This window comes from Paenibacillus helianthi, assembly GCF_001909055.1.
In the GTDB taxonomy this organism is placed as follows: Bacteria; Bacillota; Bacilli; order Paenibacillales; family Paenibacillaceae; genus Paenibacillus_AQ; species Paenibacillus_AQ helianthi.
Genome location: NZ_LVWI01000032.1, coordinates 1 through 115,343 on the forward strand (window position 1 = coordinate 1; position 115,343 = coordinate 115,343).

Genomic DNA, 115,343 nt, shown 5'->3' on the forward strand with positions numbered 1-115,343 from the left:
GTTCCTTCATAATAGAACGGATTTTCTGTACTGAGCGCAAACCGTCTCGTGTTCTGATACACCGGATCATCGTTCTTCAAATAGCCCAGGTACGGAATGGAGATCAGCCCCGGAGTGCCGGCATCATCCATCAGGCAGTAATTGCCGAAGCCGTCGGTCTCGTAAGCGTACATCGGCCCGAATTCAGGATGGCGGTAAATCCCGTACAGCTTGATGCCGTGATCCACCTCGAACTCCAGCGCCTTCAGCTCGGCCAGCAAATCCATGTCCCGGAAGACCCACTCGGCAAACTCCTGCATCTGGCGCAAGGCGACAACGGCAAACATATTGCCGGGAATGTTGTAGTGGAAATCACAGGCGTCATCGCTGGAACGGAACCCGGACCAGATCATCCCGGTATAGTTCACCGGCATGCCAAGTCCGTTATTTCGCAACGAGTCTTCCGGAATACCGTTGTTGCGGGTGAAGCGGTATGGTGACTGCTCGAAGTGGTGCTGCTCTTTTTTGAACACCTCGAGGATGGTACGCAGGGCAGACTTGAACTCCGCATCGAAGAAGTCGGTAATCCCGGTTTCCTGCCAGTAGGTATACGCGAGACGCACCACGAAGCACAGGGAATCAATCTCGAATTTGCGCTCCCAGACCCATGGGGACATCTCGGTCACGTCCGTGGTGTTCCAGTGCCAGTCATTGGCATATTCATTAAACGCATTGGCGTACGGATCAATGTGGATGTACTGGATATGACGTTTGATCAGGCCGCCGATGATGCGCTGCAGATCCGGGTCGTTTTTGGCCAGCGGCACATAATGGATGACCTGTTCCACCGAATCGCGCAGCCAAGAAGCCGGGATATCTCCGGTAATGACAAAGGTGGTGCCATCCTCCATCCGCTTCGTCGTGGTCTCCAGGGTGTTCGGAAAACAGTTTTTGAACAGCTGCAGCAGCTTGGGCCGGTGGGCCAGCTTCACTTCCGCTTCAGCCAGCACCTCCTGTACGGCTTGCGGCAGTTCGAGCTTCGGCATCGGGATTTTCGGTAATCTGAATTGTTCCAAGGAAGGGACACTCCTTCTGTTCGAATAGTCGTTTATTTCACGTAAATCGTCTGGATCTCAAAAGGGGCAAAGTGCAGCTCGAATTCACCTGGGTGATGGGCGACAGGCTCCAGCTTCTCCTCCAGCGCATTGGACCGGTACACTTCGCTGAACGGCTGGTTCCAGCCCAGCGTCACGGTTTCCCGTCCGCCCGCGGATTCATAGAACCGCAGCACGCAGCCCTGACCGTCCTCGGATGGCTTCACGGTGTCCAGCACAACATGCTGCCCACTGAAGCGGATGAAACCGCTGGTGGATGGCAGCTGTCCCGTCTTCCCTTCGGCTGCGGTGACCTGCACCTCATGATTCAGCTCCGCGGCCTTGCGCAGCGTATGGGCACTCCGCCAATCGCCCGGGTGGGGATAGAGCGAATAGGTGAAGTCATGAACGCCGAGGTCCGCAGTGGCGTCCGGCCATTGCGGCGCACGCAGCAAGGACAGGCGGATCGTGCTTCCTTGAATGTCGTAGCCGTATTTGCAGTCATTCAGCAGGCTGACGCCGTATCCATGTTCGGATACATCCACAAAACGGTGTCCGCAGACCTCGTACTGCGCCTGTTCCCAGCTGGTATTGCGGTGCGTGGGACGCTCCAGCGCGCCAAAAGGAATCTCATAGGTCGCTTTGTCTGCGACCACATCGACCGGGAAGCCGACCTTCAGCAGCTTGTGGGCTTCCTTCCAGTCCACATGGGTCTTGAAATCGATTCTGCGGTCATGGGCATACAGGATCAGATCCTGGGTGATCTGCGACTGGCCCAGCGTCCAGCGGAATCTCAGCACATCCCGGACTTGGCCGGAGTGAAGCACGTATTTCTCCACCAGCTCGGCCTCGCCGGCGGGCTGGGCTTCATAGCGGCTGTCGATATCCCAGGCATCCCAGAGTGTCGGACGGTCATGGAAGAAGTGGAATTGGTTGGCCCGTCCGCCCTGCTGCACCACTTCCCGTTCGGCCGCTTTGTCGAACAGGCTGGTGATTTCGCCCCGTTCATTGAACGTCAGGCGGTAGTGCGGGGTCTCCCAGCGGTCATTCAGGACGGTGCGTTCCGGCCTATTCACTGCTTCCGGGCTTTCCGGCGTTGGCCGTTCCCCGCGTTTCAGCCAGATCGTCTTATACCCCATAGCCGGAATGGCGGGGACATGAATGTAAGCGGTCTGTTGACCCGTTGTCGGGCCCATAGCCTCGTCTACTGTTGACAAACCGGCCACAAGATCTATCGGAAGTGCATTTCCTGACGCGTCATATGCTGATATATTCCGTTCATTTTCCGTTGGTTTATTTTCCGTTTGTCTATTTGCTGTTGGTTCCCTATCTGATGCTTCTGTATCTGCCCATGGAATGGCAACGACTGCATCACGCGCCCAGCCGAGGCTGTTGAACAGCACGTGAGGCTGGCCTTCGCCTGCTGTTGTGACCTGAGCCGCCAGGGCTTCCAGCCCCGGCTGCAGCGCTGCCTCACCAAGGGCGAATACCTCGCGGTATTCCTTCTCCGAAGTCTCATAGGCTTCGGTGATGGCCGAGCCGGGAATAATGTCGTGGAACTGGTTCAGCAGTATCCGCTTCCAGCCGTGATGCAGCTGTTCGGCACTGCTGCTGCGCAGCTCGGGCTTCATGGCAGGAGCGGCCAGGGTCTGCCACAGCTCAGCCTCACGGTAGAGAATCTCCGCCTTGCGGTTGTTCCGCTTGTTGCGGCCATGTGTGGTATAGGTGCCGCGGTGCAGCTCCAGATACAGATCGCCGCGCCATTCGGGCAGCTTGGGCTGCCGCTCTTCCATGCCTGCGAAGAAATCTGCGGCGCTGCTGAAGGTACTGGCCGGCTGGCCGACCATCAGGTCTGCACGGCGGATGTATTCCAGCATCTCGCGGGTGACACCTCCGCCGCCGTCGCCATGGCCGTAGAGCAGCATCTGCTCGTTATGGGTTTTCTTTTCGCGGAAGGATTGCCAGTGTTCATGCACGTCCTTCGGCAGCGTATTTTCGTTCACCCCATGGTTGAGGTAGGACAGCATCGGGGTGCCGTCAATGCCCACCCAATGGAACAGATCGTACGGAAATACGTTGGTGTCATTCCAGCCGAGCTTCGTGGTCATGAAATAGCGCACGCCGCCATGCCGCATAATCTGCGGCAGTGAAGCGCAGTAGCCGAAGGTATCCGGCAACCATTCAATCTCTGAGGTCTGGCCGAATTCCTTCTGGTAGAACCGCTGGCCGTAGAGCATCTGGCGCATCAGGGACTCTCCGCTCGGGATGTTCAGGTCCGGCTCGACCCACATGCCACCGACCAGCTCCCACCGGCCTTCACGAATTCGCTCTTTGACCTTGGCGAACAGGACCGGGTCGTTTTCCTTGAGATATTCGAACAGCTGCGGCTGGCTCTGGGCGAATTGATAGTCCGGGTATTCGTCCATTAAGGCATTGACGGTGGAGAAGGTCCGGCTGGTCTTCCGCACGGTCTCCCGCGCCGGCCACAGCCAGGCAATGTCGATATGCGACTGGCCGACCATATGAATGGTGCCTTCTGCGTTGCCGCCAATCCCTGCAATATCTGTACGCAGCGCCTCTTCCAGGGCGGCTACAGCACTGCCTTCACGAACCTCAGGCTCATTTAAATTCAAATATTCGTCCATCACCCGGTACAAGGCTTCCAGCATCCGCGCGCGGCGCATATCCGCTTCGGGCAGCAGGACCGCCGCATCGCGGACGATGACGGCGGTATACATCAGGCTCTGGACCGGCTCATTGACCCGTACCAGCCAGGTGCGGATGGCCCGGATCGGCGGCTGGATGACTGCCTGCTGATTCAGCGGGTCCACCGGCTCGGGAATGGGATCAAACAATTCGATTTCCAGCTCCAGCGGCCGGCCGTCCCGCGAGGCTTCCAGGGTTACAAAGGTGTGGTTCCGGTCAAGGCCGTGGCGGGATTCCCCGTTTACCCGCAGCAAGGCCTCGCCGCCCGACTCAAATATGAGCCCCGTACGCTGCCCTTGCCATTCTGCCGGGATCGTAAGCGAAAGGCGAAAAAAGTAGGTGGTTCCCTGCACACTCGGGAACAGGTTGAAATCTCCGCCTTCGGTATACGGCCGCATTCCGTCATATTGACCCGGCACGGTATAGACCGAAGCCTGAATGTCCCAGCCTTCCAGCGCCTGCTGCTCCAGCCATTGCCGCTCGGACAGCTCGCGGATGAATCTTCTAATCCGTTCCATGTAACCCCTCCGTTCCACGCGAACCCTCCGTTACCTCGAGTGCAGCTTCCAGTACCTCATTGACATGACGGCCCACCAGCACCTTGAATCCGCCCGGCTCCACGACAGGCTGAGCCTCCGGGCCGATATATTGCAGCTGCTCCAAGCCGACTTCAAATTCCACGATTTGCGCTGCGCCTGGAGCCAGCGTGATTTTGCGGAAGCCTTTGAGTTCCTTCGCGGGTCTGGACACCTTGCTCACCACGTCGGAAATGTAGAGCTGAACGACCTCGGCGCCTTCCCGTTCTCCCGTGTTGGTCACGGTGACCCGTACGGTTGCGGTTTGGTCTGCCGTGATTGCCTGTGGCTCCACCTGGAGTTCTGAGTAGCGGAAGCTCGTATAGCTCAGTCCGAACCCGAACGGGTAGCGGGGCTGCGAATCGGCTTCCAGATATTGTTTTCCGCGTGAACGCTTGCCGTTGTAGTACACCGGAAGCTGACCCACATCCTTCGGCCAGGAGATGGTCAGCCGTCCGGAAGGATTCACGTCTCCGAACAGAATATCCGCCACCGCATGGCCGCCCTCCTGGCCGGGATACCAGGCTTCCAAAATGGCATCTGCGTGTTCCTCAATCCAGGGCTCACTCACCGGACGGCCGTTGATATAGACCACAATGACCGGCTTGCCCAGCTGATGAATTTCCTTGAACAGTTCCCGCTGCACACCTGAGAGGGCCAGTGAGATCCGGTCAATCCCTTCGCCGCAGTCCATATCGCTCCAGGCATGCTCCGTCACTTTTGACGCTCCGGTCTTCAGGTCGATACTGCCTTCGCCGAAATCGCGGGCACTTGAGCCGCCAAGCACCATAACCACCGTGTCGGCCTGCGCGGCGCAGGCCAAGGCGGCTTCGAAGCCTTCCCTGTCCTCGCCTTTGATCCGGCAGCCGGGGGCATACAGCACCCGCTCCGCTCCAAGCTTGCTGCGGACACCGTCTAAGACGGTGACGATGCTGGACCGCGGCTGCGGTGAGGTATAATCCCCCAGCTGATTGTACGGTGCATCGGCGTTCGGGCCGATGACCGCAACCTTGCCGGTGCTCCCGCTGCCGCAATTGCCTGTGGCACTCGAACTGACGCAGCCACTCAGGCTGTTGTCCGCGCCACTCGAACAAATGCTGCCACTCCTACCGTTGCCTACGCCGCTCGCACGGATGCCGCCACTGCTGCCGCTGTTGCCTGCACCATTCGCACCGACGCGGCCATCGCTGCCAGGATTGCCTACACCGCTCGCACGGACGCCGTCACTGGTGCCCCCGCTGACCTTTAGCGGCAGTGTCCCGCCTTCATTCTTCAGCAGAATGATGCTCTCCGCAGCCAGCCTCCGGGCCAGCTCCCGGTGCTTCGCGCTGCCGATGAACTTCTCCGCCGCCTCCGGATCGGCGTATGGCTGCTCGAACAGGCCGAGCCTGAACTTCAGCTCCAGCACCCGCTGCACGGCGCGGTCCAGGACCTCCACCGCCAGCTTGCCGCTGCGGACAGCACCGACGAGATGTTCTCCGAACATGACGCCGGACATCTCCATATCGATCCCCGCTGTGATGGCCTGCACCGACGCATCCAAACCATCCTCGGCGACGTCATGGCCGGCGGCCAGCATTTCGATAGCGCCGCAATCGGTAATCACGAGGCCGTCAAAGCCCCATGCCCCCCGGAGAATCTCCTCCAGGAGTGCGGTATTCGTTGTACAGGGCACGCCGTCAATCTCATGGTAGGCGGGCATAACGGACACCGCGCCTGCTTCCACCGCCTTCTTGAACGGAAGTAAATCCACTTCCAGCAGCTCGCGCCAGCCCATATGCACCGGACCGGCATTGCGGCCGCCCTCGGAGCTGCCGTACCCGACAAAGTGCTTCAGTGTAGCGCCCACACTATCCGGGCTGCTCAGCGATTCTCCCTGCAGCCCCTCCACGGCGGCAACGGCCAGCTCGCTGATCAGGTAGGCATCTTCGCCAAAGCATTCCTCCGTCCGGCCCCACCGGGGATCGCGCACCACATCCAGCACCGGCGAGTAGGTCACCGTTCCACCCTGGCTCCGGGTTTCCAGTGCCACCGCCCGGCACATCTCCCGGTACAGGTCCACATTCCACGAGCTGCCCAGTGACAGCGGAACCGGAAATACGGTCGCCCCGATGGCCATATGGCCGTGCGAGCACTCTTCCCCGATCAGGATCGGGATGCCGAGGCGCGAGTTCTCGATGGCATAACGCTGAATCGCATTCACTGCCTCCGCCCCCTGGCGCGGGGACAGCCCGCTGGCCAGGGTCACTCCGGTCCACGGATCCGCGCGGAGCATGCCGTAGAGCGAGCCGATGCCCGTTTCTGCTACCTGACGTTTAAAATCCTCAGTAAGAGTAATCTCCCCTTCAGTATGTTCGTAGACTTGCCAGCCGAAGGGCTGAACCAGCTGTGCAGCCTTTTCTTCCAAGGTCATCTGTCCCAGCAGATGCTCTGCCCGTTCCCGGGCCGGTCTGTCTGGATCTGTATAGGTCATACTCTCCACTCCCTCTCTGGTGACGGTCTTATTCTTTCACGGCTCCTATCGTAAGACCCTGGATGAAATAACGCTGGAAGAATGGATAGGCAAAAATAATCGGACCCGTCGCCAGCACCACCATCGCCATACGCGAGGTATCCTGCGGCATAGAGCGAAGCGCCTCCATGCTGAGTGAGCTGTTGGTCGAGTTCTGCATAATGAACTGCATGCTGGTCTCGATCCGCATCAGCATAGACTGCAACGGCACCAGATTCGGATCATCGATGTAGAGCAGTGCATTGAACCAGTCATTCCAGTAACCCAAAGTACTGAACAGGGCAATGGTCGCCAGACCGGGCAATGAGAGCGGCAGTACCAGTGTAAGGAAGATGCGGAATTCGCCTGCGCCGTCGATTTTACCGGATTCGAGAATGGCATCGGGAACGCTGGTACTGTAAAAAGTACGTAGGATCATAATGTAAAAGGCGTTGACCGCCAGCGGCATCACGAGCGCCCAGATCGTATCCTTCAGGCCCAGAAACTGTGTAACGATAATATAGGTCGGAACGAGCCCGCCGTTGAAGAGCATGGTGAAGAAGGCAAAGAACGCAAAGAAATTGCGGTATCTGAAGCTTTTACGCGAAATGGCATAGGCATAAAAAGAAATAAACAGCAGGCTGATCAGTGTGCCGAGCACCGTCACGAGGATGGTCACCCCATAGGATTGCAACAGCATATCTCCCGACTGGAATACATATTTGTACGCACCCAGACTCCATTTAGCCGGGAACAGACTGTAGCCGTCTCTGGCCAATGCTCCTTCATCCGTGAAGGAAATGATGACTACAAAGATAAATGGGAATACGCACAGTAATGCAAAAACACCGGCAAACAGATTAAACAGCACGTTCCAGGTTTTGGAGAGCTTATGAAAATCACGTTTTTTATTGACAATAGTGGACATCTGGTTCACTCCTTTCGCCCTGACTAGAATAAGGCGCTGTCCTTGTTGAATTTACGCACGATATAGTTCGAGGTAATGACAAGCACGAAGCCGACTACGGATTGATATAGCCCCGCCGCAGTACTCATGCCAATCTCGCCTGTAGATTTGAGGCCTTGGTAGACATAGGTATCGATAACGTTCGTAACACTGTAGAGCGTCCCGGAGTTGCGGGGCACCTGGTAGAACAGGCCGAAGTCGGCGTAAAAGATTTTTCCGATGGCCAGCAGCGTCATGATCGTAATAATCGGGCTGAGCAGCGGCAGCGTGATGTTCTTGATCTGCTGGAATTTGCCTGCACCGTCGATCATCGCCGCTTCATACAGCGATTTGTCGATACCCATAATAGCGGCCAGATAGACTACGCTGTTATAGCCGAGCGCCTTCCACAGATACACGAGCACGAGGATGACCGGCCAGTATTTTTTCTCGGAATACCAGTTGATGGGTTCTGCTCCAAAATAGCCTAGGATCTGGTTCAGCACACCGCTCTCGGAGCTGAGAAAGCTGAAGGCAAAGTAGCCGACTACAACCCAGGACAGAAAGTACGGCAGGAACATGCCGGTCTGGTAGACCTTGGCCAGTTTTTTGTTGGCAATCTCTGCAAGCACAATCGCCATAACTACCGACAGCACCAGCCCCAGCAATATGAAAACGGCATTGTATAAAAGTGTGTTGCGGGTGATGATATACGCGTCATTCGTAGTGAACAGAAACTTAAAGTTATCCCAGCCCACCCACTTGCTGTGGAAAATGCTTGCCCAGAAGCCCTCCCGGCTGTAGCGGTATTCTTTAAAAGCAATAACCGTCCCTACCATCGGCAGATAGGAGAAAAAGAGGAACCACAGCGCGCCTGGTAGGACCATGAGCAGCATAACCTTGTCTTTGATGATATTTCGGATGAATCCGCCAATCATTTTCACGTGGAGCCCTCCTAAACTGTAAAAGAAAAGACCGGGCTATAGGCTTGGCACCCGCCCGATCTTCCTTAAGGGAATGAATTATTTGTTGTTCGCAGCTTTCCAAGCGTCGATTTGGGTTTGTGCTTCTGCGATGATTTTATCGAGTCCGGCAGCTTTGAATTTCTCAATCGCTTTTGGCAGATATTCGTCAGGATCTACGGTTCCTGTCATCAGCGGAGCCCAGAATTCTTCCTTCACGTTCTGCACAGCGGCGATTTCACTCGTTACCTTGGAGGTATCAAAGTTGAAGCCGAGCAACGGAGCATTGATCCCTGCTTCATTAAACTTTTTGAACTGCTCCCACTTGTCCGCAGGATCGCCTTCGTTCAGGTAGTTGATCATGATATTGCCCAGAGAGAAGGACGGCATATCATAGTTTTTCGCTTCCGGCAGATTCTTGATGGTGTTATCATTGATTTTCTCGTAATGCACGCCTTCAATACCCGAGTCGACCAGGTTGCGCAGATAAGGATCGGTGTTCAGCAGGTTCAGGAATTCCATGGCTTTCTCCGGATGCTCGGAGTTGGCGGAAATGGCCTGCATCGAACCCATAACGGACCAGTTATAAATGTAGGATTCGCCCGCAGGGGTTGAAACTACAGGGTAGCCGTAGCTGGCCGTCCACAGATTGTCAGCCATAGGCTGTGTAGTGGCGCGGTCCATGAACCATTTGCCGGCTTTGTAGAGATCATCCACGGAGGAGGTTGTCGCTACTTCAGATGATACGTAACCTGCCTTGTAATATTTGTGTACGGTTTCAAGACTGGATTTCAGCTCTGGACTTTCCAGAATGTTGACGATTTTATAGTCCTTTGTATTCAGATACACGGCCATCGGCATTTTTTCGATAATGTAGTCGAAAGGCAGCACCGGCATGTAGTCCTTCACCATTGCATATGGTGTGACGCCTGGTTCGTTTTCCTTAATGGTTTTGAGCATAGGTTCAATGCTGTCCAGTGTGGTTGCTTTGCTAATGTCCAGCTTATACTTGTCCACAAGCTCTTTGTTGAAGCGCCACACTTCCTGTGCCGGAAGCTCTTTGTTGGCAGGAATCGCATAGTTGTGTCCGTCTACCTTCGAGCCTTCCAGGAATGCCGGGTCGATGGCAGTCTTGATGTCTTTGCCGTACTTATCAATCAGGCTGTCCAGTTCCATGAATGCGCCTTTGCGGGCATTCTGCACATAATCCAGGGCCCATGAACTGGTAAACATAATATCCATAGGTTCACCGGAGGCTACCTTAACCTGCATTTTTTGTGAATAGTCGCCGTAATCAAGCATATTGATTTTCAGGGTTGCGTTAATTTTCTCTTTGGTGTATTTGTTGATTTCAGCCACAACCATGTCCAGGTCCTTCTGCGGCGCACCGATAGTGTACCAGATCAGCTCTACCGGCTTCTCCGAGTTGCCTTTTGATCCCGAAGCCGAATCATTGGAACTTGCATTGTTCGAACCACCGCCGCATGCGCTAAGCAGCACCGAGACTGCCATCATCGATGTCAGTAATAGGGACAACCGTTTGCTTTTCTTGCTCATTCTTTATAACCTCCCCTTTATTCACCTCAAAACTGCAGGACATGTGAAGGTCTGTTCGGCCTTTGTCCCTTCAAGGATTACCTTAACTTTAGTTGATGTAAGCATTTTCAGACAGAAGCTAAACTAAATAAATCATGTAGAAAATAAAGAAAAGAACTTGCCCGGCAGACAGCCGTTACACAAGTCCTTTATATTCGGTGGGGGAAATCCCCACATATTTTTTGAATTGCTTATAGAAATAACCGGTCTCCCAGTAGCCGACATTCCTGGCAATCTCATGCACCTTGGACGAGGTTCCCCGCAGCTGCTCCTTGGCCTTCTCAATCCGGTAGCGGTTGATATATTCAGTGAACGTATCCCCTACCTCTTTGCTGAACAGCTGTCCCAGGTAGACCGGGTGGATGTTGAACTGTGCCCCGAGTGTCTTCAGCGAAACATCCTCAGCGTAGGATTCATGGATAAAATTAAGCACCTGCTGCACGACCGGACTCTTCACATCACGGATCAACAAGTCAATCGTAAGCGACGCCGCTTCTTTCAGAATCTGAATCCATTCATGAATGGATGTCGTTTCGCGGAGTCTGCGGAAGCCCTCCTGGTATAGCTCAGGTTCTTCGCAATGTCTGATTTCCTTCAATTGCATTTTGAAGCGGATCAGCCATTCCATGGAGAAATCATGGAGAACCTCGGGAGTTACGCCTTCCATATGCCGCAGCTGCTCGAACCGCTCATCAATCCGCTGCAGCAGCGCTTCCTTGTCCTTAGCCAGAATCAGCTTCTGCACCTGCTCCCAGTTCTGCGTGACCTCCCGCCCGTCCGCCTCGCTGCGGCTGGCTATCTCCTCATAGCGGATCACTGTCCGTTCCGGGAACAGAATGAAATATTCCCGCGCTTTCTTCGCTTGCTCATAGCTCTGTGCCGCCCCTCCCTCTGTCTCCACGACACTGCCCATCGAGAAGCAAAGCGGCTGATAGGAGGACAGCCTCTTCACCAGGCGCTCATGGCAGCGTTCGACCTCTTCCTTCCCGCGCTGGTATTCGCTTAAGCCATGCAGAAGCACGGCATCTCCATCCATATCCTGAAAAAGAATAGTGGAGCTGCTGTCCCCAAGGGCATTCGCAACCGCCTTCAAGAATTCAGCATTGCCGGCCCCCCTGCCCGGCCGCAGCAGGGCAGCCAGTAATAGCGGCTTGTCCAGCTGGATGCCCAGCAGTTCCGACCGCTCACGGAATTCATTCACTCCAATCTGTTCCCGGAGCCAGCGGTGCATAATATTATCTCTTAATATAGAGATGCTCTGCGCGTTCAGTTCATCTTCAACTCTGCTCATATGAAGCTTCTCCACGGTATTGCTAAGTGTAGCCTTGAACTCCTCGAGATTAATCGGCTTCAGCAGATAATTCTCAATGCCGAGCGTCATCCCTTCCTTCAGATACCCGAACTCATCATACCCGCTGAGAATAATGACCTTCAGCCCCGGCTGGAGGCTGCGGACAGCACGGATCAGATCTAGACCGTTCATCAGAGGCATGGAAATATCGGTAATCAGAATATCTGCTCGGAGCGACGTGAGCGCCTCCAGGGCCTCCTGGCCATTCTCCGCCCGGCCGACAATCTCCATTCCCATCCCTGCCCAATCGACAATATCATACAGCCCTTCAATAATAAAAGGCTCATCGTCCACGATAAATACCTTATACATAGGTTGGCTCCTCCTCTCCCAGATCAGGAAAACATAAGGTCACGGTGGTCCCCTGGCCTTCTTCGCTCGCTACGGCTAAGCCGTGCGGTTCTCCATACAGCAGTTGCATCCGTTCATGAATGCTCCGTAGCCCGAAGGACTGCGAAGAGCTGTCCGGATCCAGGAGATCCTTCTGAATCTGCGCAAGCCGTTCCTGCTTAATGCCACGTCCGTTATCGTTGACCACAGCGCGGAGAATCCCGCCTTCCTTGACCAGATCAACCCGGATATGGTTATCGCTGCGGTCTGTCCGCATCCCGTGAAGGATATAATTCTCAACGACGGGCTGCAGGGACATCTTCAGCACGACCCGCCCCTCTAGCTCCTTGGGGCAATGGAGCTCATAGGAGAATTTGTCCTTATACCGGATGCGGAACAGCTCCAGATACAGCCGGCAGGCTTCCAGTTCATCCTTCAGGGTATGCTTCGCCTTGGGGTGGACATAGCTTTTGAACAGAACAGACAGGCTGTAGATCATCTCTCCAACATCTGCAGCACCCTGTGAAATGGCGCGCATGCGGATGACTTCCAGGGTGTTATAGAGAAAATGCGGATTGACCCTTGCTTCCAGCGCAGCGATCTCGCTGTGCTTCTGCTTAATCTCCGCCTTGAACACCCGGTCGATGTACAGATTCAGCTCGTCCAGCATATCATTGAAGCTTTTGGAGATCTGGCCCAGCTCGTCCTCCTTCACATCGGTGATGCGGGCATCAAGGTCCCCATTCTTCACCTTACGGGTAAAGCGGATAATGTTATGCGCCCGGGTGGCAAAATTGCTGATAAACAGCGAAGGTGTGATCACCGCAAACAGAATACAGATCAGGCAAATGGTAATAATCATGTTGCGCAGACCGCTGTAAGTCGCTGCAAGCTCCCCCTCCGGCACCACACTGAGTACAGTGAATCCGCCCTGGGTATGCGTCAGCTTCGTAATCAGCATGCCGTTCACTTCCTCACCGTCGGCATAGATCGCTTCAATCTGCTCAGGATAAGGATATTTCTTACCGTAGAATGTCCCTGAGCTGTCAAACAATACATCATTGTCTGCCGACAGCACGATAATATCGCCTTTGAAATCATCCTTGTAGTCACCCATGCTCGCCCAGATATGGTCCGCATCATAGAACACCAGCAGCTGTCCGATATTCCGCAGCGACTGCTTGTCATTAATCGGCACACGGATGGAGAACATGGGGGAATCTGCGAGGGATATCGTTTTGCGGACCCAGATATTCGGCGTCGTTACACTGCTGGCTTCCTCCAGATATAAAGCATCCGGCACAAACGAATGGGCCGCATTGGTAGAGATAATATTGAAGTTCTCCTGTTCATTGAATACATACAGCTGCTGTTTGGCAGAGCTGTAGAGCAGCAGACTGCGGATATCCGGATCATCTTCCATCTGGTTGCGGAAAAACTGCACACTGTCTGTGGTGGTGTTGCTCTCTTTAAGATAACGTTCAAGCCTGTAGGTGACATAATCTTGATAGGGATGCTCCAGCAAGTAGGATGTATTGGCCGTAAGCTCACTGTCCCGGTATACATCGCGCATCATCGTCTGCACGGCATCGTATTTATGCTGCATATAGTTGTTCACGCTCTCCACGGTCCGCTTCTGGATCTCCAGCTGCCTCTGTACCGCAGATTGGGACATCAGCAGGAACATCAGGTAGGAGAATGTAATCGTGGTTACCACCGCTATAATGGAGAAGATCAGGATGATCTTCATGAACAGATTATTTTTAAAATGCTTTTTGTACCAGTTTCCGGGGAGCAGCATGATGTCTCTCTCCCTCCTATTCACACAGGTTGATTGCCACATTATATCACGCAAGAGGAAACGGCTGGGCTATTCTTGTAAAAGGAAGGCATCTGTTTCCTAACAAATAGTACGATTATTAAGGACTTGTGAACCTGTACATTCCTATGATTGCCAAAAGGTTGCCTTATCAAAAAAACAGCCCGTTCCGAGCTTCGGCTGTGAGACAAATCGCAGTTGATTCAGGCATCGGCCGGCCTGGGGCATTCATCTTTCTATTTCAACAATAAGGTAAGGCCCGGTGTGTAAACAGGGTAAATTCTAAAGGTTTACTATACAAATTAAAGGTTAGCGTTTTCATATACGACAGGATGCAGGCAACCGGCCACAGCCTACTTGTGAACACTCTCAAGGAGCTACCCGCACATTATTTTAGCAGTAAAGAAGCGCCAGATGAGCTGCTCTGCTCTTCCGGCGCTTCCCCTTTTACCCTATATCTCCATCGCCGCTAACTGCTTCGTCATCGAACTGTATCCTTGCACCGACTGGGCAATATAGGACAATACAGTGTCGCTCCAGCCGTAAACATAGTAGGTCTGCTCATCCTGCTCAGGCACCATTGCATGACGGTAAGGTGCGATATCGACAATAAATGCTTTAACATCGGGATTCACCTTCTTGCGGTACAGCTTGAGCTGTTGATAGAATGGGCTGCCGCTGTTCTGCTGCTCATCGGTGATGATGATCACCTGGTCCACCTTGATGTGCTGCTCCAGGAGCTTGCGGACCGGTGCGCCGGTATCGGTTCCACCCCGGGCCTGTATCCGTTCCGCCTGGCCCAGGATGCTGTCCCGGCGGGAAGGCTTCGCATCGGCCACTTCGGTATCGAAGAGCCAGAACAACGACTTTCCTTGAGTCTTCTTATACAAAGCCAAAGCAAATATGGAACCGGTCTCCAGATAGTCACCCTGCATCGAACCGGAAATATCGAGAAAAATTGCAGTCCGGCCCTCCATATCCGGCAGGTTGTCAAACGTCAGGTCCACCGCTTCTCTCAGCGCATCCCGAAGCTCAGGCTGCTGCACCTGCCGGAACGCTGTCGCGAAACGGAAAGGCAATATCCGCGCTTTGCGCAGCCCCTGTCGATCCACTAACCGGTTCACTACATAATCCAGATTCCGCTGATCGTCGAGGACGCCGCTCCGCTGGAGCGTATTCAAATGGCGGAGCAGGGCGAACGTAGGCATCTGATACAGGATCGCCTTCCAGACTTCCCGGGAAGGCTGGATCGCTCCTGTTACGGCTGAGTATGGAAGCTTGCCCCGCTCGATCCACTCGATCTGCTCCTCCGCGGTCACGGCCTGCTTCAGCTTCTCCATCGCCTCCACCTGTGGCAGTAGCATCAGATTGGCCTCCTGGCCGCGTAAATAACGGAACAAGGCCTGCTGCTTGAGATCCGTCGGCTTCGGATGAGCTGTGGCAATGGCGTCGCCAAGGCTGTAGCCACGGCCTCGGCCATTATATTTCAGCGCCCAGTACTCGCTGATTCCCGACAGGAACAGATTGACCTGGCGCTTCACCGCCCGGCCGCCCTCCCCACGTCCCAGCCCCTGCAGGATCGTCAAGAAATCGGACAGGTCAGACGGGATTTGCACAACCTTCATGAAGACTTTGGCGAACAGATCCGGACGGGTACCGGATAGTACAGCCAGCCCAAACAGCGGCTGCAGTCTCATGAACCCCTCCCCCCTGGCATAGACCAGCGCTTTTGCCATAAATTCCGGCTGTTCAAGAGCCATTTGCTGATGCAGCTCCGCCGCATGATCTAAAAGCTCCTGCTGGTCCGCATAAAACGTATTATGCATTGTATTCGTCAAAAGCATCTGCAGATACTGCTCTTCCACAGGACGCGTATAAGCGGGATACCCTTCCTTGTTCAGGGCATGTGGCTTCATGGAGCCAAACAGTTTCGAAGCAAAGCTCATGTTCATTACCTCCTAATCATCAATACCGGTGAGGAAAATGTGGGACAGGTGTATCTGCAGGAGTCGAACCTGCCGTATTGCCCAGGATATTTCATTGGTCACGTTGGAGTGTGAAGTAACCCGTCCCGGCGCCTCACCGGCTTGATGGTTTGCACAAAGCGAGGAATTGGGTTGAAAAGGCCGGTCAGTGCCCTGGGGGCACCGTCAATTCTATTCCCGTAACAGACGAAGGATCCCTTTCAGTCGCCTCGCTTTGTGTACATTTTAACCTCCGAAGAAATCAAGATTGGACAGGCACAGACTGCTCTACCACTGAGCTATTCCTTCATTAGAAGGAAGCTGGAGTCGAACCAGCGACAGATCGCTTAACAGGCGAAGTATCCCGTCCATGCCATTTGCCACCGCTGGTACAATAGAAATTAGGTGTCTACTATGTATGATCGGAGGCTGCCATGGCCAAGGAAAGCTTTGATAAGGAAATTCAGTTTCTGCGGATGCTTGTATTGACCAGCGGTGCGTACAGCCGTCAGCAGTTTGCCGAACGTCTCGGCATCTCGGTTCATACCTTCGATAAAACCCTGAAGAAGCTAAAGGAAGTCGCAACCACCCTGCAGGAACAGCCGCCGGAGGCACAAGCCCAGGGCTTCACCGATGCGCTTCGGTTCAATTACTACGAATCCGCCGACCCCCTGCTGCTGTTTCTGTTCCAGGCCAAGTCGCTCAAGGAATCAGAAAGTCTGAGAATCTCCCGGATTCTAGCTGCACTGAATGGCGGCCAGGAGCTGGCCATAAAGGATCTGCTGGACATCTGCTGCTGCGGGCTGGACCCGGAGAATACTTTTCCCGATGAAAAGACGATCCGCGGCGACCTGAAATATTTGCAGGAGGTCGGGGCTATTGTGCGGGGAGCCGGTCCGCGTCCTTACCGTTACCGGCTGAATAATGATCTGGTCAAGCAATTGACCGGAGAGGAGCTTATGGATCTGTTCGACTTCGTGGATATTATGGCGAATACCCAGCTGCCTTCCGTGCAGGGATATTTGCTCCGCAACAGCCTGAAAAAAGAACTGCTCCGGCAGGATGCGGAGAAACAGGCCATCGAACCCTTTTTATACAAATACCATTATTATTCCAGAATCCTGGATGAAGCCCACTTGTCCACACTTCTGGCAGCCATCAAAAGCCGCAGTAAGGTGCAGTTTCTCTACTTCTCGCCGAAAGCCGACACCAGCTATGCCGCTAAAAGCACCAATCCGCTCTTCGAGCGTGAATCCGGCGGCCGCCCGGAAACAGCACTGCCCCTCAAAATCGTCTACGATCATCAGTACGGCAGATGGTATTTGCTCACTCACAGCAAGCACATGGGCATCCGCAAGTACCGGATGGAGGGCATGACACAAATCGAGGAAGGCGAAGCCGTCACAGAGGAGCTTTTCCTGGCGGAGCAATCCGCGCTGGAGCAGCAGATCGCCACAAGCTGGCTGATCGATACCGGCCGTCCCGTTACTGTTAGGGCTAAATTCCTAAATCCCCAGCGCAGCGGCTCTGCCCGTAATTTTGTGAAGGAGCGTGTGCTGCTGCAAGGGCAGTGGGGTGTTATAACCGAGGAAGATCTGCACTTTTTCATCTATGAAATTACCGTAAACGGCACGACCGAAATCAAGCCCTGGCTGCGCAGCTTCGGCTCAAGCTGTGAGGTGCTTGCGCCGAGGCAGCTACGGCAGGAGCTGATTGCGGAATGGAAGGAGATGCTGGACTACTATGAACCCTTTTGAGAAAATCTTTAATTACCGCATCCTCTCCCGGATGGAGGATAGCGGCGTCTTTCTCTCCACTTCCCATGAACGCTCCTGGCTGAAGCTGATGCTGGACCATCCCTCTGCTGCCGCCGCCTTTTCCGGGGTGACGCTTGATAAACTGCAGACCCTTTTGGAGGGAGAGGCTCCTCTGAATCTCGCTGAAGATCTGATCCATAAGGCTTCGACTGCAGAAGTACAGGTCTATCATCCGCTGGTGCGTGTGCTTCGCCGGAGTATTCAACACCATCAGGGCATACAGGTGAGCATCGGCCCGAACAACGGGCACCCCGGTCCGGAACAGTCCGGCCTTCCCTACCGTCTCGAATATTCCATGGTCAAACGGGAATGGTATCTGCTATGGTACAGCTGGACGCGCCGGGACTTCATGAGCATCAGACTGAAGAAAATAACATCGGTATGCGAAGTTCCGGCTGCACCCGAGCTTGTCCGCACGACTCAGGCCGAGATCCACCGAATTCTGGAGAGCCGCAGACAGAGCGCCGTGATTGAGGTCCTTCCGAATTACAACCGGGAGTTGTCGAGGATTCTCTATGCCTTTTCCTGCTTCGAGAAGGAGGTCCGTTATGACGAGGACAAGGACACCTATTACATCTCCTTGTTCTACTTGGGCAACGAAGGTGAATATGTGCTATCCAAAATGCGCTTTCTGGGCAAACGGGTGCGAATTGTTGAAGGGAACTGGCTAAAAAAACGCATGCGGGAATCCGCTTTGAAGGCGTTGGCTCTGTATGGAGCCTCCCCGGACCAGACGCTGACCCGCCAGGAATGATCCTCCGCAAAAGCGGGCACAGTAACAGCAGGTCTGAGAAATACTGCTGCTACACTTAGCACATGCTTACAAAACTTTTAGCGTATGCTTTCGAAGCGAGTTTTGTACGAAGTCACTCGATGAAGCACATGCTTACAAAACTTTTAGCGTATGCTTTCGAAGCGAGTTTTGTACGAAGTCACTCGATGAAGCACATGCTTACAAAACTTTTAGGAGGATATCAATGGACACTCACGAGTTCGTGGAGAAGTTTCAGGAGAACATGAAGAAGGCGGAGAAAAACAAACGCCGCGGCAAAGGCTCACCGGAAGCCCGTCTGGCAACCAAGCAGCACGGCACGAATAAATAAATAGCAGATAACCCCGCAGGACTCCTGAATTCTGGAGAGGAGACCTACGGGGTTATTGTCTGCTGTTCTTCGTGGATATGGAGCTGCAGTGTCTCTTTTGCAGCTGCGATTGCGGCTTTCTTTTCAAAGTTAGGTTATGGAGCAGCCCGCCTATCCTATGGATAGAGCGGGCTGCTCGCAGTTTCACCTTTAATAATAGAAAATGTTATTTGCTCAGTTTCGCTACACTTGCAGCCACTTTCTCAAGCTGGGCTTTGCTCAGCGCTTTGTCCGGTGAGCTCAGAGTGACGTAGCGGTCATCCAGCTTAAAGGTAAGCATCGGGATATCCGAAGGAGTATACCATTTGGCTGCTGCTCCAGTCGAAAGCTTCACTGTAGTACCGTCATACTCGTAGGAGTAATCCCGCGGCGAGATATCTACGTTCATGTGGCTGAAGAGGAATCTTACGCCATCGGAGCCTTCGGCAGCCTTTTGGAAGGCGTCTCCGCTGATCATTTGCATCGGTGCATAGGCGGTCTCGAAGCCCTGGAAGGCGGAGAATGCCTTGGTGATGGCTTCTTTTTGCGCGGCACTGTACTGGATGGTGGCCAAAGTAACCGCTGAACCGTTACCCGGTGCTGCTGATCCCGCTGATGAACCCAGAATGACCTGATTGGTTGAAGGATTGAAAGTTACCGGCACTTTGAGCGCGTCCGCCATCGCCCGGACAGGCAGGTAAGTTGTATCATTATAAGTGATTGGTGCAAGCGTCTTGCCATTATTATCTACCGGAGTGTATGCGGCTCCGTTTACTGTAAATCCAATGCTGTGATTCAGATACGCGCTAATCTTCTGCATGTTGGTTCCTGCATATACCCCCGCCGAGCCTGTAACTGCCATTCCGAATACCATGGTTGCTATGATCATTTTTTTGCTTTTCATTATAATCGTCTCCTTGTAAGTTCGTTTGTGTGTTCCTTGCTATAGATACATTTAATCATGAACTTGTTTCCAACTTGTATCGTGATTGTAAAGAAGTAATTCCAAGCCAGTGTCCGTTTTTCTTGAGAAAAAACCCGCCTATTCATAATGAATAGTGCGGGCTGTGGCCTAGCTCATGGTAATCCCAATGCTACCGGCGGCGGCCAGGAACCGGGATATTATAGACTTCGGTATACAGGATATCCCGGAACATCCGGAATTCCTGCAGCGTCACCTGCCGGGGATAGGTCATGATTCTCAGAGGCAGATCGGCTTGCCCCTCGCGCAGCGGAGGCTGCACATAATCAAAAGGATTAAGATGAAAGCCCAGGCGCTCGTAAAAGACGATTCTGCGCTCTGCAAGCTTATTTTCCGGTGGCTCCACCTCCAGCACAACAGGCTTGTCCGTAAGGGCGAGATACGTCTGCATCAGCTTCTTGCCAATCCCCCCTCCGCGGATCTCGGGGTTGACCGCAAGATGCTCGACAAACCGCAGCTCTGGAAATTCCCATGCGGCCAGGAAGGCCTGAATGCGGTTCTCCGTATCCAGCTCGGTATGCAGCCGGTAATGAGGATGGCTGAGCAACGACTTTTGTCCACTGAAGGTTCTGATTTCAGTGACAGGAAAAGAAGCTTCCATAATGGTATAAATCTCTTCAAAGGCTGTAGGGTTCATGGTCATCTTCCTGCTTTCTGGATAGTTGCCGGTTAGCGGCTGAAGGTTCCTTGCTTGGCTTACCCTTAATGGTATTGGGTATAATCGTAAGCAAAAGATTAGGGAGGGAGCAAGCCATGCCGCCGCTTGGTGGCTTTTTCCACTATTATAGAAGGTTGCCCTGGACAAGTTGTTTCAATTTTGTATAATTTCCCATAAGCCTTTCCCTAATCGGGATTGCGACTATTTTGAAACCGTAGTGCCATGATGCTCTTCCTTTCTGGGGCCTATACATTTCTGCATGATAGCCAAAAATAGTCACAGAACATTCTCTACTGTTCCCCTCCAGTTTAGCACCTGGTACTAGGAGAACGTGCTATACTATACCTATTGAAAAAACATCACGTTTATATTAGGAGAGATTCATTTTGGACAATCAGCATTGGATTGCACCTGAATTCTACAATCTCACTTCGGAAATGGAGCATCATCCAGCCGATAAGATTGCGCTTAAGTGGCTACAAGAGAACGGCAATTACGAAGAAATCACTTACGGTGAGCTTATGAAGCAGGCCAACCGCCTTGCCGGCGGGCTATCCGGTCTAGGCCTGAAGCAAGGTGACCGTGTACTTGTTATGGTTCCGCGCCGGATTATCGCTTATGTCATTTATCTGGCCTGCCTAAAGCTTGGGCTCGCTGTTATTCCTTCCTCCGAAATGCTGCGGGCCAAGGATCTGGCCTACCGGCTGCGTCATTCCGAAGCCAGAGCGGTCATTGTCTGGTCTGAAGTGACCGGCGAAGTCAATAAAATCACCGATGATCTGCCGGCACTTGATTACCGTCTCTCGGTTGGCGGGAGTGAAGAAGTACTTGGCAGCGGGTGGACTGATCTGGAGGGCCTGATGGATGGGCAGCCGGAGAGTTTCACAGCTGTAGCGAGCCGCCGCGATGATATCGCAATTCTGGCTTATACCTCGGGAACAACCGGCAATCCCAAGGCTGTGGTTCATACGCATGGCTGGGGTTACGCACATCTGAGAATTGTCTCTTCGCTCTGGTTCGATATCCGTGAGTCCGATACTGTCTGGGCTACAGCCGCACCGGGCTGGCAGAAATGGATCTGGAGTCCGTTCCTCACTGTTCTAGGCAACGGCGCAACCGGCTTTGTCTACAACGGGCCTTTCCATCCGGAACGTTATTTGCAACTGCTGCAGGATCAGGGAATTCAGGTATTATGCTGTACGCCTACCGAATACCGCTTAATGGCCAAGACCGAAGGTCTGCCGCACTATGATCTGTCGAAGCTGCGCTGCGCCGTATCCGCAGGTGAGCCGCTCAACCAGGAGGTCATCAACACCTTCCAGGAGCATTTCGATATTACTATCCGCGACGGCTACGGGCAGACGGAGAGCACGCTGATTATTGCGGCACTCAAGGATGAACCGATCCGCGTCGGCTCCATGGGCAAATCCATAGCTCCTGGCCTTGTCGAGGTCATTGACGAAGAAGGGAACCTGCTGCCTGCAGGAGTCGTTGGAGATATTGCCGTACACTTAAGCATGCCAGCCTTGTTCCAGAACTATTACAAAGACCCTGAACGCAAGGTGAACTGCTCGCATGGAGAGTATTTTGTCACCGGAGACCGGGCGCACAAGGATGAGGACGGCTACTTCTGGTTCGAAGGCCGTGGCGATGACATCATCATCAGCTCGGGATATACCATCGGACCGTTTGAAGTGGAAGAAGCCCTGATGAAGCATACCCTGGTCAAGGAATGCGCCGTGGTGGCCAGTCCTGACGAGATTCGCGGCTCGATTGTCAAAGCCTTTGTAGTACTGAAGGACAATGTTACGGGTACACCAGAATTGGCCAAAGAGCTGCAGTCCCATGTAAAAGAGTGGACGGCCCCTTACAAATACCCGCGCAAAATTGAATTTATCGCGGATCTCCCAAAAACCGCCTCCGGCAAGATCCGGCGCGTGGAACTGCGGGAGCAGGAAAAAAAGGCTGCGCAGGAATAACCGCTTCACCGGCTATAGCATAAACACGGCAAGTTGCTTCTATAAATAATAAAGCGGGTGTCTTCCTATAAATGGAAGACACCCGCTTTTTGTATACGTGAGATAAATTGAACCTCTTTAATAACGAATTGAAATTTTCGTCCGCTGTGTTCTTCTGCCAGGAAATTATTCCGACCAATAGTTGGCCGACGGATTCAGTGCTGCGCCAACTTCCCCTTCGAGAACCAGATCACAGTCCAAATAGCCTTCCTCATCCAGAAAATACACATCCTGCTTGTAAAATTCGCAAAGCGTCTCCAGGAACTTCTCCGGGGAATCGTACATTACCACCAGGTCGCCGTAGTCATGCAGCAGGTCGCAGATCCGCTCGGTTCCGTCCTCACTCTGCAAATAGCAGATAAAATCACTACCGTAGTTGGTCAGGATGGGCAGAACGGTTCCTCCGCCGCTGTATCCCTTTTCTTCCAGAATACTTCTCAGCACCTGGATTTCCTGCGCATACTCCTGAATATGAATCAGCCGGTAGCCCGGAATGAATTCGATCAGACTTGGCTCTTCTTCGTTGCTGCTGGTACCCGAAACCTGGCTGTAGATGGCCTCCAAAAGCCCTGGCACAGCCGGTACGATATCGCTGATCGCCGGGACCCCGGCCGATCCCCCGCTCCCTAAGCTGGCAATGTAGTTCGGGCGCAGTCCGGCAGACAGCTGAAGAAACTCCTGAAATAGGCGTGTTAATGATTCAGTAGATGAATTGTTAAGCATATTGTCATCCTTTGCATGATTAGTTTTTGAGAACCGTCAAAAAACGGAGCGATAGGGAATCCTCCCCGTCTCTCCGCTCTATGGCCTTACCTATTTAGTGGCTGAAGCCCACAATTTCTGCAGCCAGGCGTCAAAATCTTCGCCCTTCTCGCCTTCATAAGCATCATAGACGTCAATCCGCATCTTTTTCAGCTTTTCCTTGAACTCTTCATAGGAATGGTCCCTTGGAAGGCTCTTCTTGACGCGCAGCACAATCTTGGATACACCTCTGAACAGCTCGGCTTTGTTCTTCGACGGCACGGTAACCTCTTCACCGAAGGCCTTTAGCTTCGCATATGCAGCTTCTTGGACGGTATATACAGGATCGCTGATCATCAGACGATTCAGAATATCAATAATTTGTTTATGGTTGAAGCGGCCAAGCTCCTCCACGGCCTCAAGACGCGCTCTCCAATCGGCAGAGCGTCCGGCAGCCTTCTTCAGTTCTTCGTAATTCTCCGGCAGCCCGTTATTCAATTCTTCATTATTCAAACGTTACAATCCCCTTCTTGGTTAAATCTGCTGGTCGTATAGTGCAATTCTACCGTACTGCACTCCTTGATTTCAATCTTTTACACCAATATTAATACGAAGTGAAAAAAACATCCTGCAGAATGGTCTTCGCCTTCTTCAGACTACGTTCATCCAGTTGACGGAGCATAGCTGTAATCTGCTGCAGCTCCGGGGATTCTCCTGTAAACAACGGCTCCTCCGCAGCGGCAGAATGCTGCCCTGCAAACTTAGCGGCAATGGTTTCCGGTTCCGTCCATGTCGCTTCCATCGTATCCTCAAGCCCACGGATGATGAAGGACAGTTCCTCCTCAGTGTATCTTTCCAGGAAAAGCCGGATGCCAATATTCATTTGCCGGTGCAGCGCCTGGTGAAGCTCAAAGACTTCCCGGCCTAACGCAGTCGTGCGGAACAGCACTTCCTTCTTGTTATCCGGCAAAAATTCCGTGCTGATGATTCCTTTCTCCAGCAGCCTCCGGGTGACCTTTGACACACTGCCCTTGGGAATGCCGAACTCTTTCGAAATGGAGGCTCCATTGACCGGCTCCAGCTTACCGATTGCGTCTATGACATGCAGCATCATCACCGTAGACTCCCGCAGAAACTCAATGACAAGAGGATTGTTGCAATTGCGGATCATCCAACGCCGCTCGTCATCATCCTCCGTTTGAAAATGCTTCTGAAGTTTAGACGCTGACTCCATTAGATTATGAATGAGAAGCTGCTTAGAGGTGATGCTTGCACGTTCTGGGGAATAAGGCACAGCAGGGTTCCCTCCTAAAAATACTTTCAAAGCCTACGCTTTAAATTCTGTGGCACTTGCTGAATCCAGTGTAGCAACAAACGGAACATAAATAAAGTTTCCAGGAAATATTATTGACACCATAGAAACCAGCATATATTATTGTATCCAAGAAACATAAATGTAATTCACGAAACAATAAACCCAAAGGAGTACTGCTCATGAGAATTGCTATTATTTTCGATCATCCATACGGGGCTGGAGCTTCCGCAAATATCCCTCACGCCCGAAGCTATTCCGCCGCCCTCCTGGCTTCCGTTATGCGCGGTCTGGCCTTGAACCACCATGAGGTGGATCTCATGGATCTTCATGCCGACGGTTTCAATCCGGTGATCTCTGCTGCAGAGCTTGCCGCCTGGAGACAGGGAAAGACGCTTGACCCGCTTGCCGCTGACTACCAGAAGCGTATAATCGCCGCCGATCATCTGATCTTCATTTTTCCAATCTGGTGGGAATGTATGCCCGCTACTACGAAGGGTTTTCTTGACAAAGTATTTGTTAAGGGGACAATCTATCATGAACCGAAGCCGGGACGGCCGTTCTCCCACCTGCTGCCGAAGCTTACAGGCGTCTCCCTGCTGACTGTGATGAGTACTCCGGACACGATCTACCGATGGTTCTTCGGCAACCCCGTCACCAAAGTTCTCTTCCGCGGCACCTTCCGCAAGATGGGTATCCACAAACTCCGCTGGTACAATTATACCAGTATGGAGAGACGCAGCCCGCAAGCGCGTGAACACTATCTGCAGAAAACCGAGCAGCGGTTCGCCCGGCTGTAGTTTGTGACATTGGTTGTCTAGCCGACTACTCCCGGTACCAGCCGGGAATCGTTCTACGGAATTGGTCATAGTCCTTCAGAGCGAGTCGGCAGCGTTCCATCATGTCCTGAATGTCGGCTTCGCCGTAGGGAATCGACCACTTTATGGAATACAGCGAGGTATACGCCACATACAGCGCCTGTCTTTTCCAGAAATCCTCCGGTGGCGGCCCTCCGAAATAGCCCTCCAGCTTGCCCTTAGCAAAAGGGATGCTCTGCTCCCTGTCGAAGAACTGTATTTTATAGAATTCCTCCGCATAATCTCCAATGTCCCAGCGGTTGAAATCTATAACGCCAATCCTTCCTTCAGTCGTGTAAATCTGTTCTGCCGAACGAAGGCAATTACTTGCTGATCCCCCTCCAGGTGGTACGGGCAGTCTTCGTATTCCTTGATCCTTGAGAGAATCTTGGCCTGCATCTCCGCTTCATAGTGGGGGAGCTTCTCTTGCTGCAACTCCCAAAATCAACAGCCCGGGACATCGGGAAGTCCAATTCATTAAAGCTGCGGATCGCTTCATATTCCCGCTGTTTGCACTCAAGCGAAGCACCCGGTGAGAGTCTCAGCAGCAATCTGCGCCCCGCCAGATCCTCGACATAAAACTTCCGGTCACTCGACCAGCCTTTCAGCACGGGTTCTACCGTTGACCACGACTCGGCCCCCGGTATCCCGCGTATAGCATTTATCATTTCCTCACATCCTTCCAGGAGTTTTTTGAATGTTCATCACTTATGCTCCCATCATGACCTTTCACTGATTTAGATCAGCGGTACTCAACAACTATAAAGAAAACTTTAGCACGAAGTCCTGGCAGAGATATGCTAAGCTCAAGATATTGAGCCCTTAACAGGCTTCTATCCGAACCGAGAGGAAGTATCGACCATGGAGCTTTTTATTTCTCAGACATCCCTCCCTGCCGACAAAACCTATGTATCAGACAAAATGAGAGAGTTTAACTGGAGGCATTTCCCTGATTCCTTAAAAGACAGGTACCAGGAAGTACAGCTGTTTCTAAAAAATGCGGATGGCGTGAATTACGGTGGCCTCACTGGTGAAATCTGCTGGAACTGGCTGGAGGTGCACTACCTGTTCGTGGACGAGGCCTGCCGCAAAACCGGCTATGGAAGCCTGCTGATCGCAGAGGCTGAATCCCTCGCCCGTTCCAAAGGCTGCGATTTCATCAAGCTGGACACCTTAAGCTTTCAAGCGTTGGATTTTTACCTGAAACACGGTTTCGAGGTGTACGGGACCCTTCCCAATGCCGGAGGCTTCAGCCACTATTACCTGAAAAAGGATCTCTAAGCGGCGGTTCTTCTACTTTTCAAACAGACTGCCCGTACCCGTACATTATCGCCACCAGCAACACCGCCACCAGAATGCCCGGCAGCAGATTAGCCACCTTGATCTTGGTAATCCCCAACAGATTGAGGCCGATAGCCATGATCATCACCCCGCCAGCTGCTGTCATCTCTGTAATTATGCTGCTCATCAAGGCATCGGGAACGAACCGGGTAATCTGTGTAGCACACAGGGCAATGGCTCCTTCATAGAGAAAAACGGGGATCGCAGAGAACAAGACACCCATTCCCAAAGTTGAGGTCAGTATAATGGAAATAAATCCGTCCATGATAGCTTTGGTATACAGAATCTGATGATCCCCTTTCATCCCGCTGTCGAGTGCGCCCAGAATGGCCATTGCCCCCACCACGAACAACAGACTTGCGGTGACAAAACCAAGGGACAGGCTCCCTTGTTCACCTGAACCTATCTTATGCTCCAGCCATTCGCCTACCCGGTTGAACTTCTCATCCAGATCTATCCATTCACCTGCCACAGCTCCGATGACGAGACTCAGGATGACGATCAGGAAGTTTCCGCTTTTGAAGCCCATCTGAATCCCCAGAACAATAATGGCAAGGCCAATCGCCTGCATCACTGTGTTTTTCATACTCTCCGGAATCCGCTGCAGCAGCTTGCCCAGGAGTGTTCCTGCAATAATCGCAATACCGTTAACTATAGCGCCTAGTAGTACCATCTCTTTCGCTCTTCCCCCACATTTGTGTATTCTTTGATCCGAGCACTCTCACTAGTCTACCAACTACCTTGACTGCGTCAATAGTCTATCTTCATGTTATAGTTCAGGAAATTGACAATTTTCAGGTTTCGATGGTACGCTCAAAGTGCGTTCTTTAAACCGAACAGATACAGAACGAAGCGTTACAAATTCAAGTAAGGAGATCTCCTATGAATGACGGGTATGGCCTGGATACAAAGAGCTTTTCCAAAGAGCTTCGGCTTCTATTAGAAGTCCTTAACACGGACGACATCGATGACACCGCCAAACAGAATCGACAGCTGTTCATGGATATCGACTGGGAGCTATGGGTACGGTTGTCCCTGCATCATCGGGTATTTCCTTATATTTATCCCAAACTTAGCCGGATGCGTGAAGAGCATGTGCCCCGAGAGGTAACCGAGCGATTGAAACGGGAGTACCGCAGAAATACTGTGCAAATGCTCCAGCTCAGCGGGGAAATGGGCTATATCGGGGAGGAGCTTGCGAAGCTGCAGATCCGTTCCCTGTTCCTGAAAGGACCGGTGCTTGCCCAGGAGCTGTATGGCGAAATCTCGCTGCGCACCTCACGTGATCTCGATTTTATCGTACCGATGGCACAGCTGGCTGAAACGGAATCACTGCTTCTCCGCCTTGGTTATGTGAAGGAGGAAGACTTCGAAAGTATACTGGGAGACTGGAAATGGCGGGAGCATCACACCACGTTCAATCATCTGGACAAAGGCATTAAGGTGGAGGTGCATTGGCGCCTCAGTCCCGGTCCCTCCACAGAGCCGGATTTCGACGAGCTGTGGAAACATGCACGGACGAGCAGCCACTTCGGGCAGAATGTCCATTATTTGGGCAGCGAAGACTTATTTCTTTTTCTGGCGGCCCATGGCGCGCGCCATGGCTGGTCGAGACTGAGATGGCTGCTGGATATCCGTCAGCTGCTGCTCCAAAAGCCCGATACCGGCAAACTAACCGCACTGCTGCGGCGGTACCATTACAACGATGTCGGCGGACAGGCGCTTCTGCTTGCTGCCGATCTGCTGGCTGCGCCAGTTGAGCCTGCGCTGGTCAGCCTCGCGGAGCGGCCCAAGGCGCGGCGGATTGCCGGGCTTGCGCTTTTCTATGTCGCGCGTATGATCAACCTGCACAATCCTCCCCTGGAGCCGGAGGTAGAGCGCCATTACAAATATTATCAGCCGGCGATCCTGACGCGCTGGCATCAGTTTCTGTACATCATCGGCTTTCTGTACCCTTATGCGGCAGATGCCAAGACGTTGCCGCTGCCAAAGAAGCTGCATGTGCTCTACTTCCCTTTGCGCCCTTTTTTGTGGACTTGGCGCAAGGTTAGCGGCAGAACGGAATAATAGCCATACCGCGCCGATGGCCGCACGGTATGGCTGTGAAATAGAGATACTCCCTTTCAACGCACCAATAAAAAGGATACTCCTGCACTTTGTGCGGAAGTATCCTTTTTTTATACCCATTTATTTCATTAGAACGCAGAACCTGCTACACCACTCTAACCTTACATGGCCTCTTCCTGGCTGCTGAGCAGACGGCTAAACATGCCTCCTTTTTCGGAGGCCAGGCCGCTGAATACTCCCTGCTGGATGACACGGCCCTGGTCGATGACCAGAATCTGATCCGCTCCCCGGATCGTCGACAACCGGTGCGCGATGACGATGACTGTGACTGTTGCCTTCAAACGCTCCAGCGCCTCCTGAATCCGCTTCTCGTTCTCGGTATCCAGTGCACTCGTCGCTTCGTCCAGCACCAGGATGGACGGCTTGCGGATGATTGCCCGTGCCAGCACAAGACGCTGCCGCTCTCCGCCTGAAAGACGGACGCCGCGGTCACCGAGCAGTGTGTCTAATCCCTGAGGCAGCTTACGGACAAAATCGGCTGACGAGGCGAACTCCAGCGCCTCCCATAGCTCATCCTCACTGGCATCCGGCTTGATCATCGTCAGATTGTCACGAATCGTGGCGTTATACAGAAAAGGGTCCTGCGCTACATAGCCTATAGAACGCCGGTAAGGCAGAAGCCTCTCTCCAGTGACCGGCTGCCCGTCTGCCAGAATCTCCCCCGATTCCGGCTGCATCAGTCCCATGAGCAGGTCCACCAGCGTGCTTTTCCCTGCACCCGAACGTCCTACAATGGCAGTCATACGGTTAGCCGGGATCACCACGTTCACTCCGCGCAGCGAGTACTCCTGCTCTTGCGGGTTGTAGCGGAAATCCACATTGCGCGCCTCCAGACTATGCTTAAGCATCATAGGGGCAACGACAGCTCTGGATTCCTGCGCGCCATGCTCCGCAGCCTGCAGACATTCTTCCTGCAGCAGCTGCAATTGCTTGAAGGAAGGCAGCACGGAAGCAAGCTGCTCCAGCAGTGTCTGAAGCGCGGAGAAGGTCGGCCACAGCCGGGCGAACACCAGAATCACCAGGAGCAGATAAGGTCCCTCCACATGCAGAAAACGGAACGACACGAAGATGAACATCGCGATCAGCAGCGTTGATGACATTTTGTACAGCAGCTGGGAATTCGTGCGCAGCCGCGTATAATCCAGCTGCTCCTGTTTGACCTCACCGGTGAATTCATGCATCCAGCCCAGCCGGGAATCCTCCAGATTGTTGCTTTTGATATCCTTGATGCCGTTCAATTGATCCGTAATCCCGGCCAGATACTGCTTGCCCAGCTCGGAGCTCCGGCTGCCCAGCCTCTTCGCCTTGCGGATAAACCGGCGGGAGAACAAAGACAGCAGAACCGCGCAGACCAGTACGGCAAGCGTCATTTGGGGAGACAGCCAGAACGCGAAGCCAATCTGGACCAGTGTGAACAGCAGCGAAGTCAGGAACTGCAGGAAAGCGCTGATCCCCGCAAGCACCCTCGCGAGCTCGGTCGTCATTACATTGATCAGGTCAGAGGTGCGTTTTTTCAGAAAAAAAGACCATTCGGCCCGCAGCAATGCACTGTATACTTCATACCGCAGCTGCCGGCTGTAGGTCTGCTGAATATCGACGTTCCGGATAGCTACAAAACGGGTGATCAGATTCTGGGAAAGTACAATGAATACATACCCGCCAAGCACCAGCGCAAGCGCTTCGGTCTGAGGCAGGTCTGATATGAAACCGAGCATAGGCAGGTCGAGGCCTGCCGTTTTTCCGCCAAGCTGAATGCCGGCCATGCCCAGCATGGGCACCAGCAGCAGAACGGCAGAGCTCTCCAGCAGGCCACTGATCCCCATACCGAGCAGATTTAGATACAGTTTGACTCCGGACAAGCGCTGAAGCTGCCGGATGTAGTACATTATCGCTTGCATGGACCCACCTCGATCACTCAGCATGTAATACTTTGGCGAATTTCTTCACCACCACGAAACCCTTCATCACATCATCGCCGGAGACATAATAAGACCCGCTGCGTAACCAGGCATGGGCAATCATCTGGCCCTGCTTGTCCTTGGCAACTCCCATGTACAGCGTGCTCTCGATCCCGCGTTTTTCGAGCATTTGGAGTCCGGCTACCGCCCGGACCATACAAGTGCTTTTCCAGGGCGTATAGCGGCTCATGATACGGATCGCTTTGGTAATATGCTGAATGCGGGCGATATCGCTCTCTTTGGATACTACAGGGGTTTCCAGAGACTGTATGCCCAGCTGGGAAGCCGTTTTGGCAAAAGGAAACAACAGCTGGATCCGAACGAGAAAAAGCCTCCAAAGCGCCTCGGGAAGGAGCGCCAAGGCGGCTTTGTCCACCGTCAGCAGTAAGCGAATGCGCCGCAAGGTAATCATGGCTGGCTTACAATAGCCGCAAGATCCTCATTCAGCAGGCTCTGCAAAAAAGCAAACACATCCTGGCGGGCAATCTCTTCTGGAACCTCAAAGCTCTCCTGAATGATCTCTACCACCCGGCCTGCGGTTACAGGCGACGCCAGCGCAGTCCAGATTTCCCCGCCAACCTCACCCAGGTTGTAGTATTTGCCATTCTTTACATTCAGCATGACCTTCTCGCCGTCCATATCGCTGGCAATATTCCCCTCGCGCTGTACCAGCACGGATTCGAGCGATAGGACCTCTGTAGTATTCATATTCATGGATTCATCTCCTTCATTTGATGCTGCTGCAACGCTTCTAGAATAAGTGCGGTTTGCTGCGGAGCACTGAAGCCCTGCTCCGGCCGGGTCAGCCGGTACATCGGCAGCCGTCCCACGAAGGAAGCCAGCATTCCAAAATGCCATTCACGGATACCAATCCGGTCGACAATTGCTCTCTGATAAGTATGATTGTACAAGGTGTGAAACCGCTCCATACCGTTAATCGTCTGCAGGCTGACCGGAGCCTCCGGGGCGGCAGATAATTCAAACAGGCCTGCAAGCTGCAATGGCTCACCGTAAAAGCGGTCATGCACCGGTACGGCAAACTTGGTTTCTCTCTCAAACAGCGGGCGGTAGAGGGACGAATTCATTCCCAAATAGTCCAGGCTCTGCTGCCACAGCTTTTGCTGCGGATAACCTGGAACGGCTAATGGATAACCATTATGCACCATAACGGGAATAACGTCGTCACTGATCAGCGGACTCCCCTGATCCATCAAATACGAGGCCAGCGTTGATTTGCCTGCCCCTGAACGCCCAACCAGTGCGTATGCCTTGCCATCTATAACAAGCGCACTTCCATGAAGCGGAAGAATCTGTTTCTGCATCAGCAGAATCCCCATGCAGCTGCCAAGGATGAAGAGACGGATACAATCCGGATCTGCTCCTGAAACAGGTGATACTGTAATCGTATTGCCGTCCTGAATGGCAAAGATGGCTGTATCCTTCGCCTCGAACATAACCTCATGCCCGGATACCCCAAGGCTCCGCGTGATCTTCGGTATAGCTTCCCAGCGGTCTTTCAGATCCCCCTCAATGACCGATATGCTGCCTATAAGCCCCGGCTCACTGGTAATAGGAAGCTCCGGCAAAGGGAATTCGCTGTGGATCTGCAGACCAAACGCTTTGTAAGCCAAACCTTGAACGGTACTCGCCATATGATCCACTCCATATCTTCGGGTTTGCCCGGTTTCGGGGTATTGCTGTAAAATATAGCCCTTGTCCCCCTCAGCAAGCAAAGGGAGACTAGGGCCAATCGAACCAAAACCATCCTAGGAGTAGTGTTGTACTTCATCCGGATCATCTTGGAAGGCATCAACGATGGCGACACCAGGTCCAGCCATAGTCATTTTCACATCGAGTACTTCCAAAGCAGGCTTGCTGTATTCCTTTTTCATATTTTCACCCCCTTTCAAGCATTGCACTCTCAGGACAAACGCTTCAGAAAACGATAAAACACAAGTCCACGTGTCAGAAGGCGAAAATCCGAGTTGAAAATCATACTTGGTGCGGGCTCACTACCCAGCCGATTCAAACATTCGGCGAGCCCGGTATTATTAAGGTAGGCGGAGGTGCGAGGGTCCTTGATCATCTCCCGGAGCTCCTGAAGAAAGGCTTCCCATTTCGGGAGCATACGGTAAATCCCGTCCGCCCCCTGAACGCCGCGCCGCTTCCGGTTCAGACGCACCTCATCAGGCAGTAATCCCTTCATCGCTCTGCGGATCAGTGAACGATCCACCCCATTTTGTACATATTGGCTCTCCGGAACAGACAGGCAAAAGCGGATAACACGCAGATCATTCGTGGGATCTCGATCCCACACCCGGTATTTCAGCGACAGCTTTGTCGCTACCGTACCATTCACATTCCAGACATGCGGCTGTTCAAAATGCTTGCGCCGGATATCATAGATGGTCTGGGAAGATCCGCTGTTTATCCCCAGCACCCTAAGCCGTTCCTCCACTTCTGTACGCCTCGCGAAATCGGGGTGAATCAGATCAGGAGGGGCTTCGTGCTGCTTAGCCGGCAGCAGCTGGGTCAGGGCCGGGAAGGCTTTTTTGCCGACAATTTGAAATACCTTCTTGCGGTTTGCACCCATCGACTCATTGTACTTCCGGTTTTCCCGGTAAAAGGAGATCCAGCGGAATTCACGAATCAGCTTGGCCTGATAATCCAGCGCAGGTCCCCAGGATATGCTCCAGTTGCCTCTTTGTCCGCTGAGCAGCACGCCAATGTTCTTCATTTGCGCCTGTTCAAAGATCCCTTTTAGCCAGTAAGAATTTTCGATAAATTTATAAGGCATCTCCATAATATCCAGCCACTCATCAATGTCATTGTAAGGACTCAGATGGGGGAAATTCAAAAAGTTGGGCTGAATATTCCCCACATGATCGATGGTTTCCTGAATATAGGGACGCTCGTCGGCGACACGTTTGCCGATGTTGAAATCGACAAAGTTATCCACCGGATAGGAACTGAAGGTATGTAACGGCTGGCCCTGGCGGCGAAGCTCTGCAGCTGCAAAGCTGACTACCGAGCCGGAATCAAGCCCCCCGCTCAGGTTAGCTCCAACTGCGCGGTGTGTCCGAAGCCTGTCCCGGACCGCTTGCCCAAACACCTCACGAAAGGCTTCCTCATACTCCTGGTCTGACCGCAGCCGCAGCTCGGGTGGAGCCTGCAGAGTGCAGTAGCGGGAGAACGAGATATTTCCGCCGCTTACGGAAATAGAATGGGACGGCGGCAGTTGTTCGATGGATTGATAGACTGTGGAATATAGGTCCGAGACATCTGTCCGTGTATGGATCGCCAGGAACTCGGAGGCCCACCCCTCATTCAGGGTCCGGTCCGCCCCTGGCATCGACAGGAGTGGATGAATGACGGTACAGAAAGATAAGAGCCCCCTGGACCGAAGGAAGTACAATGTCCGGTTCCCGGAGAAATCTCTGGCTCCGAACAGCGCACGCTTCCGTTCATCCCATATCATAAAGGCAAAGTCACCGACCAGATAAACCGGTGCCTGATCGCCCCATTTCTCATAGGCGAGCAGAATAAGAAGACTGTCCGGTATAGAGACTCTATCCCCCCGCGGCACCTGAAGCCGCTCGAACAACTCTTCCCGGTTATCAATAATTGCGTCAGCCGTAATAGCCAGTTTCCGCTCAGCATCATAAAAGGGAAGCGTCTCTCCGAGGGATTGTGGCGTGACCCACTGGGACAGGCAGCCTAGGAAAATGTCTTTGCTCTGCCACGTCCTGAGCTCATCAGCGGGATAGCGGTCAAGCTGTTGCATTAGGGCTGGCCCCAGTTCCGGGTCCAGAGGTTCATGCTGCAATGGATAGATTCCGGCGATCGCGCTCATGGTAAGGCCCCCACCTGATTTAAAAGCCTCCCCGTGCTTCTAAAAAGCACCGATTGGAGCTTTTTTACTGGTTCTTAATTAAGAACATTTCTTTATATATAAGATAACCCCCATCCCATTCATTGTGAATAACACCAGCGGGTACTTTTAGGTATCCTTTAGCGTATTGACAACTTTAGACATGCATGTTATAGGCATAGGCAAAAAGACTGTAATCAATCCGATTGAAAACCGGATAAACCATATGTTATGTTAATCAGTAACATTTTCTGGGAGCTGAGACCATGGGACCTGCTGGTATAAATCCAATTTTATTGAATATCCCTGAGAACTTCGAAAGTAATCGTCTACTGATTCGTGCAGCACAGTGGGGAGACGGAGCCGCTGTCAACGAGGCGGTTCACGAAAGTCTTGCAGAACTGAGTCCATGGATGCCTTGGGCACAAGTTCCGCCGACTGTTCAGGAATCCGAGGCCAGCATCCGCCGGTCGCATCTGCAATTCATGGAGCGAAAAGACCTCAGAATGCTTCTATATCATAAGGAATCCGGTCAACTCGTGGGTAGCAGCGGGCTGCACCGGATAGACTGGCAGACGCGCAAATTCGAGATCGGGTATTGGGTGCGGACATCTTGCAGCAGGCAAGGATATATCAGCGAGGCCGTAGATGCCATTACGGACTATGCGATTAGAGAGCTGGGCGCTAACCGGATCGAAATCCGGTGTGACTCGCGCAATACGCAGAGCGCACGGGTGGCCGGGCGCCTGGGCTTCACCCTGGAAGGCATCATCCGAAACGACAAATGTGATGTGGATGGAGCGTTAAGAGATACTATGATCTTCTCGAAGGTCCGTGGAATGGAGTACTAGTAAGGGGGAGTTACGCTGCAGGAGCTTGAACTCAAGCACCCGAATACATTTATCAGCTAAAGTGTCATAAACTGACCCTGCCGCGCCAGAAAAGCCTCCTTCTCTTTATAATCCGGCATTACACTTCCAAGACGGCGCCAAAAGGACCGGTCATGGTTCATATGCAGCAGATGGCACAGCTCATGGATAATCACATAATCGATCACTTCGGGCGGTGCCATGGCAAGCCGGTAATTGAAGGTCAGCTTTTTATCCGCGCTGCAGCTTCCCCATTTGGTTCGGGACTCTACGATTTCAATAGATTTGGGCTTCACCTTCAGCACCGTCTGATACCGGGTGATCCGCTCGGCAACGATTTTTTTCAGACTGGTAAAATAGAACTTCTTCAGCTCGAGCTTCAGCTTCTCCTCATCCCGCTCACCGGTCTCAATCAATTCATGCAGCAAAACTTCCTTCCCGAGGTACAGGAACCGCCCTTCCTCCTGATACTCCTTGGGAGCCGGAAGCTGCCGGGCCGCCGCATTCCTCTGCAGACTCTCCAGAATCCATTCTTGATGCCGCTGTACACTACTCCGAATCATCTCTTCGCTTGTGCCCGTAGGCGCCTTAACAATAATAAGCCCCACCATATCAATCTGCAGAGAAATTTTCTTCCGTTTGCCGTACTGAATATGAAGCTGTAAGGTCTGTTCTCCAAGTTGGATCTGCATAGCCACCATCGTTTCTGTAAGATTTCATTTCCCCTAAGCTTAGCATGAATTCACTCTACATATGAAGCATGATCAAAGAGGGGATGTTTCCGCAGCCGGATAACGGCTTCAGGAACATCCCCTCTTTTCATGCCATATTTATGATTTCATAGGCATCCGCGGGATCACGAAGTGGCCAGCGGAAAATGGCAGGCCACCATCCGGCCGGGGAGCAACTCCTCAAGCTGCGGCTCCTGCTGGCGGCATTTCTCCTGGGCCATCGGACAACGGGTGTGAAACCGGCAGCCTGAAGGCGGATTTGCCGGTGAAGGAACATCACCCTGCAGCACAATCCGGTCTTGCTTCCGTCTTGGCGTCGGCTTGGGAATAGCCGAGAGCAGCGCTGCTGTATATGGATGCAGTGGAGCGGCGAATAAAGCCTCGGTCTCTGCGACTTCGACCATTTTACCCAAATACATGACGCCTACACGATCCGAGATGTGACGGACGACATTTAGGCCATGCGCAATGAACAAGAAGGTCAAACCAAGCTCCTTCTGCAGCTTCATCAGCAGGTTAATTACCTGGGACTGCACCGAAACGTCGAGTGCCGATACCGCTTCGTCGGCAACAATGAACTGCGGATTCAGCGCAATCGCACGTGCGATCCCGATCCGCTGGCGCTGTCCGCCCGAGAATTCATGCGGGTAACGGTTTCTCCGCGATGCATCGAGGCCCACCAGCTCCATTAGCTCCACGACTCTGGCGTCGATTTCCTTGGCCGACATGCTCCGGTGAATACGCAGCGGCTCTCCAATAATATCCTTGACCAGAAACCGCGGATTCAAAGACCCGAAAGGGTCCTGAAAAATAATCTGCATCTTCTCCCGCAGCTTCCGCAAATCCTGATGGCTCAAAGAGTGGATATCCTGGCCACCAAACAGGACCTCTCCTCCAGTAGCGCTTTGCAGTCTGAGCAGTACGCGTCCAAAGGTAGACTTGCCGCAGCCGGATTCACCAACGAGTCCAAAGGTTTCCCCTTTGCGGATAGATAAGGAAACACCGTCTACCGCCTTTACCTGCCCCACAGTCCGGTTAAGAAGACCTTTAGTTATCGGGAAGTATTTTTTGATATTCTTCACCTCCACCAGAACTTCAGCGGTGGAGGTTGTCTCCATCATCGGTTGGACTGCCGTGTCATTCGTCATGCTTGTCTCACCTCATCTTTGTTGTCAGCTTGAACCGGCTTACCCTGAAACAGCCAGCAGGCCGCACGGTGATCATCCGTAATCATGAAATCCGGCGGCTCCTTCATACTGCAGACCTCCATCGCATGCGGACAGCGCGGATGAAAGCGGCAGCCTGTCGGAAGCTGGCCAATGGGCGGAATCGTTCCTTTTATCGTATACAGTTCTCCGCCGCGTCCTCCCTCAAAGCCGGGAATGGATTGCAGCAGACCAATCGTGTACGGATGGCTGGGATGATCAAAGATTTCTTCTACCGTGCCCTCTTCTACAATCGCTCCGGCATACATAACAGCAATACGGTCCGCAATTTCAGCTGCAACACCCATATCATGGGTGATCAGCAGAATGGACATGCCAAGCTCGGCCTGAAGCTTGCGCAGCAAATCCAGAATCTGAGCCTGAACGGTAACATCGAGGGCTGTAGTAGGCTCATCGGCGATCAGCAGCTCAGGATTACAAGCGAGGGCAATAGCGATAACCACCCGCTGGCTCATCCCGCCGGACAGCTCATGCGGATACTGTTTCGCCCGGATTTCCGGTGCCGGAATGCCAACCAGCTTCAGCAGGCCAACAGCCATCTCCGCAGCTTCTTTGGCATTTTTATTCTGATGAAGCTGCAGACTTTCGGCAATCTGATCCCCTATCGTGAATACCGGATTCAATGTGGACATCGGATCCTGGAAGATCATAGCGATCTTGTTGCCACGGATTACCCGCATCTCCTCCTGCGTCTTGGCAGCGAGATCCTGGCCGTGAAAGTTAATATTGCCTTCGAGAATCATCCCGCCTGCATAATCGATAAGCCGCATAATAGCGAGTGAAGTGACACTTTTACCGCTGCCGGATTCACCTACCAGACACACCGTTTGACCTTTATCCACTGCAATGGAGATTTGGTCGGTTGCTTTAACCATCCCCTTCTCTGTGATAAAGCCGGTGGTCAGTTTCCGGATTTCGAGTAATTTTTCCGCCATTTGTCCAGCCTCCTCCGGGATTTGGTCACTTGCTGTCTGGGATCCAGTCCATCCCGGATACCATCGCCGATAAAGTTAACCGCCAGCACCACAAGCAGGATACACAACCCTGGATATACGGCCTGCAACGGATCTATCAGCATAAATTCCTGTGCATTACTAAGCATAAGGCCCCAGCTTGTGGCCGGAGATTGAATGCCAAGCCCCAAATAGGACAGTGCAGACTCACTTAGAATCGCCCCGCCGACCATCAGAGTCGCATTCACAATAATCGGGAAGCTCGCATTGCGAAGCAGGTGGCGGAAAATAATCCCCCAGTTCGATACCCCAATCGCTCTGGCAGCCTCAACATACTGCATCTCCCTAAGCTGCAAAAAATTTCCCCGGACCAGACGGGCAATGCTCATCCAGCTGGTTAAGGCCAGAATGAGGATCATATACTTAACCTCTGAACCGAAAATGGCCAGCACCAGAATGTTAAGGAAGAGCGTAGGCACGGAGTTCGTCACGTCAACTATACGCATAAAAATCGTATCCACCCAGCCGCCAAAGTAACCCGAAATTGCGCCGACAATCGAACCGACGACTACTGAAGCAAAGGCTACTGTAAACCCGATACTCAGGGAAATTCTCGCACTGTACAATAGTCGGGTGAGAATGTCGCGGCCCAGTTCGTCCGTCCCCAAAAGATGTCCTTCAGCTCCGGGCTTCAGGTTGGGAAACATCATATCAATGGCGTCTGGTTTATATTTGGTTAGAACTGGAGCAAGAATCGCCACAATGATGAAAAAGAGCAGAACGAAAAGCCCGCTCATTGCATATGGGTTGTGTGAGAACTTTTTCCACAGGATGACCCAAGGACCGGGAGGTCTCTTAAGCTCTGCCGCCGGCAGCCCTTGTTCCACTTTCAATGAATCCGTCGGAAGTTGTGATTGCCCTATACTCATGCCGCCTTGCCTCCTTGCTTGCTAAGCTTGACACGAGGGTCTACTACCGCATACAGAATATCCGCCAGCAGATTGCCCAGTACAACCATAACTGCCGTTACGATGGTTATGGCCATAAGTACTGAATATTCACGCTGGGTCGCCATTTGCACGTACAAGCGGCCCATACCCGGCCAGTTGAATACACTCTCGGTTAATGCGGCTCCTCCCACCAATATAGGAAGATCCATACCCAGAACGGTAATGATCGGAATAAGTGCATTGCGCAGCGCATGGTGGAAAATGACCTTGCGTTCTTTAACACCCTTTGCACGTGCTGTTCTGATATAATCCTGATCCAGCACTTCAAGCATGCTTGCTCTCGCATATTTCATATAAGACACCAGAAAACCAAGGGCCAGAACGGTAATCGGCAGCACAAGGTGCATGAATAAATCACCAATGTCCCCTTCTTTGCCCCGTGTGTGCATGTCCGATAAGGGGAACCAATCCAGCTTCAGAGAGAACCACTGCTGCAGTAGGATTCCGAACCAGAACGTCGGCATCGCAAAGCCGATATAGGAGATGAAGGATGCGGACTGGTCAGATAATCCGTATACCTTGGTGCTGTTGTAGATGCCCCAGGGAATCGCAATGATCAGGGACACCAGCCAAGCTGCTCCCATCAGAATGAAGGTGTTGCCGATACGAGGCAACAGCAGATCGGATACCGCGAGATGATTTTTAAAGGTATACCCCAGATCGCCCTGCAGCAGGTCGCCGATCCAGCGAATATACTGAATATAGATAGGTTTATCCAGACCCAAATTATGCGCTTGCTGCTTGAATATTTCTGGTGAAAGACCAGGGGACAGCATCACCTGGGTCGGCCCTCCGGGGGCCGCATGTATAAGAAGAAAGGTAACTATAGTAATCAAAAAGATTACCAGCACTGATTGCAGTACGCGACGGATCAGATATTCTGTCATCAAATGTCCTCCTAGAGATGGTAAGACATAGAACCCGGAACTCCCTTATGACAAAAGGAGAAGAGGAAAGAGAATTCTCTTTCCTCCCCCGTAATTCTATTTCCTGTGTCTGTTTGTTTAGTTGGTTACCCACCATTTGAGAGCATGGAAGTACTGTCCATAGCCCAGTGACGGCTCTGGAGCATCTTCGTCTGCCCAATGAACTCTAGGGCCCGTACCAATGGCTTGACCATATTGATACAGGAACACGTAAGGCAGATCAGTAGAGATTTCTTTACCTACTTCTTTATAAATTTCTTTACGCTTCGCTTGGTCAACAGTAGAATATCCATCTACCCACAACTTATCCAGCTTCTCATTCTTATACCAGCCGCTGTTCTGTCCAGCAGGCGGGAAGTATTTGGAGGAGAAGACGCTCTCTGAATCCGGGTCCGGAGTGTTCAGGGACCACGCTAACAGCAACGCTTGGAATTTACCCGGTGTTACGTTCTGGTCAATCCAGGCTGCAAAGTCAATGGCTTTTGGTGTTACCTCAATGCCGACTTCTTTCAGGTTCTGCTGAATGACAGCAGCAACCTGCTCACGGCGGCTGTTGCCCGCATTATATTGCAGTTCGAAGGAGAAACGGTGTCCGTCTTTGGTGAGAATACCATCCTTGCCGGCAACCCATCCGTCTTCTGCCAGCAGCTTCTTAGCTGTTTCGGCATTGTAATCATAGTTAACAGCTGCATCACCCGGATCAGCCCAGGTACCTGGCAGGAACGGTGCGTTCATCAGCGCGCCGACACCCTTCAGAATGTTGTCGACCATCCCTTGGCGGTTCAGTGCGTGTGCAATGGCCTGTCTGGTCTTCTGTCCAGCGAACAGACCGTATTTGTCTTTGAAGTTCTTCGAATCAAAGTTGAACATTACATATTCGTACTGAGCGCCTGGCTTTTGGATGATATTGATCTTGTCGTTAGCTTTGACCGCTTCAACCTGTGTAACCGGAATAGCACTGATATGGTCTGTGTCGCCCTTCAGGAGAGCTTGAACTTCGGTATTCTGGTCGGCATAGATTTTATAAACCACCTGTGCAATGTGAGGTTTAACTTCGCCCCAGTAGTTGGGATCAGCATCAAGGGTATGGCTGTCGCCCTGTTTCCAGGAGGTCCATTTCCAAGGTCCGCTTGTGACGGTCTTGGCCGGGTCAGTACCATATGCATTGGTTTGCATGGTTTTCGGTGCTACATCCTTCAGAATATGCGCTGGTACAATAGCCTGGCAAAGTGCATAGAGGAAAGGCGCATAAATCTTGGACATCGTAATTTTCACAGTGTGGTCATCGACCTTCGCTACGGTCTTCACTTTGTCAAAAGCACTTGTAAGCGGTGATCCGGTTTCCGGATTCTTAGCCGTTTCGATGGTATACACCACGTCATCGGCTGTAATAGGCTGACCATCACTCCATTTGATCGTATCTTTCAATTTAATGGTGTATGTCAGTCCATCTGCGGAGATTTCCGGTACAGCTGCTGCCAGCGACCAAGGTTCTGCTTGTACATTGCCCTGACGGTCCAGATCATAGAGCTTCGCAAATACGAATTCTGCTACATCACCGGAAGAGGTGTCGTTAATCATGAGGGGATTAATATTTACGATATCGGAGAAAGAGCTCATAACTATCGTACCGCCATCAACCGGTCCATCTGCAGCCGGTTTAGAAGCAGCGGGGGCTTCACTTGCGGCAGGAGCAGAGCTCTCTGCTGTAGCACTCGGTGAATTAGTTGCAGTGTTATTTGTACTGCAACCTGTGAATAGAACTCCTACAAGAGATAGAACCAGTAAACCAGACCACCATTTTCTCTTTTTCGCCATTAAATTTACTCCTCCTTTTGTTAGATCCGTGTAACGTAAACCGTCAATGCCATCAGGTTCCAATGTACCCTCTCTGCTAAAGCTTTGTTCAACCTCCCTTGTGTAAATCACAACATCGGTCTTCAAGGTATGTAACAATACCTTACAAAGAATCTCTTACCCCTTCAGTCGCTATCCCCAGAATAGACCGAAGGTCAATAAACTGCAGGAACAGCACTTGAGGAGGTAAGGTTTCCCATATAAATTATGGTTTATATTACATGTTAAATTTTCTTACGTCAATATCTTTTTTATCCGTTTTTTACCTTGTATTATTTCTATTATATGTATTAGATCGCCTTACAAACCCATTACATTTCCTATTTAGATTTTTAATTCCATTAATAGTTAAAAAGATGTAGGTTTCTATCACGAACTATTAAATTATTAATGTAAACGTTATGTGATGTTTTCATTTATGAATATACATATTTTCATAGATAAAAAAAGCGAACCGCCGAAGAGAGGCTATCCGCCTATCCGCTGTTCGCTTTCTTAAATAATGTAGCCCGATTTGGCTCTATCGTATATTTATACCAAATTTTGCGTCGATGTCCGCCAGCCACTCCAGACGTAATTGCCCCCCTCTATTTACTCACACAATTCCTGCCTTTTTTCTTCGCGCGGTATAGGGCGGTGTCCGCTGATTTCATTACGCTTTCCGTGGTTTTGTACTTCTCGTTCTTCTGAGAAACCCCGATGCTTACAGTTATGTAGATTTGCTTAGTGGCTTTTGTGCTGGCAGATCTTTTTTTGGATTTGCTTTTGGATCTGCCTTTGGCGCGTAAATTGAAGGCCCGCTTGGATATCTTGTCCCGCAGCTCTTCGAGATGGGGGAGCACATCATTGATGTTTTTCCCCGGAAAAAGAATCGTGAATTCCTCCCCGCCATAGCGGAAGGCTCTCCCGCCGCCGGTAACGTCCTGTAAGGTGGATGCCACCAGCTTTAGCACTTCATCTCCGGTATCATGTCCATAGGTGTCATTGAATTTTTTGAAGAAATCAATATCCAGCATCGCAATGGTATAGTTAAAGCCTAGCTTCATCATGTCCTGCTTGAGCGCCCGCCGCGAGGGCAATCCGGTAAGCTCATCGGAAAAAGCCATCGAATACGAATCCTGAATGATCGAAAGAATAAGAACCACCCCTGAAACGGCAAAAAATATCGAATACAGCAGCGGACTGCTGCTCTGATCCAGCACGTAAAACATGGCTAACAGGACACTGATGAATGAAATTTCCTGTGATGAGGACCGGTATACGATTAACCTGACTAGCAGAATAGCTAAAGTGACGACAAATGCAATAACAGACAGCTGCGGTATGGGAGTGACGGCGTGAAGATTTACAGGTACAACATCTGTATTCAATAGATTAAGCCATTTGCTGTCCCCTGATTTCATCTGCCAGAACAGAAACAGGCACTCTGCCAGGATCAGAGCGATCCGAAGGCTGCCCCATAAACTGATGATGCCCCGCTCTTTAAAAAACGAAAACAGCGCAATGTTCAATGGAATCACCAGACAGATAATAGAATAGATATCCTCCTTCCGCACTGCCATACCCGGAATTTCCGGTAAATAGGTTGTGGAGGCCAGGCAAACCGCCAGAATAATCAGAATGTAGAATTCCCGGCTACGGTTAAACTTCCAGGATAATATGGCCCCCACGCCAAAAATAACATACGGAGAAAGACTCGCCGCCGCCAGCTGTGAATCAGACATGGCATTCGTACGGGTAGACAAAAAGTAGGCTGCCGCAATGAGAAACAAGGGTATGGCTCTGGAAAAGAAAGCTGTAATGGTCGTTCTCAAGCTTAGGTAATTCCCTTCATGGAGTTTTTCTGTGGCTCCCTATTATATCGGTTTATTGAGGTGGCAGCTTCACCAAAACGTCGTATACCCTGCCAGCTTCCACATTCTTGATTATGCCATCTTCGATGCGGCTGCCGTTTACATACACTTCTACAGCAGTCACCCCCGCCTCCCGTTTCATCGCAACATGCAGCTCGGCCCCTCTAAAGCTCCGTTTGACCGACGCCTCTTCCCAGTGTGCTGGAAGCTGAGGATGGATGCGGATTCCCTCCTCATTCCCCTGTACCCCAAACAGACCGTCAATCAGGCAGCGGTATACCCATGGCACCGTCCCTGTATTGAACAAATGGCTGGAACGTCCGGCGGTACGCGGAAACTGTCGGTAAGCCCCGCGATAATAGTTGGGGATGAACACAGGCAACTGGCCGCGTCGGATCAGATCCTCAGGGTCTGGTCCGGGGATCATTTTGCGCAGCAGGCGGTAGGCATCATTCGGTTCACCCACAGCGTAAAGCGCATAGATATAAAAGGCTGCTGCATGGTTATACACCGCCCCATTCTCGGCGGTTCCCGGATGCTTCTGCGTGACTCTGCCCACATCCTCACGCATGGCAGTGTAGGATGGCGCCAGCTTTTCCAGACCATAAGGGGTTTCCAACTGCTCCTTGACCGCACGCATCAGCTTCTCCTGCTTCGAGGCATCCGCAGCCCCGCACAGCAGAGCCCAACCCTGAGGGTTAATGAAAATACGCCCCTCCGTATCCTTACTGATGCCGAATACCACATTATCATCGGTGATTCCCCGGGCATACCAGTTGCCGTCCCACAGATATTGATTAATGACCACATTCGCCTCATCCGCTGCCGCAGCGAGCTTCCTGCTCATCTCCGGCCGTCCGCTTGTAGCGCAGATATCCGCCCAGATCATGAAGGCATAAGCAGATGCCATGGTCAGCCAGCCGGAGACGCCTTTGCCTTTGTAGCCCACCATGTTCATCGGATCACACCAGTCGCCCTGGTCGATATAGTTCAAGCCGCGCTCATCCGTTGCCTCCATCAGCCAGAACATCGCCCGGTTGATATGTTCATATACGGTAGCCATCTCTTCCCCGCCCGCAAAAGCAACCTCTTCCTCCAGAATGGTGTAATCATTCGTTTCATCCAGATAGGTGCTCAGACAAATGGGCAGCCAGACACAGTGATCCATATGCGGAACCTGATTGATGTACTTCAGCTCAGCCGCTTCATGCAGAATAATTCCGTCCGGCATGGCACCGCTTGCATTTTGCTGGCTTAACGCCGTGAGAAACGCATTTCTTGCCATCTGTGGCTTGATATAGCTCATTCCCATATTGTCCTGGAGGTAGTTCCGGGTCTGCGGGTCTGTCGTCAGGCGGTTGGTCTGGCCATGATAATACATTTGCCGGGGCAGCCAGTGATTCACAAAGTTGTCCAGTTCAGGATCAGGCGTCTTAATCTCGATGCAGCCTTTGCCCTCCTGTATATATCCCGCATATTCCCGCTCCGCCGCAGCAAATCCATCCTCACTGCCGGAAGCCGCATTCAGGAAATACTGCTGGCGGATCTGCGCGATCTCCTCTTCTGTTTTGGCCGGACCAAAAATAAAGCGGTAGAGCTTGTCTTCACCAGGCGTAAGCTCCAGACTGTATTGCAGGACACACAGCGGCATCTCATAACGGGCATCCCCTTTGGAGAGTTCCTCCTGCTGAACGGCCGATGGCATGCCAATCCCGCCTTCACCTTCAAAAGCTTCCTGGCTGGCTTCCCAGGCGCGCGGCGGCTGATCGGCAAGGAGAAAGGTTTTGTCCTTCAGCTGCTTGATCTTCGCATAGTCCTGATATTTCTGATATGGGGTAATCGCAGAACAGACCATCCCCTGCAGCTCTTCATGATACTCCGCCGACTGATTCATCCACGACATGTAGCCCACTGTAAAATAAGGATAGATGCTGAGCTTCCGCTTCCGGTCTGAGAGATTCTTCACCTTCACCCGCCATAGCTCCATGGCCTCGTCTTTGGGCAGGCTGAGCGTCATTTCCACAGCAAAGCCAAGATGCTCAAGCTTCCAGACAATATGGTGTTTCCCTACAGCAAAAGTGTATTGGTCCGGCAGAACACGAACCGGCTCATACGGTGCCGAGAAAATCTCACCCGTCTCTTCATCCTTTACATAGAGAAACCGGCCGGGATGATGGGCATAGTAGGGCTGCTCCGGCTGCATGAAGGTCTTCGCTTCCAGATTCGGCGCATAGGAATACTTGGCAGGCTCTGGCTGCATAAACTGCGCGACCGCATATCCGCGGCAATTGACGTGAATCATCATCTTCTCGTTCCATAGAAACCCTGAAGCTTTGGGGAGCTGAGTGGGACTCGTCAATTCAACATATTCATTGTCTTGTGTGGCTCTAATCATCATGTATCCTCCCTTTATTCACCCGTTATTCATCCTAAATCACATAGTAGTTTTAGTATAACTGTCATAGAAGAGATAGTACATTGTGGAGTGGTAACGCTCTCGGCAGCAGCAAAATAAGGGGATGTCCCCTAAGTGGGACACCCCCGCTGTTTTACGAGTAGGAAGTATTATAGTATGGTATAACGCTATAGAATTACTGCTCTTTATTCCGGCCAAGCAGCCCGCTGAGCGCCTCTGTAAAATTCATGCCGGTAAGCGACTGGGTCAATTCAGGAACCTGGGCCATGATTTTTGCGATATCACCGGTGATTTTATTCACCCCGGATGAAGCCCCATCCTGTGAAATCACTGTAATCTTATCGACCTTGGCCAGCGGGGAAGCGATTTTTTCAGCCAGCTCTGGCAGAACTTTTAAGAATTCCACTGTGAGTGCGGCTTGCGTAAACTGTTTGTACGCTTCGGCTTTTTTCTCCAGTGCCCCTGCTTCCGCCGCTCCAGCCAGTTGAACAATTTCTGCGTTGGCTCTCCCTTTCGCCAGCTCTGCTTCCGCTGTTGCCAGCCCCCGTTTGGTCGTGGTGGCTGCCTCTGCTTCCGCCTCAAGAATCTGCCGCTGCTTGGCGGCTTCCGCTCTCATGATCGTAGCCTGGTTCTCCGCCTCAGCAGGCTTGATCACCGTTGCCTCCAGCTCCTTCTGTCTCAGCTCAACTTCGATTTCCCGGACGGTCCGGTTCGCCTCCGCTTCCATCTGCGTGATCTTGACCTGCTCGGTAACCAGCGACTGCTTGATTTTGTTCTGCTGTAATTCGTATGCAAGATCGGCTTGTGCTTTCTTCACTTCAGTCTCCAGCTTAAAGTCCGCCTGCTTAATGTTCAATTCCTTCTCAAACTGAGATTCCTTGGCGCGGGCGGCAGTTCCTGCTTCAATGGTGGCCTGATGCGCATTAGCTTTGGCAATGGAGGATTCTTTCTCCGCCTCGGCTTGCTTGATCTGAATGTCGCGTTCCGCTTCCGCCTTGGCGATGCTGGCATCCCGCCGGATGCGCTCAATTTCCGGAACCCCCATATTGTCGATATATCCTTTGTCATCCGTAATTTTCTTAATGGTGAAGCTGACTACCTCAAGTCCCATCTTGTCGAGGTCTTCCGAGCAGGTCTCCCGCATCTTGCTGTTGATTTCGTCAGGAGTCTTGAGAATGGATTCCACTGTTAATTGTCCGATTAAGCCGCGCAAATGGCCTTCCACCGAATGCAGGATAATCGTCTCGCGGTCTTCTTCCGGCCGGTCGATAAACTGCTCACTGGCAGTCAGAATAGCGGTAGGATCGCTTTTTATCTTAATCTGAGCCACCGCCTCCAGGTTGAGCTTGATGCCTTGCTTGGAGAACATCGCCTGCGCCGGGATGACGTCGAAGCTCATCAGCATCATGGAGATGGTCTTATTGTTCTGGAAGCCGGGGATGACGAACGTCCCGCCGCCCTGGACCACTCTTTTTCCGCCAAGGCCGTAGACGATCATCGCCTGATTGGGCGGAACCTTTTTATAAGAGTTCACGATACTGAACAAGGCCAGCAGAATAACAACAACAATTGCCGCGATTACATACAGAATAAACATTTAGATTGACACTCCCCGTGAATTATAATTGATCGATATCCCTCTCGAAGAGGGTGACTGCCGCCATTCCTTTGTTCACCTTCAAAATAATAACCCTGTCGCCTTTATCAAGCTGCTGGCCGGATTCAGCCCGTACTCCAATGGAGCGCATGGTTCCGTGAAGTACATATTTCATTTCCCCGACCGCTCCATCTGCTGCTGGTATACTGATGTACCCGAGCTGCCCTGCCTGCTCGTAATCCAGTTCATTCATGCTGCTGTCATACCGGGTCATCACCCGGGCCAGCACCGCATACATCACACAGCCCAGAAGCAGAGCGAGCACGGTACAAATCAGCACCACTGCGAGCATCCTCATTTCGCTGAACCGGGCAAGCACGTAACCTGTACCGCCCCAGACTGTGACAAACACCATCAGAGGGAGTATGGGTACAAAGCCGGGTCCACCGGCATCGCCGCCGCCCGCATGCAGATGACCCGCCAGGCCATGCCCATGAAATCCGCCGCTAAGGAGGAGTATTAGTCCAACCCAGAAGCACACGATAAATACAGTAACGATAAGAATCCCCCCTTTGAAGCATTTATAATAGAGCATTCTAAATAACGCATAATGTCTCTAATTATCGTTGTTATGAGATTTCTAGTTCCTTGTACAGACTGCCTTTCCTTCCTGCACACACAGCAAAAAGACCACAGAAGCGGCAGGGCTCTCCGTGGTCGGTTAATCGATCATGGCGCTCATCCTCTCTCTTCGAGGCTTACGGGGTTAGCTGACGGATTCGGGCAGCGAGATTGCCCTACCCTGCCACAGCGGCTTTTCAGCACGCAGCAGGGATTCACCCCGGGTGAGCGGCAGCTGACTGTGCAAAAGCCGCATTCACCATTGGTTCCCCCGTTCCCAATTACGGAATTCAGCCATATGAGAACAGTTAACTTACATTCGGTTGTTGATTTGAATCTTACGCCTGTGGGCATTTATTGTAAAACGTCCGGGATGACAAAAGAAGCCAAAAACGCCTCCCCTCCGCGAATGAAGGCGCATTCTTTGGTTTCACTCTTATTCGGCCGATGATTTGCTCACTGTTGCTCCATTTCTCGCAAGCTGTCCCAATCGTCCAAAGCCAAGGCCGAAGCACTATAAACCTTAGGCGCTTACGGTGTTGGCAGTAGCCGGGAAATTCTACGGAGTGAGAAAGGTTACGCTTGGCCGTGCGTCGAATGACCGAACCGGAAAGTGTATTTGGACAACTGCAACCGGGGCTTCCGGTGATTTCTACTTCGCGGTATGGAGAAAGTGACGCTTGAGGTAGGATGGCTTTCCCTTACCCATAATCTGCTAAAGCAAGCCACCCATGACCAAAAAAAAGAGCAGCGATCCTTCAATAACAGGAGAATCGCTGCTCTGCTCACTTTTTGTGGTTTTAAGAATGAAGAGAACTGCCTTCCGCCATAGAAAATCCACTTTTGGGCCAGCCCCTTTTGTCAACAGCCCCAAATTACACTTGTCTCTTTTTTTCGGAGAACCGGCATTAGTTAAGTGAATCCAACAGCGTCTTCAATTGCGGGCTGAGCTTCAGCGCATTCAGGATGATCTGCAGAGCTTCTGCGCGTGTGGCGTTGCTCTTAGCATCAAATTTCCCATCTGCTTTGCCGTTTATGATACCAGCTTGTGCTTCAGCTTTGATCTCGTTTGCTGCATAGGAACCCTTCAGGTCATTGAAATTGCCTTTGGTGGTGTCCTTCGTTACGTTGTTAAGGTTCAAGATGCGGGACAAAAGGATAACCATTTCCTCGCGGGTGATTGTTTTATCTGGCTTGAACGTAACATCCTCGTAGCCGCTGATAACCCCTGCCTCTGCAAGCTTCTCGATGGCGCCTTTCGCCCAGTGACTGCCAACGTCCTTAAATGCAACACCAGTATTGTTGCCGCTTTTGATATCGAATACCCGACTCAGAATCACTGCAAATTCAGCGCGCGTGATCTCACCATCCGGCTTGAACGTACCATCGTTGTAACCTTCAATCACATGGAGCTTTACGAAAGTATCGATAGTTTTTTCAGCCCAGTGCCCTTTCGTATCAGCAAGTTCAACCTTAACATTAGATTTCTTAGCTTTCTCTACCTTGGACTCGAAAGCATTAACTAAGTTTATTACATTAACAATGCCGCTATTGAATACATCAACCTCTTGTTTCGTAGGTCCAGGTGTCACTGTTGGCGTTATACTGTCCGCCGGCGGACCACCCGGTGATGGTAACCTGGATACATCCTCCCGATTCACAGTTACCATATACGTATTGCCAGTACCGTCTAAGGCCATTACGCTAATCTGAATCAGGTTCGCGCCCACCTGTAAGTTGTTGGCTCTATAGGTATACATATTGCCCGTTAGGGAACTGTACACGGCTCCCGAAACGGTAAACGTCGCATGGGAATCCGCTGTGGTAAAAGAAAGATTGCTGCTTGAAACCGAATTAGCTACATCATTCACGTTATATTTCAGAGTTGCTGCTGTAAATGCTGGTGTCAATGTCCCCTGATCCACTGACAAGCTGGACAACTGCGCATTTGATGACGTCCACTTGGCATAGAGGGTGGCATTCGCCGTTCCCATGCTGAAGGTGGCATTCGCCCCGTAGTCGGTGCCACTTCCGTTAGCGGCGGTGTTCCAGCCTGCGAACGTATAGCCTGTCTTCACCAGCGTTCCAGTATTCCCTAGCACCATCACGGTGTTCCCCTGCTGATAGCTGTTGCTGTCGGTCGGAACCGCACCACCGGTGCTGCCGTTTCCGTTATACGTTACGGTGAAGGTCGGATTGGCTGTCCACTTCGCATAGAGGGTGGCATTCGCCGAGCCCATGCTGAAGGTGGCATTGGCTGCGTAGTCGGTGCCGCTTCCGTTAGCGGCGGTGTTCCAACCTGCGAACGTATAGCCCGTCTTCACCAGCGTTCCGGTGTTCCCTAGCACCGTCACGGTGTTCCCCTGCGGATAGCTGTTGCTGTCGGTCGGAACCGCACCGCCGGTGTTGCCGTTTCCGTTATACGTTACGGTGTAGGTCGGATTGGCTGTCCACTTCGCATAGAGGGTAACGTTGGCCGCACCCATTGCGAAACTGCCGCTAACCTTGTAATCCATACCACTTCCGTCCGCCTTTGTGTTCCAGCCTGCGAACGTATACCCTGTCTTCACCAGCGTTCCGGTGTTCCCTAGCACCGTCACTGTGTTCCCTTGCTGATAGCTGTTGCTGTCGGTCGGAACCGTACCACCGGTGCTGCCGTTTCCGTTATACGTTACGGTGAAGGTCGGATTGGCCGTCCACTTCGCATAGAGCGTGGCATTCGCCGAGCCCATGCTGAAGGTGGCATTCGCCGCGTAGTCGGTGCCGCTTCCGTTAGCGGCGGTGTTCCAGCCTACGAACGTATAGCCCGTCTTCACCAGCGCTCCGGTGTTCCCCAGCACCGTCACTGTGTTCCCCTGCTGATAGCTGTTGCTGTCGGTCGGAACCGTACCACCGGTGTTGCCGTTTCCGTTATACGTTACGGTGAAGGTCGGATTGGCCGTCCACTTCGCATAGAGCGTGGCATTCGCCGTTCCCATCGCGAAACTGCCGCTAACCGTGTAATCCATACCGCTTCCGTCCGCTTTCGTGTTCCAGCCTGCGAATGTATACCCTGTCTTCACCAGCGTTCCGGTGTTCCCCAGCACCGTCACCGTGTGCCCCTGCTGATAGCTGTTGCTGTCGGTCGGAACCGTACCACCGGTGCTGCCGTTTCCGTTATACGTTACGGTGAAGGTCGGATTGGCCGTCCACTTCGCATAGAGCGTGGCATTCGCCGTGCCCATGCTGAAGGTGGCATTCGCCGCGTAGTCGGTGCCGCTACCGTTAGCAGCGGTGTTCCAGCCTGCGAACGTATAGCCTGTCTTCACCAGCGTTCCGGTGTTCCCTAGCACCGTCACGATGTTCCCCTGCGGATAGCTGTTGCTGTCGGTCGGAACCGTACCGCCGGTGCTGCCGTTTCCGTTATACGTTACGGTGTAGGTCGGATTGGTTGTCCACTTCGCATAAAGGGTGGCATTCGCCGTGCCCATGCTGAAGGTAGCATTGGCTGCGTAGTCGGTGCCGCTTCCGTTAGCGGTGGTGTTCCAGCCTGCGAACGTATAGCCCGTTTTCGCCAGGGCTCCGGTGTTCCCTAGCACCGTCACCGTGTTCCCCTGCGGATAGCTGTTGCTGTCGGTCGGAATTGTACCGCTGGTGTTGCCGTTGCCGTTATACGTTACGGTGAAGGTCGGATTGGCCGTCCACTTCGCATAGAGGGTGGCATTCGCCGTGCCCATGCTGAAGGTGGCATTCGTCGCGTAGTCGGTGCCGCTTCCGTTAGCGGCAGTGTTCCATCCGAAGAACGTATAGCCCGTCTTCACCAGCGTTCCGGTGTTTCCTAGCACCGTCACCATGTTCCCCTGCGGATAGCTGTTGCTGTCGGTCGGAATCGTGCCGCCAGTGTTGCCGTTTCCGTTATACGTTACGGTGAAGCTCGGATTGGCCGTCCACTTGGCATAGAGGGTGGCATTCGCCGTTCCCATGCTGAAGGTAGCATTCGCCCCGTAGTCGGTGCCGCTTCCGTCCGCCTTTGTGTTCCAGCCTGCGAACGTATACCCTGTCTTCACCAGCGTTCCGGTGTTCCCCAGCACTGTCACGGTGTTCCCCTGCGGATAGCTGTTGCTGTCGGTGGGAACCGCACCGCCGGTGCTGCCGTTTCCGTTATACGTTACGGTATAGGTCGGATTGGCTGTCCACTTCGCATAGAGGGTGGCATTCGCCGATCCCATGCTGAAGGTGGCATTCGCCGCGTAGTCGGTGCCGCTTCCGTTAGCGGCGGTATTCCAGCCTGCGAACGTATACCCTGTCTTCACCAGCATTCCGGTGTTCCCCAGTACCGTCACGGTGTTCCCCTGCGGATAGCTGTTGCTGTCGGTCGGAACCGCACCGCCGGTGCTGCCGTTTCCGTTATACGTTACGGTGTAGGTCGGATTGGCCGTCCACTTCGCATAGAGAGTGGCATTCGCCGTGCCCATGCTAAAGGTGGCATTGGCTGCGTAGTCAGTGCCGCTTCCGTTAGCGGCGGTGTTCCAGCCTGCGAACGTATATCCTGTCTTCACCAGCGTTCCAGTGTTCCCTAGCACCGTCACTGTGTTCCCCTGCTGATAGCTGTTGCTGTCGGTCGGAACCGTACCGCCGGTGCTGCCGTTTCCGTTATACGTTACGGTGAAGGTCGGATTGGCCGTCCACTTCGCATAGAGGGTGGCATTCGCCGATCCCATGCTGAAGGTGGCATTCGCCGCATAGTCGGTGCCGCTTCCGTTAGCGGCGGTGTTCCAGCCTGCGAACGTATAGCCCGTCTTCACCAGCGTTCCGGTGTTCCCCAGCACCGTCACGGTGTTCCCTTGCGGATAGCTGTTGCTGTCGGTCGGAACCGCACCGCCGGTGTTGCCGTTTCCGTTATACGTTACGGTGTAGGTCGGATTGGCTGTCCACTTCGCATAGAGGGTGGGATTCGCCGAGCCCATGCTGAAGGTGGCATTCGCCGCGTAGTCGGTGCCGCTTCCGTTAGCAGCGGTGTTCCAGCCTGCGAACGTATACCCTGTCTTCACCAGCATTCCGGTGTTCCCCAGCACTGTCACGGTGTTCCCCTGCGGATAGCTGTTGCTGTCGGTGGGAACCGCACCGCCGGTGCTGCCGTTTCCGTTATACGTTACGGTATAGGTCGGATTGGCCGCCCACTTCGCATAGAGAGTGGCATTCGCCGTGCCCATGCTGAAGGTGGCATTCGCTGCATAGTCGGTGCCGCTTCCGTTAGCGGCGGTGTTCCAGCCTGCGAACGTATAGCCATTCTTCACCAGGGTTCCAGTGTTCCCCAGCACCGTCACAGAGTTCCCCTGCGGATAGCTGTTGCTGTCGGTCGGAACCGTACCGCCGGTGTTGCCGTTTCCGTTATACGTTACGGTGTAGGTCTGATTGGCCGTCCACTTCGCATAGAGGGTGGCATTCGCCGTGCCCATGCTGAAGGTGGCATTCGCCACGTAGTCGGTGCCGCTTCCGTTAGCGGCGGTGTTCCAGCCTGCGAACGTATAGCCCGTCTTCACCAGCGTTCCGGTGTTCCCTAGCACCGTCACGGTGTTCCCCTGCTGATAGCTGTTGCTGTCGGTCGGAACCGCACCGCCGGTGTTGCCGTTTCCGTTATACGTTACGGTGAAGGTCGGATTGGCTGTCCACTTCGCATAGAGGGTGGCATTCGCCGTGCCCATGCTGAAGGTGGCATTCGCCGCGTAGTCGGTGCCGCTTCCGTTAGCGGCAGTGTTCCATCCGAAGAACGTATACCCTGTCTTCACCAGCGCTCCGGTGTTCCCTAGCACCGTCACCATGTTCCCCTGCTGATAGCTGTTGCTGTCGGTCGGAACTGTACCACCGGTGCTGCCGTTTCCGTTATACGTTACGGTGAAGCTCGGATTGGCCGTCCACTTCGCATAGAGGGTGGCATTCACCGAGCCCATGCTGAAGGTGGCATTCGCCCCGTAGTTGGTGCCGCTTCCGTTAGCAGCGGTGTTCCAGCCTGCGAACGTATACCCTGTCTTCACCAGCATTCCGGTGTTCCCCAGCACCGTCACGATGTTCCCCTGCGGATAGCTGTTGCTATCGGTCGGAACCGTACCACCAGTGTTGCCGTTTCCGTTATACGTTACGGTGTAGGTCGGATTGGCATTCACTGTAACTGTAATTGTCCTTGTCGCAGTTGACGTACCGTCACTAACTTGAACAGTAAAACTGTCAGTCCCTGCATATCCGCTGTCAGGTGTGTAGGTAATGGTTCCTCCTGGTGCAATATCAGTACTGCCACTGGCTGCTGTTGCACTTAAGAAATTGAGTGTCCCATGATTTGGCGGCGTATTTGGTGACCATGTCTCTACCTGACTGGGATCGATATCGCTTACATGAAGCAGACCTTTGATATCTGTTGCACTTGAATCCTGATTTACGATAAAACTGGTTGTTGCACCAATAAAAACAGGTGCAGTGTTTGTGTTTCTGAAATTAACTGCATTGATATTGTCGATTCCAAAAGCCCCGGTAACTTGATAAGATCCATCGGTCTGGATACGAAATTTATCAATACCTACAAATTTAGTATTGGAAGATACATTAAAAGTAACAAGTTGTCCTCCAAGATATGCATCGGTTACAGTTAGAGACATGACTGCTCCAGAAACGGCTAAGCCATTTACATATCCTATAAGTTGAATATTTCCATTTGTCCCCAAACTTACACCAGACATTGCAATATCTACGGACTGGAGATCAAATATTTTCCCGCTGTTTGAAGACACTTCCATGTAGGATAATGGAGTTCCATCATTGGTCGCTCCGCTGATAAGATTGGTTTGACCTGTTAGGAATTCTGCACCAATGTAGCAATTTGTTGCGCTGCTTGACTTGAGCAGAAAATCATATCCATTAATATCAGTAGCCATTAGTCCTGGACCAGTAGACGATCCAGATATGATGATCGGTCCACTAACTGAATCGAAATCTGTATTTCCGTTTACGGGAGTATTAGCACTTGCAATCATTAACGTGTTCGTTCCAAATACAAGAACCAATACGAGGATAAAAACCTTCTTTACTACGTTTACTTGCGAACTGAGAATTCTTGCTTTTCGCCTTAAACTATTAGTCATAATTACCTCCACTGAAGTTAGTCACAGTATCACCCATTCTACGGGTGGCTTGATTTAGCCCCTATACAACATAAGATCGGACAAGGGTTTCCTTGCACCCTCATCATTTGTTAGGAAGTCGGGAAACACTTAACTTTTTCAAAATTGTTCGGCAAAACTCCCTACCTTTCCTGGTACGTATATATATTTAATTTCTTTGTACAGTTGGAATTCACCTTCTATATTTTGGCGTATTCCTTTCGTAGTTTTGAGTAAAACCGCCAGCGATTCCCACAAGATGATCTAGCCCTTCCCCCATATCTCTTCATGATGTTAACAAGATAGATCAGGCCCGATAAATTCACTATACCTATTATGGAGTATCTTCCTTCAAATAGAGCAAAAAGAATGGAAGGATTGGATTTCCGAGGTGTTTATAGCTACGTGGAATAGCTTCGATGTGAAGTTCCTCGGCGAATGCTGTAAACTTCTTTCGTTCCATAAAAATACTCCCCATACAGTAACAGGTTTTTATTATTTCACCTGTCTACTATATGGGGAGCATATCACTCACGGGACAGCTCTTTGTTCACTTCTATTCCAGTTGTCTATTTCTCAGAGCTATTCTCCACTGCCCTCACGAGCCCGCTCTAACGCGGCAATGTCCAGCTTGCTCATCTGGAGCATCGCCTGCATGACTCTTTGTGCTTTGACAGAATCCGGATCACTCAGCAATCTCCCCGCTTCGGCCGGGAAAATCTGCCAGGACAAACCGTATCTGTCTTTCAGCCAACCGCACGGCCCTTCCGAGCCGCCTTCGGACAGCTTCTCCCACAGCTCGTCGACCTCCTCCTGCCCTTCGCAGTTCACCATCAGCGAGATCGCTTCCGTAAATTTGAACTCCGGGCCACCATTGAGTGCAGTGTAGACCTGTCCGTCCAGTACAAACGTTACAGTCATCACCAATCCGGCAGGACGTCTGCCGCCTTCTCCATAATAAGAGGTATTCAAGATTTTGGAATTTTTAAAAATTGAGGTATAGAATTTCGCCGCTTCTTCCGCTTCCGTATCGAACCATAGATTCGTGACAATTTTCGGCATTACAGATCCCTCCTAAATGTTGTTGTGCATTGGAACGTTCTGCTGTTCTACATTCCGGCAACGGGTCTCACTTCGACACTGGTCCCTTCACCGAGCAGAATCGGACAGCCCTTCGCAAGCTGAACCGCTTCCTCCATATCCACTGCGTTAACCAGGATATACCCAGCCATGGATTCTTTATGCTCAGTGTAGGGTCCATCCGTTGTTATGCCATGGGGCCGCAGCACTCTGCCTTCGGCAGATAGATGATTCCCGCCTGCAGCAAGTCTGTCCTGTGCAGCAAGACTGCTGATCCATTCTCCCCACTGCTCCATGTAACCTTGCATTTGCACCGGCGTAGGCTGCGCTTCCGGGGTGGTGATATCCATACGGAATACGAGCAGGAATTTGTTCATTGACTTGCCTCCTTGGCTTCTAGCCTTAGCCTTCTAGCGTTCCCCATGACCCAAATCTTAAGACGTTCCCCTTCATTATAGAACAAAGGCTGACTTTCATTTCTTATGGATTGCTAAAATAACCCCGAAACCGTATAAGTTCTAACAAAACAAAAAACGAATTGGCCTACTGGAAAGGGATGCAGGAACGTTCGACTCCACCATGTAAATCCACAACCGCATGAGATTGTGGATTTTTGCATTTCTTCCGTCTCAATCTTTAGAATTACATATACAGGATCTTTACCCTTATACATATCGCTGACCTTTTCACCTCGCGGAGTATACGCTCAAAAAGGAAAGGAGAGTCAAAAAGAAACGACCTCGCCGTCTTCAGGAACCCAAACGGAGTCCTCCAGATGTTGTTCCTTCAGAAACTTAGCAAGCTGATTTCGGCTCAATTTACTTTCTACGATAATTTCGAGTTAAAGGCACAGGTGAAAGTTCGCCCACATCACTCAACATCGGATCAATCAGTATACGTTTACCGTTTATGGTTAGAATTGATGTAGCGTGCCGGATATGTTGAACTGAAATGAGCATACTAGACAACTCCTCTAATTTAAATGCCGACCGGTCTATTTTGAAAACATCATATTAATTTCATAATATATAGGAAGCCGTTTCCCTCGGATGGCTAAGAGGAAAATGATGACCATATGGAACAACATCAATCTCACCAAGATGTAATGGAGCAGAATAGCTTCTATCCTGATCTCCCCAAATAATATGAAGCTTATCCCTTGGTACTTTGGTGAAATCGCCTTGATAGTCTTTCGATAGAAAACGATTTAGCTGAAGAGTTGTATTTAATATTCTAGGCGAAGTAAAGCTGCTGCTTACTTTTGCAATATAATGTTTCGGAATGCTCTCCGTATTTTCAAACAGACCATTACCAATTAAATAACGTTCTATTGAATTAGCAGTTGCTAACTTCAATGCCCATTTGTTCATAAATTGAGGAACATTAAACGATTTAGAATTTCTTTTCGCAACAGGGGGCTGAAGTAAAGTAATAGTATTCTTCATATTTATGTACTCTCGCACTAATGCTTCCAGCAGAATAATTGCTCCGAAGGAATGGCCGATCCAATGTGCACCATCAGCAGCTTTTCCCAATAACTCTTTCACTAAATTCAAATAGAGATCTAGAAGATTTTTCTCTCGTTTAAAAGGGGAACGTCCTAAACCAGGAAGATCTGGAATCCATACGGGTTGCCCAGTTTTTTCATGAAGCTCTAATCCTAAAGGAAATAAATCCTCTCCATCACTCAACAAACCGTGTAATAAAATAAATGGCTTACCCTCTCCTGGTATTTGATAAATCACAGTGTTTCCGATTAAGGTTCGTTCAAATAGATGATTATGCTGGTCATTTTGATACATCAAGCGATAATCCAAATCCGCTACTACGGCCGGGAAAAAATTCATAACACTCGTCTTAGTAAACCAATCTTCTCCCATGATTTTTTTCGATGAATCATTTGGAAACTTTCTATTTGTAATAAAGTTCAGTCCATCAGATGGAATTTGTGTTATTTTACTTATCCCACTTTTCATAAGTGCCTTCACGAAGCGAATGGGCACAGAGATTTTAGGTGCTGCCATATTCATACTTTCTGACATAACTTCTAATAATTCAGATATATCCGGATCAAGCTGGTTGTCTTGAACAAGTGTATATGTTTGAATAGACGATTGCTCCAGCTTAAAAACCTGAACAATAAACTTCGCTAGCTCATCGTTTGAAATAAGCGGTAATTTATACCCCTTGCCTCCAGGAATAAATGGCATCAGCCCTCTTCGCATACTCGCCACAAGCAAGCCTAAGCCTGCTGTTTGCTCCGTACTCCCTGTTTTACTACTGCCGACTACAGTTGGTGGATTAATCACAGAAAGCGGATAGCCTATTGCGGATGCCTGCTGGCGAATATAAAGATCTGCTAAAAATTTTGTTTTTTCATAAGGATTCTTTATTTTTAAATAGTCGTGCCCTTCTTTAAACACATCAATCGCAACCTTGCTATTATTATCATCAAAGGGGGACATATATCCTACTACATGAATAAATTGCTGCAAGCCCTTCAATTGATGGATACTTTTAGCGAATTCACTGATATGCTTGGCGCCGTTTAAAAATACAGATGTTGCCTCTTGCTGTGTCGCTTGAATATCCATTTGTCCACCTGCGTGAATAATAACATCCGTGTTCGATACCCTATCCTTATCTTCATCACTTAAACCTAAATCTGTTTTTGTCAAATCACCTTCAATAAAGTGCAGGGCCGCTTCGTTTAAAATACCTTTTTCTTGAAAAGCACGTGTTGCTTTACTTTTTGACCTCACTAAAAGAAAAATCATAACATCCTCTTTAAGAAGCTCCTCCACTAATTGCCTCCCAATAAAACCTGTTCCACCTGTTAGAAATATTGTCCTCATATCATTCGCTCTCCTTTTTAGTACTGTGTAGTACTAATTTAGTGTAAAAAAAAATGCTTCTCTTATCGAAGCAAGTTGAAAAATTGGCTGGCTGTTTTCATGATAACAGTTGCATCCTTCAATGTTTCTGAAAGAAACAGCGCTCCTTCAAGATTCGTTATAAAAAGTGCCGCTACCTCGTCAATATGAATCGTATTTCTAAACTCGCCTTTCTCTACTCCTTGTTGTAGTAATAGAGAGACTTTCATTTGTAATCCTGTAAAAAAGAGACCTATTTTTTCTTTTATGTGTGTAGCTTGTGCAGGACTTTGAATATAAAGAGTAATAAATGGACAGCTGCCCTTATACTCTCTTGACTGAACTCCCTGTGATAAATGCTCTAAAAACATCTGGACACGATCTTCAACTGATAATTGGTTCTGAGAAAGTATTTGATCCATTGCACGCTGATACGTTTCAATCCAATAATCAACGACCCCTGCTAACAATTCTTCCTTATCAGAAAAGTGATAATACACATTAGATTTTGAGACTTTGCTTACACGTACTAATTCATCCATGCTTGTATAAGCAAATCCTTTTTCTAAAAATAATGTTGCCGCTACTTCAATCACACGTTTTTGATTCATTATTTTTCCCTTTGTCATAACTAGAACTATACAGTACTAATCTGAATGTTGCAAGTGAGAAGATAGTGCAACTGAAATTTCATGTTTCTTGAACATGTCAACTTTGGAAAAAAAGGTTAGGGATCAGGGCTAGAGATGATAAGTAAGCAAGCTTAGGCCACCTCTCCAAACAATCTAATCATCACGCGGCGGTGAATTGTGAAAGTACTCCTACCAGTTCTCTTGCCTTCTGATAGAAACATATGTCTACTATCGATAATAACAAGCCACCGACCTTTGCTTTTCACGTCCAAGACTAGTGATAGTTCTTACTGTACTCTATCCCTTTGTTCACGGTTTCTACTAATCCGCTCTATTGACCATTGGAATATTATCACATATTATTACATCTATAAAATTAATTCTAATTAATGGCATTTAGTTAGGTGGTGTTTCCATGAAACCTACAACCACGATTCGCGATCAATTAGCGGCTTATCTAACTCAGCAAGACATGTCCATTCATCAATTTTCCATACAATCCGGAATTAATTCCGGAACACTCAGTCGTGTAATTGGTGACCGGCAGCCGATTGCTATGAATCATCTGGAGCGGATCACTCAGGGAATGAAGCTGCAGGAGGATCATTTCTTCAGCTTATACGTGGATGAATGTTTTCATCATTCGGCACCGACCTGGCGGCGGTTACGCCCGTTTCTGATGCGTTCAGCGGCGCTCGGCCGCCTCGATTGCATTGAGCAGGTGGTTCAGAATCTGCTCGACAATCTGATCTATGCCCCCATGCTATTTGAAGTGGCTGAGGGGCTGTATCAGCAGGGGCAATGGCAAGCCGCAGCGCTGCTATATAAGAATGTGAGTGCCAGTGAGAAATTTCAGAATTCGGAGCGGCTGGCGTTATGTCAATACCGCCTATTTAGAATTGCCCTGGGTGACGATCAGAGCATTAATTCGCGGGAGGCAATCCTCTTCGAGTGTTACATAGATCGGCTGGATGAGGCTGATCAATTAGATGGAATAATAGACCTGCTGAATGTCTATTATTCCTTGCAGCAGTGGCCTAAAGTAGAGGAACTCGCACAGAAGATGCTCCGACTGGCTACACTCCGTTATAATCTGCAGCGCCAGTCGAATCGTAAACAAGACAATGGAAAAATGCCTCAAAGACCGCTATATCTATATATTCTAAACGCCTATCTCTTTCTCTCAAGTACTTGCATGGAATATGGGGACTATAAGTCTGCGATAGAGCGTGTACCACTCTATATGGACGGAAGCTGGATACAGGAAGATAACGAAGAAGTGCAACGGACATTAGCCCAGTTCCGGGAGTGGGGTACGGCAAACATCTATTTGTATCGCGTGCTGGACGGACAACTGGAAGTGTTGGCTGATTATGTGGAATATATCTCAACACAGCCAGACGAGATATTTACGGCTGTATACAATATTATCAAATCGGCTAACCAGTATGACTGGAATGTAGATCACATTCTGGAGCGCTTCTCAGCCTACATCCCTTATCGATCCTATAAATCGGAATTTGGTGAATACAATCAGCAGATTATGGCAGACAAGCATGCCAGATTTCTTGCTGAACTAGCCGCCTATTACTTACACAATAAGCTAAATAAAGGAATTTTCTTCGTACTACAAAGTTTGGAATCATCTGCTAAGATTAACAATGAGAGTATAGCAATCACTTGTGTCGATCTGTTTGAACAATATCGGTATGCAGCAAGAGAAGAAGAAATGGATAGATACAAACTTCTGATCAGAGAGGTGCGGAATTCAAATGCCAAGAAAATTCATCAAGCTTCTAGTTTTATGTAGTTTGGTCGCTGTAATTATTATCCCTGCAGGAAACATCGAAATCGTAGCAGATAGTACTCAAATCCAAACCATGTCCCATGGTATCGGCGGTAGTTAAATCTCATTATCACCGAAAGTCCGCTGGCTAACCAACCGACGTTCTCGATTTTTTCGAGAGCGTTTTTCTTTTCTTCCTTATAGCTACAAGCTTTCATGAACCTCCAGTTGAACTGGGGAGTGCTTATACAAAAAGTCCGGGCCACTTCGCCCGGACTTCATAGTTAAATCTATATGATAATTATTTGCTGTCCATCCATTGAAAATGGAAGCTCCCCGGCTGATCCAGCCGTTCAAAGGTATGGGCTCCGAAATAATCTCTTTGGGCCTGCAGCAGGTTAGCCGGGAGACGTTCCGAACGATAGCTGTCATAATAGGCCAGGCCGGAGGCAAAGGCCGGAACCGGAATCCCTCTTTTAACGGCAATCGCAACCACATCTCTCCAGGCTTCCTGGTAGTTGTGAACAACGCCGCTGAAATACTCATCCAGGAAAAGGTTTTTCAGCTCAGGGTCGCGGTCATAGGCGTCCTTGATATTCTGCAGGAAGCCTGCACGGATGATGCAGCCTCCACGGAAGATCATCGCAATACTGCCATAGCTCAGGTTCCAGTTATATTCGTCTGAAGCCACTCTCATCTGGGCAAAGCCCTGGGCGTAGGAGGCGATTTTGCTGGCATACAGGGCTTTGCGGACCGCTTCGATGAATTCCTTGGCATCGCCGTCATAACCCTTGACTTCAGGGCCCTTCAGACGTTTGCTCGCAGCCACGCGTTCTTCCTTCATCGCCGAGATAAACCGTGCAAAGACGGATTCAGTAATGATGGACAACGGAACGCCCAAATCGAGGGCATTTTGACTTGTCCATTTACCTGTTCCCTTTTGTCCGGCGGAATCCAGGATGACATCGACCATCGGCTTGCCTGTATCCGGGTCAGCTTTGGCGAAAATGTCGGCTGTAATCTCAATGAGATAGCTGTTTAGCTCCCCGCGGTTCCACTCTGAGAAAATCTCATGTAACTCATGGGTGTCCAGGCCCAGTACATCCTTCAGCAGTTGATACGCTTCGCCAATAAGCTGCATATCGCCGTATTCAATGCCGTTATGCACCATTTTGACATAGTGTCCGGCACCGTCTTCTCCGATGTAGGTCGAGCAAGGATCGCCGTCCACTTTGGCAGAAATAGCTGTCAGGATCGGCTCCACCAGCTCGTAGGCATCCTTTTGTCCGCCCGGCATAATCGCCGGTCCCTTCAGCGCTCCTTCTTCACCGCCTGATACCCCTGCGCCGATAAACCGGAAGCCTTGGGCCTGCAGCTCCTTATTCCGTCTTTGCGTATCCGGGAAAAAGGCATTCCCGCCGTCAATCAGGATATCCCCTGGCGACAAATGCGGCACCAGTTGCTGAATCGTATCATCTGTCGGTTTGCCGGCCTTGACCATGATCATGATTTTGCGCGGCGTCTCCAGGGATTCGACAAACTCTTCGATGCTGTAAGCACCGGCGAAGTTTTTACCTGCTGCTTCTGCCAGCAGCTCATCCGTTTTCTCCCGGGAACGGTTATACAGGGCTACCGAGAACCCTTTGCTCTCCATATTCAAGGCCAGGTTCTTGCCCATGACGGCCAAGCCGACCACACCAATCTGCTGTTTACCCATTTAATAGACCTCCTATATATGTGCTGAGTCGTTTTAGACCTGCGGAGCCTTTTTCCAGTCAGCAGCGAACTTCTCCAGTCCCTGATCGGTCAGCGGATGCTTGGAGATTTGCTCAATGACGCTGAACGGAATGGTGGCAATATGTGCACCGGCCATCGCTACGCGGGTCACGTGGTCCGGATGGCGGACCGAAGCGGCGATAATTTGCGCGCCGAGGTTATGAATACGGAACAGCTCGGCGACTTTCACGATCAATTGGACTCCATCCTCCGAAATATCATCCAGGCGGCCCAGGAATGGCGATACGTAGGTAGCTCCTGCACGGGCAGCGAGCAATGCCTGGTTGACGGTGAAGATCAGGGTCACGTTGGTTTTTACACCCTTTTGGGTCAGATACCGGCAGGCTTCCAGACCTGCGAGCGTCATCGGGAGCTTGATGGTAATGTTTTTATCATAATCGTTGATCTTGATCAGCTCGTTAGCCTGTGCAATCATCTCTTCCGCAGTAACGGCATCCGGTGTAACTTCGGCCGATACAGATTCCACCTCAGGCACGATGCGCAGGATTTCTGCAATGCGGTCTTCGAATTTCACGCCTTCTTTAGCGACCAGGGACGGGTTCGTGGTAACGCCGGACAGGACACCGATCTGGTATGCTTTTTTGATGTCTTCCACATTTGCCGTATCGATAAAAAATTTCATATTTGTAAACCTCCATTTTTAGTTGAACTAAACTTAGTATTAAAAATTTGAAGCATCAGGCAATGGCACTTCCATTTCTTCTTCAATTGCAGAGTCGAGCCACCAGTGATGTCCATCCTTGGCCAGCAGCTGATCCGATTCAGCGGGTCCGAACGTGCCCGCAGCATACGGATAAAGAGGAACACTATTCTTGGCAAAAGCATCCAGGATCGGCTGCACCCATTTCCAGGACAACTCCACCTCATCCCAATGCGCAAAGAACGACGGATCACCGTGTAAAGCGTCATAAATCAGATTCTCATATGCCTCCGGCACTTCAATAGAGCTCGTATGGAAGTCAATGTGCATTGCCTTGAACTTCCCTTTGTACCGGGGATCTCTTGCTTTGAGCTGCAGGGTAATGCCTTCGTTCGGGCTGATCTCGAATACCAGAAGATTGGGGATATCATCCTCGGCGGCGGACGAGTTCTGCTTGAGCGGCTCCTTGAACTCAATCACAATGCGCGTCGATTTCTCTTTCATTCTTTTCCCGGTCCGGATATAGAAAGGAACACCCTTCCAGAAAGGATCATCGATCGTAAGTCTGGCTGCAATAAACGTATCATTCATCGATCCGGGTGCAATTCCTGGTTCGGATGTATAGCCTGTGACCGGTTTGCCCTGGATAGTGCCTGCGCTGTACTGCCCCCGGATCACGCCAAACTGGACATCCGCTTCTTCCAGCGGCTCCAGAGCTTCCATAACCTCTTTCTTCTTGAAGCGGACCTCTTCGGCAGAACTGTCCTTCGGCAGGCGGATCGCCAGCATCATGAGCAGCTGCAGCATATGATTCTGGAACATGTCTCTGAGCGCACCCACATGGTCGTAATAGCCCGCTCTTTCTTCCACACCCACGGTTTCGCCTGCGGTAATCTGCACATTGGCAATGTAGCGGTTGTTCCACAGTGCATGAAGCACCGGATTCGTCTGCTGGAACACATCCAGCTCCTGCACCATCGGTTTGCCAAGGTAATGGTCGATCCGGAAAATTTCATCCTCGGTAAAAGCCTCGCTCAGCTTCAAATTCAGCTCCTGCGCTGACTGCAGATCATGTCCGAAAGGCTTCTCGATCACCAGGCGTTTCCAGCCTTTGGCGGCACCCAGGCCACTTTCTTTAATGTTCAAGGCAATCGGTTCAAAAAACTCGGGGCCGACGGATAAGTAGAACATCCGGTTAGGGGAACTTCCCATACCCTTTTCCTGCTGTTCCACCCGCTCCAATAACTTCAGATAATCCTCTGTGTGCCCTACATCCAGCACATTATATCGGAAGGCCTTCAGAAAGCCGCGCACGGACGCAGAATCATTTACTTCCCGCCGGGAAAAGTCCCGGATCGACCGCTCCACCATAGCCTGAAAGGCTTCATCAGCCACTTCTCTTCTGCCAAGACCAATCACAGAGAATGAATGGTGCAGCTTGTGATCGAGATACAGATTATACAGCGCAGGGTAGATCTTTCTACGGGCTAAATCTCCTGTCGCTCCAAACAAAACAAATGTGGTTGCCTCCATCTCCATTCTCCTTCTGCTCTGGTTTAACTTTCCTGGTTACACTATAATACAAATACGACCTATACAAGTAATTAATATATTTCACAGGAGCTATAGACCATGTCTATGAACAATTTTGAACTGTACAAAGTTTTTTACTGGGCAGCCAAAACCGGAAGCCTGACCCAAGCCGCCAAATCCCTGTATATTACCCAGCCAAGTGTCAGCCATGCCATTAAGCAATTGGAGGACAGCTTTGGCCTGACCCTGTTTACCCGGAATTCCAAAGGTGTCGCCCTGACACCGGAAGGAGCCACCCTGTACTCGTATATTGAGCAGTCGCACATCCTGATCACCCAGGCGGAGAAGAAGATGACCGAGCTCAAAAACCTCGACAACGGAGAGCTGCGGATCGGCGGCAGTGACTCCCTGTTCAAGCATTATCTGCTGCCCTTCATCGAAATTTTTCATCAGCGCTACCCCGGCATCCGGCTGCATCTGATCCACGGAACCACACCGGAAGTCATCTCCTACTTAAAAGAAGGGCTCGTCGACCTGGGCGTAGTACGCATGCCAATCACCGATCCCCAGCTAGAGGTGCGGCAGGGTCTGCAGCTGCAGGACTGCTTCATCGCGGGCTGCCATTATGCCGAGTTGAATCAGAAGGTGCTCTCGATCAAGGAGCTGCTTCAGTATCCCATTATCCTCTTCTCCCGCAGTAGCCGGGCACGAATGGCGATCACGGACTTGTTCCAGGGGTACGGCTATGATCTGAAGCCTGAATTTGAGGTCGGCAGCGTTGGCCTGCTGATCGAATTCGCCCGCAAAGGGCTCGGCATCTCCTTCGTCACCCGTGAATTCGTGTCCAAGGAGCTGGAAGAAGGCTCTCTTTTCGAGATTAAGCTCGACGTGCAGCTCCCCCCTGCCCAGGTGGGCATGATGACGATGCGCAACATGCCGCTAACGACGGCGGCGAGCAAGTTCATTGAGCTTACGAAGTAGGAAGACTGGGGCAGGAATGAAACGCCTCTTGGGGTTTCAACAACGGCATTTCTGCCGTTGTTCCCGTACGATTTCATCCTTGGCGATGAACCAGAACGAAAGAACATCATCCTTCCCTAAAAGACTCTCAAAACCCGGTTCCTTCTATGTGCGCTCTTGGAAAAGCTGCCGCTTACGAAGCAGACGAAACACTCCTTCCAATTTCTTTGCAGTGTGAACAATATGGGAAAAATGTATTTTTTAATTGAAATTTACAAACAAGTGTTCTATGCTGAGGATCTACATTAATGGGGAAGGTGAATCAAGGGGATGAATATTATGAATCCATTTGAACATTGTCCAATCTATGAAACCGATCATTTAGTATTCACAAAAGTTAAAGAAGAAGATGCACAAGAGCTTTTTGATTGTTATTCCGACCCGATAACGAAAGGTCATATGAATAATGATAATTGTGGCGGCGAATGGGATTGTCCCAGTATAGATCATGTTAGACAAGGGATTAGTGGATGGAATAAAGAATTCGACGCCGGATTTTTTATTCGATGGAGTGTCCGTTACAAGCAGCTGCATAAAATAATTGGAACCATTGAAATAGCACCTATCCCTAATACAACAAGGTTTCTGGATGGTGTTTGCCAATCAGGTATTCTGAGAATTGACATGATTTCATCCCTTGAAAATCGGGCAATTTTTTCCGAGATTATAAAAATAGTAACTGATCATTTTTACATGGATTTTGGGATAGAAAATATTATTACGAAAGCCACAACAGATGATATCGAAAGAATTCAAGCCTTAGAGGATAACCATTTTATTAAGCTAGAGGATAACCCCTTTATACCTTTTGATCATTATTATCTAAAAAAGAATAAGGATTAATATCAGCATAATAATAAAAATCGGCACTCAAACTTTGGTCAGTTTGGATGCCGATTTTAATATCAAGCGCCTCCCCTATTATTTCAACGGAATAGAATAAAATAACCGGCTGCCCTTGTTGTTGGTGTACCAGACAATTTTATCACCAACCAGAATAGGATTGGTCTCAGATAAGGCAAAGTGCGCAAGGGTCTGAATGCCTCCTGTGGCCTGCCCGTTTCCATCAATATATACATATTTCAGGTCGCCAGCATTCCCTTTCTTATCGAATTCCTGCCACAGCACCATCAGCCTGTCATCCGAGATTTTAACTAATTTAGGAATGGATGCGATCTTGTCTGTTCCAACATACTTAGCCAAAGTGATGTGCTGGACAGAAGCGCTGGACATACTAGACTTGGGCAGCACACTAAGTAGGATATCCCGCTGGTCTATGTCCAGACCTACCATCTCATAAGAGGTATATTCCGTAACAGCTGAATGGTCCACGCTGTTCATCGCGACGATATAACTGCCCGAGGACATTTCAAATCCGCCGATAGATACACCGGTAGCATTCGCTCCAATCGCACCTGGAATAGCAAATAAATCCACCTTACTGTAGCTATTCCCGTCCCCTTTACTCAGCACGACCGAACGGGGATAGGCGTCCCCATGATCCACAAGAACCTGAGCACTGCCGTCGAACAACACATATTGATCGAAGGAATGGCTGACATGATTTTTCTGGAATCTCCCCAGATCATTAGTCACCTTCATAGTTGAGGTATTTACCATAATCGTAAGCTGGGACTGATGATTTAATCCATCGGGTGTGGTATATCTTTTACGTGCGGTGTGTAACACCAGGGTATCCCCATATTCCGCCATCCGGCCGGAACCCGCTTCAAAAGGTTCAATCGTATAGCTCTCCCCGCCTTTAATGGAGACACTGTCGATCCGATTGAAGCTTTTATCATACCGGACTATACGAATCACTTCTTTATCGTTGTTCTCCTCCGTATTCTCTTGCCCAAAAGCGATATAGTTATATTTCACGCCGCTATAAAAACCCCCGAACAACGGAAGCTCGTACCCAAGCTTGTTGCTGGCAATCAACTCATATTTCTCATTATAGGTTTCAATCGTAATCTCTTTATTCGCCTCTATGACACTCACCGTCTGATCCTGATTATTGACCAGGTAGGAGGTGACCGGACTTTTCCATCTCGGAAAATCGGAAGTTTCTCCGTTATCCTTAACCGCAAAGGCTGTCTTCGCCCGATAAGCGTTGTCAGGAGTCTTCGAGAATACTGATATTTGATTGGATTGATTGTCGTATTCAATATCAAATGGAATCTTGCCCGACAAATCTCTTAATTGAAAATAATTGCTGCCGCCTATCGTATAGGCTGTAATCTGTTGCTGCTTTCCATCGACCAGGATCTTGGAAGTGGAGAGTGAGGCAATGTATTTTGTACTGCGGCTGTAATAGCTGCTGTTGGGTGACGCTTCAGGCGTATAGGCTTGTCCTGTTACAATCTCTACTGCGTTCTGCTGTTTATTCCAAGTCACATCGAATTGGCTCGACGTCCCCGATAATTGCTTCGCAATATCCCGCAGACTGTAATAATTGCTGCCCGCTATGTTGAAGCCGTATAGTGACTGTTCCTCTCCATTAAAGTATGTCTTGCTGTCTGTCAGCATAGCCTGGGCAGTATTGCCGGCAAGTGCTGGCCTGCTTAGTAGCGGTGCAAGCAATAACAGGACCAGCAGTAACTTCATCAACCTTTTCATTCTTCATTTCCTCCATTACTTCATTCAATGTACAGAAGCCGCTTGGGCTTCATGTAGTCTTTATCGGTTGTCCGGCAGCATCCAATCACCCTAACGTGGAGCAGACTCAGGGATTATAAAACCGCCCGCCCACTACTTGAAATGGAGATACCAGTACACGGCAACCTCTTCACACGCTTTTGGAATCCCTCTATACACATATTTATCGAATCCGCCAATGACGAACCCGATACTCTCATAGAACCTGCAAGCACTCACGTTTATACTCTGCGTTTCCAGCATAATTCCAGGCAGTTCCTGTTCCAACGCCCAATGTCTGGCCTGTTCCATTAACTGTCTGCCGACCCCATGCCGTCTGAATGCTTTGTCCACCTGTATCATTTCAATAAGAGCATAATGGTTCCAATTCTTCTTCAACACGATTCGGCCCACTATCTGATTTTCAGCAAAAGCCAAATAGGTCACCTGATCGGGATGAATAAGCTCGGTGGAACCGTCCGCTGCATCTGCCTCTTCAGAGACTTCTGCTGTGTAGCTCTTCTCATAGCTTGGAATATCTTTCACAGTATAGTTGAACTGATTCCCCGAAAATGACAGGACGAGAACTGAATCTACGATAAAGGAATCATCGATGTCCGCCAAGCAGCCCTGCTCTTCAACCGCCATTTCACGGATGGAGATATCAAGAGAAGCTGAAGCTTCTTCATCGTGTGCTCTCCATACTTCATTTTGATTCATTTTTGAACCCTCCTTTAATTTTTACAATCCTGGCGCTTACTTCGTCACCCTTGACAAAACAGGTCTACTCCAATAAACTCCTAGCTAAAGGTCTATTGCAATAAACTTAGGGCTTGAGGTGAGAGAAAATGGAGCCGTATAAACTGTTTGATGCGGAATATAAATTTGTATCGCTCATTTGGGAGCACGAACCGGTGAATTCAACTGAACTGGTGAAGCTGTGCCAAGGCGAATTAGGCTGGAAAAAATCCACGACCTATACCGTACTAAGGAAGCTGTGTGAACGTGGGGTTTTACAAAATGAAAAGACTATAGTGACAGCCCTGATCAAACGCGGGGATGCCCAAAGATATGAGAGTGAAGCCCTGCTCGACAAAGCCTTTGACGGCTCATTGCCGAAATTCCTAACCGCCTTCTTAGGTACCCGCCGGATCTCCCCCACAGAAGCAGAGCAGCTCAAACGCATCATTGAGGAGGCCACCCAATGATCGCATGGTTCACCGCCATCCTGAATATGAGCATTACCGCAAGTTATGTAGCCGTTGCTGTGATCATCGTCCGCCTGTTTTTGCGTAAAGCCCCCAGAACCTTTTCCTATATACTATGGGCGGCTGTGCTCATAAGGCTGATACTCCCTGTTAGCTATTGTTCCGGCCTCAGTCTTCTAAGCTTGCTGGTACCTAATGTTCAGACGGGGAGCGGAGCGATGGAATATGTCTCAGGTCAGATCGGCCTAATGAATACCCCTGCGATCAACATTGGGACCGATATCGTCAACCAAGTAGTTAATGCTTCGCTGCCCCCTGCCACCCCAGCCGGAAGTGTGAATTCCATGCAAATCATTATGGAGCTTGCCGCCATAGTCTGGCTAGTTGGCATCGTGCTGCTACTGGGCTACAGTGTAATTTCCTACCTTAAACTCTTGGACAGAGTGAGAACGGCTACGCTTGTGGATGGACCTGTTTTTGAATCGGATCGGGTCACTACACCTTTTGTCTATGGCTTCATCCGGCCCAGAATCGTGATTCCAATTGGCCTCAGGGACAACGAGCTGACTTATATCCTGGAGCATGAGCTGACGCATGTCCGTAGACGGGATTATCTGATTAAGCCGTTTGCGTTCCTGGTGCTTACTCTTCACTGGTTCAATCCGCTGATGTGGATCTCTTTCATGCTGATGAGCAAGGATATGGAGATGTCCTGCGACGAAAGTGTGCTGCGCAAACTGGGTAATGGGGCAAAAGCCGGTTATTCCCGCTCGCTGCTGGCATTTTCCGTAAAACGGGGGCGTCCGCTGTCCGGCAGTCCGCTTGCCTTTGGCGAGAGCAGCATTCATGCCAGAATTAATAATATCCTGAACTATAAAAAGCCAAAGGTTGGAGCGGTCGCCGCAGCCTGTGTGATATCAGTGATCTTCATGGTGGGGTTTACCGCCAACCCGGCCGGCAAGCAGGAAGGTTCAGTTGATCAGCCGGGCAAGCTTGCTTCCGTCTGGGCGAATGCCCTCGTCTCCCGTGACGGTCACCCCCGCTATAAAATGATGTCGGCCGCCATGAAGGAGCAATTCAAGCAAGAGCAAATCGCAAGAAGCGGCAGGGACTGGAATTACAACATCGGCGTATCCAGCCCTTGGGTAGTCGATTACAAAATTCACATGGAGGGCCACACCGCCCGCATCACTTACCTCACCCAAACCAGCGAGCCAGCCCATTACCAAACGGAAGAGAGCCTTACCTTCAGGGTTGAAGACGGGAAACTCGTGGTTGCAGAGTATCACACGGTTTATGAGGATAGGCCTTTTAATGCGGAAGCTAGTATCTCTGCCTTTAACTCCTGGGTTAAGGGCTGATTGTGAAATGTCAAAGCGTACGGATTGATCTCCACCTCCTTGCCTTCCTCAGCCATCTTTTCAGCCATATAGAGCAGCCCCTTTAATGGACTCGTTGATTCATTCAACAGATGGACCGTTAGTTCGTCTAATAACTGCTGTTCATGGACAGATTGGAACTGCAGCAACCCGTGAGTGCTCCGGAGCTGTGATTCATAATCACTATAGTTCTCAATGACATCCCAGCCGGGCCATATACACTGAAGCTGCCTGGATAAGCCGGAAATCACATCAGCATGCCAAAATTCCAATCGTTTCTGCGGAATATCCAGATGGAAGCCACCCAGAGGAAAGTCTTTCTTCCATTCGCTAAGCTCAAGCTTGGGATAGCCATATGCTCTATTGATCTTCTGGACCATTTCAGGGCCATGAAATAAATACTCATCAATCCCTCCCCCCAAGGGGAACATTAGCATTTCATTTGCTGAGAAGCTTACACTGGCTATGGTTTCAACCCAGTCCCGGTATTCAGGAGGCGCTAAACTTATATCTTTTAAATCATCCTCATGATCGGTTAGCACCTTTTCCTTGGGGTAACCTACATAAGAGGCAATATCGGCAATGCCGCCGGAAGCCCATTCCACTTCCCAACCCGCCCACGTTTTCCCCAAAAGCTGTAAATATAGATTTCGAAGCGGAATGTCAAACCGTATATCTTCACCGCCGTAGATCAACAATTTCTTCATGTCTACATCAAGAACCGCACCGCCTTCAGCCCATATATCATTGAGCCACCCGGATTCATCTACCTTAGTTTGCATTTCAATAAATGGGGTAGCATACTCCGGCCCCCAGAACAGGTCACGTGGCAGCGTATTCGCACACCAATGGCTATAATACAACTCATAAGTTCGATTCTTGACAATGACGAGATTTGCCCTTTGACCCACTTGTATTCTCCGTTCAAAATAAATTCTAATACCTAGCCCAAACTACTGTTAATTTGAACCCTAACCGTCTTTCCATCTCTGGAATCAAATCCGTTAATACATCTTCATTCCCTCTACCTTCAATAACAAACCTAGCGAACCCCGCAGGCAAGTGATAGTCCAGACGGTTAAGATTTGTTCCCTGATTGCAGCAGGGCATATGTATGCTTAAGTCATCAAAATCATGGGCGAAGCTCCTTGTCATCTCTTCCTGCCACCATGCCACATCCAGTATTTCAGAACAAAAAGGGCAGGCCACATACTCGAAATTCCCTCCTTGATCAATAAACTGGACCGAATCAAAGACATGAATATCGTAAGTGATCGCGTGGTCATCCAGAAGACTTCTCAGATTCTGAATCATGGGCGAAGCCGGTATCAATGTATAGTTCTCCTCAGGGATCAGCCTTATGATGTTCTCGGACATTTGATGCTCCCTTCGTTGAAGCCATATGATTTCTTACTAATAAGTCTTTTCCATAGGTTGCGTAGGAATTTAAGAAGTTGTTATCAATATGAAGATGCTTCAAAAACCGAATAGAAGAAATCGAAAATAGAAAGAACGCTACTGACATACTGTTGGCAGTAGGGGGATTGTATACTCAAGACATCCAAAGTGAAAGTGAGGTTATCTAGATGGAATGTCTTTAAAAGAAACGAATGGTACGCTGAAGGCTACTCCCCCTGCTGGAGAGCTACAGGATACCGCATCTTTTCGCGGATTCCATGAGAGATTTGTACAAATGCTTAACAAACTCACGTTAGTTGATGTTTTCAGTATTGAATGCGACTCCTTTTGTACAGGGTAGCACAAGCTAAACATTAACACACTCCGTACATTGGCCATTAATGAACACCTGTAACATAAACTACCGCATATACTAAGGAGGACACTATGTCAGTAATTGGACCCGACTTCATTTCACTTCAAGTGAGCAATCTTGAAAGCTCTGCGGAATTCTATCAAAACCATCTCGGACTTGTCCGCTCACAGGCGGGACCACCTCATGCTGTGGTCTTTGAAACAAAGCCTATTGCATTTGCTCTTCGTGACCTAATGCCAGGAGTAGAACTCGGTTCAGGTACTCAGCCTGGACTTGGTGTCGCTCTCTGGCTTCATGCCCCTGATACGCAAGAAATCCACGACAAGCTTATTGCAGCAGGCGTAAAGATTACATCCGCACCAATAGATGGACCATTCGGGCGAACCTTTACATTTGCCGACCCAGACGGTTACCTAGTTACCCTTCACAGTAAAGCCTAAATCCGTAAATGTATCAAGCAAGCTTATGATAGTGATGACTTCCTCTGTCACAGGGAGCCAGGTGATTATTACGAGGTTAAGATTATTTCTCTAAAAGTGATATACTCCCCGTACGGTAGACAGGTGAAATCATTAAACCTGTTACTGTAAGAGGAGTTTTTGCATGTCTAAAGGAAGCTTAGTGCAACGGAGGAAGTTAGCTATCCTTCAAGAGATTGAAAGGAAAGCCCCCATAATGGAATAAAGGGAACATCCGTATGAATTCTCCAAATCACTGCTCCAGCTGAATTCACATAATCCTTATAATGAATGCCAAGGGACCTGATAAGATTGCCGTATACACTTCTCCATAAGTACCCATTCCATTTCTGTCTGAGTAATATGAATGACATTGGTTAGAGATACCAATATTATCATGCTGCATGATCTGAAGCGAAGTGGAAAAAGTAAAACTAATCCCCTGGAAATGCAGCTCAAAAGGGGATTAGTGGGATTTTGTACACCTAATTACAGTCCATTTCCACCTTACAGGTGGTTTCAGCAGAATTAGTGATCCTTTTTCCAACTACGAGTCCTCCATGAGCCCAATGAGTTCCATTAGTGATCCTTTTTCCACTAAGAGCGGCTGCAATTCCTCTCAATTCCTCTCGATTCCTAATTCCTCAATTCAACTTCAAATATACATACTCCCAAACCAGCTAAATGCCAAAAGAACACAGAAAAACCCGGCTACTCTCCCATCACGGAGGTAACCGGGTTATGTATTAATCCATACCCATAGGATAAATATGACATACTGCTGTCACTGCTCTATGATATAACAAAGACAAAAATGAGGTGCGAAAGCTATGGCGAGCTATGAGTATTTGTCCAAGGAGGATCTGCTAGAGGCCATTCACACTAAATATATCCTTCTGGATGCAGAATTCGAGGACATCGACAATAGCCAGAAAGATGTGAGAATACCCGAAGCAGATAAAACCCCTGCCGAGGTCATCGCCTACCAGCTAGGCTGGCTTCACCTTGTTATGGGCTGGGACAAGGATGAACGGGAAGGCCGGGCCGTGAGTATGCCCTCTCCAGGCTACAAATGGAACCAGCTTGGCGGACTGTACCAGTCTTTTTACAGAACATACGCCGGGTATTCCCTCCCCGAGCTGCGGGGCTTATTCCGGCAGATGGAACAGCAGTGGCTAGACTGGGTGGGCACGTTAACGGAAGAAGAGCTTTTTACGCAGGGCATCCGCCATTGGACCGGCAACAAGGTGAACTGGCCCATGGCAAGATGGATTCACATCAATTCGGTGGCACCCTTCACCAGCTTCCGGGCAAAGCTCAGAAAGTGGAAGAAATACATACACATTCACTTGGTACCCGTTGATCCGCCCGTTGATCCACTCGTTGATCCGCCCGTTGATCCACTCGTTGATCCGTCGGTTGATCCGCCGTCCGTCCCTTGACCGCCGTTTCTTTGCGTCCTGCCATTCATGCCAGGAAAGCCGCCGTTCCCCCGGCCTCCACCCTTAAAGTTCTTGCCGCCGTTCATTCCCGGGAATCCGTTCATCCTTGAACCGGAGTCGGTACTCGGGATTTGTTGGGCGGTAATGGCGTCACAGGAGACAAGCACCATGGAACAGCTAAGCATTAGAAGCAGCACTGAGATACAGGTTCTCTTGCTCCGCATCCTATGACACCTTCTTTCTGAATATATAATCGTATATGTCCTTGAATCCCATGTAAGAAAATATAATCAGCAGCGGATACACCGGATAAATATAGCGGGACTTGATCTCCCACAGCAGATAGAATCCGATGAACCCCAGAATCACCAGAATTAGAGGAGTTTCAGCATACCGCCCAGCCTTTAATCCGCCGATCAACCGAACAAGAATACCAGCATACATTACCATATTCAGGACATACATCATCCAGATCAATCCTCTTCTGGCATCCGAATCTCCCTTGAACCCATCCGAAGCAAACGTATGATATACATAGCTATCCATAACAAAGCCCATTCTTCCGCGATTGCTGGACGAGCCGTCATTACCTATCCCATACCGCTCCATCTGGTACGTACCTTCAGTCCAGGTCCATATCAGCTTTTTATAATACATCTTCCCTAACTCGCCCACCGTGGCTGCAGACAACTTATTCACGATGGACTCCTTGAACAGCTCCGTGCTTTCCGCTTTGTTATAGCCCGCATCCTGCTGATAGATGCTATAGCTCTCCCGGTTATCCCAGAAGCCGAACGTCTCCAGATTGATGCCCATATTCAGCCACATATAGACAGGCGCTGAGTTGGTATTGACCGGTTCTTCTACGACATGTGTAGCCTGCAGCACAGCATTTTGCGTCCAGTTCGGAACATTGAAGAGTACGGCTGTGATGCCTGCTGCGATGATGAGTTTTTTGAGCCCAAGGGTCCGCATGTGAAATAGAAGAGTTAGCAGCACCGTAATCAGGAAAATAACGCCAATACTCCGGAAATAGTTCCCTACTGCCAGCAGAATGGCTGCGATGAGGATATCCCTCAGTGAATGAGTTCTTATGAACCGTATTGCAAAATAGAATGCACTGGTCAGAAAAGCGGTGGCAATCACGTCATTATAGATGAGATTACTCATGAACAACGAAGGAATGTAAGTCGCGGCAAACACCAGGACTCCATAGTCATTAAGCTTGGACTTCGTGTTGAGCTCTTTGTACAGCAAGTAGATCATTAGCGTAGTAACCAGTGAAAACAGAATATTGAAACCCTTGATCACCAGATAATTATCCGGAAACAGGTACAGCAGCGTCTTCAAATACAGCACGATGGAGAATTGGAACGGAAACATATGAAGATAGCCGCTTGTTTCGAAGGAAGAATAATCGTTCCGGTACAGCATATCCATAGCCAGTGAGAGCACCGTCTGGGAATCATCCGTGGGCAAGCGGGTGAACAGGAAGATGATCACGATTTGGATGGCACAAGAAAAAAGCAGCGTGAGCGGAATGACTATCCTCGGACTGTACTTATCGAGCTTCAGGCACATTCTATACAGAACGATGCTTGCAGCAAGGACGACTAAGATCAGCACAATGAACATAAGCAGCTTTTGCCGTTCCAGAACCGGCGTGTCGCCGTCTGCAAAATAGTTGTACTCCGCCCGGAGAAAGAAGGAGGAAGCGATGAACAGGCTTATAAAAAGAGCCAGTATGACATACAATGTTCGTTGAATTCCCTTTACCATGGACAACCTCCCTAGCAGCAGTGCCTGTGTTGTATTTATCACATGCCTGGATATATAGAAGCAGTATAATGGTCCAATCTGAAAATTTGATGAAAGTCACGCAGATCTGAACAGGAACGGAAGAGAATGAACATACGTAAGAGATCCTATGAAATTCAATACAGTCTAGATAAGAGGAGTGTATCCGATGAAAGAGCCCTATTCGGCCAAGCTTGAATTATTTGCTGAGAATGCACAGCGGGTCAAAAAAGGATTTGCCTGGAAAAATGCCCAGGTCAACCGCCTGGCGGCACTGCTGTACACTGCCGAGAACAAAATAGCCGACAGTGACGCGATTCGTGCCAGCTATGAATTGATTAAGGAGCATACCGGAAGCTTTTCTACATTTAGAGGTACTACCGCAATCAGCATTGCCGCCCTGCTCTCCCTATCTGCTGAACAAGAGCGGCAGCTCGCAGACACATTGGCTGTCTATGAAATGCTCAAGGATGTTAAATTCAGAGCCTCTGACTATCTTGTCATAGCCGCCTATCAGATCGCTGTGAATACAACACCGGATCAATATCAACAGACAGTGGAACGGGCAAAAGCGTTCTATGACCGCATGAAGTCCAGGCACCCTTTCCTTACGGGCCGTGACGACTATATCTTCGCTGCGATGCTCGGCCTCTCTGGTATCAACGTGGAGAGCGGAGTAGAACGGATGGAGCAGCTATATGCTGTGCTGAAACCCGAGTTTCTGTCCGGAAACAGCGTACAGGCGCTGACGCAGGTGCTGGTTCTTGGGGAAGATGCCTCGGAAACAGCAGCCCACGTACTTGCCCTGCGCGAGGCGTTTCGCGCTAGAGGAATCCGGCTAGATAAAGAATATACCCTATCCTCTCTTGGCGTATTATCTCTGCTGCCCTGCACCCAGGGAGAGATCGTGAATGATGTCTCGGAGACCTATGAGTTTCTGCGCACCCAAAAGGGCTTCGGCAGCTGGTCCATTACGAAGCAGGAGCTGCTCCTGCTGTCGGCTGCTATGGTAGCTTTCAAATATGTAGAAGAGGCTAAAAACGGTGTGGTGACCACGACGCTGACCACCAGTATTACCAACATTGTCATCGCGCAGCAGACCGCTATTGCCGCGGCGGCTGCCGCATCAGCAGCCAGCGCATCTTCAGCTTCAAGTTAGTCCATTGGTTGCGCATTCAAAAGTTCAATCGATTGTAACAAGAAAATTATTCAATTCCAGTTACTGGCTGCATGTAAGTGTTATAATCACTTTGATTTATTCACTCACTCCTGTATGGCAGGGGTGAAAGAACATGCAGAAACAGGTGATCAAATGTTTGAACTGAAATGGCTGTGGCAGAATCTGCAGGGAAACCGGACCCGGTATATTCTGGCGCTATGTCTATCGGTGGCGGGCTCAAGTCTGACGATTGTGAATCCGTACCTCAGCCAGCGTATCGTCGATACGTTCATTGCCGGAGACGATGCCGTGCAGAATCTGACGGATAAGCGCGGGCTGCTCATTATGCTATGCCTGGGGATGATTGGCTTTTCCCTGCTCCGCACAGGTCTGGCTTATTTTACGACCATGCAATATGAGCGCTCTTCGCAGAACATGCTGTACCGCATCCGCATCTATTTGTACAACAAGATTCAAGGACAGGACCGGGAGTATTACGACCATAACCGCACCGGTGATCTCATGACCAAGATGACAGGGGATCTGGACATGGTCCGGCACTCGATGGCGTGGATTTTCAAAACGATCATCGAATCGCTCACGATTTTCGCGGCCGCCGTGATCTATTTTTTCAGCATCGATATCGGCCTGACGTTGTGGATGCTCACCCTGTCACCGCTAATTTTTGTCGTAGCCTACATATTTGCCAAGCATGTACGCCCCATGTATGTGGACCTGCGCGAGCGGCTGTCCCAGCTTAACACGACCACGCAGGAGAACATTTCCGGCAACCGGGTGGTCAAGGCTTTTGCCCGCGAGGCATACGAAATTGAGAAATTCACAGAAAAGAACGTCAACTTCTCGACCGCGAATAAAAAAGCAGCGCTCGTATGGCTGGACTACTTCCCGTATCTGGAAACCTTTGCCCAGGGCTTCAACGTCATCCTGATGCTGGTGGGCGGGCTCTACCTGATGGATAACCGGATCACCTTTGGTGAATTCGCTGCCTTCTCCTCACTGGTCTGGGCCATCTCGAACCCTATGCGCAACATCGGCATCATTATCAACGACATTCAGCGCTTTTTCGCCAGCTTGACCAAGATCGTCGAGATCTATTACGCCCGGCCGACTATTGTCAACGAGCATAAGGCTACCACCAAACGCCGCTATGAAGGCCGGATCACGTTCGAGCATGTCACCTTCAAATATGACAGCGCTACAGTTCTGGATGATGTCAGCTTCACGGTGGAGCCCGGCGAAACCATTGCAATTATGGGTTCGACAGGGTCAGGCAAAACAACTCTCATCAATCTGATCCCCCGCTTCTATGATGTGTCCGGCGGGCGTGTGCTGGTAGACGGGGTTGATGTCCGTGAGCTGGAGCTTGACGAGCTGCGCGGCAATATCGGTATGGCCACTCAGGACGTTCTTCTGTTCTCCGATACCATCGACGGAAACATTGCCTATGGCGAACCCGAGCTTCCAGAGGAAGAGGTCGTAGCCTATGCCAGACTCGCAGCCGCCCACGATTTCATTGTCCGGATGCCCGAAGGGTATGATACCGTGGTTGGGGAGCGCGGCGTCGGCCTGTCCGGCGGGCAGAAGCAGCGCATTGCGCTTGCCCGCGCCCTAGCTGTCCAGCGGTCCATCCTGGTTCTGGATGATACCACCTCCGCTGTGGATCTGGAGACGGAGGAGCACATTCAGAACAGTCTGCGCGGGCTGGACTATCCCTGCACGAAGCTGATTATCGCACAGCGGGTATCCACCACTGCTGAGGCTGACCGCATCCTCATCCTGGATGGCGGACGGCTGATTGAAGAAGGCACCCATGCCGAACTGCTGGCACAGCGGGGCTATTATTATGATGTATTTATGCTGCAGAACGAGGGTATTGGAAGGCAGGTGATGGCTCATGGCCAGGAATAAATTCGACGTCGACGAGAATCTGGAGTCGCCTTTTGACATCAGGCACTTCCGCCGTGCGATGATCTATATCCGGCGGAAGAAGACGCCGATGATTGTCGCATTTATACTGAGTGCTCTCTCAGCAGCCATCGCATTGTCGGCACCGCTGATCCTGCAGCATGTCGTTGACGTAACCATCCCCGCTAAGGAGAAGCTTCACTTGGTGGGGTGGTCGCTCCTGATGCTGCTGACCATCGTGGTCAGCGTCATTCTGGCTACCGTCCGCTCACGGATCATGACGAGCGTTGGGCAGGATATTATATTTGACATCCGCACGGATTTGTTCGCACATTTGCAGGAGCTGCCCTTCAAATATTACGACGACCGCCCGCAGGGTAAAATCCTGATTCGGGTCGTGAACTACGTCAACGCGGTTTCCGATGTGTTATCGAACGGGATCATCAACTTTATTCTGGAGATTGTCAATTTAATCTTTATCGCCGCATTCATGTTCGCCGTGGATGTAAGGCTCTCCTTCGTCATTCTTGCAGGACTGCCAGTGTTCCTAGGCATCATGCTGCTGATCAAAACCCGGCAGCGGCGCGCATGGCAGGCCGTATCCAACAAAAGCTCCAATCTGAACGCCTATACACAGGAGAGCATTACCGGTATTGGCGTGACACAGATCTTTTCCCGTGAGCAGCAGAATGAAGGGATTTTCACACGCCTGTCCGGCAATTTCCGCAAGGAGTGGATGCGGGCGGTATCTTACAATATGCTGATTCCTTTTTCGGTAGACAACCTGTCCACCATCGTTACAGCCTTGATCTTTCTTGTAGGTCTGCTGACCCTGGACCCCAAGGATGTTACCTTTGGAGTCATTCTGGCCATGAGCAGCTACGCCGCCCGCTTCTGGCAGCCGATTCTGAATCTCTCGAACCTGTACAATAACTTCATTAATGCCGTAGCCTATCTGGAGCGTATCTTTGAAACGCTGGATGAGCCGGTTACCGTCAGTGATATTCCGGATGCCCGGGAGCTTCCGCCCGTTCAAGGCCGGGTCACCTTCGATGATGTGACCTTCGCCTATGACCCGGGGCTCAACATTCTGGAGAATATCTCCTTCGACGTCAAGCCCGGAGAGAGCATTGCCCTGGTTGGACCGACAGGTGCAGGCAAAACGACCGTCGTCAATTTGATCTCGCGTTTCTATGACTTGACCGGGGGACGAATTCTGATCGACGGCCAGGATATTTCGCAGATTACGCTAAAGTCTCTGCGCAGCCAAATGGGGATTATGCTTCAGGACAGCTTCATCTTCTCGGGCACCATTCTGGACAATATCCGTTACGGGAAGCTCGATGCTACCGAAGAAGAAGTCATCGCTGCCGCCAAAGCGGTCTGCGCCGACGATTTCATCCGTGAATTCGATCAGGGCTACCTGACCGAGGTCAATGAGCGCGGCTCCAAGCTGTCGCAGGGACAGCGGCAGCTCATCTCTTTTGCCAGAACGCTGCTAGCCGATCCGCGGATTCTCATCCTGGATGAAGCCACTTCGTCCATCGATGCGAAGACGGAACGCCTGCTGCAGAAAGGTCTGAACGAACTGCTCAAGGGACGAACCTCGTTCATTATTGCGCATCGCCTCTCCACCGTTAGGAACTGCGACCGCATCATGTATGTATCAGACAAAGGCATCGCGGAGAGCGGCTCGCATGATGAATTGATTGCCCGCCAGGGTCTGTATTACCGGCTGTATTCGGCGCAAAAGATGGAAGCCTGAGACACAGTAAGGCTCCAATAGCAGAAGGAAGACCCCGGTTCCAGGAACCGGGGTCTTCTTATGTCCTTTTAAGTGATAACAGGTAATCCTTTACACGTCCGGCTGTCCGCATCCGGTTTAACAAATCTCATAGCCAACCGTCAGTCTGAATCCATACAGCTCGTAGCCGATCTGCGTATAGAGGCGAATAGCCTTCTGATTGTTTCCATGCGTGCCCAGGGTAGCGATGGTTTTCCCCTGCGTTTTCAGGTAATCCAGTGCAGTACAGATGATGTTCCGGGCAATACCTTGTTTCTGCCATTCTGGAATGACAAATACATTCTCCGTTGCACTTCTCTCCTCTGATATTCTCCAGGTCGAGGTATTGGCGATCAACTCGCTGCCATGAAACGCACAGAAGTTGACCATTTCCTGCGCTCCCTGCATCCAGCTTAATTGGTTCATGCTCCACGCCACACCGTCAAAGGAAGCAAGTTCCGCTTGGTGATACTTCTCCAGAGCCTCACTGTTATCCAGTACAAAGGGCTGTACCTGCACACCATCAGGTAATGGATACCTCGGAATCTCCTGCTCCAGATCATACTTGAACACCACAATCGTATCAAAGATGGTAAATCCGCGTGCGAGGTAATAGCACAATTCTTTTAGGTTATCCGTGTCAAAATAGTTAGCCATCACAATACGCTTATCCGGATACTGCGCTTTGATGTCTCTGGACCGTCTGATCAATGCAGTTGTCAGAGCATCCTTGACACGCTCATCCTCCCTATTGTCCGCAAAGATAATATCAAAAGTCAGATAGCGGACAAAGTTGCTGTCATCCGCCTGCCGGACCGCATGAAAGGTATCATGCTCCATCAGATGGGCCACGGCTACAATTTCCCCAGCTCCATTAACTGCGCAGAACATATTTTGCTTATCCAGATCGCCATGATACAGAAACAGCATGTTAAGAACAAAATCCAGACTTTCAATTTGCGCTGCATCTTCCTCTTGCGGATTGCGGATTACAAAATCATTCATTTACGAACACCGTCTCCCATCATTTGGAATCCTTTAACCTAAATAATGGGCTTGCAGGCTCAATCCGGCAAGGTAGAGTTTTAATATAGGCATTTTCACCTGGATATCTTCTGGCTGCATTCCTTGACCTTGAAGTATACTTCAACCTTTATACTCTAGATATCGTACTCCAAACGGAAAGGTGGTCTATCTATCACATGGAAATATACAACAAAAGGCGTTCTATAAGGAGCTTCCTATTTGAAAAGTAGAGAACACCCTGAAGCACCTTGAGCACATGGGCGTAGAAAATATAAAGCCTTACCGGATAGGTAAAGTTAAATTATCCAGCGATGTTGCGGAGTACTCCTTTGAGGACATGCAGGTATTCACATTAAATGATAAGAAATCTCCTGATCAGAAGGTGATTCTCTATATCCATGGCGGTGCCCATACCCATCAACCGTTAGCTTTTCACTTCAGGTTCATGGATCACATGGCTCAAACCTTGAATGCCAAAATCATTGCGCCCATTTATCCCAAGGTGCCTAATTTCAACTATCAGCATACCTATCCAAGACTCCTGAACTTATACAGAGAAATTCTTGAATCCATTAAGAATCCTGAACAACTAACCCTCATGGGAGATTCGGCAGGCGGAAATATCTCGCTTAGCTTCGCACATTACATCCAAATGAATCATCTTCCGCAGCCCAAAGATATTATTTTGTTATCTCCATGCGTGGATATGGTATTGGATAATCCGGTGCTGTTCGACTATGTGACAAGGGACCCCATGTTGGCTGTGGAAGGATATGATGTGATACACCAAGGCATCGCTCACAACACCTTTGTGTATCCCAAAGTGAATCATGTTTTCGTTCTTTTTCCTATCCCTGAAGCCCAGGATGCAAAACGCAAAATGATTGACATTATTAACAGTTGAATGAAGGAGCCTATGCTATACTCTTTACGTCAATTGGGATGAACTCCCAATCAACTAGGACTGGAGATGAAGCAATGATTATAACACCTACGTTACATTTTCACGGAGAATGCGAAGAGGCCATCGGACTATATCAGCAAGCGTTTGACATCAGAATAGACTTCATGTTGCATTATACCGACGCTAACCAACAAGACTGGAATCATGAATTGACAGAAGAACAAAAAGGCTATGTCTATCATGCTGAGGCTTATCTCGGGGAACAGCGCATCATGCTCTCGGATGAACTAGCCCCAGCAGCAGCTGCAAGCACATCATTATTTCTTACGATCACCTTTGAAACCGCCACTCAAGTAAAAAAGGCCTATGAAGTTTTGAAGGCTGGAGGTACGATCATTCATCCGCTGCGCAGTACGACCTATAGCTCCTGTATGGTTTCCCTTGTCGATAAGTTTGGCATCCGCTGGGGACTCATGACGGAACAGACCGATAGATAGAATCTAAGTGTGAAAATGAGGTGGCACGAATCCAGCATATACCTAATACGCTCTCTGCGCTGAGGATACTGTGCTCTCTGCTGCTGCTCATTGTGCAACCGTTATCCGCCATGTTTTTTGTTATCTACATCGTATGCGGGACCAGCGATGTGCTCGATGGATATATCGCAAGAAAGACCAACAGTACCAGTCCCTTAGGAGCCAGTATAGACAGTGTCGCGGATGTTGTTTTTATATCAGCTCTGCTGGCTGTCTTCCTTCCGATTCTTCAACTCTCCTTGTGGGTCATCTGCTGGATAGGCTCTGTTGCTCTGGTTCGCTTGGGCTCATTGCTGGTCGGATATGTAAAATACCACGCATTGTCTTTCCTACATACCTATGCCAACAAAGCAACAGGACTAGCGTTATTCAGTTTTCCGTTTCTGTACAGCATATTCGGACTCACCGCAACATCCATTGTAATTTGCGGATTAGCCAGCTGCTCGGCCATGGAAGAACTGATTATCAACATAAAATCCAAAGAGCTGTTAAGGGATGACGCGGGGTGGATGTTTAGAAAGTGAGGAGTTTATGAAAGAACTAACCCGGCAAGCCTTTTTCCCGGTCACTTACTGCGAAACACGCGAAAGCCCTGATCAGGGCCTATGCCACTAGCCTCGAACTTCCCCTGAAAAGTTAACTCGCTGCTGCTGACATCGCCCACCCAACCGCCGCCTTTTAGAACCCGGTAGGAGCCGCTGTTATTACTATTCAAGTCTCCGTACCAGTCCCAGCACCATTCTCTGACATTGCCCGACATATCATAGAGTCCCAGCTCGTTGGGCTTTTTGTTACCGACGGCCTTGGTTTGATTATGATTATTTTCTATCACCGGCCAGTTCCAATCACCCGATAAGTATTGATCTCCGGTGTTTCTCCAATACCATGCCACTTCATCTGCATTATTGCTGCCGCTGTATGTATAGCTCTTGCTCATCCGGCCTCCGCTGGCAGCATATTCCCACTCGATCTCTGTCGGCAACCGGTAACCATTAGCTCCTGCATTGACCGTCACTGTCCATTTGACATTATCGATATCACTCTTATTATTCGGGTCCATTGTATTCTTGTCTATATTGTAATAGGGTTCTAAGCCCTCTTGTATACTCCTTTTATTACAGTACTCCACAGCGTCATACCAGCTTACCCTCTCTACCGGCAAATTGTTGCCTCTAAAAGCTGACGGATTATTCCCCATGACCTCAGACCACTCTTTTTGAGTGACCTCATATTTCCCGACATAAAAGTCTGTTAGAGTTACATTCTTCCCGTAGTAGCTGGACTTAGTATTCATAAAGGTCCCGCCTTGAACCCATATAAAGTTTTCCGGTTTTTCCTGCGGATTGTCAGGATTCCCCTGCGACTTGTCAGGCTGTTCTTGCGAACAAGCACTAAATACAATCATAATCATCACTAAAAGGATACTGGATAGCTTTCTCATGGATTCAGCCCTTTCACTCCATATTGTAAAATGAATACCGCCGGCCGTGAGACCGGCAGGACTCACCTATCAGTAGATTAAAAGACTGTTACCACACCGTTACGTTAGAGCTCCCGCTGCTCTGGTATCCCTCTGTCGCCAACACCTGGTAAGCCCAGCTGCTGCCCAGATTCATTCCTTTACTCTTCCAGGCATTAACGTGGTTGCTAAATGTTATAGCGGCGTTGCTGCCCGTTGCCCGCTTAGACTGTCTTACACTCCAGAACTGGGTGAATGTCTGGTAGCCGTCAATGGAAGGCGCATTGGTTCGCAGAGTCGTATAGATGTCATAAGTGCCCCCATCACTGGTCACAGTGCCTTTATACGTTCCAGTAGGTCTATATGTGCCCCAGCTATCAACAACGTAATATTCGATGAGTGAGTTTCTCGTCCACCCGTAGAGAGTCAAATATCCATTACCGTTAGGTGCCCAGACACCAGCATTATAGTTAATGGTCCGGTTGGGAGATCCGGTAGTCCAGCCTTTGCCGATCACGAAATTGCCGGTATTGGACCAATTAACACTGTAGTTTCCGCCAGATCCGTTCACAGCATTTACTGTTCCACCGCCATCGGTCCAATTTTGCCAGTAGTCTGTATCTGCACTGGCAGTTGCTGCAAACAGGCCTGTCATTGAAACGGCCATCACTAACGTCAAGATTTTCTTGTTAAACTTAAACATGATTGTACCTCCCATATTTTCTGATTTGTATTCCGTACTTAAATCCACTAGATTATCACTCTAAGTAAATCACTCCCTCTCATTGGTGAGCCATCCCCAGCTAAAAAATGTATCTAATATATGCAAGACAAGCTACGTCTTGTATATGTAAATTATAGGAAGTAAGCGCATACATTTCAAATTACCAAATTCAAGATTTACCCCCTGTTTTTTTCACTAATTTTTGGAAAGTCATCCATATTCGTTTGTCTTCTAACGCAAAAAGCCGCCCCCTTAAAGGGACGGCTAGGCATTTGGGGAACTAATCCAGCGCTGTCCAAATGTTAAGCGCATGTGAGCGAACCGCAATGTTCGTGTGATTTCTGTACAGCCTCAGACGGTCTGCACACTCCGGACTCCACAATAGGGCACTTCCGGAAACTTCGAGCACAGACAGCCCAATATATTGAGACTCGTATCTATTACCTTCAGCTCCTAGCAGATCTACTATTTCCAATAGGGTTTCCGGATTCCAATAATCCCTACTGTCATTTAAATAATATGCGACCTGCTGATAAGCATCCCTTAACAGCTGTGGCTGATTTGAAATACAGTTAACCATCCGGTTGAGATAAGCGGCGGATTCCTCCACGACATTCCAGTCTATGGCTGCTATATATAATTTCATCACCAGCTGCTGCAAGGTCTCATCCAATGCCAGAACATCAATAATATCCATATACAAAGGAATCAGGTTTACACGTGTGATCTTCGGCAATGACGTCAGCTGGTCTGCAAATCTCAGGAGACGCTGCCGATGAGGCAAATCTCTTGTAGCAGTTGCATTCCATTTCTCACTTATCACTGCACTGGCCAGATTCCGATAAACACTGATTACCACCTCATTGACCTTCCCATCACGGCAGGTTTCGATCAGGGTGTTCATGGCAAATTCCCACCTGATGCTATCCTCCAAATCCGTAATCGCCCGGGCCGTAGCAGCTGCAATGATTTCTTCATTTCCACTTATCCACTGCATCATACAACTGAATGCATACCTGCCAACAAACGCATCCGAATGACCTGAGATTTCAATGATTAATGCTAAGTAGCGCGGTCTATAGTCTAGCGGAAGATCATGAGGCTGTTGAGCTAATAAACTTCTCACGATGTCACTTTCTGCTGAAGAAGCCATTGCCTTTAATATAGTCCAGCCGCGTTCATCATCCAAAAGCTGTCTCGCTGCATGACCTATGGATATCATTACATCCTTGTGTACATTTGTTTTTGCGAACTCATCCATCAATAGCAGGATGCTGTCACTGCTTCTATAGGCACCCAGTAACCGGATGGCCTCTTTTCTGACTGTGATTTTCAGCTGATCCCGGTTCAACAGCTCTTTAAGCATTGCAGTCAGTAACACCGGATTGACCCTGCGGATACATCTGGGTATGGAGTACATGGCTACACGGGCCCGGTCCCCATCCAGATGCTCCAGCAGAACAGGAAGCGCCTTTTCCGGCTCTTCCAGGAGTGAAAGGGCATGAAGTGCAGCTTCTGCTACGGTTACCTCTTCATCCTGCACAAGCTTCAGTAAGGGACCCGGGCCAAGATCTGGCATACTTGCCATGATCCTAATGACGCTTGAACGTTCGGTCAGGCTGCGCTTGGCATCGTAGGCGACTTTTGTGAATAAGGAGCTTAATGATTGTTGCTGCCTTGGCAGCCACCTGTTAAACCCTCCAGCAGCCGGCAGAAGATAAATCGTTTTCCCCGATAAAAACCTGCCTTTGATCGCAGCCCCCGAAATAAAGGGGTCCAGCCACTCTTGACGTTTCCGGTGCAGATGGAGGAATACTTCATAGACTGTAATGAACGATTTATCCAAAGCCAGTAACTCTTTCACTCTTTCATCACGCGTGGTATGCGGGGCAAGCCAATGTCTGGCCGCTTGTATAGCTGTGGAATCTGTTTTTGCTCCCGTGGCTTCCTTTAGCAGATTCTGAAGTCTGCTGATGCCGTAACCCCGTTTGCCGAATGAATTGGCCAGGCTAATTACCAGATTGTAGTCTTCTCTCCGGTTGGCTTGCACAGCTAATGGATAAATGGCGTCGAAGATGCTCCCTTCAATCCCCCGAGGTACATTCTTCTCTAAGGATGGAAGTGAGAGCTGACCACTCTGCTTGCCCAGTTTCCGGATCGTATCGACAGCGAATTGGAACAGCTCACCCTGAGGATTGAAAGCATGATGCCGCAGAATTGCAAATGCCAGCTGTTGGACGCAGTACTTTGTACCATATGAAGTATCTCTCGCATCTATAACACTATCAACGAGCAAGGTAAGCTCTTGGACATGGGCATCCGCGAACACAGACGCAGGACTATCCGACAGCTCTTTGAACACTGCGCCCCTGACAGGGTCCTGGTCATTTTTGATCCGGCTGAGGAACAGCAGCGTCTCATCCATGCCCTGTCTCGATAGAACCGTACTCCTGATCAGCTGCATAAGCGCCGTAGCGCGTTCGTCTGCATTCGATACCTGTGTGGCTTGTTCAAGCTTCTCTCTGGAATATTGAATAGAACGGCAAGCGGTAATTCGAATCGTCCGGTCCCGGTCATCCTTGATTTCACGAAGTCCCAGCATCCGGGCAGCTTCCTTGTCACGCAACGTATGCGGCAATACATACAGTAATCCTTCCGGAAAAATACGCTCTTGGCGTCTATCCTCTGCATACACCGCATCAAAAATCACTTTGCGGCTGGAAGGGGGCATATGATGGAGCAGCTTCGCTATTTGCATAGGACGATCTGCTAGTAACTTAGCCAATTCAATCCATTGATCGATGGATAAATAATTTCTTCTTATTAGAATCTCAACAGGTACACCATGAGCAAGCAGATCGCTGCGCGATTCGTTTCTTGTAAGCAGTCTATACACCGCATCAGGATGGATTCGAACTAAAATGCCGAGTTGTTTTTTCAGCACAGGATGTATGGTCCCCAGGGGTCCATGATTCATAGCACATTCTAAAAGCAAATCCGCCTTGGAATGCCCCAAAATTTCGATAGCCGATGAGAATCTCCACCACACATATCCCTTTTCCCTGGGGGGTGTGCTCTCCAAAGTGGTTCTGAAATACTCTGCAACCACGTCTAGATGACGACTAGCCAGCTTGCGCCAATTATGAATGACATATCCAATGTCCATTAGCCATTTGCAAACCGTTTCCTTATAACATGCAGATAGCAATAGGGACGCCTCTTCCGCTCCCCACCCGGCATATACAAAAGGCAATAACCGTTCCGCCAATTCCTGACGATTGATCAATGAAACACAGCGCAGCAGCTTCCGGCGGCAATCATGCGATAGGTTAGGAAGCTCGCGTTCAATATCCAGGTCTGAACCCACTTTGGCCAAAAGCCCCGCCGCCGTATTTCGGACACTTGCCACAGGATGCCGGAGGGCTGACAACACAACCTTGGCATCTCGAGTGACATCCGCACCGGCTAATGCAAGCTGTGCCTCATAGGCACCCCCCTCCAGTAAAGAAGACAGCAATTCGGAGTACTCCGTGGAGCCATTATGATCACGGCCTAGAATGGCTACTGTATGGATTCTGTCTGAATATTTGAGTGCATCCAGTTCTTTAAGCAAGCTCTTTTTATCCATGGGATTTTTTTTGAAAATCATATGCCGCCTCCTCCATTTGTTCTCGTTTCATTCAACTGGATTAACTGGAATATTGGTTCTCATTCATGGTGTTATACTGTATATCTAAATAGTAACTGCCTTCGGGAGTTTCCAAATATAGATTCAAAGAGGCTTGTTCGTAGGGACCAGAATCTACTTTGAACTTTCCTTCACTGTCTAAGGTTACAGTCACGTCTTCTATCTGTTTAGGATGCTTCCCCCCTGTTTGTACACGCACTTTGAGGCTTTGGCTGGCGAATCGGGTGAACTTCCCTTCAACAGTCAGCGTATGATCTTCATGGAAATCTGCAAAGAGGGTTTGATTGGTGAACATATCCGGCTTAACGTACACTACCTTTGGGGGAAGCTCTGTTAAAACTGAAGTTGGTGTTGCACCCGTCGGCCGCCCCCGTAATTCAGTAAGCTTGGGCCGCAAATATTGAAGGATCTGAGCAGCCTCTGCACGGGTAATCCCCTTATCCCCCTGATACCCTGACAAGGACAGCTCCGTAACCCCCCTCACATAATCCTTCCCTAACACGAACTTCACAGCATCATAGTTTTTCAAATTCAGCCCATCAGCTGCAGCTATAATCTCAGCGATCTTTAGCCGGGTAATTCGACTGTCCCTTGCGGGCAGTTTGGATAACCCATCCAGCGGGAAATTCCGGTCCTTGGCGATCAGGTATGCGGCATCTGCCCAATGCTTTATTTTGACTGGCTGATAAGCTTCAATGTTAACATTGTATGCTTTTAGGAGCATGGTCCAGAATTCAGCTTCGCTTACTGCTGCATCGGGTTTAAAGAGTCCCTTTCCAGCTTCGGTCATGATGCCTGCTTTCAGTGCCCATTCAATGGCCGGGAACGCCTTGTTCCCGGCAATATCCGTCAATTTGCCCGGGTCGGCAGCAGGATAGATCTTTGATTTTAATTTTGGATATACTTTCACTTTAAGCTGTGAAGATAGGGCACCTAAGGAAGCTGTGATGGTGTAATCCCCTGATTTAACACCCATTATAGCTCCCATGGAAGATACACTTAGACCATTAGTCCGGTTAACGGAATATTTAACCTCATCGCCCAAGAGCACATCCTTTGTTCCATCATCATAGTTGCCTTCCATTTGAAGCTGAAATGGTCCGCCTTCATTGATCACGATTTCTTTATAGGTTGGAACCAGCTGTGTTAGGACATGACCTTTTCCGGTGGTGAAAGACCATACTTTCGTCTGGGTATCCAAAGAGCCTTCTACTTGATATTCCAGGGATACGGTGTACTTGTGATTCCCTTTTAATACCGACTTGGGATATATAAAAAGAGTATCATCGTCTTTAAATTCTTCATAATAAGGAACCTCCGTTCCTTTCTCATCAGTAAGTGCCGTTTGGTGCGAGATCATATCCTTATCTGTAGCTGCAGAAATAATATAACCCGAGTACTTGGCGTCAAATTGTTCAAGTGGATTCGGTATTTCACTTCCGTAGAACCCAACAGGTACGTTGGTCTGCTGATTGTAAGGGTATACGGAGATCCCTCCAGCTACAGGCTGTGTTTTTCCAGGACCGCCGGCATCCAACACGGCAGTACCGTTAACCAGGCCAATTCCAATCTCTGTATAGCGGGGGTCCAGTATAATGTCACGGTGATAGGCTGTATCGAGCCACCCTTGAATAGCTGCTTTACTGCTCTTTTGTTGGAAGTGCATGACCTCTCCAGATGCATAGCCCTGCGATCCCGACGCCCAACCCGCCGCCTTCATCCGCGCTATTACCGACTGGCCCGTATAGCCGGGCTTTCCCGATATTTCGGAGTGAGCACTCAGGCCTGGAAGATCCGCTTGATTGTTATTGTAAAATTCAGCATGCGAGATTGCCGCCTTAGTAATCGCTGCATTCAGTTGAACGGGAGGAATCCCCGCCCGGGTTCTCACCTCGTTGAGGAATTGCAGACCTTCCAGCTGATCTGCGGTATACCCGGTCCCCTCACTGGCTGGATCTGCTGCGGCAATATTGCCTGCTGCACTAAATAACCCTGTACTTACAATTCCGAATACCAGTACGAAGAGGACAGTATAATGGATGAAGCGCATACGAGGACTGCGAACTACCTGATTTCGTTTTTTTCCGACAAATAACATGATAATCCCCCTTTTTTCTGAAGTTACCTATTCGACGTTTTTCAATATTTTTCCTCTATATGAGCAGAGGTCTCCTACTCCAGCAAAGTAAAAACGCAAAAATAAAGACACTGGGGGATGTAATTCCCGAGCGTCAGTCAATGGACGAACTGCGTTGACGATGTTTATGAAGTAGCCATGTTCAAGTATTTTTGTAGACCATCCTTTGCACTTGGGCTACTTGTCCACGCCCCCAAATTCCAAGTCATAAAACGTAGGCCGAGATACCTCGAAGCAATCGCATACAACGGTTCAAATCGGTCAACAGGGATCTCTAATCCAAGCGAAGCCAACACATCCTGATATGCTCTCGCTTGTTTCAATTCAAATCTTAATGGGATGTCTAAGAAAAAGGACCCATACCTGGCTTCCTCCCAATCAATGAAAAAAACATCATCATTATTGTGCACCAATACATTTCCGGGATTAAGGTCATTATGGATTAACGTGTGCGAATGTTCATCGTTCAACACCACTTCAATGTCATTAACTATACTGCCAGACACAGCTTCGACTTCAGGAATATACTGACCGAAAGTCTCCATAAACTGTTCATTATGTTTAGCTTCTTCCCATACAGGTTTCCATCGCCCGTAGATCATTTGTTCGATATGGTCATGATTAGCTAAGGGAAGCCACGATAACGCCTCTCTTGATCCGTGATTCATTTTGTGAATATAAGCCAAGGCATGCATTTCTTTTTTTTGAAGCATCTCGAAATTAAGGCTTTGGTAATTAGTCTTATAATCCACATCCTGAATACATAGAAGGGCCCGGTCATCTGAATCGAGGTCATGTGTTCTACTGTAGGGTACGTTAGCTGACTGTAAAAATAATCGGTGGAGGATTCGGCGTTCCGTTGGATTCGCCATCTTCGTGATCAAAGAAATGTATTCTTTGGTGCCTTGGTCATCAATAAGAACTTTATGCCGGGATAGGCCGACCGCTTGATATCCTGTATTTAGCAGGGTGCTTTCCATTTCAAGAACAATTGCCGTATTGGAAATGAATTGCTTCGTCGATTCCTGTATTAACTCTAAAATTTCGTTATCTTCGAGCTTCATATCCACCCTCCCAATCCATATCCAACCGGTCAGCATCTGATCAACCTGCTTGATCTATAGCTTATCAATTAGAGTATTCCAGGTCAGCTCAAGAACCCCTGTCATGTTGTGTGGTTCATTTGAAATATAGGTAACAACGGCATTCTTATCTGGAAGCATGACAACATATTGACCATATAAACCGTCCATTCGATATGAATTAGGATAGGAGTTCATCCAGATGTGATATCCATATCCCTGCTGATGGTCAGCGGTTGCAAAGTCCGGGGTGAAATCTTTGGTTTGAATTTGGACAGATGTTGCCTGTTTGATATAACTTGAAGGAATAAGCTGCTTCCCTTGCCAGACCCCTTGATCAAGAATTAATTGCCCGAATCTGGATAATTGCTCTGCCGTTAAATATAATCCTGCAAATCCCTGCGGAATTCCCTTTGGACAGGTATCCCATTTAGGTTTCGGTATATCCAATTGCTGAAATATTCTTTTATCTAAGTAATCATCTAAGTTAGTCCCTGTGGTCTTGCTTATTATTTTTGAAAGCATGTACGTTGCAGAGTTGTTATATGTAAAATGAGTCCCAGGCTCAAAGATAACCGGTTCTTCAAAGAACAACTGAGAAATATCCCAACTTGTATCGCTTCCCCAATCCGCTTTAGCCACTGGGCATTCTGCGTGTCCAGTTCCCATGCACAGCAAATCATGGATAGTCATCTTTATTAAAAATTCATTTAAATATACATTTGGAATATCAGGAAAAAAATCAATAACAGGGTCATTCATTTTGAAGTAACCCTCACTGATAGCAATCCCGACTGCCATTGAAGTAAACGTTTTACTTACTGACCACAAAGGAGCAGGCTTTTCTTCTTCAAAATCATGTTTCGCTATGATCTGCCCCTCTTGCCTAACCAGGACATTTAGCACCTGAAGATTTTGACTTTTTACGGACACTATCAAATCATTCAGCAATTTATTATTCATTGTAATCATCTCCAAGTTATTTCCTACAGCTTCATATATTGGTTATATAATTGCTCAAAGGTGTCGTATCGCTCGACCGTTCTCCCTACCCTGTTGTATTCTTCCAGATATTCATCCATGGCCTGCAGGAACTGATCTTTAAATAAATTAAGATGATCTGAATCAAAATACTGCATTAACTCAAACTTTTTTGTCCCTCTCGTTTCTGTCATTTCATCAAGAAAATTTTGTGTACTCATTGCTGTAAGATAGGCATAGGATTTATCACCTAATTCCACACTTACTATAATCTTATTGCGAAGGTTACACCATAACTCCTCATAGGTACCAGCCAGATTATCATAGCTCGGGACAGGTTGCACTACGAAATCCTTATCCATTTTATGATATAAATCATTCATGCTCTTAAGAATGTTATAGGATGCACTTCTGATTTCCCGGGGAGTCTTCGCATCTATCACAGCCATATATATCAATTCAAAATCACCAGGAATATAACGGTATGTACCTATTTCCTCCAGATATCTCTTAAGCCCCCGTTTGAAATAGGTATTGTTCAAATTCGTTAGAGCATTTACCAAATTGAATAAAACTCCACATGAAGCATACCTTATTGCTCCTAAATCTTCAGATAGCAATGTATTCGTATATTCCTGTTTTGCTACGTCTAAGTACTTTTTCGCTCTACGGATACATTCTTTCCCTATGGGCTTGGCTAAAGCATCGAGTGCTTTCTGTTTATATAGGTTTAACTTATCCATGTATTCGGGTTTTGCACAATATAATATCTGTAAATCTACCAGATGTGAAATCATGGGACTCTCGAGATTCGCTTCATCCTCTATTCTTGTTTCCCACGGCGTACAATAGATGTCATATCCAACATCCTCCAGGATAAAACAAGAAGAGATCCCCCAGCCCCGGTCCGTGTTATTGATTATAATTAGATCAAGGTCGCTTTTTTCATGAAAATCTCCGGTACTAAAAGAACCTGTAAGCCCAATGATTGCAATATCCTCAGGAAAATCTCTCTTCGCACGTTCAATAACCATGTTAATCAGTTTTTCATTTTTAATTAAAATCTTCTGTCTATTCCCATCATCCATGTTCCATGTCCCCTCTCAGTCAGGTCCAACGATTGATTGTATTGTATCAACCTGCCTGAATAAGGGGTATCCCGACTTTATCTATAAATCAATCTATACCAAAGGCTACGGGATGCAACTCCCGGGCAGCTTTGGACTGATTCATCAGCTCCTGGTAAGCATAATTCAATTCCACGTCCTGCCCTTCGATAAATTTCATTTTAAAGGTCTGCTCGTTCATGGGAACTGTAATGTCGGGAATCGCTCCTCCTTGTCCGTGTTCATCGCTATCCCCTTGAATCTTTTGGTCTTGATTAAGGGACCTGCCATCCGGGAACTGTACGACATATCCTCCCGGCATCTTCATCTCTATAGGAGCGGATACGACACCGAACGAACCATTCGTAGGCGTAAAGCCGATAATCTTGACATTCGGCATTCCTTTTAAGAACAGAGGTAATCCTTCCCCCGAGCTCGCGGTGTTATGATTAATAAGGACAGCTATTTTCCCTGAAAAGTAAACCCGCGAAGGTTGAACGGTTCTGGTCTCGGCACGGTTGATCTCGAAGCGTCCTGTGTTCCGGTTGTAGTAACTGACGTATTCAAAGATCCTTTTCCCGTTCACGAAATGTCCTGCCATTTGGGCAACCAGGTCATCATCCCCGCCCGGATTATTCCGTAGATCAATGATTATTCCCTTTACATGTTTCTCCTGAAACTCTTTTATTGTATCTTCCAGCACTTTCGCGGGATCAGATTGCGTTGTACCCGGAAGGAAATATCTGATTTTTATATAACCGTAATTCTCCTTAAGGATCTGACCCTCCACTGGCGGATCTTCTTTCTTCAGCTTTACCTTTGTTTTCTTCAAGGTTTCGTACTGATCGTCATAAGCTGTAAGCGTTGCAGTTCTGGCCGCCGGATTGTCCAGATTCTGAAATTTGACTTGGATGTCTTGGCCGACCGGGGCCCTTGCTAAGAACCGTCCTTGATTCTGAATCCGTACTCCTTCCGTTGCCGGCGGGTTCTCACTCCAGAACGTCTGGTCCAATGCCTTGTGAACATCTTTTCCATCCCATGTAATAATTTCGGCTCCGAGCTTGATGCCGCATTTGTCAGCCGGGCTGCCCGGTACCAGCAAGCTAACCAACACCTTGCCGTTATCCAATTGAGTCACGCTGATTCCGACTCCGCCGCCAGCTTCTTTCTTAAAAGTGCTATTCCCGTCATACAGATGTTCATTCACAATTTGGATATGACCGTCACGGAAAGAAAAGAGGTAATCCCTTAAAGTTTTATAGTAGAGGTTGGAATCTTGGTTGATCTCTGCTTGGAGGATTAAAGGCTCGTATTTATTCCGCTTAGCTTCCCAATCGACTTTTTTCCAGTCTCCGAAAGGATATTCGGCGGATAATCTTTCGTTCATCGCAATGAAGGCTTGGGTATAGCTCTTATGGCTAAAATCGCTCACTGGATTATATCGGACCTCGCCCGCAATGGTTAATGCCAATAGCGTTGGGAGGGACCCGAGGACGAAAACGATAACCATGAAGGTCCGAAACTTCGGGGATGTGGGTTTAACGGACGGTTTAAAGATTCTTCTAACGGTGAATAAGAAAAGTATGGCCGTTGAGGAGTAAATCAACAGAGCCAGTATAGAGGCATCACCACAGATAAGACTAATAACCGCAATGATTACGCCCGCGCCGGGAATAAAATAAAACCACCGGTTATTTTTGAGAAAAACATACCCCAGCAAGACAAACAAGTACAACGCGCACAAAATCATTTCCCAGCCCGTTAACCATTTCAATGAATCGAAAATATTTAGTATAAAGCTCATCGTTCATATTCCTCCAATCGGTTCAATGGGTTTCGTAGTGAGCTTATTGGAGAAATATGAACGGAGCGTGAACTTAAAGAACAGAATTAGAAGGAGAGATAACGGGAAGTGTGACGGTGAACGTTGTGCCCACCCCGACCGTACTCTTCACCTCTATGCTTCCATGATGGAGCGCAACGATCTTGTGGGAGATGGCAAGGCCAAGACCATTGCCGCTCCGGTCTTCAGCCCGCGACTTGTCCACTTTGTAGAAGCGCTCAAAAATAGAGCTGATCTCCTCCGGCGCAATGCCGATCCCGGAATCGCTTACTGCTACAGCGATCTCATTAGGATGGGGCCGGCTGATCACGATGAAGACCTGTCCGGCGGAAGGTGTGAACTTGATGGCATTCCCGAGCAAATTCATCCACACTTGATTGAGTTGATCCTTATCGGCCGTTATTCGGACTGCAGCCCCTGAGGGAGACTCCATATCGACGCGGATGTTTTTGGCCGACCACTGGGGCTCGCAAGAGACAATCACCCGCCGCATCTGCTCATCCAGGGTATAGGATTCCGCCTTGAACGGATGATGCTCCGATTCGAGGGAAGCCAGCTTCAGCAGATTGTCGCTTAGTCTGGATAACCTGTCACTCTCCGTAACGATAATATCCAAGTAGCGAACGCGTTCATCCTCCCCGATAACAAGATTGCCATCCTTCAGCGCCTTCGCAAAACCAGAGATGGAGGTTAACGGAGACTGGATTTCATGAGACACGTTTGATACAAAATCCTGCCGCATCCGCTCCATTTGTCTGATATCCCGGGCCATATCGTTAATGCTCCGCGAGAGGGTTCCCAGTTCGTCTCCGCGGTTTATTTTCAGCTCAACCTCGAAGTCGCCTTTGGCCAGCCGCTTAGTCGCATCCGTCATCGCTTGGAGAGGCTTCACCACGTATCTGCCGGCAACGAGAATGCCCAAGCTTCCGATCGCGAGCATGAGAAGCAGGATGGTAAAGAACAAACGGATGAGCGCGCCTTCGTTCTTAGAAGAGCTCTGTAAAAATAAGGCATAATGTTTCCCTTCAGATAAAAATGGAAGGCCGACAAACGTTCCGTTATCTTTTCCCTGTGAACGGTACAGCTCTCCCTGCAGCACCTTGCGCACAGATTCCGGGTTAATCTTGCCGGCCTTCCTGCCCTTGGTCGGTACATAGGAGTTCACCCCGCCATTACCGTCGTACAGCTGAAGGGTATAGGAAACCAATTCGGCCATATTATCCATTAATATATCCAAATCCGGAGGATTCGTCTGTTCATACACGCGTATGATACGATTGCCGGCCGCGATCATATCGTTCTTCCCTGTAGCGTTCAGAGTCTTCTGGAATAGAGCAAGGGAGATTAACAAGGATGAGACCAAGCTGATGACGATGACGGCAAGAAAAGTCAGCACGACGCGGACATATAATGTTTTCACCCTGGATTCACCGCCAGACGATAGCCTACACTTCGTGCCGTTTCAATGCGGAAATGGCGGGCATCCCCGGCAAAACGTTCCCGCAGCCGCTTGATATGAACATCGACAGTCCGGTCGTCTCCTTCGTAATCCATGCCCCAGATCTGGGTGATCAGCTGCTCCCGCGTGAAGATCTGCCCCGGGTGGCCGGCAAGCATGAATAACAGTTCGAATTCCTTTAGAGGCAAAGTTAATTCCTGGTCTCCCCGCATGACCTTATACGTTTTCCGGTTCAGTACGATATCCCCCAGAGGGATGACCTGAGAAGAGGCAATCCGGGAGCGCCTCAGTAATGCCTTAACCCTCATCACAAGCTCCGCCGGATCGAACGGCTTCGTCATATAATCGTCGGTCCCGAGCTGGAAGCCTTTGATCTTTTGACCCGATTCACCCTTGGCCGTTACCATCAGGAGCGGAATATCAGGATCACTTGTCCGAATCGCCTGGCATAACTCCCATCCGTCCATATGCGGCATCATAATATCGAGGATAACCAGATCGATTCCTGAACCTTTGATGATGGCATGCGCATCGATGCCATTGTCCGCCTCAGCCAGATCGAACCCTTCATTCTTCAAGTAAAGGCAGATCAAGGCGCGAATATGCGGATCGTCGTCCACGATAAGAATTTTGACCATATAAACAATCCTCCAACCTTTTGTATTCGTAACTTCATTGAACTGATTCCATCAGCTCATAGAAATACTGGGAATCGTGAGTCTTATTAAGACTATACCAGGCATCTAATGTTTTTGAAGAAAACACATCCAGAGCTTTCAAGATATGTGCTGCAAATTCCAAAGGAGCTATTCCAGAAGACGTGATCAGTTTTCCATCGGTTACAGTGGACTCCTCTTTATAATACTGTTCGCCCGTATAAGCGGGACAGATCATTTTAAGATATCCCAGATCATTGCTTGTATGACAGCGTGAATTCAGCAGTCCAGTTTGGGCTAGTCCTATTGTAGCACCGCAAATGGCTGCAACCAGTACCCCTTCCTGTAAACACCTCTCAACCATTTTTAAGATGGGGTGGTGAATGGACTCTGTCCATGTATTTCCACCGGGTAAAATTAATGCATCTGTACTTTCAATGCTGCACTCATCCAGTTGGAGGTCAGGCAATATTCTCAATCCGCCCATTGTAGTTACAAGAGTCTTTTCAATTCCCACGGTAACTATTTTGGATGGGGAGAGTCCCTTTCTGTAATATCTTCCCGAGTTCAGTTCGGAAGTTACATAACCTATTTCCCAGTCTGCCATGGTGTCAAATACATAAAGATATACCGTGCTACTCATTTGTAAATCCTCCCAATATATTCTCAAGTGATAACCAATCATCAACAGCGATCAATTATTATCCCTATTATAAAACGGCTTGACTGACAACTACTGTCAGTCAAGCCGTTTTATTTAATCATATATTATTTAGCCAATGAATATACATAATCCATTTGATCATAGCAGATGTTACACTAGGAAATGGAATAAAATTCTACCTTTGAAAGGATTGATTTACATGGGGATGTCCAACATATTATTTTAGAAACAAGTAGACTCTTAATGAGACGTTACAAAGAAGAGGACGCAGAATCCATATTTCAAGTAGTTAGCCAACATGAAATTGCTGAGACTACGATTAAGCTTCCACACCCTTATCCAAGACAGACTGTTGATTGGTGGATAAACTTTGTAAATGAGAATTTCGATAATGGTTTGGCATACGAGTTCGGTTTATTCAAAAAGAATACAAACGATTATATTGGAAATTGTGGATTAGTCAGTGTCTCAAAAGAACATAACAACGGTGAATTAGGTTTTTTTATTCAACCTGATTATTGGAATACGGGCTTTGCCACAGAAGCTTGCCAAGCTTTGATTGAGTTCGGTTTCAATGGATTAGGTCTTGAAAGAATACATGGAAGATGCATGGCCAAAAACATTGGTTCTAAGAGAGTAATGGAAAAGTCGGGCTTGATGGTTGAAGGGTTAGCCAAACATGAAGTTTTAAAATGGGGTATATACGAAGACATTTGGCACTTAGGTTTAGTTCGCTCTGAGTGGTTAAATCGTAAAACATAAATAAAGAAACGGAGGGGCGAAAGCCCCTCTTTTACTATTTTCGCAGCGATTCTATTTACCGCCTATAGTTAGGATAACCGTGTCATACGGAGCTAATTCCATGGTGTGTTCTCCATCCTCCGTATGGATCGTAGTCCTTTGCAGCTGGCTGCTATTGTTCATCACAACGAGCTTCTTACTCTCCGGATAATAAGCACACTCTGTATATAAGTTATCCGTAAGGTACTTTGTCTCCTGCAGCTCATTGCCTGCATAGCGAAGCAGATTCAGCAGCAATCGTGTATTTTCCCAGCTGAATTCGAAAGAAGGAAGATAGATTCCCTTACCTTTACCGAAGGCATGAGTGGATAGGGTTATGCTTCCGCTTGCTTCATCCATCACTGTAGCGGTCCCGTCGGTAAGATAAATGTTAGGCTTAGGTGTTAGGCTGGCCCCTTCAGGCACCAATCCCTCCTCCGCCTTCACCTCATAGGTCCATCGGCCATGTGCTACTCTTGAGCCTGTGTCCTCATCCAGACCGAGAACATGTGCCATTCTGAAAAAGCTGTCGTACCCGTTGACCGCCGAAGGCTGGTTAATACCAATAAAGGTACCGCCCTCATACACCCACTGGGTCAGGACGTCCACGCACTTGCTGTCTCTCCAGCAGTCCCCGCCGCTCCAGGCTGAACCGGCAGAGCCCGCATTGATCACTACATCACAATTTTGCAGCTTCCCCTGGCGGATATCCTCAAAATCTATGAACTGTACATCTACCGGCAATCCGGATAAGGCCTCATTGATATGAATCAGATCATGCATGAACGTTTCATGAAAATGGCCGGACAGCGTCCACGATCTCAACTTGCCCCAAGCATGCAGAATAGCTACCTTCGTCTTGATCTGATACGGCTTGCCCTGTTGATGCAGCTCTTGAATCTCCCGGAATTCACCCGCAATCTTCTCGATATAATCACAGAAATCCGGGTATGGCTCTACCAGATGCAGGTATCCGCCTAGTCCAATCCGGTCGACCGGCTCGCGCAGGAGGGCCCGCCGGATATGAATCCAGTATTTCTTGGCATCCAGTGTAGGGTCCCCGCCCTCCATAAAGGTAGGCGCTCCACCTAAACCAACCGGGAATAGATACGGATGCAGACGGATCTCATGCGTATCCACTTTTACCCCGGCACACAGCCTTGCCTCATAGCCTGAGAACACGCATTTAATCATCCCGTCCAAGCCAAACTCCGGAAAACGGTCGTTGTACGGCTCCATGCCCACCCAGCTGTCATCATAAAAGACATACGCCAGCTTGCCGTGCTTATGCACAAGGTCAATCAATTGTTTGCCAAATCCGATGACAAAATCATTGATAAAAGCCATATAATCGAGCTTGCGCTGCTCAGCCGGGATATGACTGACGCGGTATTTCCCGCCATTCACAAAATCCTCAGCCGACAGCGAATAGCCATATCTCTCAGCAAATAGATCAAGCGCTCTTGCACTTACTGTGAAGTCATATGAACCCCAGTCCGAGAACAGATGGCGATTGCGCTCACTGCTGCCCCAGATCCAGGCGAAATTATAAAAAAGCGAAGTGAACCGGACAACCGTTGTTTCCTTATGCTGCAGACACCAGTCTTCCATCCAGTCCAGCAGATACTTTTGCGTGTCTGCATACATGGGATCAACCTGCATCAAATGCTCTTTATCCCAATGATTCGTGGTGTGATTGTACATGGAAATCTCTTCCCAGATCCGGTAGGCCATGAAGCTGACCGTGTATTTATGCCAAGGCGCAATTCCGGTAAGGACCACGTTCCCCGCTTCCCGTTCATAATTCCACTGTTCTCTGGGAACCTCCTCCCCGGTCGTCCGGTCAACAACCTGCCAATACTTAAATGCCTCTTTGGAATCATTCACTCTGAATTGTTCAGCAAAAAAGTCCTCCATCAGATAGATGGATACATACCCCTGCACCGCTACCTTCGGATTCGTAATGAGAAAGCACTGCTGCAGCTTATCCGGATTGCGCGAAGCCCACACATTATGATCCCTAATGATACAGAGGGTAGAATAGATGCCGTATCCTGCGTGGATAATCTCATCGGACAACTTCGTGCCGTCACTGTCACGGATGACATCGGCACCCCACCGTTCAGCGAGTTCCAGGGTCAGCGCCTCATAACCGGATTCTCCCGGCAGCGTAAAGGCTCCCGCTCTATGTTTGGACAACGTGTTCCCTCCTATTGAAGCATATCGGACAGAAAAGCGAGTGCTAAGCCTTGTCCCCAGCCCTGAATCCAGTCTTTGGGAATGTTGCGGTACCCTTCCCGGTCCTTCATCACTGCGGTTCCGCCCGATACGCCCAGTACCCGTCCATCTTCGCTGATATGGTCCAGAATGCCTTTCAGGGCCTTTTGCACATATTTGGTATGCAGCGGATTGCCGTTACCCACCATCGCCGCCGCAATCCCGCAGGATGCAGATACTTCTTCATAGGATTCCCCGTCATCCAGTACCGTCCGCCACAAGCCGTTCTCCGTCTGTACCAGCTTCAGCGCGGCCAGCTGATCACGCAGCGAACATTCCACGTCCATACACTGCGGATACAGATACCAGTCATTGAGCAAAGGTTTGACCTGAGACATGGTATAGGCACCCCAGGCATTCGCTCTCCCCCAATACAATCCGGACATGTGATCCTGCTTCACATTATTGTAGCCATGGAACCAGAACCCGGTGCTGGGGTCTTGCAGGTATTTGATGTGCCAGTAATATTGATTCAGGGCATCCTGGATCATCGCCTGGTCCTTCAGTTTGCTTCCCACCCGCAGCAGGAAAAAAGCCGCCATGAACAGCGTGTCCGCCCAAGCCTGCTCCGGAAAATCATTCGATACGGATACCGTATGCTGCAGCACATGATCTCCGAACCTTAGCGCACGATTCTGGAGATAATCCACCTTGCTCATCACAATATCCCAATATTTCTGGTTGCCCGTCTCTTCATACAAGGTGATCAGCATATGGCCCATGGCACAGGTGTTCACCGTCCAGTCCGGCAGGCCAAGCTCGATATATTCATCCACCCACTGGATCAGCATGTTCAGATAATCCTTATTGCCTGTGGTCTGATAAGCTCTGGACACCCCATAATACGCCACCCCACAAGGCCATTCCCACGTTAAATCCATGGCCAGGGTTTTTCGGGTCACTTTGTCGATAATGCGTAGAATTTCTTCCTTGTCATACGTTAATTTATCCATCTTAATCCCCTCTCTTGTCGAACACTTCATATCCGTCCATATGCGTGCAAGCGCTTTACAGACTCTATTGTAAGCAGTAAAATGGTCTACATCTAAGCATATTCGCAGTAAAAGTGTGCAGTTTCGACCATTTATTGTTAGGGAGAAGGAGCAACCACAGATGCCCAGAAAAAAGAAACCCGTCATCGAGTACCGCCACTACAGCCTGCCGATCCATTTTCCTATCCTGCTGCTGAGCGGAGACCGCTGGAGGATTTCCGATATCAAATCTGAGCATTTGCATTTCCATAACCATTTGGAGATTGGTATCTGTTATTCAGACAGCGGCATCATGGAGATCAAAGGAGAAGCCGTCCCCTTTAAAGCCGGTGATGTGACCTTTCTCCCCCGGTATCTTCCCCATACGACGTACAGTTCACCGGGTGAAGCCAGTCTGTGGTCTTATCTTTTTTTCTCCCCGGAGGATCTGTTCCAGCATTCCTTCAAAAGTGCCTACAGCAGCTTCGAACCGAATCTGTGGCGGGTGCAGGGGAAGAACTGTATTTTGAACAAGGCGCAGTATCCCAAGGTCTATTCCCTAGCCACATCCGTCGTCGAGGAATTGAAGCAGCAGAACCCCTACTATCAGGAAAGTGCCTACGGCTTGTTGTTATCGCTGTATATCGAACTCCTTAGAATTCATTCCACGAATGAAACGCTGGCGGAACTAGACACAGAGCATAGCCTGAAGGGTGATTTTATCATTTCCCCGGCTCTGGAATATATCACCACAAACTACATGACCCCCATGACCATCGATTTCCTGGCAGATCTGTGCCACCTGAGCACCACGCATTTCCGCAGAAAATTCCATGAGATCATGGGCACCGCCCCTCTCGAGTTCCTGAGCAGTACCCGGATTGAAGAAGCCTGCAAGCAGCTAAAGAGCACGGAAGATTCCATTCTCTCCATCTCCGAACAAGTGGGATTTCACTCTATTTCCAGCTTCAACCGCTCTTTCTCCAGGCTAATGGGGGTGTCACCCAAGGAATGGCGTAAAGCTGCACAATCCGAGGCGCATTCTGCGAAGGCGTCTATTCTGGAGTTCACGGGATGGGTGTAATCCGGCTCACGGTTTGTGAAGTACTCCAGGCTCCTGCTTCGGCAGAGTGATAAAGATGACAAATCCAATGATAAATAACGGGATCACCGATAGAATACTAAGGCTGGCATTGCCCGTTAAGGTAGTTGTCAAAGACATGAGCGCAGGACCGATGATCGCCGCGAATTTGCCAAAGATATTGTAAAAGCCAAAGAATTCATTGGATTTTTCCTTAGGGATAATCTTCGCATAATAGGACCGGCTGAGCGCCTGAATGCCGCCCTGGGCTGAACCAATTAACGCCCCAAGAATAAAAATATGCCAGACGGAAGTGATAAAGAAAGCCGCGATACAGGCAATGATATAGGTGAATATCCCCACAATAATCATCGTCCGGGCGGAGTAGGTTTTGGCCAGGTTGCCATAGAGGATAGCACAGGGAAAAGCAATAATCTGGATCACCAGCAGAATGCCAAGCAAGGAAAACGTGTCTAAGGCATCAGCGCCCAGAACGGACGTCGCATAAGGCACTACCATTTTAATAATCGTATCTACCCCGTCAATATAGAAAAAGTAAGCAAGCAAGAAAACAAAGACCATTTTGTGCTGTCTGATATTCCTGAAGGTGCTAGCCAGTCTTCTGAAGCTGCGGATCACCGGTCTGGGCTCAGGCTCAATATAGTGTCTTTGCTTCACATCCCTGATCATGGGTATGGTCAACAGCCCCCACCAAAGGGCCGTAATAATGAATCCAATCTGATAACCGGTGGCCTTATCCATCCCCAGAGCAAGAATCAAGAGCAGGCTGATCCCAAAAGGAATAACGCTGGAAATATAGCCAAAAGCAAACCCCCGGGTCGATACCTTATCCATCCGCTCATCCTTCGTAACATCCACCAGAAAAGAGTCATAGAAAATGTTAGCTCCGGCAAAACCGATGGCTGACAGGATATAGAATACAATTAATAGCTGCCACTGTCCGCTAGCAGGTGCGACGAAGGCCAGCGAAGCGGTAGCCAACACCCCGATCATAGTAAAAAACACGAAGAAACGCTTCTTCGTGTCCTTGTAATCAGCGATCGTCCCTAATACCGGGCTGAGGATCGCCACCAGAATACTTGCGATGGAATTAAAATACCCCAGATCCATGCTGCTGCTCACATTCCTAAACATACCAAATACTATGGGCAAAAGCGCCGTGGTCACCGCCATCGAATACGCCGAATTGCCGCAGTCATACAGAATCCATGATTTCTCTTCTTTGCTAAGCTTCATCCAACATCCACCTCTTATCACTAGTTAATTACTGTTATATCATGTGATCATATGAGGCATGTTAAGCGGATGTAAAATCACCTATTCTAACTACAACGTCTCCGTACTGAGCGTAAATCCTTCGATCACGACATCCTCGTCCACCTCGATCATGATGCAGCGTTTCCCTTGATAGTTCACCTGCTTCACATATCTCAGGTCCTGCGGGCTGATGGAAATGGTAGCTACCTTAGTTTCGATCTTGATCGATTTGGTAGTGAATTTCGGAATCACACTGCTCGCCTTCATTTCATAGTTCTTATCGTCGATGATGGTTTCGAATGCCCGCTCCACCTTTTCCGCCGTCACGTTCTCAACACCGCTTCCCGCCAGGACACGTTCCACGTCTTTGTAATCCAGCTTAGGTGGCTCTTCTTCCCCTGCGCCATCTTCAATGACCTGCTGAATCTGCTCATATACCTGGGCAAGGGTGGTCGTATCGAGCAGTTCACCCGCTACTTCCTTCACGATGTCCTCAAAGTAAGACCGTTCCTCGAGCGCCGTTACAGAGGTCTCCGCATTCAAGACCTGCTCAATGAACCGAGGGTCCGGAAAATTAGATTTTCCCGTACAATATAGAATGCGGTTCACATCCGAATAGTTGTCCGTCACACTCGGATAAAAGAAACCCTGCTCCGGCGTACTGAGCTTAACAATCGGATCGACGATAATATTGTACTTGAATTCCCGCTCCACATAATCGAACATGAGGTTCTTGCGCTGTTGCTCCGTGGAATTCACGCTGCACAGAATGAACGGATGCGCGAACATCTCGTTCTTCTCGCTCTCTTCGGCTTCATCATTTCTGGCCTTAGTCGGCCGGTAATACTGCCCGCGCACAAAAGTGACCACCATGTCTTTTTCATACTTGGCATCTACCAGCATTTTGTCCACCAGCAGCATCATCAGGTCCTGCCATTCTTCAGGATCACCTGTCACCAGGCCTTGGTGAAGCATGACCCGCGCCGGATCCTCTGCGTCCTCCTGAAACTTCAACTCGAACAGCTTATGGTCCAGATCACCGGTCAGCAATTTTTTGAAATTGCCCATATAGAGCTCCTGCTTCTCTCTGTCCACAAGGCCAAACGGCAGGCGCTCCCAATGATAAATCTCGTTCGTCTCCTTCATAATATACACGTTAAGAATATCATGGAGGTTCAGCAAATCATGATCCAGCTTAAACTGCTTGCGTATGTGTGCAACTTCTTTTTTATTCATAATGGGTTAGGCAGCTCCTTAGATGTGTTCTGACTTTTACTAGTATAAAGGATTAGAGCGGAATTTTCCTATGTTAACTTGGACTTTGAAAAGCTGCCGGGCCGCGTTCTTGCCGCATACTGTCTGCCGGCTCTTGATATGTATAGATATAGTGGGATTAACAGAGGTATGTTCCCCTCCGGAAACAAAAGCAAAAAAGCGGGTTCAGACTGGGTCTGAATCCGCTTTTTTGCTGTTTATTCCGAATTTAATTCGTAAGATCCGACTTCTGTAGCAGCCGTTGAATCAGGACAGCCACTTCTGCACGGGTGACATTGGATTTGGCCTCCAGTTTGTTACCGCTGCGGCCGCTGATCAAGCCTGCTTTGACGGCCAGTGCGAGACTGTCCTTAGCCCAGTCTCCTACACTTCCTGCATCCTTGAAGCTGGCAAGTACGCTCGCAGCATCTGCAGCCCCGGTCCGGTCAGCAAGTCCGGTCGGCTTCATCGCTTTGGCAATAATATTCATCGCCTGCTCACGGGTGATTTTGGCATCCGGACGGAATGTTCCGTCTTCGAAGCCGGTAATCAGACCGAACTCAGAAGCTGTTTCTACTGCTCCTGCATACCAGGCATCCGCAGGTACATCCGCAAATGCCGTTTTTCCTTTCCCAAGCTTCAGTCCCAGACCGCGTACGATAATTGCCGCGAACTCCGCCCGGGTAATATCAGAATTCGGATTAAATGTTGTTTCGTTCACTCCGTTAACTACCATACGTGAGCCCATATCATTCACTGCATCCTTAGCCCAATGGTTCTCCACATCAGCAAAGGTCATTGGATGCCAGACCACCGAATAGGAGCTGTTCGTCAGGCTGTTAATCTCTGCATAATACTTTCCGTCCTTCAGGATGATTTTGGTCGGTACATGCCGCACTGTTCCATCAGGGTCTACAACAATCCCTGTTGTAATCCGTTTCGGGTCAATGCCGGCCGGAAGTGCTACTGTCCGCTCAACATACGCGTTAAACCGGCTGATCTCCACTGTCGAATTGCCGTAAGTTCCAGTGATAGTGAAATCCAATGAAGGAGCAATGAGGGTAAAACCACCTCTGCTTGCTGCCCCTGTGATCACCTGGCTCATGGTCGTCGAAGTCTCACCAATGGTAATCTTCAGCTTGATATCTTCCAGCTTCACACCGGTACCGAATTGCTGAGCCATCGCCCCGATGTTGATTTCCTTGGCCGGCAAGATGTAGGAAGCATTATTCGTCTGAAGCACTAATGTTGACGATACATTCTCCATGTTTTTAATCATCTGACCATTCAGTTCGCCGACGAAAATGTTGGAATCCTGTGATACCGGAATTGTAACTACTGCCCCTTTGCCTTCCGTATCCAGCTTCGCTTGAAGTTTGGATGGATCAACAGCGATAGTAGTTGTTTTTACGGTACCGGTAGTTGTGGTCGTCGCTGTGCCTGCATTCTCTTGCTTGCCGTTAACAAGGACTATTACTTCGGTAATCCCCCCAGTGCCACTGGGCGTGCCGCCGGTATTGCTATTCGTGTTGCCTGGATCTGTGCTAGGAGCCGCCGTTTCAGCAACTACAACTGCTATCACGCTTCCATACTTCACTACCTTGCCACCCGCATCAACTTCAGCAATACCCATTCTTTCACCATTCGCCGCAGGAACCAATCCATCACTTCCCACAAGCGTGTAGCCTGCAAGGATGTCTCCTACATTCGGCACTACGGCACTGCCTGTGCCAAAGTTCTTATAGTATAAATTATGCCCAGCTGCAGGTGCAGGTGTGACTGTGATTTGGGTTTTACCGTTATTGCCCGTGCCGCTTGGATCGCTGGCGCTCAAGTTGAGACCGCCAGCTGGAGCAGGCACACTATCCGTAAAGGTCAGTGTGGTAGCCGGTCCTGCCGGTAAAGAGCCACTGGCAGCCACCCTTACTTTAACGATATGATTGCCGCTTAAATCCGGCAGGTTAGTACCGTCATACCGTACATAAGATTTATCATCTACTGCAAATTCCATGCTCGTATCGAGACCTACAATCGCATTGTTCTGATCGTCAGCTGTGACTTCAGGTGCGGCTGGAATGACTGCATTGGAGTTATGCACGGTAACTTGAAGAGCAATGGAAGCAAAGGATGTTGGCGTCGCCTTTACCCGGATGTAGTAGGTATCAGGGGCAAGGCCGGTTATCACAGCATCCTCCACTATTGTCCAAGAGCCTGCGCTGCCTTTCTTGTACTCCATCTGGAGTGTCACATTCTGAATGGAACCGTTGTTAGCCCCGCCGTACGTGATATCTGTGACGGTCACTCCAACCGGAGCTGCAGAACGGGACGGAACATTCAGCGTCTGTGCTGTGCTGTCTGTAGTCGTGGAGCCATTCCCCTTCTTCACGATGCTCAGCGGCGTTCCCAGCCAGCTGCTGTCCATCGCCAGCTTGCCGCTGGCGTCTGCCGTGACTACATTACCGTTCACGGTGTAGGAGCCGCTTGCCGTCAGGCCGGTTAGCTGCTCGGCGGCGTAGTCGATCACTGCCGCCGGGGTGGTTTCCGGCGTGGCCGTGTACGCACCGACCGTCACTTGTACGGGAGCTGAAGCGAATGTTGTTGGCGTCGATTTTGTCCGGATATAGTACGTGTCCGGTGAAAGTCCGGTTACGCTTGTACCCGTTACGTCTGACCAAGCCCCTGCGGAGCCTTTCTTGTACTCCATTGCATTGGTCACATTCGTGAGCGAGCCGTCGTTCGCATTCACTGCTGTTTCATTCGTCTTGCCGACACTGCTTGGTGCCGCCGGACGGGACGGAACATTCAGCGTCTGCGCCGTGCTGTCTGTAGTCGTGGAGCCATTCCCCTTCTTCACGATGCTCAGCGACGTACCCAGCCAGCTGCTGTCCATCGCCAGCTTGCCGCTGGCGTCTGCCGTGACTGCATTACCATTCACGGTGTAGGAACCGTTTGCCGTCAGGCCGGTCAGCTGCTCGGCGGTGTAGTCGATCACTGCCGCCGGGGTCGTTTCCGGCGTGGCCATGTACGCGCCGACCGTCACTTGTACGGGAGCTGAAGCGAATGTTGTTGGCGTTGATTTTGTCCGGATGTAGTACATGTCCGGTGCAAGTCCGGTTACGCTTGTACCCGTTACGTCTGACCAAGTCCCTGCGGAGCCCTTCTTGTACTCCATTGCAGTGCTCACATTCGTGAGTGAGCCGTCGTTCGCATTCACTGCTGTTTCATTCGTCTTGCCGACACTGCTTGGTGCCGCCGGACGCGAAGGAACATTCAGCGTCTGCGCTGTGCTGTCTGTAGTCGTCGAGCCGTTACCCTTCTTCACGATGCTCAGCGGCGTTCCCAGCCAGCTGCTGTCGATCGCCAGCTTGCCGTTGGCGTCTGCCGTAACCGCATTACCGTTCACGGTGTAGGAGCCGCTTGCCGTCAGGCCGGTTAACTGTTCGGCGGTGTAGTCGATCACTGCCGCCGGGGTGGTTTCCGCTATCCCCCCACTTCCGAGCACAATTTTTGTATTCCCGTTACCAACAATATAGAATTTATTATTTTGATAGAGAACCTGGCTTAATCCGCTTCCGCTTACTCCCAGGGCTTGCTCATCATACTTGTTCCATGTCTGTAGATCATTGGAAGAGTACGCAACATGATGTTGAATATTCTGATTGTCGTACATCGTTCCAACAGCAACATACATTCCGTTGCCATAATCTATGGAGTACAGTTCAGTCCAATTTGAGCTTCCGTCAATAACATGGTCTGTCCAGACCGAGGCACCGCTTAACGCTCCTGTGGTCTCCAAAACATGAGGAAATCCATCATTGCCATTCGTAACCACAACCATGTATTTTCCATTTGCATAAGTTACATCATAGATGGAATAATATTCGCTGGATTGCTGATAGTCATTAACTAACGAATCAAGAGAACTCCAACTCGTACCATTCACGGAGCTCCATACGCCTCCAGTACCAAAGGCTACATATACCCCGTTCACATACTTCACGTTATAAAATGTTGCCCCGCTATAGGTTGCGCCTACAGTCCATGAGGTTCCATCAGCGGATGTGAGGATTTTATCACCTTTAGTTACAGCAACAAAGCCGCTGGAGCCATAGGCTAACCCGGTCACAGGCCCTGCAGCTCCGGCTGGAAGATCGGAGATTGTCCAGGTTTGTGCATCTGCCGAGACCCCTACTCTCTTCCCTGCCGCAACGAAAAGATTGTTCCCATATGCAATTTTTGAAAGACCCTGTGCAGGCAGCAGAGTATCGGCTGTACTCAGCTGATCCCATCCGCCTGAAGAGGACAAGATGAACCCATCTGGAAGCTCCGCACTATCATTAGGACTTATGCTTCCGGCAACCCCCCATGTGCTTCCGTTATACGCAATCCCCTGCAAATTACCACTGAGTCTTTTCCAAGTTACTCTATCGGGAGTAACGACAAGACTTGGGGATGACGTAGTGATCAGTACCATTCCTGTACCGTTCGAGGCAGCCGAACGTATCGTATGGTTCGTTACGGAATTCACTGCTGTCCACGCCGCTCCGCCGTTTGCCGAACTATACATCTCTCCTGCCCGGCCAAAACGATACAGCTGTGACCCTACCTGCACAACACCAAGCGTTCTATTGTAGGATGAATCTGCGGTAAACGTCATTCCATCACTGCTGGCGAAACCTTCATTCCAGCTATGTGATACATAGAGCTTACTGTTGTACACAGATAATGAATCCAATCCGTATGAATTACTCAAGCCACTTAAGAATTTAGTTGTCCAGCTTGCTCCATTAGCCGAGTATGCATATCCGGCAAATACATTTCCGGTGACGACATATTTTCCATTAAAGTAGGAGATGTCTGTCAAATAAAATGGGGTGCTGGTGGTCGATCCACTAGGCCAGAAACAAGCCGTTGTACTCCATTGGCTCCAGTTCTGCCCATCTGCAGAAGAATAGACCACTCCCAAGTCCTCCGCCCGGACAAAGGCACTATTGCTGGTACTCCATCTTCCGCCAACAGCATAAAATGCCCCGTTGAGGTAGCGCACACTTTGTAAGACATCAGCAGTTACAGCTGTGGACTTGTCCGTCCATGTTGCGCCTCCGTCCGTGGAAACCATCAACTTGGCTTTTGCACTGGAGTTTGTATAATCTACACCCGTCACCACATAAGTACTTGAAGTGAAGGCAATGCTCCGCCATGAAATTTTGGCATTAGAGAACGGGACAGTGATTAGGGCCCAGTTCATCCCATCTGCCGATTGAATAATTTTCCCGCCTTCACCTACTGCCGTATACTTCCCATTAGCATAGATCACGCTGTTTAAATTTCCGTCCAGATTCCCTGCTACCGCCGATTCAACGGTCAGGTTGCCCCCCGAAGCCTGCGCCCGGACCATATTCAAATTCGGAAATACCAGTAAGAGTGCGAGAATTAAAACTAAGGATCTCTTCCATAACAACTGTTTCTTCATGCTGTTCCTCCTCTTCTCGATTTGATGTGGTGCATAGCAGCTTACTCTGTAGCTATTCCTCAGGTTTATCTTTAAAAAGATTCTTCCTGTGTGAGCGATTTAATTGACAAAGATAAAGTTCGACAAATAATAACAAATCCCTTTAAAATGCGGTACTATATTCAAAAAAATCTTCTGCTAATATTGAAATTTCCGACTAATTAACCTCTTTACTTTTTAATCTCATTAACCCTATAGTCTCATCCGTTACGTATGGTAAAAACAAAAAGAAGGGGCAATACTTCTCCCCTTCCATTCTCTCTTCTTATATAAATAAGAACCCTACTTTTCCTTGAAGCAAATGGACAACCACTAATCCCGTTCCGGCTCATTTTACATAGTCTTCTCTTAGAATACTGTACATTTCTATATCAATAATCCCTTTACCTGACCATAAGGTGGCTTGTCTTAACGTTCCTTCTTTGATGAAGCCGTTCTTCAATAGGACCTTCTTGGAATTCTCATTTCGAGGCATGACTTCAGCCTGAATTCTGTTGACGTTAACGTCCCTGAACAAGAAATCGAGCAACAGGTTTACCGCTCCGGCAGCAATCCCTTTTCCCCAATGCGATTCCGCCAAAAAGTAGCCAATCGTCACCACGTTTACCTTTTGATTAAAGTCTTGAGCTTCAATAATACCCATCAACCGGCCGGGCTCAGAATGGTAGAAGATTCCCCACTTGACCCTTGATTTTTTATGATAGTCTCTCTCGAAATGCCCTATCATGTTCTTCACAGTATCTTTATTGTGTTTCGGGATGATGCCGCAGTATTCAAACACACGGTCATTGTTATAGATTTCAAAAACTTCGTCGAGATGATCATCCTCAATCTTTTTCAATACGATATCATCTGACTGCAGGATCGGAAACTGCCCAAACACGGCTTCTAAGTTCATTGCGGCACCACTCCTATTCTCATATAAGTAAAATGATATAATAATCATTTGTTATTTTCTTGATAATCAATGCGCATATTTGTCCAAGTCTGTGCAAAATTCAGACCCTGAGCGAGCCACGGAATCCCCTAGCACCATAGTAAGAATCCGCACCGTTATGATACACGAAGACATTGCCATAACGGTAATCAGCAAAGATAGCACCACCAAGTTGTCTAATCTCAGAAGGTGTTTTCACCCAGCTTGATGTTTTCATATCGAAATTCCCAAGCTTCTGCAGCTCCCGGTATTGTTCTTC

At 49.6% G+C, this 115,343-nt stretch carries 87 protein-coding genes, 3 pseudogenes and 1 riboswitch (1 of these 91 running past the window's edge); of the genes and pseudogenes, 24 read left to right on the forward strand and 66 right to left on the reverse strand.

Going from position 1 to position 115,343, the window contains the following annotated elements; all coding sequences use genetic code 11:
• The 9 genes from A3844_RS08590 to A3844_RS08635 all read right to left on the reverse strand — a co-directional run.
• Positions 1 to 1,055, reverse strand: a 1,055-nt coding sequence (locus A3844_RS08590; RefSeq protein ID WP_074107175.1) for a glycoside hydrolase family 125 protein, incomplete at its 3' end; no start/stop codon positions are given.
• Positions 1,056 to 1,087: 32 nt separating this feature from the next.
• Positions 1,088 to 4,297 (reverse strand): alpha-mannosidase, encoded by a 3,210-nt coding sequence (locus A3844_RS08595; RefSeq protein WP_074107176.1) that lies wholly within the window; start codon positions 4,295 to 4,297, stop codon positions 1,088 to 1,090.
• A complete protein-coding gene (locus A3844_RS33415) occupies positions 4,284 to 6,827 on the reverse strand; it encodes a glycoside hydrolase family 3 N-terminal domain-containing protein (protein ID WP_244169731.1) in 2,544 nt (847 codons plus the stop codon). Before A3844_RS33415 ends, A3844_RS08595 begins: the two co-directional genes overlap by 14 nt.
• Before the next feature lie 28 nt (positions 6,828 to 6,855).
• Positions 6,856 to 7,773: a carbohydrate ABC transporter permease gene (locus tag A3844_RS08610; protein WP_074102616.1), complete on the reverse strand. Its 918-nt coding sequence runs from the start codon at positions 7,771 to 7,773 to the stop codon at positions 6,856 to 6,858.
• 23 nt (positions 7,774 to 7,796) lie between these two features.
• Positions 7,797 to 8,729, reverse strand: a complete 933-nt coding sequence (locus tag A3844_RS08615) for an ABC transporter permease (RefSeq protein WP_074084398.1) — start codon at positions 8,727 to 8,729, stop codon at positions 7,797 to 7,799.
• A gap of 84 nt (positions 8,730 to 8,813) precedes the next feature.
• On the reverse strand, positions 8,814 to 10,310 hold the full coding sequence (locus A3844_RS08620) for an ABC transporter substrate-binding protein (RefSeq protein ID WP_074107177.1): 1,497 nt from the start codon (positions 10,308 to 10,310) through the stop codon (positions 8,814 to 8,816).
• Between the two features lie 175 nt (positions 10,311 to 10,485).
• Complete coding sequence (locus A3844_RS08625) at positions 10,486 to 12,012, reverse strand: response regulator transcription factor (protein WP_074084388.1); 1,527 nt, start codon at positions 12,010 to 12,012, stop codon at positions 10,486 to 10,488.
• The gene (locus tag A3844_RS08630; protein ID WP_074084387.1) at positions 12,005 to 13,831 is read right to left on the reverse strand and encodes a sensor histidine kinase; all 1,827 of its coding nucleotides are present in this window, start codon (positions 13,829 to 13,831) and stop codon (positions 12,005 to 12,007) included. Before A3844_RS08630 ends, A3844_RS08625 begins: the two co-directional genes overlap by 8 nt.
• Before the next feature lie 470 nt (positions 13,832 to 14,301).
• Entirely contained in the window at positions 14,302 to 15,795 is a 1,494-nt protein-coding gene (locus A3844_RS08635; RefSeq protein WP_074107178.1) for a TROVE domain-containing protein, read from the reverse strand.
• Between the two features lie 452 nt (positions 15,796 to 16,247).
• On the opposite strand from A3844_RS08635, the gene A3844_RS08640 reads away from it, so the two are divergent.
• The 3 genes from A3844_RS08640 (at position 16,248) to A3844_RS08650 (ending at position 18,733) form a co-directional block, all read left to right on the forward strand.
• Positions 16,248 to 17,570: a helix-turn-helix transcriptional regulator gene (locus A3844_RS08640; protein WP_074107179.1), complete on the forward strand. Its 1,323-nt coding sequence runs from the start codon at positions 16,248 to 16,250 to the stop codon at positions 17,568 to 17,570.
• Positions 17,557 to 18,384: a WYL domain-containing protein gene (locus A3844_RS08645; RefSeq protein WP_074102619.1), complete on the forward strand. Its 828-nt coding sequence runs from the start codon at positions 17,557 to 17,559 to the stop codon at positions 18,382 to 18,384. Before A3844_RS08640 ends, A3844_RS08645 begins: the two co-directional genes overlap by 14 nt.
• Before the next feature lie 223 nt (positions 18,385 to 18,607).
• Complete coding sequence (locus A3844_RS08650) at positions 18,608 to 18,733, forward strand: DUF4023 family protein (RefSeq protein ID WP_074084383.1); 126 nt, start codon at positions 18,608 to 18,610, stop codon at positions 18,731 to 18,733.
• A gap of 205 nt (positions 18,734 to 18,938) precedes the next feature.
• Here the strand turns inward: A3844_RS08650 and A3844_RS08655 are convergent, their stop codons facing one another.
• Together A3844_RS08655 and A3844_RS08660 are read right to left on the reverse strand one after the other, a co-directional pair.
• Positions 18,939 to 19,655, reverse strand: a complete 717-nt coding sequence (locus A3844_RS08655; protein ID WP_074107180.1) for a hypothetical protein — start codon at positions 19,653 to 19,655, stop codon at positions 18,939 to 18,941.
• A 190-nt stretch (positions 19,656 to 19,845) separates the two neighbouring features.
• Positions 19,846 to 20,370, reverse strand: a complete 525-nt coding sequence (locus A3844_RS08660; protein WP_074084381.1) for a GNAT family N-acetyltransferase — start codon at positions 20,368 to 20,370, stop codon at positions 19,846 to 19,848.
• Between the two features lie 404 nt (positions 20,371 to 20,774).
• Here A3844_RS08660 and A3844_RS08665 point away from each other — a divergent pair, with 404 nt between their 5' ends.
• Entirely contained in the window at positions 20,775 to 22,370 is a 1,596-nt protein-coding gene (locus A3844_RS08665; protein ID WP_074107181.1) for an acetate--CoA ligase, read from the forward strand.
• Positions 22,371 to 22,535: 165 nt separating this feature from the next.
• On the opposite strand, the gene A3844_RS08670 is transcribed toward A3844_RS08665, so the two are convergent.
• The 3 genes from A3844_RS08670 to A3844_RS08680 all read right to left on the reverse strand — a co-directional run bounded on the left by A3844_RS08670 (position 22,536) and on the right by A3844_RS08680 (position 24,444).
• Positions 22,536 to 23,132: a hypothetical protein gene (locus A3844_RS08670; protein ID WP_074084379.1), complete on the reverse strand. Its 597-nt coding sequence runs from the start codon at positions 23,130 to 23,132 to the stop codon at positions 22,536 to 22,538.
• Positions 23,133 to 23,222: 90 nt separating this feature from the next.
• The gene (locus A3844_RS08675) at positions 23,223 to 23,663 is read right to left on the reverse strand and encodes a HEAT repeat domain-containing protein (RefSeq protein ID WP_074084378.1); all 441 of its coding nucleotides are present in this window, start codon (positions 23,661 to 23,663) and stop codon (positions 23,223 to 23,225) included.
• Between the two features lie 91 nt (positions 23,664 to 23,754).
• Positions 23,755 to 24,444, reverse strand: a complete 690-nt coding sequence (locus A3844_RS08680; protein WP_074107182.1) for a winged helix DNA-binding protein — start codon at positions 24,442 to 24,444, stop codon at positions 23,755 to 23,757.
• Between the two features lie 200 nt (positions 24,445 to 24,644).
• Here A3844_RS08680 and A3844_RS08685 point away from each other — a divergent pair, with 200 nt between their 5' ends.
• The gene (locus tag A3844_RS08685) at positions 24,645 to 25,262 is read left to right on the forward strand and encodes an NAD(P)H-dependent oxidoreductase (protein ID WP_074102629.1); all 618 of its coding nucleotides are present in this window, start codon (positions 24,645 to 24,647) and stop codon (positions 25,260 to 25,262) included.
• A 25-nt stretch (positions 25,263 to 25,287) separates the two neighbouring features.
• On the opposite strand, the gene A3844_RS32750 is transcribed toward A3844_RS08685, so the two are convergent.
• The 3 genes and pseudogenes from A3844_RS32750 to A3844_RS08690 form a co-directional block, all read right to left on the reverse strand.
• Positions 25,288 to 25,431: a hypothetical protein gene (locus tag A3844_RS32750; protein ID WP_167374656.1), complete on the reverse strand. Its 144-nt coding sequence runs from the start codon at positions 25,429 to 25,431 to the stop codon at positions 25,288 to 25,290.
• A 33-nt stretch (positions 25,432 to 25,464) separates the two neighbouring features.
• Positions 25,465 to 25,686, reverse strand: a pseudogene (locus tag A3844_RS33985) (phosphotransferase); the annotation flags it as partial.
• Positions 25,643 to 25,987 (reverse strand): hypothetical protein, encoded by a 345-nt coding sequence (locus tag A3844_RS08690; RefSeq protein ID WP_074107183.1) that lies wholly within the window; start codon positions 25,985 to 25,987, stop codon positions 25,643 to 25,645. The gene A3844_RS08690 and the pseudogene A3844_RS33985, both read right to left, overlap by 44 nt.
• Before the next feature lie 193 nt (positions 25,988 to 26,180).
• Between A3844_RS08690 and A3844_RS08695 the strand changes: the two genes are divergently transcribed.
• Entirely contained in the window at positions 26,181 to 26,600 is a 420-nt protein-coding gene (locus A3844_RS08695) for a GNAT family N-acetyltransferase (protein ID WP_074102630.1), read from the forward strand.
• Between the two features lie 19 nt (positions 26,601 to 26,619).
• Here the strand turns inward: A3844_RS08695 and A3844_RS08700 are convergent, their stop codons facing one another.
• Positions 26,620 to 27,333: a DUF554 domain-containing protein gene (locus tag A3844_RS08700; protein WP_074107184.1), complete on the reverse strand. Its 714-nt coding sequence runs from the start codon at positions 27,331 to 27,333 to the stop codon at positions 26,620 to 26,622.
• A 209-nt stretch (positions 27,334 to 27,542) separates the two neighbouring features.
• Between A3844_RS08700 and A3844_RS08705 the strand changes: the two genes are divergently transcribed.
• Positions 27,543 to 28,727, forward strand: a complete 1,185-nt coding sequence (locus A3844_RS08705) for a nucleotidyltransferase domain-containing protein (protein ID WP_074107185.1) — start codon at positions 27,543 to 27,545, stop codon at positions 28,725 to 28,727.
• Positions 28,728 to 28,888: 161 nt separating this feature from the next.
• On the opposite strand, the gene A3844_RS08710 is transcribed toward A3844_RS08705, so the two are convergent.
• The 6 genes from A3844_RS08710 to A3844_RS08730 form a co-directional block, all read right to left on the reverse strand.
• Positions 28,889 to 30,685: an ABC transporter ATP-binding protein gene (locus A3844_RS08710; protein ID WP_074107186.1), complete on the reverse strand. Its 1,797-nt coding sequence runs from the start codon at positions 30,683 to 30,685 to the stop codon at positions 28,889 to 28,891.
• Between the two features lie 13 nt (positions 30,686 to 30,698).
• On the reverse strand, positions 30,699 to 31,157 hold the full coding sequence (locus tag A3844_RS08715) for a lasso peptide biosynthesis B2 protein (protein WP_074084371.1): 459 nt from the start codon (positions 31,155 to 31,157) through the stop codon (positions 30,699 to 30,701).
• Positions 31,154 to 31,459, reverse strand: coding sequence for a lasso peptide biosynthesis PqqD family chaperone (locus A3844_RS08720; RefSeq protein ID WP_074084370.1), 306 nt, complete (start codon positions 31,457 to 31,459; stop codon positions 31,154 to 31,156). The genes A3844_RS08715 and A3844_RS08720 overlap by 4 nt, the downstream gene beginning before the upstream one ends.
• Positions 31,456 to 32,397 carry a hypothetical protein gene (locus A3844_RS08725; RefSeq protein WP_074084369.1) on the reverse strand — a complete coding sequence of 314 codons (942 nt, stop codon included), beginning with the start codon at positions 32,395 to 32,397 and terminating at the stop codon, positions 31,456 to 31,458. Before A3844_RS08725 ends, A3844_RS08720 begins: the two co-directional genes overlap by 4 nt.
• A 114-nt stretch (positions 32,398 to 32,511) precedes the next feature.
• Positions 32,512 to 32,637 carry a paeninodin family lasso peptide gene (locus tag A3844_RS32260; RefSeq protein WP_020426161.1) on the reverse strand — a complete coding sequence of 42 codons (126 nt, stop codon included), beginning with the start codon at positions 32,635 to 32,637 and terminating at the stop codon, positions 32,512 to 32,514.
• Positions 32,638 to 32,666: 29 nt separating this feature from the next.
• Positions 32,667 to 34,598: an asparagine synthase-related protein gene (locus tag A3844_RS08730; protein ID WP_074084368.1), complete on the reverse strand. Its 1,932-nt coding sequence runs from the start codon at positions 34,596 to 34,598 to the stop codon at positions 32,667 to 32,669.
• A 284-nt stretch (positions 34,599 to 34,882) separates the two neighbouring features.
• Between A3844_RS08730 and A3844_RS08735 the strand changes: the two genes are divergently transcribed.
• The gene (locus tag A3844_RS08735) at positions 34,883 to 35,467 is read left to right on the forward strand and encodes a GNAT family N-acetyltransferase (protein ID WP_074084367.1); all 585 of its coding nucleotides are present in this window, start codon (positions 34,883 to 34,885) and stop codon (positions 35,465 to 35,467) included.
• A gap of 56 nt (positions 35,468 to 35,523) precedes the next feature.
• On the opposite strand, the gene A3844_RS08740 is transcribed toward A3844_RS08735, so the two are convergent.
• The 10 genes from A3844_RS08740 to A3844_RS08785 form a co-directional block, all read right to left on the reverse strand.
• Complete coding sequence (locus A3844_RS08740) at positions 35,524 to 36,177, reverse strand: M48 family metallopeptidase (RefSeq protein WP_074107235.1); 654 nt, start codon at positions 36,175 to 36,177, stop codon at positions 35,524 to 35,526.
• A gap of 164 nt (positions 36,178 to 36,341) precedes the next feature.
• Complete coding sequence (locus A3844_RS08745) at positions 36,342 to 37,364, reverse strand: ABC transporter ATP-binding protein (RefSeq protein WP_074084366.1); 1,023 nt, start codon at positions 37,362 to 37,364, stop codon at positions 36,342 to 36,344.
• Positions 37,361 to 38,377 (reverse strand): ABC transporter ATP-binding protein, encoded by a 1,017-nt coding sequence (locus A3844_RS08750; RefSeq protein ID WP_074084365.1) that lies wholly within the window; start codon positions 38,375 to 38,377, stop codon positions 37,361 to 37,363. The genes A3844_RS08745 and A3844_RS08750 overlap by 4 nt, the downstream gene beginning before the upstream one ends.
• The gene (locus A3844_RS08755) at positions 38,344 to 39,318 is read right to left on the reverse strand and encodes an ABC transporter permease (protein ID WP_074084396.1); all 975 of its coding nucleotides are present in this window, start codon (positions 39,316 to 39,318) and stop codon (positions 38,344 to 38,346) included. The genes A3844_RS08750 and A3844_RS08755 overlap by 34 nt, the downstream gene beginning before the upstream one ends.
• 2 nt (positions 39,319 to 39,320) lie before the next feature.
• Entirely contained in the window at positions 39,321 to 40,292 is a 972-nt protein-coding gene (locus A3844_RS08760; RefSeq protein ID WP_074084364.1) for an ABC transporter permease, read from the reverse strand.
• A gap of 117 nt (positions 40,293 to 40,409) precedes the next feature.
• Positions 40,410 to 42,149 (reverse strand): peptide-binding protein, encoded by a 1,740-nt coding sequence (locus A3844_RS08765; RefSeq protein WP_074107187.1) that lies wholly within the window; start codon positions 42,147 to 42,149, stop codon positions 40,410 to 40,412.
• A 626-nt stretch (positions 42,150 to 42,775) separates the two neighbouring features.
• Positions 42,776 to 44,002, reverse strand: a complete 1,227-nt coding sequence (locus tag A3844_RS08770) for a GGDEF domain-containing protein (RefSeq protein ID WP_074107188.1) — start codon at positions 44,000 to 44,002, stop codon at positions 42,776 to 42,778.
• Between the two features lie 52 nt (positions 44,003 to 44,054).
• Positions 44,055 to 46,436, reverse strand: coding sequence for a GH36-type glycosyl hydrolase domain-containing protein (locus A3844_RS08775; RefSeq protein WP_074107189.1), 2,382 nt, complete (start codon positions 46,434 to 46,436; stop codon positions 44,055 to 44,057).
• Positions 46,437 to 46,632: 196 nt separating this feature from the next.
• Positions 46,633 to 48,054: a flotillin family protein gene (locus A3844_RS08780; RefSeq protein ID WP_074107190.1), complete on the reverse strand. Its 1,422-nt coding sequence runs from the start codon at positions 48,052 to 48,054 to the stop codon at positions 46,633 to 46,635.
• Positions 48,055 to 48,076: 22 nt separating this feature from the next.
• Positions 48,077 to 48,649: an NfeD family membrane protein gene (locus tag A3844_RS08785; RefSeq protein WP_074084359.1), complete on the reverse strand. Its 573-nt coding sequence runs from the start codon at positions 48,647 to 48,649 to the stop codon at positions 48,077 to 48,079.
• Between the two features lie 145 nt (positions 48,650 to 48,794).
• Positions 48,795 to 48,981, reverse strand: a riboswitch (cyclic di-AMP (ydaO/yuaA leader).
• 241 nt (positions 48,982 to 49,222) lie between these two features.
• Between A3844_RS08785 and A3844_RS33990 the strand changes: the two are divergent.
• Positions 49,223 to 49,417: pseudogene (locus A3844_RS33990) on the forward strand (transposase); the annotation flags it as partial.
• A gap of 166 nt (positions 49,418 to 49,583) precedes the next feature.
• Here the strand turns inward: A3844_RS33990 and A3844_RS33420 are convergent.
• The 5 genes from A3844_RS33420 to A3844_RS08815 all read right to left on the reverse strand — a co-directional run bounded on the left by A3844_RS33420 (position 49,584) and on the right by A3844_RS08815 (position 60,369).
• Entirely contained in the window at positions 49,584 to 55,787 is a 6,204-nt protein-coding gene (locus A3844_RS33420) for an InlB B-repeat-containing protein (protein ID WP_143192050.1), read from the reverse strand.
• 600 nt (positions 55,788 to 56,387) lie between these two features.
• Complete coding sequence (locus A3844_RS08800; protein ID WP_074107192.1) at positions 56,388 to 56,867, reverse strand: VOC family protein; 480 nt, start codon at positions 56,865 to 56,867, stop codon at positions 56,388 to 56,390.
• A gap of 47 nt (positions 56,868 to 56,914) precedes the next feature.
• A complete protein-coding gene (locus tag A3844_RS08805) occupies positions 56,915 to 57,262 on the reverse strand; it encodes a YciI family protein (protein ID WP_074107193.1) in 348 nt (115 codons plus the stop codon).
• A 642-nt stretch (positions 57,263 to 57,904) separates the two neighbouring features.
• The gene (locus A3844_RS08810; RefSeq protein WP_074107194.1) at positions 57,905 to 59,740 is read right to left on the reverse strand and encodes an alpha/beta fold hydrolase; all 1,836 of its coding nucleotides are present in this window, start codon (positions 59,738 to 59,740) and stop codon (positions 57,905 to 57,907) included.
• Positions 59,741 to 59,802: 62 nt separating this feature from the next.
• Complete coding sequence (locus tag A3844_RS08815; protein ID WP_074107195.1) at positions 59,803 to 60,369, reverse strand: TetR/AcrR family transcriptional regulator; 567 nt, start codon at positions 60,367 to 60,369, stop codon at positions 59,803 to 59,805.
• 436 nt (positions 60,370 to 60,805) lie between these two features.
• On the opposite strand from A3844_RS08815, the gene A3844_RS08820 reads away from it, so the two are divergent.
• Positions 60,806 to 62,200: a transcriptional regulator gene (locus A3844_RS08820; RefSeq protein ID WP_083606767.1), complete on the forward strand. Its 1,395-nt coding sequence runs from the start codon at positions 60,806 to 60,808 to the stop codon at positions 62,198 to 62,200.
• Positions 62,201 to 62,477: 277 nt separating this feature from the next.
• On the opposite strand, the gene gndA is transcribed toward A3844_RS08820, so the two are convergent.
• Genes gndA through zwf form a run of 3 tightly spaced genes read right to left on the reverse strand, consistent with a single transcriptional unit; the run spans position 62,478 to position 66,146 of the window.
• On the reverse strand, positions 62,478 to 63,893 hold the full coding sequence (gndA, locus tag A3844_RS08825; RefSeq protein WP_074107196.1) for an NADP-dependent phosphogluconate dehydrogenase: 1,416 nt from the start codon (positions 63,891 to 63,893) through the stop codon (positions 62,478 to 62,480).
• Between the two features lie 33 nt (positions 63,894 to 63,926).
• Entirely contained in the window at positions 63,927 to 64,595 is a 669-nt protein-coding gene (fsa, locus tag A3844_RS08830; RefSeq protein WP_074107197.1) for a fructose-6-phosphate aldolase, read from the reverse strand.
• A gap of 39 nt (positions 64,596 to 64,634) precedes the next feature.
• Positions 64,635 to 66,146: a glucose-6-phosphate dehydrogenase gene (zwf, locus tag A3844_RS08835; protein WP_074084351.1), complete on the reverse strand. Its 1,512-nt coding sequence runs from the start codon at positions 66,144 to 66,146 to the stop codon at positions 64,635 to 64,637.
• 99 nt (positions 66,147 to 66,245) lie between these two features.
• On the opposite strand from zwf, the gene A3844_RS08840 reads away from it, so the two are divergent.
• Both A3844_RS08840 and A3844_RS08845 read left to right on the forward strand, forming a co-directional pair.
• Positions 66,246 to 67,127: a LysR family transcriptional regulator gene (locus tag A3844_RS08840; RefSeq protein ID WP_074084350.1), complete on the forward strand. Its 882-nt coding sequence runs from the start codon at positions 66,246 to 66,248 to the stop codon at positions 67,125 to 67,127.
• 318 nt (positions 67,128 to 67,445) lie between these two features.
• Entirely contained in the window at positions 67,446 to 68,009 is a 564-nt protein-coding gene (locus A3844_RS08845; RefSeq protein WP_074107198.1) for a GNAT family N-acetyltransferase, read from the forward strand.
• 78 nt (positions 68,010 to 68,087) lie between these two features.
• Here A3844_RS08845 and A3844_RS08850 read toward each other — a convergent pair whose 3' ends face one another.
• Positions 68,088 to 69,785, reverse strand: coding sequence for a hypothetical protein (locus tag A3844_RS08850; protein ID WP_074107199.1), 1,698 nt, complete (start codon positions 69,783 to 69,785; stop codon positions 68,088 to 68,090).
• Positions 69,786 to 69,917: 132 nt separating this feature from the next.
• On the reverse strand, positions 69,918 to 70,523 hold the full coding sequence (locus A3844_RS08855) for a GNAT family N-acetyltransferase (protein ID WP_074107200.1): 606 nt from the start codon (positions 70,521 to 70,523) through the stop codon (positions 69,918 to 69,920).
• Between the two features lie 128 nt (positions 70,524 to 70,651).
• Between A3844_RS08855 and A3844_RS08860 the strand changes: the two genes are divergently transcribed.
• Positions 70,652 to 71,011 (forward strand): BlaI/MecI/CopY family transcriptional regulator, encoded by a 360-nt coding sequence (locus A3844_RS08860; protein ID WP_074084346.1) that lies wholly within the window; start codon positions 70,652 to 70,654, stop codon positions 71,009 to 71,011.
• Complete coding sequence (locus A3844_RS08865; RefSeq protein WP_074107201.1) at positions 71,008 to 72,372, forward strand: M56 family metallopeptidase; 1,365 nt, start codon at positions 71,008 to 71,010, stop codon at positions 72,370 to 72,372. The genes A3844_RS08860 and A3844_RS08865 overlap by 4 nt, the downstream gene beginning before the upstream one ends.
• Here the strand turns inward: A3844_RS08865 and A3844_RS08870 are convergent.
• Positions 72,306 to 73,301, reverse strand: coding sequence for a hypothetical protein (locus A3844_RS08870; protein WP_074107202.1), 996 nt, complete (start codon positions 73,299 to 73,301; stop codon positions 72,306 to 72,308). The two genes, A3844_RS08865 and A3844_RS08870, sit on opposite strands and share 67 nt — an antisense overlap.
• 25 nt (positions 73,302 to 73,326) lie before the next feature.
• On the reverse strand, positions 73,327 to 73,767 hold the full coding sequence (locus tag A3844_RS08875) for a hypothetical protein (protein WP_074107203.1): 441 nt from the start codon (positions 73,765 to 73,767) through the stop codon (positions 73,327 to 73,329).
• A 468-nt stretch (positions 73,768 to 74,235) separates the two neighbouring features.
• Between A3844_RS08875 and A3844_RS08880 the strand changes: the two genes are divergently transcribed.
• Positions 74,236 to 74,604 (forward strand): VOC family protein, encoded by a 369-nt coding sequence (locus tag A3844_RS08880; RefSeq protein ID WP_074102455.1) that lies wholly within the window; start codon positions 74,236 to 74,238, stop codon positions 74,602 to 74,604.
• Between the two features lie 848 nt (positions 74,605 to 75,452).
• Positions 75,453 to 75,959: pseudogene (locus A3844_RS08885) on the forward strand (ClbS/DfsB family four-helix bundle protein); the annotation flags it as partial.
• A gap of 330 nt (positions 75,960 to 76,289) precedes the next feature.
• On the opposite strand, the gene A3844_RS08890 reads toward A3844_RS08885, so the two are convergent.
• Complete coding sequence (locus tag A3844_RS08890; RefSeq protein WP_074107204.1) at positions 76,290 to 77,843, reverse strand: glycosyltransferase family 39 protein; 1,554 nt, start codon at positions 77,841 to 77,843, stop codon at positions 76,290 to 76,292.
• A gap of 187 nt (positions 77,844 to 78,030) precedes the next feature.
• Here A3844_RS08890 and A3844_RS08895 point away from each other — a divergent pair, with 187 nt between their 5' ends.
• The 3 genes from A3844_RS08895 (at position 78,031) to A3844_RS08905 (ending at position 82,711) form a co-directional block, all read left to right on the forward strand.
• Entirely contained in the window at positions 78,031 to 79,020 is a 990-nt protein-coding gene (locus A3844_RS08895) for a DUF4003 family protein (RefSeq protein WP_074107205.1), read from the forward strand.
• Between the two features lie 153 nt (positions 79,021 to 79,173).
• Complete coding sequence (locus A3844_RS08900) at positions 79,174 to 80,949, forward strand: ABC transporter ATP-binding protein (RefSeq protein ID WP_074107237.1); 1,776 nt, start codon at positions 79,174 to 79,176, stop codon at positions 80,947 to 80,949.
• On the forward strand, positions 80,936 to 82,711 hold the full coding sequence (locus tag A3844_RS08905; protein ID WP_074107206.1) for an ABC transporter ATP-binding protein: 1,776 nt from the start codon (positions 80,936 to 80,938) through the stop codon (positions 82,709 to 82,711). Before A3844_RS08900 ends, A3844_RS08905 begins: the two co-directional genes overlap by 14 nt.
• Positions 82,712 to 82,828: 117 nt before the next feature.
• On the opposite strand, the gene A3844_RS08910 is transcribed toward A3844_RS08905, so the two are convergent.
• Positions 82,829 to 83,734 (reverse strand): GNAT family N-acetyltransferase, encoded by a 906-nt coding sequence (locus A3844_RS08910; protein ID WP_074107207.1) that lies wholly within the window; start codon positions 83,732 to 83,734, stop codon positions 82,829 to 82,831.
• Between the two features lie 277 nt (positions 83,735 to 84,011).
• On the opposite strand from A3844_RS08910, the gene A3844_RS08915 reads away from it, so the two are divergent.
• The 3 genes from A3844_RS08915 to A3844_RS08925 all read left to right on the forward strand — a co-directional run bounded on the left by A3844_RS08915 (position 84,012) and on the right by A3844_RS08925 (position 85,719).
• On the forward strand, positions 84,012 to 84,659 hold the full coding sequence (locus A3844_RS08915; protein ID WP_143192051.1) for an alpha/beta hydrolase: 648 nt from the start codon (positions 84,012 to 84,014) through the stop codon (positions 84,657 to 84,659).
• 74 nt (positions 84,660 to 84,733) lie between these two features.
• A complete protein-coding gene (locus A3844_RS08920) occupies positions 84,734 to 85,156 on the forward strand; it encodes a VOC family protein (protein ID WP_074102450.1) in 423 nt (140 codons plus the stop codon).
• A gap of 20 nt (positions 85,157 to 85,176) precedes the next feature.
• The gene (locus tag A3844_RS08925) at positions 85,177 to 85,719 is read left to right on the forward strand and encodes a CDP-alcohol phosphatidyltransferase family protein (RefSeq protein ID WP_208619409.1); all 543 of its coding nucleotides are present in this window, start codon (positions 85,177 to 85,179) and stop codon (positions 85,717 to 85,719) included.
• Positions 85,720 to 85,760: 41 nt separating this feature from the next.
• On the opposite strand, the gene A3844_RS08930 is transcribed toward A3844_RS08925, so the two are convergent.
• From A3844_RS08930 to A3844_RS08980, 11 genes are all read right to left on the reverse strand, one after another.
• A complete protein-coding gene (locus A3844_RS08930; protein WP_074107208.1) occupies positions 85,761 to 86,636 on the reverse strand; it encodes a formylglycine-generating enzyme family protein in 876 nt (291 codons plus the stop codon).
• An 88-nt stretch (positions 86,637 to 86,724) separates the two neighbouring features.
• Positions 86,725 to 87,357, reverse strand: coding sequence for a glycoside hydrolase family 11 protein (locus tag A3844_RS08935; protein WP_074107209.1), 633 nt, complete (start codon positions 87,355 to 87,357; stop codon positions 86,725 to 86,727).
• Positions 87,358 to 87,658: 301 nt separating this feature from the next.
• Positions 87,659 to 91,027 (reverse strand): HEAT repeat domain-containing protein, encoded by a 3,369-nt coding sequence (locus tag A3844_RS08940; RefSeq protein ID WP_074107210.1) that lies wholly within the window; start codon positions 91,025 to 91,027, stop codon positions 87,659 to 87,661.
• A gap of 40 nt (positions 91,028 to 91,067) precedes the next feature.
• On the reverse strand, positions 91,068 to 93,164 hold the full coding sequence (locus A3844_RS08945) for a CAP domain-containing protein (RefSeq protein WP_074107211.1): 2,097 nt from the start codon (positions 93,162 to 93,164) through the stop codon (positions 91,068 to 91,070).
• 164 nt (positions 93,165 to 93,328) lie between these two features.
• Complete coding sequence (locus tag A3844_RS08950; RefSeq protein ID WP_074107212.1) at positions 93,329 to 94,267, reverse strand: phosphotransferase; 939 nt, start codon at positions 94,265 to 94,267, stop codon at positions 93,329 to 93,331.
• A gap of 54 nt (positions 94,268 to 94,321) precedes the next feature.
• Positions 94,322 to 95,248 carry a serine hydrolase domain-containing protein gene (locus A3844_RS08955; protein ID WP_074107213.1) on the reverse strand — a complete coding sequence of 309 codons (927 nt, stop codon included), beginning with the start codon at positions 95,246 to 95,248 and terminating at the stop codon, positions 94,322 to 94,324.
• 23 nt (positions 95,249 to 95,271) lie between these two features.
• Positions 95,272 to 96,354: a nucleotidyltransferase domain-containing protein gene (locus A3844_RS08960; protein WP_074107214.1), complete on the reverse strand. Its 1,083-nt coding sequence runs from the start codon at positions 96,352 to 96,354 to the stop codon at positions 95,272 to 95,274.
• Between the two features lie 88 nt (positions 96,355 to 96,442).
• Entirely contained in the window at positions 96,443 to 98,176 is a 1,734-nt protein-coding gene (locus A3844_RS08965) for a S41 family peptidase (RefSeq protein ID WP_074107215.1), read from the reverse strand.
• Positions 98,177 to 98,249: 73 nt separating this feature from the next.
• Positions 98,250 to 99,635 carry a sensor histidine kinase gene (locus A3844_RS08970; protein WP_074107216.1) on the reverse strand — a complete coding sequence of 462 codons (1,386 nt, stop codon included), beginning with the start codon at positions 99,633 to 99,635 and terminating at the stop codon, positions 98,250 to 98,252.
• A complete protein-coding gene (locus tag A3844_RS08975) occupies positions 99,632 to 100,312 on the reverse strand; it encodes a response regulator transcription factor (RefSeq protein WP_074102441.1) in 681 nt (226 codons plus the stop codon). The genes A3844_RS08970 and A3844_RS08975 overlap by 4 nt, the downstream gene beginning before the upstream one ends.
• A gap of 34 nt (positions 100,313 to 100,346) precedes the next feature.
• The gene (locus tag A3844_RS08980) at positions 100,347 to 100,973 is read right to left on the reverse strand and encodes a type 1 glutamine amidotransferase family protein (protein ID WP_074107217.1); all 627 of its coding nucleotides are present in this window, start codon (positions 100,971 to 100,973) and stop codon (positions 100,347 to 100,349) included.
• 264 nt (positions 100,974 to 101,237) lie between these two features.
• Between A3844_RS08980 and A3844_RS08985 the strand changes: the two genes are divergently transcribed.
• Positions 101,238 to 101,756: a GNAT family N-acetyltransferase gene (locus tag A3844_RS08985; RefSeq protein WP_244169732.1), complete on the forward strand. Its 519-nt coding sequence runs from the start codon at positions 101,238 to 101,240 to the stop codon at positions 101,754 to 101,756.
• Positions 101,757 to 101,807: 51 nt separating this feature from the next.
• On the opposite strand, the gene gnpA is transcribed toward A3844_RS08985, so the two are convergent.
• Both gnpA and A3844_RS08995 read right to left on the reverse strand, forming a co-directional pair.
• A complete protein-coding gene (gnpA, locus tag A3844_RS08990; RefSeq protein ID WP_074107218.1) occupies positions 101,808 to 103,973 on the reverse strand; it encodes a 1,3-beta-galactosyl-N-acetylhexosamine phosphorylase in 2,166 nt (721 codons plus the stop codon).
• An 11-nt stretch (positions 103,974 to 103,984) separates the two neighbouring features.
• On the reverse strand, positions 103,985 to 105,004 hold the full coding sequence (locus A3844_RS08995; RefSeq protein WP_074107219.1) for a glycoside hydrolase family 88/105 protein: 1,020 nt from the start codon (positions 105,002 to 105,004) through the stop codon (positions 103,985 to 103,987).
• A gap of 160 nt (positions 105,005 to 105,164) precedes the next feature.
• Between A3844_RS08995 and A3844_RS09000 the strand changes: the two genes are divergently transcribed.
• Positions 105,165 to 106,106, forward strand: coding sequence for an AraC family transcriptional regulator (locus A3844_RS09000; protein ID WP_074107220.1), 942 nt, complete (start codon positions 105,165 to 105,167; stop codon positions 106,104 to 106,106).
• A 6-nt stretch (positions 106,107 to 106,112) separates the two neighbouring features.
• Here the strand turns inward: A3844_RS09000 and A3844_RS09005 are convergent, their stop codons facing one another.
• From A3844_RS09005 to A3844_RS09025, 5 genes are all read right to left on the reverse strand, one after another.
• Positions 106,113 to 107,360, reverse strand: coding sequence for an MFS transporter (locus A3844_RS09005; RefSeq protein WP_074102684.1), 1,248 nt, complete (start codon positions 107,358 to 107,360; stop codon positions 106,113 to 106,115).
• A gap of 90 nt (positions 107,361 to 107,450) precedes the next feature.
• On the reverse strand, positions 107,451 to 108,617 hold the full coding sequence (locus A3844_RS09010; protein ID WP_074084316.1) for a DUF4317 domain-containing protein: 1,167 nt from the start codon (positions 108,615 to 108,617) through the stop codon (positions 107,451 to 107,453).
• A 247-nt stretch (positions 108,618 to 108,864) separates the two neighbouring features.
• Positions 108,865 to 114,108: an S-layer homology domain-containing protein gene (locus A3844_RS09015; RefSeq protein ID WP_074107221.1), complete on the reverse strand. Its 5,244-nt coding sequence runs from the start codon at positions 114,106 to 114,108 to the stop codon at positions 108,865 to 108,867.
• A gap of 367 nt (positions 114,109 to 114,475) precedes the next feature.
• Entirely contained in the window at positions 114,476 to 115,045 is a 570-nt protein-coding gene (locus A3844_RS09020) for a GNAT family N-acetyltransferase (RefSeq protein WP_074107222.1), read from the reverse strand.
• A 100-nt stretch (positions 115,046 to 115,145) separates the two neighbouring features.
• Positions 115,146 to 115,343, reverse strand: the 3' end of a protein-coding gene (locus tag A3844_RS09025; RefSeq protein ID WP_074107223.1) for a DUF4256 domain-containing protein. It continues 369 nt past the right edge of the window; the window shows 198 of its 567 coding nt (coding positions 370–567); its start codon lies off the right edge, out of view; the stop codon is at positions 115,146 to 115,148.

Excerpts from the sequence above, each read along its gene's own strand:
- A3844_RS08695 (WP_074102630.1), top strand. The coding sequence starts at position 26,181 with ATGGAGCTTTTTATTTCTCAGACATCCCTCCCTGCCGACAAAACCTAT.
- A3844_RS08980 (WP_074107217.1), bottom strand. The coding sequence starts at position 100,973 with ATGAGTAGCACGGTATATCTTTATGTATTTGACACCATGGCAGACTGG.
- A3844_RS08700 (WP_074107184.1), bottom strand. The coding sequence starts at position 27,333 with ATGGTACTACTAGGCGCTATAGTTAACGGTATTGCGATTATTGCAGGA.
- A3844_RS08845 (WP_074107198.1), top strand. The coding sequence starts at position 67,446 with ATGAATCCATTTGAACATTGTCCAATCTATGAAACCGATCATTTAGTA.
- zwf (WP_074084351.1), bottom strand. The coding sequence starts at position 66,146 with ATGGAGGCAACCACATTTGTTTTGTTTGGAGCGACAGGAGATTTAGCC.
- A3844_RS08890 (WP_074107204.1), bottom strand. The coding sequence starts at position 77,843 with ATGGTAAAGGGAATTCAACGAACATTGTATGTCATACTGGCTCTTTTT.
- A3844_RS08910 (WP_074107207.1), bottom strand. The coding sequence starts at position 83,734 with ATGAATGATTTTGTAATCCGCAATCCGCAAGAGGAAGATGCAGCGCAA.
- A3844_RS08850 (WP_074107199.1), bottom strand. The coding sequence starts at position 69,785 with ATGAAAAGGTTGATGAAGTTACTGCTGGTCCTGTTATTGCTTGCACCG.
- A3844_RS08800 (WP_074107192.1), bottom strand. The coding sequence starts at position 56,867 with ATGCCGAAAATTGTCACGAATCTATGGTTCGATACGGAAGCGGAAGAA.
- A3844_RS08630 (WP_074084387.1), bottom strand. The coding sequence starts at position 13,831 with ATGCTGCTCCCCGGAAACTGGTACAAAAAGCATTTTAAAAATAATCTG.
- A3844_RS08625 (WP_074084388.1), bottom strand. The coding sequence starts at position 12,012 with ATGTATAAGGTATTTATCGTGGACGATGAGCCTTTTATTATTGAAGGG.
- A3844_RS08740 (WP_074107235.1), bottom strand. The coding sequence starts at position 36,177 with ATGCAGATCCAACTTGGAGAACAGACCTTACAGCTTCATATTCAGTAC.
- A3844_RS08610 (WP_074102616.1), bottom strand. The coding sequence starts at position 7,773 with ATGTCCACTATTGTCAATAAAAAACGTGATTTTCATAAGCTCTCCAAA.
- A3844_RS08900 (WP_074107237.1), top strand. The coding sequence starts at position 79,174 with ATGTTTGAACTGAAATGGCTGTGGCAGAATCTGCAGGGAAACCGGACC.
- A3844_RS08935 (WP_074107209.1), bottom strand. The coding sequence starts at position 87,357 with ATGTTTAAGTTTAACAAGAAAATCTTGACGTTAGTGATGGCCGTTTCA.
- A3844_RS08905 (WP_074107206.1), top strand. The coding sequence starts at position 80,936 with ATGGCCAGGAATAAATTCGACGTCGACGAGAATCTGGAGTCGCCTTTT.
- A3844_RS08710 (WP_074107186.1), bottom strand. The coding sequence starts at position 30,685 with ATGCAAGCGATAATGTACTACATCCGGCAGCTTCAGCGCTTGTCCGGA.
- A3844_RS08965 (WP_074107215.1), bottom strand. The coding sequence starts at position 98,176 with ATGAGCTTTATACTAAATATTTTCGATTCATTGAAATGGTTAACGGGC.
- A3844_RS08595 (WP_074107176.1), bottom strand. The coding sequence starts at position 4,297 with ATGGAACGGATTAGAAGATTCATCCGCGAGCTGTCCGAGCGGCAATGG.
- A3844_RS08720 (WP_074084370.1), bottom strand. The coding sequence starts at position 31,459 with ATGAATATGAATACTACAGAGGTCCTATCGCTCGAATCCGTGCTGGTA.
- A3844_RS08640 (WP_074107179.1), top strand. The coding sequence starts at position 16,248 with ATGGCCAAGGAAAGCTTTGATAAGGAAATTCAGTTTCTGCGGATGCTT.
- A3844_RS08690 (WP_074107183.1), bottom strand. The coding sequence starts at position 25,987 with ATGATAAATGCTATACGCGGGATACCGGGGGCCGAGTCGTGGTCAACG.
- A3844_RS08975 (WP_074102441.1), bottom strand. The coding sequence starts at position 100,312 with ATGGTCAAAATTCTTATCGTGGACGACGATCCGCATATTCGCGCCTTG.
- A3844_RS09010 (WP_074084316.1), bottom strand. The coding sequence starts at position 108,617 with ATGAATAAAAAAGAAGTTGCACACATACGCAAGCAGTTTAAGCTGGAT.
- A3844_RS08860 (WP_074084346.1), top strand. The coding sequence starts at position 70,652 with ATGGAGCCGTATAAACTGTTTGATGCGGAATATAAATTTGTATCGCTC.
- A3844_RS08765 (WP_074107187.1), bottom strand. The coding sequence starts at position 42,149 with ATGGCGAAAAAGAGAAAATGGTGGTCTGGTTTACTGGTTCTATCTCTT.
- A3844_RS08615 (WP_074084398.1), bottom strand. The coding sequence starts at position 8,729 with ATGATTGGCGGATTCATCCGAAATATCATCAAAGACAAGGTTATGCTG.
- A3844_RS09020 (WP_074107222.1), bottom strand. The coding sequence starts at position 115,045 with ATGAACTTAGAAGCCGTGTTTGGGCAGTTTCCGATCCTGCAGTCAGAT.
- A3844_RS08635 (WP_074107178.1), bottom strand. The coding sequence starts at position 15,795 with ATGAGCTTTGCTTCGAAACTGTTTGGCTCCATGAAGCCACATGCCCTG.
- A3844_RS08705 (WP_074107185.1), top strand. The coding sequence starts at position 27,543 with ATGAATGACGGGTATGGCCTGGATACAAAGAGCTTTTCCAAAGAGCTT.
- A3844_RS08875 (WP_074107203.1), bottom strand. The coding sequence starts at position 73,767 with ATGTCCGAGAACATCATAAGGCTGATCCCTGAGGAGAACTATACATTG.
- A3844_RS08645 (WP_074102619.1), top strand. The coding sequence starts at position 17,557 with ATGAACCCTTTTGAGAAAATCTTTAATTACCGCATCCTCTCCCGGATG.
- A3844_RS08865 (WP_074107201.1), top strand. The coding sequence starts at position 71,008 with ATGATCGCATGGTTCACCGCCATCCTGAATATGAGCATTACCGCAAGT.
- A3844_RS08855 (WP_074107200.1), bottom strand. The coding sequence starts at position 70,523 with ATGAATCAAAATGAAGTATGGAGAGCACACGATGAAGAAGCTTCAGCT.
- A3844_RS08915 (WP_143192051.1), top strand. The coding sequence starts at position 84,012 with ATGGGCGTAGAAAATATAAAGCCTTACCGGATAGGTAAAGTTAAATTA.
- A3844_RS08730 (WP_074084368.1), bottom strand. The coding sequence starts at position 34,598 with ATGAGCGCGATCGCCGGAATCTATCCATTGCAGCATGAACCTCTGGAC.
- A3844_RS08655 (WP_074107180.1), bottom strand. The coding sequence starts at position 19,655 with ATGAAAAGCAAAAAAATGATCATAGCAACCATGGTATTCGGAATGGCA.
- gndA (WP_074107196.1), bottom strand. The coding sequence starts at position 63,893 with ATGGGTAAACAGCAGATTGGTGTGGTCGGCTTGGCCGTCATGGGCAAG.
- A3844_RS09015 (WP_074107221.1), bottom strand. The coding sequence starts at position 114,108 with ATGAAGAAACAGTTGTTATGGAAGAGATCCTTAGTTTTAATTCTCGCA.
- A3844_RS08815 (WP_074107195.1), bottom strand. The coding sequence starts at position 60,369 with ATGAATCAAAAACGTGTGATTGAAGTAGCGGCAACATTATTTTTAGAA.
- A3844_RS08950 (WP_074107212.1), bottom strand. The coding sequence starts at position 94,267 with ATGAAGCTCGAAGATAACGAAATTTTAGAGTTAATACAGGAATCGACG.
- A3844_RS08715 (WP_074084371.1), bottom strand. The coding sequence starts at position 31,157 with ATGATTACCTTGCGGCGCATTCGCTTACTGCTGACGGTGGACAAAGCC.
- A3844_RS08750 (WP_074084365.1), bottom strand. The coding sequence starts at position 38,377 with ATGGCGGAAAAATTACTCGAAATCCGGAAACTGACCACCGGCTTTATC.
- A3844_RS08930 (WP_074107208.1), bottom strand. The coding sequence starts at position 86,636 with ATGAGAAAGCTATCCAGTATCCTTTTAGTGATGATTATGATTGTATTT.
- A3844_RS08650 (WP_074084383.1), top strand. The coding sequence starts at position 18,608 with ATGGACACTCACGAGTTCGTGGAGAAGTTTCAGGAGAACATGAAGAAG.
- A3844_RS08725 (WP_074084369.1), bottom strand. The coding sequence starts at position 32,397 with ATGGCGAGTACCGTTCAAGGTTTGGCTTACAAAGCGTTTGGTCTGCAG.
- A3844_RS08995 (WP_074107219.1), bottom strand. The coding sequence starts at position 105,004 with ATGGATAAATTAACGTATGACAAGGAAGAAATTCTACGCATTATCGAC.
- A3844_RS08805 (WP_074107193.1), bottom strand. The coding sequence starts at position 57,262 with ATGAACAAATTCCTGCTCGTATTCCGTATGGATATCACCACCCCGGAA.
- A3844_RS08775 (WP_074107189.1), bottom strand. The coding sequence starts at position 46,436 with ATGATTAGAGCCACACAAGACAATGAATATGTTGAATTGACGAGTCCC.
- A3844_RS08820 (WP_083606767.1), top strand. The coding sequence starts at position 60,806 with ATGAAACCTACAACCACGATTCGCGATCAATTAGCGGCTTATCTAACT.
- A3844_RS08895 (WP_074107205.1), top strand. The coding sequence starts at position 78,031 with ATGAAAGAGCCCTATTCGGCCAAGCTTGAATTATTTGCTGAGAATGCA.
- A3844_RS08985 (WP_244169732.1), top strand. The coding sequence starts at position 101,238 with ATGAGACGTTACAAAGAAGAGGACGCAGAATCCATATTTCAAGTAGTT.
- A3844_RS08745 (WP_074084366.1), bottom strand. The coding sequence starts at position 37,364 with ATGACGAATGACACGGCAGTCCAACCGATGATGGAGACAACCTCCACC.
- A3844_RS08810 (WP_074107194.1), bottom strand. The coding sequence starts at position 59,740 with ATGAGGACAATATTTCTAACAGGTGGAACAGGTTTTATTGGGAGGCAA.
- A3844_RS08940 (WP_074107210.1), bottom strand. The coding sequence starts at position 91,027 with ATGATTTTCAAAAAAAATCCCATGGATAAAAAGAGCTTGCTTAAAGAA.
- A3844_RS08880 (WP_074102455.1), top strand. The coding sequence starts at position 74,236 with ATGTCAGTAATTGGACCCGACTTCATTTCACTTCAAGTGAGCAATCTT.
- A3844_RS08670 (WP_074084379.1), bottom strand. The coding sequence starts at position 23,132 with ATGCTTAACAATTCATCTACTGAATCATTAACACGCCTATTTCAGGAG.
- A3844_RS09005 (WP_074102684.1), bottom strand. The coding sequence starts at position 107,360 with ATGAAGCTTAGCAAAGAAGAGAAATCATGGATTCTGTATGACTGCGGC.
- A3844_RS33420 (WP_143192050.1), bottom strand. The coding sequence starts at position 55,787 with ATGACTAATAGTTTAAGGCGAAAAGCAAGAATTCTCAGTTCGCAAGTA.
- A3844_RS08685 (WP_074102629.1), top strand. The coding sequence starts at position 24,645 with ATGAGAATTGCTATTATTTTCGATCATCCATACGGGGCTGGAGCTTCC.
- A3844_RS09000 (WP_074107220.1), top strand. The coding sequence starts at position 105,165 with ATGCCCAGAAAAAAGAAACCCGTCATCGAGTACCGCCACTACAGCCTG.
- A3844_RS08960 (WP_074107214.1), bottom strand. The coding sequence starts at position 96,354 with ATGGATGATGGGAATAGACAGAAGATTTTAATTAAAAATGAAAAACTG.
- fsa (WP_074107197.1), bottom strand. The coding sequence starts at position 64,595 with ATGAAATTTTTTATCGATACGGCAAATGTGGAAGACATCAAAAAAGCA.
- A3844_RS08955 (WP_074107213.1), bottom strand. The coding sequence starts at position 95,248 with ATGAATAATAAATTGCTGAATGATTTGATAGTGTCCGTAAAAAGTCAA.
- A3844_RS08945 (WP_074107211.1), bottom strand. The coding sequence starts at position 93,164 with ATGTTATTTGTCGGAAAAAAACGAAATCAGGTAGTTCGCAGTCCTCGT.
- A3844_RS33415 (WP_244169731.1), bottom strand. The coding sequence starts at position 6,827 with ATGACCTATACAGATCCAGACAGACCGGCCCGGGAACGGGCAGAGCAT.
- A3844_RS08780 (WP_074107190.1), bottom strand. The coding sequence starts at position 48,054 with ATGTTTATTCTGTATGTAATCGCGGCAATTGTTGTTGTTATTCTGCTG.
- A3844_RS08840 (WP_074084350.1), top strand. The coding sequence starts at position 66,246 with ATGTCTATGAACAATTTTGAACTGTACAAAGTTTTTTACTGGGCAGCC.
- A3844_RS08920 (WP_074102450.1), top strand. The coding sequence starts at position 84,734 with ATGATTATAACACCTACGTTACATTTTCACGGAGAATGCGAAGAGGCC.
- A3844_RS08760 (WP_074084364.1), bottom strand. The coding sequence starts at position 40,292 with ATGACAGAATATCTGATCCGTCGCGTACTGCAATCAGTGCTGGTAATC.
- A3844_RS08620 (WP_074107177.1), bottom strand. The coding sequence starts at position 10,310 with ATGAGCAAGAAAAGCAAACGGTTGTCCCTATTACTGACATCGATGATG.
- A3844_RS08785 (WP_074084359.1), bottom strand. The coding sequence starts at position 48,649 with ATGCTCTATTATAAATGCTTCAAAGGGGGGATTCTTATCGTTACTGTA.
- A3844_RS08660 (WP_074084381.1), bottom strand. The coding sequence starts at position 20,370 with ATGAACCCTACAGCCTTTGAAGAGATTTATACCATTATGGAAGCTTCT.
- A3844_RS08735 (WP_074084367.1), top strand. The coding sequence starts at position 34,883 with ATGGGACCTGCTGGTATAAATCCAATTTTATTGAATATCCCTGAGAAC.
- A3844_RS32260 (WP_020426161.1), bottom strand. The coding sequence starts at position 32,637 with ATGAAAAAGGAATACAGCAAGCCTGCTTTGGAAGTACTCGATGTGAAA.